Here is a 112,855-nt window from a genome sequence, read left to right on the forward strand (position 1 = left end):
CGTCGGCGAAGTTGCGGGGGGTGACGATGACGGGGTTCTGCCCGAAGTAGCCGCGCACGCGCTGCACGGTGAAGCCGGCGACGACGGCCACGGCGAGGATGAGCAACGGGATCCACGCCTTCTTGAGCGCGTTGCCGATCATGCGGCGATCTCCTTGGTCATGCTGACCTCCCCGTCCTTCGATTGCTCGACATGCCTCGGCGAACCGTGTGAGCTGGGACGCTGCGTACCGTTTGTGCGGCGCGTCCCGCTGTGTCACATTTCAATCTGCCGATCGGCAGACTCAGAGTATCCACCAAGGTAAACTTAGACAAGTTAAGCGAATCGATTGATGCAGGTCGGTGCCCACATCGGGGCATCGCCTGTGACGCACGTGACGTCGCTGGGACAGCGGTGACCGCGGCTACACGACGACCGCTGCGGGTCGCCGATGAACGAGGAGCGAGGATTGGCCAAATCGGTGGGGCCACGCGGATCGGCGCGTGCGCGGGTGACCGAAGCCGCCCTGGCGTTGTTTGCGGACCACGGCGTGAACGGCACATCGCTGCAGATGATTGCCGATCATCTCGGGGTCAGCAAGGCTTCCGTGTACTACCAGTTCCATTCGAAGGACGACATCGTCCTGGCCGTGATCCGGCCGGTGTTCGCCGATCTCGATCAGCTGGCCACCGCGATCGAGGCCGAGGAGAGTGGGCGCGCCCGCCAGGAAGCCGCGATCGCCGGGTTCGTCGAACTCGCGGTGCGGCACCGGCGCGTCACGGCCGTCTTCTATCGCGACCCGGCCATCGACACCCTGGTGAACTCGCACGAGGAATGCAGCGCCATCAAACAGCGCCTCCGTCGGGTGCTCGGAATGGACGGCGTGGACATAGAGACCCGAGTGACCATGTCACTGGTCATCTCGGGCGTCTACGGCAGCGCGATGGATCCCGACTTGCAGGACATCCCCGACGACGAACTCCACCGCGTCTTGCTGCGGTCCGCACGGCGGCTGCTTGCAGTGGAGGAGCGGGACGCTATTCGGCGATGAAGACCGGGATCAGTCGGTCGGTCTTGGTCTGGTATTCGGCGTAGGGCGGGTATGCCTCGACGGCGCGGTCCCACCACTCCTGCCGTTCCGCACCCTCGAGCTCACGCGTAGTCAGCTCCATGACCTTGTCGCCGTCCTGCGCCGTGATCTGCGGGTTGGCCTTGACGTTGTGGTACCACGACGGGTGCTCGGGGGCGCCGCCCTTGGATGCCACCAGGGCGTAACGGCCGTTGTGCTCGACCCGCATCAGCGGCACGAGACGCTTCTTGCCGGACTTGGCTCCGGTGGTGGTGAACAGCACCACCGGCCGATCGAGGATCTGCACGCCATCGGTCGTGCCCTGCGCCAGAATCTGTTCGGTCTGCTTGCGCACCCAGTCGGTGGGGCTCAGTTCATGTTCGGTCACGTCGATTCCCAACGGATTGAGGAAGCCGGGTTATTCCGGTCGAGTCCAATTCTTCCCGGTCGTCGGGCATCCGGGGAGCCGTCGGCCGAAATCCGTGGCTATCGCGGGGTAACCAACCCGAGAGGCCTAGTTGACGAATCGTCGGGCGCGCGCGGGTGCCGATGACGTGGCGCGTGCCTGCCGGAATCCGATCAACCCACCGGCGGCGGTGAGGGTGATGATGCCGGCGAATCCCGGGACGGCGACCGCCGCAACTTCGCTGAGGCCGGCGGCCCGCAGGTAGTCCGGATAACCCGGCCGGAAGTCCTTCGCTGCGACGAGGTGGGTCTCGGCGGCGAAGACGTCCCGGGGCTTGACCGGCGGGACCGGCTCGTCTGAGGTGCCCGGAGCGCCCGGCGAGATGTCGCGCGGAATCGAATCAGTGCTTGCGCCAAAGGTTTTCGGCATCTGGGCGGGGTTCAGCTGGAATGCCCGGTTGTCCGGCGGCAACTGGATGGCGGGCATACCCGGCGTGTATTGCAGGAAGGGCAGGTTTGAAGCGGCGGTCGCCAACTCCCGGACGGTGGTCTCGATGGGGGTGATCAGGGCGTCGGCGAACACGGGCAGTGCGGCGAGCCCCGGAAGCGGGACGGCTTCGACGACCGTCGGGATGGTGGTCTTGACGAGGTCGAGTGCCGTGAGCGGAACCTGGGCCGCGGCCAGCGGGAGCTGCGCCAGCGGGGGTTTCGGCGTGGCTGTGGCAGTGGTGTCCTGGGTGGTCACCGTCGAGTCCGGCGTCACTGCAGCCGACGGCTGCGGCGCTGATGTCTTGACGGGCGCGGGTGCCGAACCGCTGAATGTCGGTGCGGCGCCGGGGATGAGCTGAGGAACGCCCTGGTTGGGTTTCACACCCGGAACGAGGCCTGTCAGTGGTGCGCCGCCGATGATGCTCGTCGGGTGCTGGATGATGCGGGTGAACTGGCCGACCATGCCGCCCAATGTGGTTTGCAGGTTCGGTGCCGAGCTGCTTCCGGTGGAGGAGCCGGTGGTCGTCGACGATCCGGTGGTCGTCGTGGAGCCGGTGGTGCTGCTGCCGCCCGTCGTCGTGGACGTGTCGGAACCGGTGGTCGTACCGCCGGTGGAGCTACCCGTTGTGGTGCCCGTGGTACCGGAGCTGCCGGTGGTCGAGCCGCCCGAGGTCCCCGTGCTGGAACTGCCGCCGTCGGTGTCGGCCAACGCCACGACGGCTTCGGGGCCCAACGCCAGCAAGCCTGCTGTGATGAGGCTGGAGGCGGCGAGCAGCCGCGCGTGGGGCATCACGCGGAGATCACCTCCCCTTTTCTGGCCAAAGTGCAGTATGTCACACGCGTCTGACCATTACCTATGAACAAAATAACGCCTACTCCAGCGTCAATTGATGCGGGGATTGACCGGCGGTCGACAGTGGGGCGACCCGACCGTCGCGGGCGCTGGGGTGGGCGACATCAGGCCGGGTATTGACGCCTCTTCCAATTTGTGTCAGAAGGTGTTAATGAGGCAAATGTGACTACTGATGTTATTGAGTTGAAGCTCTCGTAAGAAAACGGGACAGAATTTCAGTCCGGTCTCAGAGATCAAGGTAGCGACTCGCATAGGGTTCGAACGGTTATCGGTCCGTGTTGTTTTTGTGACTTTTGTAGCCCACCGTTACCCAAGTGAAATCAGTGCCCAGTGTGGCGCCGAGCACTCAGGGACAGGGAGCGTGCTGATGACCGCAACTACTGAAGTGACGTACCGCAGACGGCCGGTGGCTGCCCGTCCGGGCCGGCCGAAGACCGGAAGGACACAGGTCGGATCGGTGGATGTCATCGCGACATCTGCCGCCGTGCTCCGGCCTGTCGTGGTCGCCGGGGCCATCGTGGCCGCCGCGCTCATGTGGGGACCGCGCGCGCAGGCCGACGTCGTCCATGACGCGCTCAACGATGTCGGTATCGGCAACAACGGGCCCGTCAGCAGCGCGATCGCCGAGGTGGGTACCTCGATCTGCCCGCTGCTGGTGCAGCCGGGCAGTCAAATGGCCAGCACGGCAACCCAGATGAGCGGCAACGGCGGCATCGCCCCGCCGCTGGCCGGATTCGCGACCCAGGTCGCGATCCAGACGCAGTGCCCCGCCTTCATGACGGCACTCGCGAACGGAAACATCCCGGCGCTGATGAACGGCGGGCTGCCCGTGACGCCGGGGCTGCCTTCCATACCGTCCGTCGGGGTGCCGAACCTGTCGGGTGTCACCGGGGCGGTTCCAGGCACATTGGGCGCTGCCACCACCCCCGTGTCGAGCGTCGTGGGCGCGGTCCCGGGCACGTTGGGGGCCGCGACGGCACCGTTGCCGGGCACGCTGGGCGCGGTCACGTCACCGCTGCCGGGCACGTTGGGGGCCGTGACGGCTCCGGTTCCCGGTGCCCTCGGTGCGGCGACCGCACCGCTGGCCCCAGCGCCGGGTCTGAGCGCCACGCCGGGGTTGACGGTGCCCGCACCCGGTCTGCCGGCGACCACGGCGCAGGCGCCGTTGCAGCTGGCTTCCTCTCCGCTCGTCCCGGCGATCCCCGGCTACTGAGGTCTGGCCCCGCCGACGGAAAGGTCAGCGGGAATGCATTGAGGGCTGTGGCTTTTCGAAGCCACAGCCCTCAATGTTGTTGCGCTACTTGTCAGCTGTCGTGGCTGCTGCTGCCGCCGCTGCTGCTGCTGCTGCTCGACGCGTGGGACGCGCCGCCGCCCTCGGGGGCACGGTGCTTGCCGCCGGTCGAGCCTGCGGGCACGGAGACCGAGCCGCTGGCACCCTCGGGAGCGCTGTGCTTGCCGCTCTTCGACTTGTCGGCCTTCTTGGACTTGCCCGACGTCTTGCTCGTGTCGTCTGTCGACTTGTCGGTGCCCGACTTGTCGTCGCCCTTGCTGCCGGTCTTGTCATCGGACTTCGTACCGGTCTTGTCGTCGGACTTCGTACCGGTCGTGTCGTCAGCCTTGGTGCCGGTCTTGTCGTCCGTCTTGTCGGTGCTGGTCGACTTGTCGGTGCCGGTCTTGTCGGCGTCGGTGCCCTTGGTGTCGGACTTGGTGCCGTCGGTGCTGTCGGTCTTCTTGTCGGTGGCCGCGGCGGGAGTCTTGTCCGTCGTGCCGGCGTCCGGCGACGTCTTACCCGTGGTGCCCGTCTCTGTGGCAGCAGCCGGCTTGGCGGTCAGCGACAAGGTCTGGGTCTGGGTAGCCGTGGTGGCCGACGTGGAAGCCAGCGGGGTCGCCGCGGCGACCTTGCTGACGGCTGCGACGGGCGCGACCGCGGCGAGTGAATTGAAGATGGCCGCAGGCGTCGCGATGAGTTGCTGGATCGCCGTCTGGACGACCTTGATCGCCGCCTGGATGGCGGTGGTGAGGGCGGTGCCCTTCCAGAACCCCGAGATCACCTTGTTGAGGCCGTTGATCAGCGTGGCGGGCGCCGTCGCGGCGGTCTTCCACAGCGCGATGGCCGGCGCGAGCGCCGAGGTGATGGCCTTGTTCGCCGTGTTGATGAGGGTCGTGGGCCACTGGGCGGCCTGGGTCCACAGCGCGATCGCGGGTGCGAGCGCCGACGTGATCGCGGTGTTGGCTTGGGTGATGTACGAGCCGATCACCGTGGCGGCCTGCGTGTACAGCGCGTAGAACTCCTGGAACGGCAGGCCCAGCAGATCGAGCGGGCTGGCCGTCAGGTAGTACTTCTCGGCGTAGGTCGACACCTGTGCCGGCGCTGCATAGACCGCCGGCACGTTGATGTGTGTCACCTGAGGAGTGACGGCGCCGGACGCAGTCGCGACGACCACCGCGGACATCCCGGCTACGAGCGACGACTTGAGCACTGGCAAAACTCTTGGGCGAGCGACAGTTTGCATTGATGGTCCCCGGGGTTCGTGATACAGATCGGACTTAGGCGGTCTGAAGGTAGCCGATACCGGCACACCCCTCTAGCTGAGCAAAATCTCGTGTTAACAGTCTGACCTGCTGATATGTGCATAATTTGCTTGGTAAGGTAAATAAATCAAGCTGAAGTTTTCCAAGAATTCACCGACCCGTCGACGATCGGCGACGCTTGCGCGGCACTGTGCGGCCGGTGGCGTCGGGTGTGGAACCTCTAACAATTTGCCAGTGTCGCGGTGTGGGTGCTCGCCGAACCAGTCGTGGTGTGATCTGGTGATTGCAATGTCAGTCTTCGCCTTCCGTGCTTCAGCGCTCGCGGCTGCGAGCTTGACGGCGGCTGCGCTTGTTCTGGCCGGGAGCCTGCCGGCGTCGGCCGATCCCGCGACGGACACACAGGGGTTCGTCGATTCGACGGCGCGCTGTCCGACCGGCGATACCGCGGTGGCCTTCGGTAGCACCGCCTCGTCACGCGTCGCCATCTGCAAGAGCGCAGGCGGTGCATATCAGTATCGCGGCGTCCGGATCAGCGACGGTGCGAAGCTCATCATTGCGGCCTCCGCCGACGGGCGGGGCGGGTACACCGCGACGAGCGACGGCATCACCTATACGGTCAGCGCGAAATCGCTTGATATCAGCGCGGGTTCGCAGCCCGTCCGCTCCGAGCCCATGACCTTCTTCCGCAGCGGCGGGCCGCTGTCCGGAACCGCCGCCGCGCCTGCGCCGGCCCCCGCGCCGGTGGGTACACCGCCCACACCGGTCACCGGAGCTCCCGCGCCCGTACCGACAACGCCACTTCCGCCGCCCCTGCCGGCGGAAGTCGGCGGTGCCCGTCCGAGCGGGCACTGACCGGAGGCCAAAGGCCGGCGGTCAGGCCGTCTGGCTGTCCCCGGGCTTGGGCGGATGGATGCCGCAGCTGCACGCGCTTATCGACGGGCAGGCGCACTGCATGCCCCACTCGACGATCGCGCGGGCGAGGTGCAGTTCGGTGATCTTGGTGTCGATCTCGGCGAGCTTGGTCTCGGCCAGCGCGCGACTTGCCGCGCGGCCGGGAGCGTCGTCGGCGAACAGCAGCTGGATCTCGTCGAGCGAGAAGCCGGCGGTCTTGCACACCCGGATGACGTTGAGGCGATCGATGACGGTGTCGTCATAGCGACGCTGACCGCCGACTCGCGCGGGCACCGGGATGAGGCCGATCTGCTCGTAGTAGCGCAGCGTGGTCGCGGCGACGTCGGTGCGCGCCGACACTTCGCCGATGGTGAACGTGGCCATGACACTCCTGGTTCGGCCTTGACTTGAAGCCAACTCTAAGTCGTTGACTGTCCGCATGGCTACCCACACACAGCATTCGGGCATCGATGAACTGAACAGCACTCGCTACGCGCTGCTCCGGAGTTACAAGAAGGACGGCCAGCCGGTCGACACCCCGATGTGGTTCGCGGTCGAAGGGAACTCGATTGTGTTCCGCACCAAGCGTGGACCGAAAACCGCACGCCTACGGGCACATCCGCGCGTCGAACTGACGGCGTGCGACTACCGCGGCCAAAAACTGAGCGGCGCAACCGTATTCGCCGGTACGGCGACGATCCTGAACGAGCCGGACGCGGCTGACGCGAATCGGGTGTTGCACCGCCGCTACGGCTGGCAGTGGAATCTGGTGCCGCTGATCCCGATTCCGGGCGTGACACAGGTGCATGCGGGTCTGCCGCTGCGAGAGAAATGGCGGCGGGCGCGGAACCGGAATGTCTGGGACGACAGCGTGATCGTGCGCGTCGACGTCAGCTGAGCGCCACCGCGAGGTCCTCAGACAAAAGCACGGTGCCGACACCAGATGGGTGTCGGCACCGTGTTGGAGGTCGAAGGTGGGTCAGAAAGCCGGCGTCGCGAGATGCGTCTTACGACGGTGGTGGAGCAGGGCACTCAGCCAGCGGAGATCGATCAACATGTTCAGTTCCTGTCTTACGCGGACTTCTTGGTGAGGAACGGCAGCAACCGGCGACGCTCGTACATGCTGTCCGAGAAGTGGTGCAGCGCTTCGGAGACGGAGGTTGCGGTCGGGAAGGCGGACTCTGCGCCGCAGGCCAGCAGTGCGGTCGAAACCGGCTGGGATGCGATGAGGGACCACTCATTACCTGCTGCGATGCAGCTGTCGTTGACCTTGTCGAGCAGTTCGACGCAGGACACTGCGAACGAGGTGACCCCGCTCAGGTCCAGGATGAACGGCTTCTCGGGAAGGACGCAGCGCCGTGCCTGCGCTGCAACCAGGTCCACATCGGTTTCGTCGATGACTCCGGTGACGGTGAGTACCGTCGCCAGCTGGCGGCACTGGGCGCGCACCTCCGCGTCGCCGCAGGCGACCGCCGGATTGCCATAGCGGAAAGCGGCTGTCGATGCCGAGTCGCTGGTGACCATAGCCATGTGATGCCTCCCTTCGATATCCCCGAACGCCCGACTGCTGTGTCGTTTCTTCGGCTCAAGATCGAAGCTATGTGGCCAAGTTAAGGTACCGGGGAGTAAGTCCTAAATCATCGCTAAGAAGTGTGATAGCTCCAGCTAGCAAACATGGTCTCAGCGGGGTAACGGTCACGGACGGCGCCACTGGTGGCCCTGGTAGCCCACCCACGGCGAATAGTCGGCGATGAGCGGCTCCTGCGGTGGCCGCAGGTCTTCCGGCACGTGCTGCAAATTGATCCGGATGCGGTACCAGATCGAGCTGGGCCCGCGCATGCCGTCGACCAGAACATCTATGGCTTCCAGGGCAGATGCCGCCTCCGGATGTTTCGATCGCCACTCGTCGAGCGCGGCCATGGCCTCGTCGCGCGTCTTGGTGCGGGCAACTTCGATGAGCGGCATCTGCGACGCGCGCCTGCCGTCGGCCGACGCATTGCCCTCGGGTTTCTCCGTTTTGGGCATCGGCCCCAGCTTTTCGGCCAGTGCCAGCAACCCCTCCAGGCCGCCTGCGGCGTCGTCCATGCCGGCCCACGGATCGCCGAATTGCGCGTACCTGGCAGGCACTGTCGCGACGGTGAATTCCTCGGGACGGCAGGTCGGGACCTCGTCCCAGAACAGCGGTGTCGACACCCGGGCGTCGGGCCGCGACCGCACCGAGTACGCCGAGGCCACCGTCCGGTCCTTGGCGTTCTGGTTGAAGTCGACGAACACGCCCTGGCGTTCCTCTTTCCACCAGCGGCTGGTCGCCAGCTCCGGCGCGCGCCGCTCCACCTCGCGGGCCACGGTCTTGGCGGCCAGCCGCACCTGCTTGTACGGCCAGTTCCGCTCGATCCGGGCGTAGATGTGGAAACCCCGCGAGCCGGACGTCTTGGGCCAGGCCGTCAGCCCGTAGTCGGTGAGCACGTCGCGTACGACGATGGCGACGTCGACGATCTGCGACCACTCGACGCCCGGCATCGGGTCGAGGTCCACGCGCAGTTCGTCGGGGTGTTCCAGGTCGTCGGCCCGGACCGGATGTGGATTGAAGTCGATGCAGCCCAGGCTCACCGCCCACACCAGCCCGGCGGCCTCGTCGATCACGGCCTCCTTCGCGGAGGTACCGGAGGCGTATTTCAGCTCGGCGACGTCGATCCAGTCGGGTCGCTTCTCCGGTGCCCGCTTCTGAAAGATCGCTTCCTGGGCAATGCCTTTCACGAACCGCTTGAGGATCATGGGCCGCCGTGCCACGCCGCGCAGCGCGCCGTCGGCGACGGAGAGGTAATAGTTGACGAGGTCGAGCTTGGTGACCCCGGGTTCGGGAAAGATCACCTTGTCCGGATTGCTCACGACGACCTCGCGCCCACCCACCTCGAGGGACCGCGAGTCACCCATGTGTACAGCGTAATTGGCCCGATAATTGGAGCGGAGTTCCGGCCGCGTTACCCGCGGTGTCACCTATGGTTGGCTCATGGCGAAGCTGACTGACCTCCCGTCGCAGGTGGCAAACAAGGTTCAGGAAACTTTGGAAAAATTGGGCGGCAAATCGGTCACCAATTTGGCTGACCGCGGCGCCGCCGAACTGCACTACGCCAGGAAGATGTTCGAAGCGGGTGCGCTCAAACTCGAATCGCCACAGCACATCGCCGCGATGCTGGCCGACATCGTCCGCTGGGGTGAGATCGGTATGGTCCCGGCGCTCAACGCGCGTCGTACCCCGCACCGCACGGCCGTCATCGATGACGACGGCGACATCACCTTCCAGGAGTTCGACGACGCCGTGAACGCGACGGCCAACGCGTTGCGCGCCAAGGGCGTTCAGGCCGGTGAGGGCGTGGCGATCCTGGCCCGCAACCACCGGTGGTTCCTGATCTCGGTGTACGGCGCGGCGCGGGTCGGCGCGCGCATCATCCTGATGAACACCGAATTCTCGGGCCCGCAGATCAAAGAGGTCTCCGAGCGTGAGGGCGCGCAACTCATCATCTACGACGACGAATACGCCGACGCCGTCGCGCTGTCCGAGCCGCCCCTGGGCAAGCTGCGGGCGCTGGGGCACAACCCGGACAAGCCGGAACCGTCGGGCAGTATCGACGAATCGCTGGCCGACGTCATCGCCCGGACCAGTAGCCTGGCGCCGCCGAAGGTCGCCAAGCCGGCGTCCATCATCATTCTGACCAGCGGCACCACGGGAACTCCCAAGGGCGCCAACCGAAGTGCCCCACCGTCGCTGGCCCCGGTGGGTGGCGTGCTGTCGTCGGTGCCGTTCAAATCCGGCGAGGTGACCAGCCTGCCCGCGCCGATGTTCCACGCGCTGGGATACCTGCATTCGACCATCGCCATGCTGCTGGGCAGCACGTTGGTGTTGCGGCGCCGGTTCAGGCCGGCCACCGTGCTCGCCGACATCGAGCAGCACCGGGTCACCGCCATGGTCGTGGTGCCGGTGATGTTGTCGCGCATCCTCGACGAACTCGACAAGACGTCTCCGAAGCCGAACCTGTCGAGCCTGCGCATCGTCTTCGTGTCGGGTTCGCAGTTGGGATCCGAGCTGGCGACGCGGGCGCTCAAGGACCTGGGCCCGGTGATCTACAACCTGTACGGGTCGACCGAGATCTCGTTCGCCACCATCGCGCGTCCGCAGGACCTGTCGATCAACCCGGCGACGGTCGGCCCGGTCGTCAAGGGGGTCCGCGTGAAGATCTTCGATGACAACGGCAAGGAAGTGCCGCAGGGCAGCGTCGGGCGCATCTTCGTCGGCACCACCTTCCCGTTCGAGGGATACACCGGCGGCGGTGGCAAGGAGATCATCGACGGGATGCTGTCATCGGGCGACGTCGGCTACTTCGACGAGCGTGGACTCTTGTATGTCAGTGGCCGGGACGACGAGATGATCGTCTCCGGTGGCGAGAACGTCTTCCCCGCCGAGGTCGAGGATCTGATCAGCGGGCACCCCGAGGTGGTGGAGGCGACCGCGATCGGTGTCGACGACAAGGACTTCGGCGCGCGGCTACGGGCCTTCGTCGTCAAGGCCGAGGGGGCGACGGTCAGCGAGGACGACATCAAGGCCTACGTCCGAGATCACTTGGCGCGATACAAGGTTCCGCGCGAGGTCGTCTTCCTCGACGAATTGCCGCGTAACCCCACGGGCAAGATCCTCAAGCGCGCGCTGCGCGACATGGACCTCTAGTCGCCTAGTTGTTGACGTACCACGACAGGCAGCCGGGCTTGTCGTGGCACGCGATGATGGCGCCCGCGTCGGGAGCCGCGCCCCGCACCTTCGGGGTGGTGCGCGCCGGCAGGTTGCAGTTCACGACGTAGGGGTTCCACGGGACGACACCGTTGACGCACGGTTCGCCGGTCGCCTGCAGCGTGACGGTCGGGCTGCGCAGCGCCGTGGGCCCGACCGCGAATGCGATCGCGACTGCCCCGATGAACACCAGTCGCAGCACGCGCGACGCGCGTGGAGTCAGCTCTCCTGTGGTCATGGTCATCACCACCAAAAATGTTTCCGTCTACGTCAACGGTACACCCCGACAGATGGCCGCCGGCAGTAGGGAAAACCCCCATTTCTGCACTGAAATGGGGGTTTTCCGACGGTCGGCAGGTGTTGGTTACGGGTCGCGGGGCAGGCCCAGCAGTCGCTCGGCGATGATGTTGAGCTGCACCTCGGAGGTACCGCCGTAGATGGTCGTCGCGCGGCCGGCCAACAGGTACTCGTCCCACCGGCCCGAGGGCTGTTGCGGGTCACCGACAACCGCGTCGCTGCCGAACGACGCGACCCCGAATTCCGCGTAGCCCTGACCGGTCTTCATGGACAACAGCTTCGAGATGGCGGCGGCCGGCATCGGATCGCCGCCGGCGAGGGTCAGGAGCGTCGAGCGCATGTTGAGCAGCTTGGCGGCATGACCCTCGGCGATCAGCTTGCCGGCTTCGTGGCGCTGGAGTTCGTCGAATTCGCCGTCCCGCAGGAACTCCACGAACTGTTCCAGGCTGGCCAGGAACGGCGGCTCGCTGCTGCCGATCGATACCCGCTCGTTGGTCAGGGTGTTGCGGCTGACCTCCCAGCCGCGGTTCACCTCACCGAGCACCATGTCGTCGGGCACGAAGACGTCGTCGATGAAGACGGTGTTGAACATCGCGTTGCCGGTGAGCTCCCGCAGGGGCTTGACCTCGACGCCGGGGCTCTTCATGTCGAGCAGGAAGTACGTGATGCCCTGATGCTTTGGCGCGTTCGGCTCCGTGCGGGCCAGGAGCGCACCCCACGCCGAGAACTGGGCGCCCGTGGTCCAGATCTTCTGGCCGGTGATGCGCCAGCCGCCGTCGACCTTGACGGCCTTGGTGGTCAGGCTGGCGAGGTCGCTGCCGGCGCCCGGCTCGGAGAACAGCTGGCACCAGATCATGTCGCCGCGGAACGTCGGTGGCAGGAAGTCCTGCTGCTGCTTGTCGGTACCGAAGGCGACGATCGACGGGATGATCCACGCCGCGATGCCCATCTGCGGCCGGCGCACCTTCCCGGTGCTGAACTCCTGGGCGATGATGATCTGCTCGATCGGCGTCGCCGCCCGGCCCCACGGCGTCGGCAGGTGCGGCTGCACCCAGCCGCCCTCGGCGATCGCGGCATTGCGCTCCGGTCCGCTCGGAAGCGCCTTCATCGCAGCCACTTCCGCGCGAATCTCATCGCGCAGCTTCTCGGTATCCGGGTCGAGGTCGATGTCGATGGACCGCATGCCGGAGGTGGTCGCCAGGTCCACCACCTGCCGCGGGTATTCGGCGGCGCGGCCGAACCCGGCGACCAGTGCGATGGCGTGCCGGTAGTACACGTTGGTGTCGTGTTCCCAGGTGAAGCCGATGCCGCCGTGCACCTGGATGCAGTCCTGGGCACAGTGCTGGGCGGCGACGGGCGCCAGCGTGGCGGCCACGGCGGCGGCGAACTGGTAGTCGGAGTCGGCGTCGCCGGCGGCGTGCTCGTCGAGCGCGCGGGCGGCGTCCCAGACGGCGCCCGTGGCGCGCTCGGTCTCGGCAATCATGTTGGCGCACTTGTGCTTGATGGCCTGGAACTGGCCGATGGGCCGGCCGAACTGCTCACGGATCTTGGCGTACGCGGCAGCGGTGTCGGTGGCCCACCGCGCGACGCCGACGCATTCTGCCGACAGCAGTGTCGTGATCAAGGCCCGTGCATGCGACTGGCTCAGGCCGGTGAGTACGCGGTCAGCGGCGACCGGGACGGCATCGGCGCGCACCTGCGCGACGGGGTGCAACGGGTCGACGCTCTGCACCGGGTCGATCTGCAGTGCCGCGGTATCGAGGACGACCCATCGGCTGCCGACCGGCACCACCAGAAGGGCGGCTTGTGCCGCGGCGGGGACGGCACGAATCTCACCGCTGACGACCAGTCCGTCGCCCTGGGTTTCCGCGGTCAGACCGGAGGCCAGGGCGTACGCGGCGATGGTCTCGCCGGAGGCCAGGCCGGGCAGCAGGGCCGACTTGGGGTCGTGCGCGGCGATGAGGGCGCTGGCGATAGCCGACGGCACGAACGGCCCGGGGACGGCGCCGTAGCCGAATTCGGCCAGCGTGATCGCGAGCTCGAGGATGCCGAAGCCTTGTCCGCCAACGGCTTCCGAGAGGTGCAGGCCTTGCAGGCCCTGGTCGGCAGCGGCACTCCAGTACGGCGGCGGGTTACTGATCGGCGTCTCGAGGGCCTCGTGCAGGACCTCGGACGGCGCGACCCGCGCCACCAGGGATCGGACCGAATCGGCCAGATCGTTGTGCTCGGACATGATCGCGATGGGCATCGTTGCCTCCTGTGACCTGCTGTGGGCGTATGTGGCGCACCCGACCAAATAACTGGTCGGTTGGTTCCGAGAGTAACCCACTGGACGGGTGTCTAGAAGTGCACCTCGTTGACTACGTTGGCCAACTGCTGCCCAGCGGCAAGTCGCTCGCAGTTGCCCACCGCTTCGGTCAAGTAGCGGCGCATGGTGTCGGCGGTGTACCAGGTGGTATGCGGGCTGACGACGACGTTGTCCAGCGCCAGTAGCGGATTGCCGGGATCGACGGGCTCGGTGGCGAAGACGTCCAGGCCGGCAGCCTGCAGTGGCCCGTTCTGCAAGGCGGCCACCAGCGCGGGTTCGTCGATGACGGCGCCACGTGAGGTGTTGACCAGCACCGCACCGGGTTTCATGAGGCCCAGTGCGGCGGCGTCGAGCAGTCCCTCGGTGTGTTCGGTGAGTGGCAGGTGCAGCGAGATGACGTCGCTGGCGGAGAGCAGGTCGGGAAGTGTCCGCCAGCCGGGGTGGCCCTGTGCGCCACGGGTATTGGTGTGCACGACGGTCGCGCCCATGGCGGTGACGATGGTCTCGACCCGCTTGGCGATGTTGCCGTACCCGATCAGCCCGACGGTGCAGCTGCCGAGGTCCCGGACCGTCTCACCGAGCGTCGGGTCGGTGGGCCAGCCGGCGCCGGCGCGGGTGGCGCGGTCGAGTTCGGGCAGCCGTCGCAGCGCGGCCAGCATCAGCATCACCGCGCCCTCGGCGACCGACGGGGCATTGGCGCCGGGCATGTTGGCCACCGCGATGCGCAGGCGCGTCGCCGCGTCGACGGCGATGGTGTTGACGCCCGCGCCCATCTTGTGGACCAGCTTGAGGCGCCGGCCCAATTCCAGATCCTCGGCGCTGACCGGCCGCAGGACGTGCCACAGCACGTCGGCGTCCGGCAGCTCCCGGTAGAACGTCGCGTCGTCGTCGGCCGCGCAGAACCGCACATCGACCAGATTCTGCAGTGGGGCAAGGAATTCGGTGACCCGCGGGCCGGGCGTGAAATGCGCCAGCACCCGTACGGGCCGGTTCACCGCCACCGCTTGGCGATCCACTTGGCGATCAGATCGGCCTGCTCGCTGCGCGCGCCCGGGGTTGTGAAGTAGTGGTCGGAGTCGATGGCGTGCAGCGTCTTGTCCGTGGTGGCCAGCGCGTCGAAGATGCGTTGCGCGTCAGAGGGATAGACGCCCGAATCCTGCTCGGCATTGATCACCAGCGCCGGGTTGTCGATGAGGGCCAGATGCGGCTCGGCGCGGGTCTGGGCATGGCGCAGGCTCCACATCGTCAGCCAGCTGCGCAGCGTGCAGGCCGCGGCGATGCCGTTGGCCGAGCGGTTGGCCTGGACCGGGGTGCCCGCATAGCACTGATTGGCGGGGCGTTTCGTGGGCTCGAGGGTGGGGTCGATCATGCGAAGGTCGGCCCAGGTCCGCATGACGGTGAACGGACGGTCCCGGAACCCCGCGGCGCGGACGCGCGCGTACTCGGCTTCCACCCAGTCGGTGATCGCGTGATTGCGGGCGACCTGCGCGTCGCGGTACCGCTGGACGAATTCCGGCGCGAAGGGCGGGCCGTTGCGCTCGTCGAACGGGTCGAGATCGGGATCGGTTGCCAGGGCATCGGTTTCGTCGGTCACCGAGCCGTCCATCCAATTAGTGAGCACGTCCGGCCGGCCCGGGTGGGCGGCGCTGGAGACGTAGCCGTCCGCCGGCGGCAGGTCGTAGACGCCCGCGGCGGGACGCATGCCCTCCAGCGGGGTGATGTGCGGTGAGAGCGCCTGAGCCTGGTAGGCGGCCATGAGCGAGCCGCCACCTGAATTGCCCAGCAGAATAACGGTTTCCACACCGGCGACCTCGCGCAGCCAGCGCACCCCGACGCCGATGTCCACGAGCGCGTGATCGAGCAGGAAGCTGGATTCGTAGCCGCGGAATCGGGTGTTCCAGCCGAGGAACCCGATACCGCGGGTTGCCATGTAGTCGGCGAGATAATGCTCGGCGAAGTCGATCTGGTAGTGCGTGGCGATCATCGCCACCTTGGGCTTGCGGCCCATGCCCCGGTAGTAGATGCCCTGGCAGGGATGGCCACCGGACCCGGCGCGCAGCGCGGTCGGCGAGTCCATCCCGATGAACTCCCGGGTGACTCCCGCGGCAGACGAAGTTCCGGATCTGTTCATGTACGCGGATTCCCCTCGTGGTAGATGGTCCGGTAGAAGATGTTGGCCAGGGTGGTGATGCAGGCTTCGTCGTCTGCGGTGGTGGCGCCGTCGCCTGACAATTGGGTATAGCAGAACTGGTTCAGCATCGACACCAGAGCCACGGCAACGAGTCGTGGATTGTCGTCCGGGCAGAAGCCTTGCTGCTGAGCGTGTTTGACCATGGATACGATCAGCGATATGGGCAGCTCGCAGATTTCGGCCCAGTACTGCGCGAAATCGCCGTTGATCATGGCCAATTGGGAGATGGCGATGACCTCGGCAAGACGGTGGCGGTAGGTCTGCCAATGGGCGGCGGCGGCCTGGTGGGAGCGTTCCCAGTTGGTCAGCTCGGGGCCGGTGGCGGGCAGGGCCCGGTCGCGGGCTTCGTCGCGGAAGCGTTGTGCCCATTCATGGACCATCGCCTCTTTGGAGTCGTAGTAGTTGTAGAACGACGCGGTGGACCGGCCGGCTTCGGCGGCGATGTCCGAAATGGTGGTCGCCAGAATGCCTTTGCGGGCAATGACGGTGCGGGCGGCGCTGTCGATCGCCGCCTGCGTCTGGCGGCCCCGCACCGTCGGGAACTGCTCGCGGGGCGCGACGGTCACGGTGGCGTCCTTTCGAGGTGTCATTGATCAAACCTGAACCTGATGTTAGATTCAGATTAGGTGATTGACCAGACCCTGTCGTCAGGAGTGGCACGATGATCAAGCCCGACAACCGCAACGCCGAATTCGAGCTGGGCGGCATCAACCACGTCGCCCTGGTCTGTGCGGACATGGCGCGGACCGTCGACTTCTACTCGGGCGTGCTGGGCATGCCGCTGGTGAAGTCGCTGGATCTACCGGGCGGCATGGGGCAGCACTTCTTCTTCGACGCGGGCAACGGTGACTGCGTCGCGTTCTTCTGGTTCGCCCAGGCTCCCGACGGCGCGCCCGGTATCTCGCAGCCGGCGGCGCTGCCCGGCATCGGGGAGTTCATGAGTGCCGTTGGTTCGTTGAACCACTTGGCCTTTCATGTTCCCGCGGAGAAGTTCGACGAGTACCGCAAGCGGCTCAAGGAAAAGGGGGTGCGGGTCGGGCCGGTGCTCAACCACGACGAGAGCCCCATGCAGGCGTCGCCGACCGTGCATCCCGGCGTCTATGTGCGGTCGTTCTACTTCCAGGACCCCGACGGGATCACGTTGGAGTTCGCCTGCTGGACCAAGGAATTCACCGAGGCCGATACTGTGACGGAGCCGAGGACGGCGGCGGACCGGCGGCCTGCGGTGGCTCGCGTCTGACCCCTGCGCGGCCCGGCGCCATCCGTTGAGCGTGGGGGGCTGTCGTGGTCGCCCTCGGCGTGTCGTCTCGAGATCCCCCACGCTCGGTGCAGGACGGTTCCCGTCCCCGCCGGGACTTGATCTCAACCATGGTTGAGGTTGCAGGCTGGGTGCATGCCTACCTGGATTTGTGATGGATGCGGAGTCGAGCACGCCGACAGCCAAACGCGGCCGCCGGAGAGCAGCTGTGTTTTCACTGCTGAGGTTGTCCCCATCGAGGAGCGCGGTCATCTGCCACCGCACGGCAGCTGGACGACTCTGGAACGTCTTGCCGCGCAGCCCCATCAGACTGAATACGTCGACCACGGTCGGGGCGTGCACAGCCTGCGGCGGGCTCCTCGGTTCGCGATCGGGCACCGGTCATTTCTGGTACAGACCGCTGCCGGCAACATGTTGTGGGACGCACCGTCCTATCTGGACGATTCGATCGTCGGTCTGGTGAATGCGCTCGGCGGAATCGCGGCGATCGCAGCAAGCCATCCCCACATGTTCGGCGCCCAACTGTCCTGGAGCAAGGCCTTCGGTGGCGTTCCGGTGTACGTGAATGCTCTTGACCAGGAATGGGTTCCGGTGGCCGACCCGGTCATCGAATACTGGGACGGGGAGATCGAGCCGCTGCCGGGCGTTCGGCTGGTGCACGTCGGCGGTCACATGCGGGGCAGTGCTGTGGCTTTGTGCCCTGACGGAACCCTGCTCGTCGGTGACACCATCTCGGGTGGTCTCGCCAAGGACTGGGTGTCGTTCCAACGCATGTACCCCAAGCACTTGCCGTTATCGGCAGCCGTGGTGCGACGTATCGTCGAACGCCTCGATGCCTACGACTACGACCGGCTCTATACCCTTGGCGGCGACGAGATCGATCACGACGCCAAAGACGTCGTCCGCCGCTCTGCCGACGCCCATATCCGCCATGTCAGTGGTGAATTCGACCACCTCACCTGACATCACGGCGCAGCCGTGGCTATTTCGTCGCCTCGACGAAGTAACCGCGCGGGACGGCGGGCACGTCCATGGGCACCGCGGGGGCGAACCAGCGGCCCCACTCGTTACCCGGGACGGCCACGTCGGTGACGACCGCCGACCACCCGTGGCGCTCCGCGAGCTCGCCCGGCTGGTCGGTGCCGAACAGCCACGGCGCGCCGTTGCGTGCCATCGACTGGCGGACCGCCGCCAGCAGTTGCGCGTCGAGCAGCGTCTTGCCGACGACGTCGTACAGCAGCACCGAACCGCCCGCGGACAGTGCGTCGACCCGCTCGAAGACCGTGGCGACGGCGGCTTCGTCGAGGTATTGCAACAGCCCTTCGATCAACCACACCGTGGGCTGACGGTCGGCAAAGCCGTTGGACCGCAGGGTTTCTGTCCAGTCGCCGGTGAGATCGACGCCGACGGCCACCCGCGTGCACAACGGTTCTTCGCCGTCCAGTGCCGCGGCCTTCGCGGAGATCACCTCGGGCTGGTCCAATTCGTAGACCGTGGTGCCGTCGGGCCACGGCAGCCGGAACGCGCGGGCGTCCATCCCCGCGGCGAGAATCACGACCTGGCGGGCCGACTGCGCGGCGCGCAACAGGGCCTCGTCCCAGAACCGGGTGCGCACCACGATCTGCCGGGTCGGCCGGTCCCCGGCTTCGGCCAGGGCTTCGGCGAGCAGTCGGCGACCCGTCTCGCCGGCCAGGCGGTCGGCGAACGGATCGGTGAAAAGGCGGTCCGGGCGGCGTGATTCGTCGGCGCGGATGGCGGCGACCAGAAGACCGGTATTTGCGACGGCCTGTGCTCCTTGGTGCATGTCCCCATGGTGCCCGCGGGCCCGGCGTGACGCTTGGATATTTTTGCCGCGCAGGTGCGGGTGCGGGTTTACCCCGGCAGCCCGACGTGGCAGGGCAGGGCACTGCGACGCTGGGTGTACTGGCTCGGCGTGATCGAGGTGAATCCGCGGAACTCGCGCACGAAGTGGGGTTGATCGAAGTACCCGAGAGTGGCCGCGACGTCGGCGCCGTCGCTGCTGCCGGCATCGAGCAGGCGCAGCGCTGCCTGGAGCCGCCGCACGCGCAGATAGGCCTTCGGGGTGAGGCCGATCTCGTTGCGGAACGTGGCGATCAAGCGCTTGGGGGACAGGCCTGTCAGCGCGGCCGCCTCGGAGACCCGAAGGGACGGTTGGTGTTCGGCGGTGTACAGGACCGGCATCAGCGTGTGCGAAATCGGCCGCAACCGGGCCAGGAGAAAGTCCTCCACGATCTCGATGCGGCGCGGCCAGCTGGGCGTCGCGATCAGTCGCTCACGCAGCAGCGCGGCATCGGCGCCCCAGAGGTCGGTCAGGTTGGCGCAGGAATTCGCCAAATCCGCCAACGGGATACCGAAGAACGGCAGCGCGCCGCCGGGCCGGAAATGGATGGTCAGCACCGCTTCGCCCGGATCGATCCGGGTCACGTACGACAGCGTGCCCGGTCCGGTGAGAAACGCCGGATCCACCGGCATCCGGGTGGCGCCGTCGGCGGAGAAGAAGTCGACCCGCTCTCGCCCGCCGACGTCGATCACCACGGTGGCCGCGCCGCGCGGCAGTGCCCGGCTCCGATCGGTGGCCACGCCGCCATGCGCCCAGTAGCCGAAGAAGTCGATGTGCTGATTCAGCGGCGACCGGGGCCGGCGCAGCCGGGGCCCGTTCACCGGCGGACGGCCCGCTTGCCGAGCGTATCCAGCAGCAGTGCCAGATGGTCGATCAATTCGTCTGGCGTGAAAGTGATTTCGCCCGAGAGCCAGGCACTGAGAGTCTGCGCGACGCCGCCTACCGCGAAATGCGTGCCGGCCCGGCGACGGTCGCCGGCGGGTAGCTGGAGCGCGTCGCCCGCGTGTTGGCCGAGCAGCATGGCGAAGAAGACCGTCGATTCGTTGCGCTTGCGCGCCACGACCTCGTTGGACAGTTGTGCGCTGAACAGCAGCCGGCCGACCCTGGGGTCGTCGGCGATGGCGTGCACGATGTTGGCCATACCGGCACGGCTCTGTTCGTCGGGCGGCGCGGCGGCCACCGCCGCCTGCGTCGTCGCCGCCAGATCGGCGATCACGTGGTCGAACACCGCCTCGACGAAAACGTCCTTGTCGGAGAAGCTTTCGTAGAAGTAGCGCATCGCCACGCCGGCGCCGCCGCAGATGGTCCGCACGGTGAGTTCCGGGGCCGGCCGTGCCGCACCCAATATCGCCAGCCCGGCGTCGATCAGCCGGGCCCGTCGTTGGGCCAGGCGTTCTGCCGCGTCGATCCCGCGGTACGGCCGTACCTGAGGCACTCCGCCATCTTGACACCTGCACCGCGCCGCAGGCAATATCAGGAATCAATCGTTCTCACTTTTGCGAGGAGTGGCCAATGACGGTCGATCTGGTCGAGATGCCGGTCAACGCCTGCGCGCCGGGCCGTCGGGTACGTCGTGATGTCCAGTACGCCGACGGACTGGTCGGCGCGGCACTGTTGGCGGGACCGGCCAACGTGATCATGCAGCTGGCGCGGCCGGGTGTCGGCTACGGCGTCGTCGAGAGCCGCGTGGAAAGTGGCCGGACAGACCTGCATCCGATCAAGCGCGCCCGGACCACGTTCACGTACCTCGCGGTCGCGATCCTGGGATCCGACGAGCAGAAGGCGGCGTACCGCAGCGCGGTGAACACGGCGCACCGGCAGGTGTACTCCACCGCGGACAGCCCGGTGAAGTACAGCGCCATGGACAAGAACCTGCAGCTCTGGGTGGCGGCCTGCCTGTTCAAGGGTGCACTCGACGTGTACCGCCTGGTGGTCGGCGAGTTGGACGACGCGACCGCCGAGGAGTTCTACCGGCAGGGCATGACGATGGGCACCACGCTGCAGGTGACGCCCGAGATGTGGCCGGCCGACCGGGCGGCTTTCGACAAGTACTGGCAAGAGTCGCTGGACCAGGTGCACATCGACGACACGGTGCGCGAGTACCTGTATCCGATTGCCGCGGTACGCATGAAGGGGCTGCAACTCCCGGGGCCGCTGCAGCGCTGGTTCGAGTCGTTCTCACTTCTGCTCACCACCGGCTTTCTGCCGCAGCGCTTCCGTGACGAGATGCGGCTGCCGTGGGACGCCAAGCGGCAGAAGCGATTCAACTCGGTGATGAAACTCGTGAAGGCCGTCAACCGGGTGCTGCCCGGGCCGCTGCGGCGATTCCCCTTCAACTGGATGCTCATGGATCTGAACTGGCGTATCCGCACCGGACGTCCGCTGGTCTGAGGCTCGTCCCAGTCGAGATTCAAGTTGTCGGCGTACCCTCGCGCGGGTGCGGACCGACAATGACAGCTGGGACATCAACACGAGTGTTGGATCGACTGCGGTGATGGTTGCCGCGGCCCGGGCACTGGAGGCCGCAAAGCCCAATCCGCTTGCGGTGGACCATTATGCGGAGGTGTTCACCCGCGCGGTCGGCGGCGTCTGGGCCGAGGTGCTCGACGGCGAGGCGCCGGAACATCCGTTGGCGACGCCCGAGTTCGGCGAACCGTTCATCAACTTTCAGGCCTCGCGGACCAAGTACTTCGATACCTACTTCCAGCGCGCCGCGGCGGCCGGCGTCCGCCAGATCGTGCTGCTGGCCGCCGGGCTCGACTCGCGTGCCTACCGCCTGGACTGGCCCGGCGGCACCGTCGTCTACGAGCTCGACCAACCGCAGGTACTCGAGTTCAAGCGGGAGGTGTTGGCGGGAAACGGGACCGAACCGAAAGCCGAGCGCCGGGAGATCGCAGTCGACCTGCGCGACGACTGGCGGACAGCACTCACTGATGCCGGCTTCGATCCCTCGCGCCCCTCGGCATGGATCGCCGAGGGCCTCTTGATCTATCTGCCCGCGGCGGCGCAGGGCGATCTGTTCACCGGTATCGATGCGCTCGCGGCGCCCGGCAGCTGGGTCGCGATAGAAGAGGGCAAGCCCATGCCCGCCGAGGTGTTCGCCGCCAAGCGTGCCGCCGGGGACGACATGGCGGAAGGCTTCTTCAAGCTGATCTACAACGAGCAGATCGCCCCCGCGGCGGACTGGTTCGGTGCGCGAGGCTGGCGTGCGGAGGCCACGGGGCTCGCCGACTACTTCCGGGCGGTGGGTCGTCCGGTGCCGACGAATCCGGAATCGGCGACCATGATCGCCTCGAACACCCTGGTCACTGCCGTCAAGGAGTGAGCGTCGTCACCTCCGCGTGCGGTGGGGTGCGTCTCGACAACTTAAGTTATGCAATGCTAACTTCGCAGGGGTTAGCTTAGGCATACTTAAGGAGATATGCGGGGACTCTAATATCCCGCGAACATCAACATGGGCACTGACACATTTGCGGTATCCGCCGTGGCGCACTTCCAGCAAGGCGCGCCCGCGCGGCGGCACAGTGCCCGTCTCTCGGCCCGTCGGGAACCAACCCGTTCCGGGTGCCGACTCCTTCTTAGGACGGCCGCCAGATGAGTGGTGGATCGTCCTCTGGCGTGTCGACGACGGAAAGGACCCACGTGCGACCGAGCACCGCGGGCAGTAACACAGTGGTCGCCGATGTTGATGCGGCGCAGCGGGTATCGCGGGTCGACCGTGACGTACTGACCCGGTTCGCCACCGGCTGTCTGGGGCTCGGTCTGAGTGTCGACGGTCGCCGTCGCCCGGCCGACCTCGACGCCGCCCTGGGCAACTTCCTGACGTTGACGCGCATCGCCGGCGAGCACTGCGACGCCTGGACCGGGCTGGCCGCCGCCGGCGCAGCAACGCCCGACGTGGTCGAGGCGGTCTGGCGCACGGTGGCCTCGGCCGGCGTGCTGCAGCGCGCGCTCGACCTCGCCGACGGCGATCTGGGCTTCACCTACGACAGTGGCCTGTACCTGCAGTTCCGCGCCGCCGACCGGGATGGCTTCCAACTCGCTTATGCCGCAACACTCTCCGGCGCGGGCGCGTACGAAGAGGCCGATCAACTGGTGGGCGAGCTGCTCGACCGCCGGCCGGGCTGGCTGCCGGCGCGCTGGGTCCGGGTGGCCATGCACCACCGCACGCGCCGCTGGTCCGACGTGGTCCGGCAGCTGACCCCGGTCGTCAACGATCCCAATCTGGACCCGAACTACGCACATGCCGCACGGGTGGCGCTGGGTATCGCCCTGGCGCACCTGGGCATGTTCGCGCCGGCGTTGTCGCACCTCGAGGATCCCGAGGGCCCGGTCGCGGTCGCCACCGTGGACGGCACCTTCGTCAAGGCGCTGTCGCTGCGCGCGCAGGGCGAGGACGACGAAGCCACCGACGTGCTGGCCGAGCTGTACGCCGCCCACCCCGACAACACCGCCGCCGAGCATGCGCTCACCGACACCAGCTTCGGTATCGATCCGACGACCGCGGCCAGGATCGAGGCCCGGCACAACCCGTGGGATCCCGAGACCGAGCCGACCGAGGCCGACTTCGTCGACCCGGATGCCAAGTCGCGCAAGGCCCATCTGCTCGTCGAGGCGGAGGCCGAGCTGGCCGAGTTCATCGGCCTGGACGAGGTCAAGTACCAGGTGGCCCGGCTGAAAAGCTCTGTGGCCATGTCGATCCGGCGTCAGGAGCGGGGCCTGGCCGTGGCCCAGCGCACCAATCACCTGGTATTCGCCGGCCCTCCCGGAACCGGTAAGACGACCATCGCCCGCGTGGTCGCCAAGATCTACTGCGGCCTGGGCCTGCTGCGCAAAGAGACGGTGCGCGAGGTGCATCGTGCCGACCTGATCGGCCAGCACATCGGTGAGACCGAGGCCAAGACCAACGCGATCATCGACAGCGCGCTCGACGGTGTGCTGTTCCTCGACGAGGCATATGCGCTGGTGTCCACCGGCGCCAAGAACGACTTCGGTCTGGTCGCCATCGACACCCTGCTGGCCCGCATGGAGAACGACCGCAGCCGGCTGGTCGTGATCATCGCCGGCTACCGCAAAGACCTGGACATGTTCCTGGACACCAACGAAGGTCTGCGCTCGCGCTTCACCCGCAGCATCGACTTCCCGTCGTACTCGGCGACCGAACTCACCGAGATCGCCACGCGGATGGCCGAAAAGCGCGACAGCGTCTTCGAACCCGCGGCACAGAAGGAGATGGAGCAGCTGTTCGAGCACCTCGCGACGGCGACGACGCCCGACGCGGCGGGTGTCGCGCGCCGCAGCCTGGACATCGCCGGTAACGGCCGCTTCGTCCGAAATCTGGTGGAACGCTCCGAGGAAGAACGTGAGTACCGGCTGGATCACCTTGCCGCACACGACTTCACCGACGACGAACTCATGACGATCACCGCGGGTGACGTCAGCAACTCGGCTGCGCCGCTGCTGCGTGGTCTCGGACTGGTGGTACCGGCCGCCAGCGAGAAGCCGGAGGCGGATCGCGCATGAACAAGCGCAGTGAGTCCGATCGACTTACGTTCAGTTCCCGGACCCCGGTGAACGACAACCCGGACCAGATTCACTACCGCCGCGGATTCGTCACCCGGCACCAGGTGTCCGGTTGGCGATTCCTCATGCGGCGCATCGCATCTGGTGTGGCGCTGCACGACACCCGGATGCTGGTCGACCCGCTGCGCACCCAGAGCCGATCCGTTCTGGTCGGTGGCCTGGTGCTCGTGACCGCGCTGGCGGGCTGCTTCGTCTTCTCCCTGATCCGACCCGCCGGCGTCGCGGGCAACAACGTGATCCTGGCCGACCGCGAGACCTCGGCGCTGTACGCCCGCGTGGGCGACCAGCTGCACCCCGTCCTGAACCTGACCTCGGCCAGGCTCATTGCCGGACGGCCGGACAACCCGACCATGGTTCCGAGCGCCGAACTGGACAAGTTCCCGCGCGGCAGCCTCATCGGCATCCCGGGTGCCCCGGAGCGCATGGTGCCCAACACTTCTCGCGATGCCGACTGGACCGTGTGCGACGCGGTAACCGGTGAGGTCGTGGGAGTCACTCTCATCACCGGCCCGCTTGCCGAAGGTGGATCCCGCGCGGCCGCGCTCGGCGCCAACGATGCCGTGTTGGTGCGCAACGACGGTGTCGGCTCCGCCGGAGTCAACGGCGGCAGCTGGCTGCTGTGGCACGGCAAGCGCAGTGCGGTCGACCTGAACAACCGTGCGGTGACCGCGGCACTCGGACTGGGCGCCAACGGAATTGCGCTGCCGGCCCCCCGCGCGATCGCCGACGGCCTGTTCAACGCGATTCCCGAGTCGGCCCCGCTGGCCGCGCCGGCGATCGTCAACGCGGGCCAGCCCACTCCGTACCCCATGCCGGTGGCCGCTCCCGTCGGCGCTGTCGTCACCGCGGTCACCACCGACGGTGCAGCGGACAACGCGTACCACTCCCTCCAGTACTACGCGGTCCTCGACGATGGCCTGCAACCGATTTCACAGGTCGTGGCGGCGATTCTGCGCAACACCGACTCCTACGGTCTGGAGCAGCCGCCGCGCCTGTCCGCGGACCAGGTCGCCCGCATCCCGGTCTCCACGGCCATCAACACCGCGGCGTACCCGGAGCGCCCGCTGACCGTCGTCGACGCCACCAAGGCACCGTTGACATGCGCCCGCTGGACCAAACACGATGGCGCCACCACCAATTCGCTCACTCTGCTGACGGGGGCCACGCTGCCGCTGCCGGTCGACGAGCACACCGTCGCCCTGGCCGGACCGGCCGGCACCGCGCAACGCGTCGCGGTGACCCCGGGCACCGGATACTTCGTCCAGGCCACCGGTCAGGGGGGCGTCCCGGCGCTGTCCGGCTACTGGATCAGCGACACCGGCGTCCGCTACGGCATCTCCACCGAAGGAGATGCCACCAGTGCCGACCGGAAAACCCCTGCCGCGCTGGGACTTACCGCAACACCGCTGCCGGTGCCGTGGTCGATCCTCAGCCAGTTCGCGCCCGGCCCCACGTTGTCGCGGAGTGACGCGTTGCAGATCCCGGCGCTCGTGCCCACCCGGACGAGCCCGGCAGTCGATATCGCCGTGAGGGAGAACCCGTGAGCCGTCTGATCTTCGAAGCGCGGCGCCGGCTGCCCGTCCCGGCAACTCGCGCAAGCGTCATCACGATCGAGCCGCCGCCAGAGCTGCCGCGGCTGGTGCCGCCGTCGTTGTTGCGCCGCGTGCTGCCTTACCTGATCGTCATCCTGATTGTCGGCATGGTCGTGGCCCTGGTGGCCACCGGCATGCGTGTCATCTCGCCGCAGACACTGTTCTTCCCGTTCGTACTCCTGTTGGCCGCCACCGCTTTCTACCGCGGTTCGGACAACAAGACCCGGACCGAGGAGGTCGACGCCGAACGCGCCGATTACCTGCGCTACCTGTCCGTGGTGCGGGACAACGTGCGGGCCCAGGCTGCCGAACAGCGCGCCGCGCTCGAGTGGTCCCACCCCGCCCCCGACCAGCTGGCCGCCATCGCGGGCACCCGCCGCCAGTGGGAGCGCGACCCGCACGACGCCGACTACCTGGTGGTGCGTGCCGGGCTGCACGACGCGCGCCTGGAGACGGTGCTGCAGGTCAAGGACACCGCGGCCGAGATCGATCTGGAGCCGGTGTCGCACAGCGCATTGCGCGGACTGCTGGACGTGCAGCGGACAGTACCTGCGGTGCCCGGCGGTATCGACCTGGCCAAGGTCTCGCGGATCACCGTGCTCGGGAATGCCGATGAGGTGCGGGGCGCCCTGCGGGCCTGGATCGCGCAAGCGGTGACGTGGCACGACCCGGCACTGCTCGGGATCGGCCTCGCTACGGCGGACGCCGAGGCGCTGGAGTCGGAGTCGTGGTCGTGGCTGAAGTGGCTGCCGCACAGTGACATTCCGGGCCAGATCGACGGTGTCGGCCCGGCCCGCTACCTGGCCGCGAGCGTCCCCGAACTTGCCGGACTGCTGTCCGGTGAACTCGACGACCGGCAGCCGTTCGGTGCCGCCGACAGCATCCCGCAGCGGCACCTGCTGATCGTCGTGGACGATCCGGATGCCGACCTCGGTGAACTGCTGCCGCGGGCCGGCCTGGCCGGTGTCACGGTGCTGCAGCACGGCACGGAACAGCCGGAGTACCCGGACCCCGATCGACCGGTGCTGCGCGTGGCCGACGGCCGTATCGAGCGGTGGGCGGCGGCCGGCTGGCAGCCGTATTTCGATGTCGCCGACGACTTCTCGCCGCACGCCGCGGCACACCTGGCCCGCGGTCTCGCGCGCTGGGACTCCAACCCGAACCGGGCCCGGAGCACCGGTGCCGGTCTGGCCACCTTCGGCACCCTGCTGGGGATTCCGGATGCGGCGGCGCTGGACGTCGCAGGCCTGTGGGCGCCGCGCTCGCGGGCCGAAGAGCTCCGGGTGCCCATCGGTGTCACCGCCACCGGTGAGCCGCTGATGTTCGACCTCAAGGACGAGGCCGAAGGCGGCATGGGCCCGCACGGTCTGATGATCGGCATGACGGGCTCGGGCAAGTCGCAGACCCTGATGTCGATCCTGTTGTCGCTGTTGACGACGCACTCGGCCGAGCGCCTCATCGTCATCTACGCCGATTTCAAGGGCGAGGCCGGCGCCGACATCTTCCGGGACTTCCCGCAGGTGGTCGCCGTCATCTCGAACATGGCGGAGAAGCGCTCGCTGGCCGACCGGTTCGCGGACACCCTCCGCGGTGAGGTGGCCCGGCGTGAGCAGTTGCTGATGGAGGCCGGCCGCCGCGTGCAGGGCAGCGCCTTCAACTCGGTGCTGGAGTACGAGGCGGCCAGGGATCAGGCCGCCGCGGCCGGCATCGAATTACCCCCCATCCCGACGCTGCTGGTGGTCGCCGACGAGTTCTCCCTGATGCTCGCCGACCATCCCGAATATGCCGAGCTGTTCGATTACGTTGCCCGCAAGGGCCGTTCGTTCCGCATCCACATCCTGTTCGCATCGCAGACGCTGGACGTGGGCCGGATCAAGGACATCGACAAGAACACCTCCTACCGCATCGGGCTGAAGGTCGCGAGCCCGTCGATCAGCCGCCAGATCATCGGCGTCGAGGACGCGTACCACATCGAAGCCGGTCCGGAACACAAGGGCGAGGGATTCCTGGTCCCCACGCCGGGCGCGGTGCCGGTGAAGTTCCGCAGCACCTACGTCGACGGCATCTACGACCCGCCACGCGCCGAGAAAGCGGTTGTGGTGCATGCGGTTCCGCAGCCACAGCTGTTCCCGGCGGGCCATGTCACCCCGGCCCCCGACACGGTGATCGTCACCGACACGGCGCCGGATCTGCGTCCGCCCCGCAAGCTCGTCGCCACCATCGGCGCGCAGCTGGCGCAGTACGGCCCGCAGGCGCCGCGCCTGTGGCTGGCACCGCTGGACGAGCCGATCGCGCTGCCGGAGCTGTTGGCCGGCACCGAGATTCCCGCGGGCCACGGCCGCTGGCCGCTGGGCGAGATCGACCGCCCGTTCCAGATGCGCCGCGACCCGCTGGTCTTCGATGCCACGTCGGCGGCCGCCAACGTGCTCATCCACGGTGGGCCGAAGTCCGGGAAATCGACTGCGCTGCAGACATTCATCCTGTCGGCCGCCGCGACGCATTCGCCACGCGCGGTCACGTTCTACTGCCTCGACTACGGCGGCGGCGGGCTGCGCTCGCTCAAGCCGCTGGCCCATGTCGGCAGCGTCGCCTCGCCGCTGGAGCCCGAGCGCATCCGTCGCACCTTCGGTGAGCTGGAGCAGCTGCTGGCGTCCCGTCAGGCCCGCGCCGCCGCCGGTGACGGCGACTTGCGCGACGATGGCTACGGCGACGTGTTCCTGGTGATCGACAACCTGTATGCGTTCAGCCGCGACAACACCGACACGTTCAACACCCGTAACCCGTTGCTGTCCAAGGTGACCGAACTGGTGAACACCGGCATGGCATACGGCATCCACGTGGTGATCACGACGCCGAACTGGCTCGAGGTGCCGCTGGCGATGCGCGACGGCCTCGGTCTGCGGCTCGAGCTCAAGCTGGCCGACTCGCGCGACAGCAATGTGCGGGCCACCGGCACCCCGGGAATCGCGGCCCTGTCCCGCCCCGCCGACGGCGTCCCCGCCGACCAGCCGGGGCGCGGCCTGACCATGGCCGCCGAGCACTTCCTGTTCGCTGAACCGGATCTGGGTGCGATCGCCGCCATCAACGCCCGGTACCCGGGGCAGACGGCGCCGCCCGTGCGCCTGCTGCCGACGGACCTGGCCCCGGAAACCCTTGCGCCGCTGTATCACAGCCCTGAGACGGTCGTCATCGGTCAGCGCGAGCAGGACCTGGCGCCGGTCACGGTCGACTTCGCGGCCAACCCGCTGCTGATGGTGCTGGGCGATGCCAAGTCCGGCAAGACGACGCTGCTGCGCCACCTGATCCGCACGGTCCGGGACAACTCCACGCCGGAGTCGGTCGCGTTCACCGTGATCGACCGCAGACTGCACCTGGTGGACGAGCCGCTGTTCCCGGACAACGAGTACACGCCCAACGTCGACCGGGTCACCCCGGCGATGCTCGGGCTGGCCGCACTGCTCGAAAAGCGCAGGCCCCCAGCGGGTCTGACGGCTGCCGAGCTGAGCGGATGGACATACCGGAACGGGCAGGGCAACCACCTGCACTACCTGATCATCGACGACGTCGACCAGATCCCGGATGCTCCCGCGGTCAGTGGTCCGTTCGTCGGCCAGCGGCCCTGGACGGCACTGCTGGGGCTGTTGGCCCAGGCGTCCGAGCTGGGTCTGCGGGTGATCGTCACCGCCCGGGCCGCCGGCTCCGCCCACGCGGTGATGACGGCTCCGTTGCTGCGCAGGCTCAACGAGCTGCAGGCCACCACCGTCATGCTGTCCGGCAATCCGCAGGACAGCGGCCGCATCCGCGGCCACCGGTTCAACCGGCTGCCGGCCGGCCGGGCCATGGTCCTCGGCGACAGCGACGAGGCCACGTACGTCCAGTTGATCAATCCGCTGGTGGCCGACCCGATCACGGGCCGGCCCACCGGAACACAACGAGGGGAGTTCCACTGATGACATTGCGCGTCGTTCCCGAAGGACTGACCGCAGCCGGTGCCGCCGTCGAGGCGCTCACCGCCCGGCTGGCCGCGGCCCACGCCGCGGCCGCACCCGCGGTCACCGCGGTGATCCCGCCCGCCGCGGATCCGGTTTCGCTGCAGACGGCGATCAGCCTCAGCGCCCACGGCGCCGAGCACGAGGCGGTCGCGGCCCAGGGCATCACCGAACTGGGCCGTGCCGGGGGCGGTGTCACCGAAGCCGGAATCAGCTACGCGACGGGCGACGCCGAAGCCGCCGCCACGTACGTGACGGTCCTGGGCTGACATGACCGCCCCCATGGGGACAGGCCTGCCGGCCGGGCCAATCTGGGCGGCGCTGCCGCCCGAAGTCCATTCGACGCTGCTGTCCAGCGGACCCGGTCCGGGCGCACTGCTGGCCGCAGCGGGTGCCTGGCAGTCGCTGAGCGCCGAATATGCCTCGGCCGCAGCTGAACTCACCGCGCTGTTGGGTGAGGTCCAGGCGGGGGCCTGGGAGGGGCCGAGCGCCGAGCAGTACCTCGCCTCGCACGCGCCGTACCTGACCTGGCTGGCCCAGGCCAGCGCCAACAGCGCGGCCAACGCGGTCCAGCACGAGACCGCCGCCGCGGCCTACACCACCGCTCTGGCCGCGATGCCGACGCTTCCCGAACTGGCCCTCAACCACGTCGTGAATGCGGCCCTGATCGCGACGAATTTCTTCGGTATCAACACGATTCCGATCGCGCTGAACGAAGCCGACTACGCCCGCATGTGGCTGCAGGCCGCGACCGTGATGGCTACGTACCAGGCGGTGTCTGGCGCGGCGGTGGCAGCGGCCCCGACGACGACGCCGGCACCGATGATGCTGGCGGCGGGTGTCGGCGAGGCGGGCACCGCGTCGGCGAGCGCGACGCAGGCGGGCGCCCAGCTGCAGGCGGCGGATGCCGGTTCGTCGCTGGACGCGTCGAACGCGATCACCGACTATCTGTACAACTACATCAAAACCCTGCCGGGCGGCGATCTCATCTGGAAGTTCCTGCAGGATCCGCTGGGCCAGATCCAGCAGATGATCTTCGACTTCCTGACCAACCCGTCGGAAGCGCTGACCACTTGGGGGCCACTGCTTTTCGCGCTCGGCTATCAGGCGTTCTTCCAGCCCGTCGGCTGGGGTACCTGGGGCGCGATGCTGTCGGCACCGTTGTGGGGGCCGGCACTGATCGCCGTCGGTCTGTCCAGCCTGGGCCTGCTGGCGCTGCTCGAACCCGACTACGTGCCGGATCCCGAAGTCGCCGATGCATTCCCGCCGCCGCCGCAGTTGCAGGCTGCCGACCACCAGATGCCGGTGGTCAGCGTCGCCCCGACGGTGCCGGCCACCCCGGCCTCCCCGGCGAGCGCGCCTGCGCCCGCGCCGACTTCGGTCGCGACACCCGCACCGGCCGCGCCGGCGCCGCTGATGGCGTACGCGGTGGCCGTCGACGACCCGGGGCCGGGATTCACTCCGACCTTGCGGGACGGCGCCACCGCGCCGGCGCCGGCATCCGGGATCGCGGCCGCCGCCGCGGCAGCCGCCGCAGCAGCCGCAACCGAACGTCGCCGCGCCCGGCGCCGCCGCGCCGCGAAGGAGCGGGGTGTCCGCGACGAGTACATGGACATGAACTCAGAGGTCGACCCGGACTTCGGTGATGACCCCGATCGGCGGCAGGAAGTGCTGGCCTCTGCCCGCGGCGCCGGACCGGTCGGTTTCAGTGGCACCGTGACCGGCCAGGACCAGCAGGCGACCGGCCTGAACCGCCTGACCGGCAACGGTTTCGGGGGCGGTGTCACCGAGCCCATGCTGCCCGGCAGCTGGGACACGGAAGGCGGTGCCAACCGCTGAGCCTGCGGACCAAAAGATTTGACCACCAACAGAATCGCCGACGAACCCCGAGAGGAACCACCATGAGTATGCTCGACGCACACATCCCCCAGCTGATCGCTTCCGAGTCGACCTTCTCCGCCAAGGCCGCGCTGATGCGCAGCACCATCGGCCAGGCCGAGCAGGCCGCACAGTCGGCCCAGGGCTTCCACCAGGGTGACTCGGCGGCCGCCTTCCAGGCCGCACATGTCCGCTTCATGGCGGTCGCTGCCAAGGTCAACGCCCTGCTCGACATCGCACAGGCCAACCTGGGCGACGCGGCCGGCACCTACGTCGCGCAGGACACCGCCGCGGCAGGTACGTACACCTCCGTCTAGCCGACCGCGAACGCCCTACGCAGACAACTCAGAATCGAGGAGACCTCATGTCCCAGATCATGTACAACTACCCGGCGATGCTGGCCCACGCCGGTGAGATGACCGCCTACGCAGGCGCTTTGCACGCCGTCGGCCTCGACATCGCCAGCGAGCAGGCGGCTTTGGCCGGTGCCTGGCAGGGCGACACCGGAACCAGCTACCAGGCGTGGCAGGCCCAGTGGAACACCGCCATGGAAGAACTCGTCCACGCCTACCGGGCGATGGCGAGCACCCACGAGACCAACACGCTGTCGATGAGCGCACGTGACAGCGCCGAAGGCGCCAAGTGGGTTTAGGTCGGGCGGTTTCGGCGCGTTCCGGGTCGCTCGGCGACCCGGAACGCGCCGGAATCCCGGTCTCCGCGGTCGAACTGACCGCGGCGCAAGCCTGGTTCCTCGCGGATCGCCTGGGCGCCGGAAGCTTTCCGTGGGTGCTGGCCATCACGCAGCCCTACAGCGACCCCGCCGCCAAGAACGGCTTCGATGCCGACCAGGTCACCGCGCTGACGCGGATGGGGGTGCTGTCCTCGGACGGCTCCGTGCATCCCGCTGTCGCGCAATGGATTCGGGCCGTGTGCCGGCCCCGGCGCTGGCTGGAACTGCGATGGGTGTCCGGAGCCGGCGCCATGCTGCGCGGGATTCTCGTGCGCAGCGGCGACCTGACCGTGGCGGTCCTGCGCAGCGACCACCTGATGACCTGCACCGAACTGACCGTCGCTTCGCCGGACGCGCTGGTGCCGGTGCTCACGGCAGGGTTGTCCGGCCGTGCGCCGGCCCGCTTCGACGACTTCGCGATGCCGGCCCACATCGGGGCCAAGGCCGACGAACGACTGCGCCGCGGCGACTCGCTGGACGACGTGATGGACCACCTCGGCATCCCGCCTTCGGCGCATGCCGTCGTGCGGGCCGCGTTCGCTCCCGGCCGCAGTTATGTCGAGATCGTGGCGGGCGATCATCGCGACGGCCACCGGATCAGCACCGACGTCGGCGTCAGCATCGTCGACACCGCCGCCGGCCGCGTCGTCGTGGCGCCGGTGAAAGCCGCTGACGGCACCTGGTTTTCAAACTTCACCCCGGGCACCGACCTCGCCGTCACCGCTGCGGTGCAGCGGCTCACCGCCACGCTGCCCGACGGTTCCTGGTTCCCCACGGCGAACCTGACCCGAGACTTCGAGACCTCGACTGGAGAACGGAAAGAAAATGTCCCCCAACACGTCTGGTAGTACCGCGATGCCGATTGTGCGGGTCGCGGTGCTCGCCGCGGGCGACGAGCAGGGTGGTCGCGGGCGACTCACCGACGTCGCCCTGCCTGTGGGCCTGCCCCTGCGCGAGATCGTCCCCGCGGTGCGGCGCATCGTCGCGCACGAGGCGACCGCAGGTGCCGAGCTGTCCCTCGCCCCGCTGGGTGGCGCGGCGTACAGCCTCGACGCGACACTCGACACCGTCGGCGTCGTCGACGGCGATCTCCTTGCACTGCAGCCGGTGCCCGCCGGCCCGCCGGCCCCGCGCATCGTCGAGGACATCGCCGATGCCGCCGCCATCTTCTCCGCGGCCCGCGAAAAACCGTGGGGCAATGCACACATCCGCCGTTTCGCGGCGTGGGCCGTCGTGGCCTTGACAGTGCTCGCCACCGCGCTGGCCACTCTGGTGCGGGTACGCACCGGCCAGCCGGCCGGCCTGTTCACCGTCGTCGGCGTGGCGGTGCTGACCGTCGCCGCCGCTCTGCTGACCCGGCCCGCCATGCCGCGGCTGGCGACTGCCCTGAGCCTGGCGGCCCTGCTGCCGGTCGGTGCGGCCTTCGCGCTGGCGGTCCCCGGCCCGTCCGGTCCGGCCGGCCTGCTGCTCGGCGCGGCGGCGGTCGCGGTCTGGTCGATCGTCAGCATCACCGTCGGCGGGCAGGCCATCGCGGCCTTCACCGCCACGACCGTCCTCGGCATCGCGGGCGTGATCGTCGGTGGCGCCGCTTCGATCTGGCAGTTGGGTAACGCCGTGGTCGGCGCTGTGCTCATCGTTTTCGCGCTGCTGGTTGTGGTCCAGGCCGCGCAGTTGTCGACGCTGTGGGCGCGCTTCCCGGTGCCGAACATCCCGGCGCCGGGCGACCCCACGCCGTCGGCCCTGCCACGGTCGGTGCTGGCTGATCTGCCGCGCCGGGTCCGGGTGTGCGACGCGCACCAGACCGGCTTCCTCGCCGGTGCCGTGCTGACCATGACGGCCGGTTCGGTGGTCCTGGTGGCCGGGGCCCACCCGTCGCCCTGGGCCTGGTACGTGGTCGCCGCCGCCGCGCTCGCCACGGCGCTGCGGGCCCGCATCTGGGACTCGGTGCCGTGCAAGGTGTGGCTGCTGAGCCAGCCGTATCTGCTCGCGGCCGTGCTGCTCACGGTATTCGCCGTCGGGGGGCATTACGCCGGCGCGTGGTGGTCGCTGGGTGTGCTCGCGGCGCTCGTGACGGTCGGTGTGGTGGCTGCCCTGAACCCGCAGGTGGCCGACCCGCAGACCTACTCGCTGCCGATGCGCCGCCTGGTCGGTTTCGCGGCGACGGCATTGGACGCTTCACTGATCCCGGTGCTGGCCTACCTGGTGGGTCTGTTCGCCTGGGTCATCAACCGGTGATGGTGGCCATCCGGCGCGGAATCTCCGTCCTGACAGCCGCTTTCGCCGCGACTGCCGGGGTGGTGCCGACGGCACTGGTGCCGGCCGCCGGTGCCATCGTGCCACCGCAGGTCGACGAACATGCGGCGCCGCCGTCGGGCAGCGTCGGACCCGTCGCGGCGATGGGACAGCGCGGACAGTGCATCACCGCCGGCGTGCTGCCCGGGACCGACCCCGGCGCACCGGGTCCGGGCCACACCCAGCTCAACGTGCCGGGTGCCTGGGCCTTCAGCCGCGGTGACGGACAGACGGTGGCGGTCATCGACACCGGCGTACATCCCGGTCCGCGGTTGCCGAATGTCCAGGGCGGCGGTGATTTCGTGGAGAACACCGACGGACTCACCGATTGCGATGGCCACGGCACCCTCGTCGCCGGACTGATCGCCGGTCAGCCGGGGGCGGACGGGTTCTCCGGCGTCGCGCCGGGCGCCCGCATACTGGCCATCCGTCAGACGTCCGAGCGCTACGCCCCGCGCGGAAATGGGGGAGACCCGGCTGCGGCGCACGCGACCATCGCGGTCGCGACGCTGGCCCGCGCCGTGGTGCATGCCGCCGACCTGGGCGCCAAGGTCATCGCCATCACCGCGGTGACCTGCCTGCCCGCCGATCGGCCCGTCGATCAGACCGAATTGGGCGCGGCGCTGAAATACGCTGCGCAGGAAAAGGATGCGGTGATCGTCGCCGCCGCAGGCAATGATCGGGCCGGTCTGGCCGGTGGCCCGTCCTGCGAGGCGAATCCCCTCGACAATCCCGGGAACGCAGCCGATCCGCGGAACTGGGCCGGGGTCAAGTCGGTGTCGATCCCGTCCTGGTGGCAGCCGTACGTGCTGTCGGTCGGATCGCTCGACGCCGCCGGACAACCGTCGGACTTCACCACCCCCGGTCCCTGGGTCGGCATCGCGGCACCAGGTGAGAACGTCGCGTCGACCGGCGCGAACGGCCTCGCCAACGCGCTGCCCAACGAGCGTGGCGACCTGTTCCCGTTGCGCAGCAGCAGCTATGCCGCCGCCTACGTCGCAGGTGTCGCAGCGTTGGTGCGCAGCCGATTTCCCGCGCTGAACGCGGCCGACGTGACGCACCGGCTGACCGCCACCGCACACGGTGCCGCACGCTCGCCGTCGAACCTGGTGGGCGCCGGCGTCGTCGACCCGGTTGCGGCTTTGACCTGGGACCTGCCGGCGATGGCCCCGGCACCGAAATCTGTCGCGGTGCCGATGCCGCCCGAGCCGGCGCCGAAGGACACCACGCCCCGGACCATCGCGTTCACCGGGGCGGCGGTGCTGGCGATCGCCGCACTGGTCGCCCTGGTCGCGTACCGAAGAAAGGACGGTGCCCGATGACGGCCCGAATCACGTTGGCACTGCTGGCGATCATCCCGGCGGCCATGACGTACCCGTGGCACACGACACCGCAGAAGTGGCTCCTGGGCATCGCGGTCGCCATTGTGCTGCTGGTGTTCGCCTGGTGGCGCGGACTGTTTTTCACCACCATGGTGGCCCGCCGATTCGCGGTGTGGCGCAGGAACCGGCGCGGCGCCACGCGGCCGGCCGCCGGTCAGGTCACGGTGGTTTTGGAAGCCGACGAATTCCCTTACGATGCATTGCCTCTCGTCGCTTCCTACGTGGATCGCTACGGCGTGCGCTGCGATTCGGTGCGTGTCACCGAACGCCGGCTCGATGGTGCGCGCAGCGCGTGGGTCAGCGTGACTGTGGCGGCCGCATCGAATCTTGCTGCGCTGCAGGCGCGGTCGTCGGATCTGCCGCTCGCGGACACCGCGGAGAAGGTCGCCCGGCGGCTGGCCGACCAGCTGCGCGAGGCCGGCGTCGCGGTCGCGGTCACCGACGCTGCGCCCGCACCCAGATCGGACGGCGCGCGCGAGACGTGGCGCGCGGTCCGTGACGCGGACGGGTACCTGACGGCCTACGGACTGCCCGCCGATCAGCGGCTGCCGGACTGCCTTGCTGAGCTGGACTCGACGACCGAACTGTGGACGGTCCTCGAGTTCTCCCCTGGTGCAACCATTTCCGCGGCCTGCGCGGTGCGTACGGCCAACGCTCCCGCTGCGGCGGCCGTCGCGGGCCTGGCACGAGAGTCGGGGCGGCAAGGGCCGCTGGTGGCGGCGATGGCACCGGCGTCGGCCGGTGGTCTCGGAACACGGGCCGGTGTACTGACGGCCGGGTTGCTCGCGGAGCTGTCCGGGCTCGGCTCTGACGCCGCGGTTGCGTCCGCGGCTACGGCGTAGAAGGCCGAGTGGCGAACGCCGTTACCCGCGGGATCAACGGGCGGGGCGTGCCTGGCCGGCCTGACGGTCGCTGCTGTCGAACATGAACGGGCTCATGAACTTGGTCATGCGGCGGAGATAGTCGGGCTGGCTGACGTGCAGGATGTGGTTGCCCGGGAACCAGTGGAACGCGCAGCGATCCCAGTGTTCCCACAGCAATTCGGCCTGCTGCGGGGGCGCCAGGCGGTCACCCAAACCGGCGATGATCAGCCGCCGATCCGTGGGCACCAGCGGCTTGTAGTTCAGGGGTGAATGGTACTGCCCAGCTGTGGCGACCAGGTCCTCGTCGGTGTGGGCCAACCGGTTGCTCAGCTTGACGAGCAGGTTGGCGGGGAACCACTCGTCGACCGTGCGGTCCGGAGTCACCACCGGAACGTTCGGGATGACGGCCTGGATGCGGTCGTCGACCGAGGCGATCAGTGACGAGGTGTAGCCGCCCAGCGACATCCCGGTCAGCGCAACGCGATCGACACCGGTGTGCTCCAGATAGTCGAGCACGGAACGGAAGTCGTGCACCGCTTGCGCCATGGCCTCCGCGAAACCCGGGACGCCGTCCATGAAGAAGCCGTAGCCACTGTACGGAGAGCCCTTCTCGGCGCGCGGTCCGTGGAACGGCAGGGTGTACAGCAGGACGTCATACCCGGACCGGAAGAACCACGGCAGCGAGAAGAACAAGCCGTTGAACAGGTACGGCGAGCCCATGAACCCGTGGATCACGCACAGCGTGGGGCGCGGACCGTCGTCGTGCCGCCAGTGCTGGGCATGCACGACGTTGTTGCGGGTGTAGCCGCGCCGGCGGTCCCGGATGCCGGGATACACGGCGTCGTAACTGCTCTGGAACCAGATGTTCTGTACCTGGCCGCGCGCGATCCACTGCGCGACGGGGCCGGCGGGCCGCGTCGACACCAGTGGCGGACGGCTGGGCGCCGGGAAGCACTGCTGCGGGTCCTTCGTGGTCGCGAGTTCGGCGTAGAACCGCAGGGCGTCCGGGTCGTCGCCGGTCCGGTTGCGCACCGCCGAGGCGGCCATCCGCGGAAGCATGCCGGCACCGATCACCGAGGCCAGCGCCGTGCGCAGGCCCAGGTCAGCCACGGCCGAGGAGTCGACGATCAGCTTCTGTTGCCAGGTCAGGTCGGCCCGGCGCGGCAGTCCGCGCGCGGTGGCATCCGCGCCCGGTACGTCGGGGACCGGGACGGGTGGGTTGAACGCATCGCCTTGCGGACTGGTCACGTTCGGATGCTAACCCCGGTTCTCGGCGCCCGTCAGCCGATCGTCGAGATCGAACAGCCTGGCAGCGTTGTGGTACAGCACTTTTCGCAGCCAGTCGTCGTCAGCGGCGACCTTGGTGAGCACGTTCAGTGATTCGGCGTACGGGTAGGGGATGTTGGGGAAATCGCTGCCGAACAGGATGCGGTCACCGAGCGCACCCAGGCGCGCCAATTCGGCGGGCGGGAACGGCATCGTTTCCTCGATGAACGGGGTGAACGCCATGGTGGTGTCGAGGTACAGGCCGGCGAAGTGTTCACAGAGGTCCATGAACTCGCGGTATTCGGGCATGCCCAGGTGCGCGATGATCAGGTTGAGGCTCGGGTGCCGGTCCAGCACCGTGCGGACCTGGTCGGGGCCGGTGTGGGTACCGGGCGTCGGACCGGAACCGCAGTGGATGATCACCGGGACGCCGGCGTCGGCGATGGTGCCCCACACGTCGTCGAGCAGTGGATCGGCGGGGTTGTAGTCGCCGACCTGCACGTGCGCCTTGAAGACCCGGGTGCCCCCGGCGATGGCTTCGGCGACATAGTCCGGTGCGCCGGGTTCGGGGTAGAACGTCGCGGTGGACAGGCAGTCGGGGGTCTGCGCGGCGAACTGCGCGGCCCACTGGTTGAGCCAGGCCGCCATGTCGGGCTTGTGCGGATAGACCAGTGACGTGAACGCCAGCACCCCGAAACCGCGCAGCGTGTCCAGCCGGTGCTGCTCCTCGGTGCGGTACGTGATGGGCCAGACGCGGCCCGTCAGCGGACCCGCGCTGTCGAAGTACTTCCACACCTTGTCCATCACGTTCTTGGGCATGAAATGGGTGTGCACATCGATCAGGCCCGGGAGGCCCAGCGACTGCCAGAGGTCGCGTACTGACTCGTCCATCACCTAACAGAATGGCAGGCCCGCACCGGCCGCTTGCACGCCCCGTCGCTGAATTCGCCCCAGGAGACGGCAGGATGGGGATGTGTGGAACCCGGACACCTACCTCGCCTTCGCTGACCACCGCGGCCGGCCCTTCTACGAACTGCTCGCACGAGTCGGTGCCGAGACGCCGCGGCGGGTGGCGGACATCGGCTGCGGTCCGGGGAATCTGACCGCCACGCTGCCGCAGCGGTGGCCCGACGCAGTGATCGAAGCGGTGGACAACTCACCGGAGATGGTGGCCGCGGCCCGCACCCGCGGCGTCGACGCCCGGGTGGTCGCCGCCGCCGACTGGTCGCCCGCACCGGACACCGATGTGTTGGTGAGTAATGCTGTGCTGCAATGGGTTCCGGAACATCGTGAGCTGCTGCGGCGATGGGTGACACAACTACCGAAGGGCGCCTGGCTGGCGTTCCAGGTGCCGGGGAACTTCGACTCGCCGTCGCATCAGGCGGTACGTGAGGTGGCCCGCTATCCGGAATTCGCCGACGCACTGGCCGATATCCGGTTCCGGGAGACGAACGTGGTCGACGACCCGGCCGGGTACGCCGCGCTCCTGACCGCCGCGGGCTGCACCGTCGACGCCTGGGAGACGACGTATCTGCACCAATTGTCCGGAGAAACCCCGGTGCTGGACTGGATCACCGGTACCGCGCTGACCGACGTCCGTGCCCGCCTCACCGACGAGGCCTGGGCGCGGTACCGGCAGGCGATCATCCCGCTGCTGGCGCAGGCCTATCCGCCCCAGCCCGACGGCACGACGTTCTTCCCGTTCCGCCGGATTTTCGTCGTCGCGCAGACGTGAATCAGTGCACCTGCTGGTATTGGTGCTGAATCGGGGTCCCGGGCTGGGGAGCGCTGTTCTGGTGCGCGACGACCTGGTGCACCGAGCTCGAGGTGGTGTTCGGCGCGGCGTGAGCGGACGTGGCCAGACCGATGGCGATCAGTCCGGGCGCGACCGTCAGGCCGACGACGATGATGAAGTAGCTGACCCAGCGGGTGACGATGCTCATCTGAATTCTCCTGCTGCTGTGGGCGTTTGATGTCGTGTCCGGAGTGGTCCGGTGTTGACTCAAGAGTCCCGCAGCAGGTCCGCGGTGTCTGTCCACCGGCCGGGCCCTCAATAGGATGAATCCCGTGTCCCCCGATTGGGGGACAGCTCCCGATCACGGCGTGGGCAGGGTGGACAAGTACCTGAATGCAATGTGGCTGGCGATTTCCCGACGGTTTTTGCCCTGAGGGACTTCTGGGGGCCTGCACGAGTCCCTGGCTTCAATCATGAAGACCGTCGGGGCCCGGTGATTGAAGCCAGGGATTTATTGGTCAGCGGATGGCGTTGAGCGCCCCCAGCACCTGCGCCACCAGCTTGTCGATGTCGGCGCCGGTGGTGTCGACCACGAGGTCGGGATTCTCCGGCGGCTCGTAGGGGGCGTCCACACCGGTGAGTCCGCGCAACTCGCCGGCGTTGGCCCGGGCGTAGAGGCCCTTGGGGTCGCGCCGCTCGCACTCGGCGCGCGGCGTGGACACGTAGACCTCGATGAAGGGCAGCTTGGCGACGGTGCTCAGCTCGCGCGCGGTGTCGCGGTCCGATTTCAGCGGCGACACCAGCGATGCCAGCGCGACTACACCGGAGTCGGCCAGCAGCCGGGCCAGGTGGCCCACCCGGCGGATGTTCTCGGCCCGGTCACCGGCGGAAAAGCCCAGGTCGTCGGACAGCCCGTGCCGGATGTTGTCGCCGTCCAGCAGGTAGGCGACCTGCCCGGTTTCGACGAGCGCCCGCTCGACCGCGACGGCCAGCGTCGACTTGCCCGATGCCGGCAGCCCGGTGAACCAGATGGTCGCGCCCCGCTGCCCGGTTCGCGCCCAGCGGTAGGAGCGGTCCAATGACGAAGGGTGCCAACGGATGTCGCTGCGCGAGTGGGTCCCGAGCTTCACCTCGCGCGGCTCGGTGATGGTGCCGGCGCCGACGGTGTCGTTGGACGTCTCGTCGATCAGGATGAAGGCGCCGCTCTCCCGGTTGTCGCGGTACGGGTCGGCGATCACCGTCGAACTCGTGCGCAGCGTGACGGCGCCGATGTCGTTGAGTACCAACTCGACCGGCTGATCGATGTCGTCGAGCGTCTCCGGATCGAGCCGCGTGTGCAGCGCCTGCACTGTCGCGCGGACGGTGCGGGTGCCCTGCTTGAGTGCCAGCCGGTCGCCGGCCCGCAGCGGGGTCTCGGCGAACCAGCACACCGTCGCGTCGAGTTCGCGGGCCAGCACCGGGATCGAGGCGTTCTCGGCGCCGCTGACCAGCACATCGCCGCGGCCGACGTCGATGTCGTCGGCCAGCTCGATCGAAACCGACAGGGGCGCAACGGCAATGGTGCGGTCGTCGTCGAGGGTGTCGACGGCCGTGACGGTCGAGCTGGTGCCCGCCGGCAGGCTGAGGACGGTGTCGCCGACCTGCAGGGTGCCGGCAGTGAGCCGGCCGGTGTAGCGGCGCCGCTGCTCGGCGGTGGGCCGGGACACCCACTGGATGGGCAACCGCAGCTTGGCCGGTTCGGCCTGGGGCGCACTGAGTTCGATGCCCTCCAGGTACTCCAGCAGCGTCGGCCCCTCGTACCACGGGGTGTTCTCCGACCGGTGCACGACGTTGTCGCCGAGCTTGGCGGCCAGCGGGATCACCGTCAGGTCGACAGCGCCGAGCCGGGCGGCAACCTGACCCAGCTCGTCGTGCACGGCGTCGAACCGCGCCTGGTCGAAATCGACCAGGTCGATCTTGTTGACCGCCGCTGCGAAATGCTTGATACCCAACAGCTTTGCGATCCGCGCGTGGCGCAGCGTCTGGCGCAGGACACCGGCGCGGGCGTCGACCAGCAGGATGGCCACGTGCGCGTTGGAGGCGCCGGTGAACATGTTGCGGGTGTAGCGCTCGTGCCCCGGGGTGTCGGCCAGGATGTAGCTGCGGGCCTCGGTGGAGAAGAAGCGGTAGGCCACATCGATGGTGATGCCCTGTTCGCGTTCGGCGCGCAGGCCGTCGGACAGGGCCGCCAGGTCGGCCACCCCGTCGTCGTCGGTGACGGCGTCGAGGTGATCCAGGGGCAGGCTGTCGGTGTCGTGCAGCAGCCGGCCGATCAGCGTGCTCTTGCCGTCGTCGACGGAGCCTGCCGTGGCAATCCGCAGAAGTTGCCTGGTGCTCATCAGAAGTAGCCCTCTCGCTTACGGTCTTCCATCGCCGCCACCGACGTCCGGTCGTCGGCCCGGGTCTCGCCGCGTTCCGACACGGTGGCAGCGGAGATCTCGGCGATCACGCTCGCGATGTCGACGGCCTTCGACCGCACCGCGCCGGTGATGGTGAGGTCGCCGACGGTGCGGTAGCGCACCCACTCGACGGCGGCCTTCTCGTTACCGGTCGGCTGCGTGTACTCGGACACGGCGAGCAGGATGCCGTCGCGCTCGAACACCTCGCGTTCGTGCGCGAAGTAGATCGGCGGCAGCTCAAGGTTTTCCAGCTCGATGTAGCGCCAGATGTCGAGCTCGGTCCAGTTGGACAGCGGGAACACCCGGACCTGTTCGCCCTTGCGGATGCGGCCGTTGTACAACGACCACGGCTCGGGCCGCTGGGCGCGCGGGTCCCACTGGCCGAACTCGTCGCGGAAGCTCAGGATGCGTTCTTTGGCACGGGCGCGTTCCTCGTCGCGGCGGGCGCCGCCGAACGCGGCGTCGAAGCCGCCGGCCTCCAGGGCATCGAGCAGGGTGCGGGTCTGCTGCCGGTTGCGCGACGCGCCCGGGCCCGGATCGGCCACCCGGCCGGTGTCGATGCTCTCCTGCACCGAGCCGACGAGCAGCTTGTGCCCGACGCCGGTGGTGCGGCGATCCCGGAAGTCGATGACCTCCGGGAAGTTGTGACCGGTGTCGACGTGCAGCACAGGAAAAGGTAGAGGCCCGGGGCTGAATCCGATGTCGCCGGCCTTCCGGCTCCGGAAAGCCTTCTCGGCCAGGCGAAGTAGCACGATCGAGTCCTTGCCCGCGGAGAACAGCAACACCGGGCGCTCCAGCTCGGCCACCACCTCGCGGATGATGTGCACGGCTTCGGCTTCGAGCAGCCGGAGCTCGTCGACGTGGATGCTTGTGGTGCTCATAGCGGCAGCCCTTCCCGTTCGGCGTCGGCTCGGTAGCGTTCGACCCATTCGTCCGAACGCTGATCGGCCTGACGTTCCAGCACCGGTTTCGGCGCCAGTCTGCGATCCTGGCCGAGTGCCTCCAGCACGTCGCCGACGACCTCGGTCAGGTTGCGCCACAACACCGGATACGGCACTTCGATGCGGTTGACGTTCTCGTCGAGAAACCACTTCTGCCAGCCTTCTTCCTGGGCTCGCAGCATGCGCACGACGTGTGCGATGGCGCCGGCGTGGTACTCGGCGCGGGCGTCACGCACCGGGTCCGGGCGGCCGCGCCACACGCGGGTCTGCACCGCGCGCCAGAAGGACACCGCCTGCGAGACCACGTCGGGCCGGTGGATGTGGATGAGGACCGGGTCGGAGCCGATGACGTCGCGAATGGCGGCCAGCAGGCCGTCACCCGAGCGGTCGGGCAGTTGCTGGGCCCGGCGCTGCAGCTGCGCGGTCTGGTTCCACATGAGCTTGCCGCCCCAGATCCCGTTGGGCGTGCGGCCGGCGCTCTGGATGTAGTCGCGCCAGATGGTCGCCGGCGCCAGTTCGGGCCTGCCGTCGATCAACGGGTCGAGCAGCCGCAGGATCGATTCGTCCTCGGTGTCGGCGAACCACTCGCGCGGCTGTGGCGACATGCTGGTGTGCGGCAGGTACTGGAAGAACTCCTGTGGTTCGCCGGCCACACCGGTGGCGCGCAGCGACTCGACCAGAAGCGTGCTGCCGCTGCGCTGCGACGCGAGGACCAGATAGGCCGTCGATGCTGTCATGGCGCAAGAGCCTAGCCTGCGCCGAAATCCCTTGCAGAAGGGGATTTTTCGCACAATGAGTATTAGTCTTGCGAGGTCGAATCCGGGTTGATTCCGCGGTCGGAGGCCACCGCCGAGCGGCTCGTGGCGGGACGTCCGTGGATACTCAGATACGTCCGGGTGTAGCGGTCGGAGATCTGTGTCCCGGTGAAGTCCGAGGGTATGACATCGCCCGTCTCCTGCCGCCAGGTGTTGAGCTTTAGTGCCAATTGTGCTGCCACCGCATGATATTCGGGCTGCACGTCCAACAGCAGGTTGTGTCGCTCGGTGGGGTCGGCGTGCAGATCGTAGAGCTCGCGGGCCGGGCGTGGGTCACCGATGGCAGGCTGCACGGCCCGGCCGGGCGGGCTGTCGGCGATGTCCCAGGGCAGGTCCAACAACGGCCGCGATGCATAGTTCTCGATGTAACTGAAGTCTTTTGTTCGCACTGCGCGAATCGGGTCGAACGAGTCGTGATAGGTCTTCGCGGTGTAGACCTCTTCGCGGACCGCGGGCTGCGCCTCGGTTCGCGTCAGTGCCTGCGCGTGCGAGAGGCCCTCCACCTCGACCGGAACGGGTACCCCGAGCAGGTCGAGCAGCGTGGGCAGCAGATCGACCCCGCTGAACAGTTCGTCGTACACGCGCGGCGCGATCCCGGCGTCGCGCGGTGGCCGCACGACCAGGGCTATCCCGGTCCCGGCGTCGTACAGCGTCGACTTGGCCCGCGGCAGCGCCGGACCGTGGTCGGTGAGGAACACCACCCACGTGTTGCGGTCCAGGCCGGCCGCCTCCAGGGCATCCAGCAGTCTGCCGACCGCCGCGTCGGCGACGGCGATGGACCCGTAGAACTCCGCCAGGTCGTCCCGCACGCCGTCGGTGTCGGGCAGGTAGTCGGGGACGGTGACGGTGTCGCTGGGCGCCGGCGCGTAGCGGTCCCGCGGGTACGGCCGGTGGGTCTCGAAGAACCCGGCGGTGAGCAGGAATGGTTTCTGGGGCGGCTCGTCGAGCCACCGTAGGGCCCGCTCGACGACGTACTCACAAAACGAGTTCGAGACGTCGTATTCGTCGAACCCCAGCCGGGAGGGGAACGACGTCTCGTGCTGCATTCCGAACAATGCGGTGTGCCAACCGGATTCGGAGAGAAGTTGGGGGAGGGTCTGCACGCCGGCGTGATACTCCCAGCCGTGATGCGCCAGCCCGACCAGCCCGTTGCTCTGCGGGTAGCGCCCGGTGAACAGCGACCCGCGCGACGGCGAGCACAGCGGCGCGGTGGCGTGGGCCCGGGTGAAAAGGATGCCTTCGGCGGCCAGCTGGTCCAGCCGGGGACTGCTGACGTCGCGGTGGCCGTACGCCCCGAGGTAGCGCCCGAGGTCGTGCCAGTGCACGAACAGCACGTTCTGGCCCGGGGTTTGGGGCATGGGTCGGCTACCTCCTGGCGATCATGGTCACGAAACCAGCCATGAAACCGCGAATTGCTTTACTGTTCAACGGTTTCGTGCGGCATGATTCGTGCCCGGCTCACCGCCACGCGAACACCGGCTGCTCCAACTCGTCGACCGGGTCCGGCCGGCCTTCCAGCCCGAGCCAGCGCATCTGCAGCAGGACCGCACCCGTCGGCGCGTGGATGAGGTCGTTGCCCAGCGGAATCTGGACCACTGGACGGTCACTCTCGGGAATCGAGATGAACCGCGGCGAATCCGGCCGCTGCAGCTGATGCAGCCCGACGCGGTACACGGCCACCACTTCGTCCGGGGAGGGCCGCGGGTCGAGGCGGCCGCCACCCCACAGCACCACGGGCGTGATGACGTATCCGGAACGGGTGGCGTAGTCGTCGAGCAGGCCCAGCACCGAGTCTCCGGGCAACGTGATGCCGACCTCTTCATGCAGCTCGCGCAGCGCGGCGTCCACGACCGTCTCGCCGGGATCGAGGCGCCCGCCGGGCAGGGCCCACTGGGCGGCGTGGGAGTTTAGCCGGGAGGTCCTGCGGCACAACAGGAACGCCGCGCCGCCGGCGACGTCGACCATGCGGCCGTCCAGGTTCTGGTCGGGCAGCGGCCGTCCGCCGATCCATTCGTCGACCGGGGCGGGGTCGATGCGGTCCTCGCCACGCTCGGAGTCCACCAGCACGATGGCCACCGCGGCGTGGCGCTTGCTCGGGTCGTCGACCACGCGGCGTTGGTGGCCGGCCAGGTGCGTCCCGATCTGCTCGCGCAGGGCGTCGTCGTACCGGATTGTCATCGGCCCGACGCTACGCCCCGGCTGATTCAGGTGGTGGGGGGCATCCCGCAGGCCAGATACACGTATTTGTTGGGGACGTCGAAGGTGAACGCCCGGGCCGGCAGCGCGGCCAGGAGGTCGGCGGACAGCGGCGTCTTGTAGCGCAGCGACATCGAGCCCTCGAAACTCGGGTCGACGGCGGAGAGGTCGGGGGCGTCCAGCAGCAGACCGGACTCGTCCAGCTCGGCGCGCACCATGGTGCCGTCGGGCGCGTCCCACTGATGGTTGACGGTCTTGGCGCCCTTCTTCGGCGCCGACGACAGCGTGCCGATGAGCCGCTTTTCGGTGATGACCAGAGCACCGACGAGACTGCGGAGGGTGCTTTTGGCGACCTTGCCGGGTACGTGGCCGGTGAACCGGAAGGTCACCGGGACGAACTCGGCCACGTGCAGCAGCCCTTCGGCCTGGAGCTGCTCGCGAATGTCATCGGGCAAGTTGCCGATGCCGAGCAGCTTGCGCAGCAGAACAGCCATGTCCTCAGCGTAGATCCCGCGAGTGTGAATCCACTATGAGAAACGGCGCCGAGCGTGACTGTGATGTCACACTCGGCGCCAGCGGGTCACTGCGCGGGCAGGACGTGCTCTCCGGTCTTGTCCGTCGCCAGGCACAGCGAGCAGATGTAGCCGCCCTGGGCCGAGGCCAACATGTCCGGCCGTTCGTACTCGTGGTGGCACTTCTGGCACAGCAGATGCTCGTCGGACGGGTTGCCGTACTCGTCGTACATCGGCAGGTCGATGCCGTCGTCGGTGCGGCGCAGGTAGTACTTGCCCTTGGTGGCGACGGCGAAGATCGGCGGCAGCACCAGGCCCAGCACGATCGCCACCAGCGGCGAGTACGGCCGCAGGGCCTCACCCAGCCCGCCGAAGAACGCGATCACCGACAGCCCCGCGGCGATCAGCATGGACCCGAAGCCCACCGGGTTGAAGGCGTAGAGCATGCCGCGACGGAACTCCGGCTTCATGGGCGAGAGCTTCAGCACGAACTTGTTGATGGCGATGTCGCTGGCGACCACCACGATCCAGGCCATGCCGCAGTTGGCGTAGAAGCCGAGGATGGTGTTGAGGAAGTCGAACATGTTGGCTTCCATCAGCACCAGCGCGATCAGCAGGTTGACGCCGAGGAACACGATCCGGCCGGGGTAGTGGTTGGTGATGCGGGTGTAGGAGTTGGTCCACGCCAGCGAGCCCGAGTAGGCGTTGGTGACGTTGATCTTGATCTGGCTGATCACCACGAGGATGACGGCCAGGGTCAGGGCCAGCCACTTGGGCAGGAAGTTGTCGTAGATCTCCAGGAACTGGTGCACCGGCTGGTTGGCCACACCGGCGCTGTCGGCGACGTGCCCGATCAGGTAGACCGCCAGGAACAGGCCGATGATCTGCTTGATGGCGCCGAAGAACACCCAGCCCGGGCCGGCCAGGATCAGCCAGGTCCACCACGACCGCTTGTTCTCGGGGGTCTTCGGCGGCATGAACCGCAGGTAGTCGTTCTGCTCGGCGATCTGCGCGATCAGCGACAGGCAGACGCCGGCGGCCAGCAGCGTCGATCCCATGTCGAAGCCCTTGACGCCGTTTGCGCCCTGGTAGGCGAAGAAGTCCTGGATCGACTCGGGGTGTGAGATCAGCAGGTAGCCGAACGGCAGGACCATCAGCACCAGCCACAGCGGCGTGGTCCAGACCTGCAGCGTCGAGAGCACCTTCATGCCGTAGATGACCAGCGGGAAGATGATGAGTGTCGACGCCGCGTAGCCGAGCCACAGCGGTAGACCCAGGCCCAATTTGAGGCCCTGGGCCATAATCGACCCTTCGAGCGCGAAGAAGATGAACGTGAACGTCGCGAAGATGACGTTCGTGACCACCGAGCCGTAGTAGCCGAAGCCACTGCCGCGGGTCACCAGGTCGAGGTCGATGTTGTACCGGGCCGAGTAGTAGGCGACCGGAAACCCTGTGAGCAGGATGACGACCGCGAAGATCGCGATGCCCGCCAACGCGTTGGTGGTGCCGTACGAGATACCGATGTTGGCGCCGATCGCGAAATCGGCCAGATAGGCGATGCCGCCCAACGCAGAGATGCCGACCACACGCGTCGACCATTTCCGGTAACTGCGCGGCGCGAAGCGGAGGGTGTAGTCCTCCAGGGTTTCTCGCGTCGCGGTCAACCGGTCCTGATCGACGTCCGCGGCAGCGGCAGGCGTCAGCGGCTCCTGGCTGAGGTCTTGGGTCATGGTTAGCGAAGCTATGGTCAGTTTGTTTCATGCCCGTGACAGTTATGTTCCGGGCGGTAGCGAATTTGTGGCGCTCTGGCACAGCCCGAAAGGAGACCGGTGACGAACCGCAACCGCTGGCTGATCGGAGTCGCGGCCGCGATCGGCTACGCCCTGCTGTGGGTGGGTTGGGTCGCACAGTGGTCCTGGGTGACGACGCTCGACGCGTCGCTGCTCGAACCCGCGCACCGCTACGGTACGGCGCATCCCGGCTGGGTGCTGGGCTGGAAGTGGCTGTCGTTCGTCTTCGGTCCGTGGACCTTCCGCATCGTCGCGGCGGTGGTCGCGTTCGTCGCGCTGGCCCGGCGGCAACGGCGCACCGCGATCTTCCTACTTGTTGCGGTCGTGTCGTCGGGCTTGGTCACCGAGGTCGCCAAGGACATCGCGCAACGGGCGCGGCCGCTGACCGCGCTGGCGCACGAACCGTCGTGGTCGTTTCCGTCGGGACATGCGCTGGGCACCATGGCCGGTGCGCTGGGACTGTGTGCGGTGTTCCGGTTCTGGGGCGTGGCGGGCGCCCGGCTGATCGCGGTGCTCTGCGCGGTGATCGTCGTGATCGTCGGAGTGAGCCGGGTGGTGCTCAACGTGCACAACCCGACCGATGTGCTCGCGGGTTGGTTGCTGGGCGGCCTGTGGATTCTTGTCTGCCTACCACTACTCAGTCACGGCGGGTCTCGAAGCCGAAGCGTTATCGTGCCCAAACCTTGACCCGCCCTGGCTTGACCTTCCATTGGGCGGTTCTCGACCATGGACGGGTGCGCCGACTGTTCGCTTTGCTGTGTGCTGCCGCGCTGGCGGTGGCACTGGCGCCCGTCGGCAATGCGGTGGTCACGCCGTGGTTCGCCAATTCGGTGGGAGCGGCCACGCAGGTGATTTCGGTTGTGGGCGTTGGTGGTTCGTCGGCCAAGATGGACGTGTACCAGCGTGGGCCCGCGGGGTGGGACGCCGTCGCCGTCGGTATCCCGGCACACGTCGGCTCCCGGGGCATGGTCCCGCAGAGCCACGACGGCAACCTGCAGACCCCGATGGGCATCTTCACGCTGCCGTTCGCGTTCGGCACCGCCGCCAATCCCGGGACCGGTCTGCAGTACGTCCAGACCACGCCCGATCACTGGTGGGACGGCGATATGAAGAGCCCCACCTACAACACCATGCAGGTGTGCAAGAAGGCGCAGTGCCGCTTCGACACCGATCCGGCAAGCGGCACCGAGAACCTCGACATCACGCCCTACAAGTACGCCGTCGTCATGGGCGTCAACCCGCAACGGACGCCCGGCAACGGCGGCGCCTTCTTCGTCCACATCGGCGATGGCCCGACGGCCGGGTGTGTGGCGATCGACGAGGGCACGCTGGTGAAAATCATGCGATGGCTGCAACCGGGAGCGCTGATCGCCGTTGCCAAGTAATCAGATATGAAGGGAAGCACCGGGTTTCACTTCGGAGCCGGACCGAACGCTGGGCCGACTTCTTCCACAGCGCAGACACAGCGGACGAAAAGCAAGCTGCGAGAACGCCGTTCGCACGTGTCCCGAGCTCCGGCAACACGTTCGCACGTTAGGCTGGTGGGGTTATGAGCTACCAGCTGGGGTTGTCGATCGGGACGACCAACCTGGTCGCAGCGCGCGTCGGTGAACCGCCCATGGTGCGGCGCGCGGTGTTGCGCCTGTTCCGTGACCGTGCGCCGCAGATCGGGGTGTCCCCAGAAGATCGTGCTGCCGTCGACGACGGCGTGACGCTCAGCGGTTTCGTCGAACGCGTCGGTGATCCGGTGCCGATGGTGGCCCCCGACGGCACGGCATATCACGCTGACCAGCTGGTGGCCGAGGCATTGGATGCCCTGATCGAAGCGGCCGGCGGAGAGCCGCCGACGGGACAGCTGGCGATTTCCGTTCCGGCGCACTGGGATACCGCGACGCTGCGGGCGATGCGGACGGTGATGCGGTCGAATCCCAGTCTGGCGCCCAACGGGGTGCCGGCGCGCCTGGTGTCCGACGCGGTGGCCGCACTGACCGCGCTGCACGCCAATCCGGGTCTGCCCGCCACCGGGACGGCCGCGCTGCTCGATTTCGGTGGCGGCGGCACCAGCATCACGCTCGCCGTGGCCGACGCATCGTTCGAGCCCATCGAGACGGTGCGGTACACCGAGTTCTCCGGCGAGGGCGTCGACCAGACGCTGTTGGCGCACGTGCTCGACCGGGTCGGCGGCGCCGGGGGAGTGGACACCGCGGGCACCGCGGCTGTGAGTTCGCTGGAGAAGCTCCGTGAATCCTGCTGCGCGGCAAAGGAACAGCTGTCAGAGGTTGAGACAACGACGGTGCCGGTGGATATCCCGGGTCACCAGGGCGACGTCGAGGTGACCCGCGCCGAGTTGGCTGAACTGCTCGGCGAACCGCTGACCGGGGTGCTGGCGGAGCTTGATGATCTGTTGCAGCGCAACAACATTGCGTGGCGATCCGTCAGCTCGGTGGTCGCGGTCGGTGGCGGCGCGCGGATCCCGCTGGTCAGCATCCGGCTGGCCGAACATGTCGAGGCACGTGGCGCCGCGGGCGTGCTGGTCACGACCCCGCAGCCGGCGCTGGATGCCGCCGTCGGCGCGGCGCTGTTCGCGGTGTACGGCGCCGACTCTGCCGCCCAGACCGGGATGGCTCCCGCCGTGCTGCTGCCCGGGACCGCACCGACCGCCGCGGTCGACGGCGGGTCGGCCACCGAACCTGCCCCGGTCTCCGACCTCGACGTGCTCACCGACACCGCCGCCGCCCGCGTGGTCAAGGCCGCCGGCCCGTCCCTGGCCTGGTCGGAGGACTCCGACGGCGGTGGCGACCTGCTGCCGTACACCGGCGACGACGTCTTCGGCGACACCACGGCCACCCGGGCCATCGCGCAGTACGTGCCGCCGGCCGCAGCGGTGGCCACCGAGCCGTCCAAGGCCTGGCAGCGGCTCCCGCTGGTGGTGTTCGGCGTCGCGATCTTCGCCGTGATCGCGGCTGTGGGTGGCGTGACCATCGCGCTGACCGGTGACCGTAAACCGGCCGCGCCGTCGACCACTGCGCCGCCGCCGTCGATGAGCGAATCGCCGACGCCACCGCCGCCGGTCGAGCCGCCGGCACCCAGCACCGTCACCGTCACCAACGAGGTGCCCGCGCCGCCACCTCCGCAGCCCAGCCCGACTTATCAACCGCCGGTCACCCATGCTCCGGCGCCCACGCACACCACCACGACGCACGCCCAGACGACGACTGCGCCGCCGGCGACCACCACCGCCACCACGACAGAGCCGCCCCCGCCGCCTCCGCCACCGCCTACGTCGGAGACGCCGACCTCGACGACGCCGACCATGACGACGAGCTATATCCGGCTGCCGTTCGTCCCGGTGCCGATCCCGATTCAGGTGCCCAAGGGCCCGGATCAACCGGTGGAATCACAGCCGCCGGCCAACCCGTACTACCCGGGACAGCAGCAGTACCCGTACGGGCAGTACCCACAGCAATACCCCTATTGATGGGCGGAATTGCCACCGATTTGGCTGATTTAAACCCCCTGATGATTATTGACGCGTGCGTCCGAATGTTGGTGTGAACAGGAAATTAACTTGCCCGCATATCACAGATGCGGCAATCTTGTTCTATGAATTCGACAAGAACTCGCGTCGGGTTGGTGGGTGCTGCGGCCATGGTCGCGCTGGGAACTCTGGGTGCATTCTCCGCCGGAGTGACCGGTGGCGGCGCTGTCGCAGGCTCCGACCACGCACCGACCAACACCGTTTTCAACAGCCCTCAGGTGCCCGATTTCAACAACGGTGCCACCCAGACCTGGTCTCCGGCGGCATCAACTGCGTCAACGATGAGCGCAGCGCCGGGAGTTAAGGCAGGATAGGGCGCCATGAAGACTGCATGGGGTGTTGCTGCGGCAACTTCGCTGAGTGCCGTGGCGTTGATCAGTAGTGGTGTGGCATCTGCTGGTTCTCCGCCCAATGTGGTCGGGCAGAAGTTCAGTGACGCGCGATCGGCACTGTCCAGCGCCGGATTCAAGCCGTTGGTCTCGACGACTGTGGGCGACCAGCTCCAGTGGCCGAACTGCGTGGTGACCAACCAGGTTGCCCGCACGGTTTCGGCGCCGGCGAACAGTGGTGGTTCGAGCACCAGCCAAATTTTGCTGTCGCTCAACTGTGAGGCGGCGTACGCCACTGCGGGCAGTCCCGGCAACTCGCTGGGTAGCCCGCAAGGTTCGGCGGCGTACGCCTCTGCGGCGGCTTCCGCCTCTGCGGCTGCCGCCTCGGAGTCCGCCGCCTCGGCAGCGGCAGCGGCTGCCGATGCGGGCCAGGTCTGGGAAGGCCAGAACGCCGGACGCTGAACCTGAATCGGCTGTTGCCGGACGGTTTCAGTTTTTTTCGGCGGTGCCGAATACCCGGCTGCGTGCGCGGTTGGGTGTCCACTATTGCTGATCTTGATATTTTGGTCGGGTTTCCCAGGCTGGCGCTGAAGTCTGGCTAAGATGATGTTTTGCTGGCTGTCGGCTCGTGGTTGCGCGCCGGTGGTGAGAATGCCGCTCCTACAGGTGATTTCAAGCGTGTCGCAAGTTGCGTGAAGTCTGTCTGAGCGGCTTGTATATCCCACTGTGCCGGAAATGGATCGTCGAAACATGATGCGCGCGTCGGGGCTCGGCCTGTTGGCCGCCGCCGCGATGCCGTCCCCCGCCGCTCTCGCGGATTCCCAACCGGGCAGCTCGCCCACTCCGCCGCTGGCCCCGCAGCCGGCTGCACAACCACAGTCCTACATCTTCCACGACGAGTTCGACGGCCCCGCCGGTTCGCGGCCCGACCCGGCCAAGTGGAACATCTCCCCTGCGCGCGAGACCATCAAGAACCCGGTGTTCTGGGACCGCCCGGAGAACATGGGCCAGTACCGCGACGACCGGGAGCACGTCTTCCTGGACGGCAAGGGCAACCTGGTCATCCGCGCCACGCGCGACGGCAATGGGAAATACACGAGCGGCAAGGTCTTCGGCACCTTCTGGGGCGGTATCAACACCACCTGGGAAGCCCGGATCAAGTTCAACTGCCTGACCAACGGTTGCTGGCCGGCCTGGTGGCTGTCCAACGACCACCCCGTCGTCGGCGGCGAGATCGACCTGGCCGAGTGGTACGGCAACGGTGAATGGCCGTCGGGCACCACGGTGCACGCCCGGTCGGACGGCACGTCGTTCGACACGCACCCGCATCCGATCGACGGTGGCTGGCACACCTGGCGCGTCACCTGGAACGACGCCGGCATCTCGTTCTGGCAGGACTACGTCGAGGGCATGCAGCCGTACTTCTATGTGCCGGCCAACTCGCTGGATGACTGGCCGTTCAACCTGCCCGGCTACTCGGTGTTCCCGGTCCTGAACCTGGCGGTGGCCGGTTCCGGTGGCGGCGACCCCAAGGGCGGCAGCTACCCGGCCGAGATGCTCGTCGACTACGTGCGCGTCTGGTAACCCTCCAACAACTGTCAATGGGCCCCGCTTCGGCGGGGCCCATTCTCATTGCGCCCGCTATTGCGGCCCCCGGCTTATTGCGGTCCGCGGCCGCGGAACGTGGTGCCGGCGCGCTCCAGCAGTCCGCGCACTCGCGTGATGCCGTAGCCGGTCTCCTCGGCGAGCTGGCGGATGCTCTCGCCGTTCTCGTAGCGGATACGCAGTTCCTTGCCGATGCGTTCGGCGGTGTTCGGGTCCAGCCTGACGTGCTTGGTCACCGGTGGGACGTCGATCGCGCCGCCGGCATAGCCCCTGTGCACCTGGCCGCGTGGCGTGACGTCGGCGGCGGACTCGTCGCCCCATGCGGTCCAGCCCGGCTGCGGATGCCGGGCGAACAGTTCCAGATACGGCCCGGGGGAGCAGGCCTCGATGAACCCGTACTGCTCGTCGGGCTTGCGGGAATGCTCGCGCTTGCGGGTCTCGATCATGTTGACCTGGCTGCGGGCGTGCGGCAGTGTGCGCATGCTGCCGCGCACGCCGAACAGGATGATCTCGGTGACGTTGCGGAAGTAGAAGCCCACTCCGCGGCCGTCGGGCCCGCCGTCCTTGCGCCGCTTGGCCCAGATGACGTTGGAGACGTAGCGATAGCCCCACGCCTCCATGACGCGCAATCCCTCGGGCAGCAGCGCGTTGGGTACCCACAGGTACAGGTGCGAGTCACGGGCGGCGACGGTGGACACCGGGATGTCGCAGATGGCCTCGAGATCGAGCGTGGAGTAGCGGTCCAGGCGCCGGTGCTCCGGCGCGACCTTGCCGGTACGGTTGGTGAAACGCCAAGGGGGATCGGCCAATACGGTCTTCCAGCCGCCGTCGACGGTGGGCAGCGGCGGCGGCGCGGCGATATCGCGCAGGGGGGCGGCCTTCGACTCGGCGCCGGCCTGGTCGCTGCGTTTCGCCACGTTGTCACTCCTACCTTCGAATTAGATCTTTTCGAACGGAGAAGATCTTCACGAAATCGTAGGCGATGGCACCGACAGGTCAGGCCTCCCAGAGGCCGATGTCGTCAGTTGTGTCGGGAGCCGCCGGGTCCGGGGCCGCATTGTCCGGGACGTGGTCGGCCCACGTGCGGGCGCAGATCGCGACCGCCAGCAGCGGGCAGCCGCCACTGTCGCCGCGCTGCATCCGCGGCCGCAGCTTCTCGGTGTTGGTGGTGGTCGTGGTGGCCAGGATGCGGCGGGCGCGCTCGTCGTCCATGCCGGCTTCGATGCCCAGCCGGTAGCCCAAGGTGCGCAGGTCGGTCTGGGTGCGGGTGATGATGACGGCGACGTCGATCAACGCCGCGTCGTACAGCGCGCGGTAGGCGCTCAAGTCACGATCGAGGTTGCCGTCCTTGGCGTTCCACTCCACGTCCAGCGCCAGGCGGTCGACGAAGTTGTCGACCTTGTAGCCCTCGTTGAACACCTCGGTGTCCTCCAAGGTCGGATGCACCTCACCCGCCGGCTTGTGCGGCATCTTGCGGAGCTCCAGGCGGATGCGGGTATCCACCCGCGCTTCACGCCAGCCCTTGTTGCGGAAGGCGGTGTTGAGCCGGGCCGCGAGCTCGGTTTCCTGGCCACCAGGTTGCACGAGATCGTCGGTGCGGAGCTGGAATTCGTCCAGGGCCGTGAGGAGCTCGTCGAACCGCTGCGGGTTGGTGGCGGCCAGGATCGCGGCCGCGTTGCGGGTTTCGATGAACTCGTAGCGATCGCGGATATGCGTCGGCAGCACGCGGGCGTACGAGTCCGTCAGATCCACGGGGCGACGGTAGCAGTGCGGTCAGCGGCGGAGTACGACCTCCAGTTGTTCGGCCGTGCGTGCCCAGCCGTTGTGGAAATTGTCGTATTCGTGGGACGGCAGGAGCGAGTGCTCGATCTCCATCAGCGTCTCGCCGTCGCCGTGGGGTTGGAAGGTGACGTTGACGACGCTGGCCATCGTCGGGTCGGGCCAGTTCGAATTGCTCCACGTGAAACGCAGCAGGCGCGGGCGGTCGATCTCCAGGAAGTGCCCGATGATCAGGACGATGGTGCCCGTGGCGTCGTGGTCGACGTCGAACTGCAGCTTGCCGCCGACATGGGGTTCGACGGTGATGGCGACGCACCGGGACGGGCGTGGGCACATCCAGTCCATCAGCGACTCGACGTCGAGCCACTCGCCGAACACCACGTCGGGAACTGCCGGCATGACGCGCTGCACGCGCACGGTCACAGGTTCGGTCATTGGCCATTTCCTTTGCGGCGTAAGCGGTCTGCGAGCGCGTCGGCCCGGACCGACCAGAAATTGGATTGTTCGTTGATCCACTGCTGTGCCATGGTCAGCCCGTCGGGGCGGAGCGACACCCACCGTTCGCGGCCGCGGACATCGCGTTGCACGAGGCCCGCCGACTCCAGCACGCCGATATGCCGCGAGACGCCGGCGAACGTCATGGGCAGCGGGGCGGCCAGGTCGGTGATGCGCGCATCGCCTTGCCGCAGAGCCTCGAGCAGCCATCGGCGCGTCGGATCGGCCAGGGCGGCATAGGCCCGGTCCAGCAGCTGATCTTCAACCATCTTGTTGACTATAGCGACGGATCGTGCTCTCCTGGAATAGTGATATTCAACAAGTTTGTTTAATGATTCTGTTGGGGAGGGACGCCATGCAGAAACCCGAGATCGTGTCGGCGGCCGAGTGGGACGCCGCGCTGGAGAAGATGCTCGTCGCAGAGAAGGAATGGACCCGACAGCGGGACCAACTGGCCGCGATGCGCCGCCGTATGCCGTGGACGCCGGTCACGAAGGACTACACCTTCGTCGGCCCGGACGGTGAGCTGAGTCTGGTCGAATTGTTCGATGGGCGAAGGCAACTCGTCATCTATCGGGCATTTTTCGAGGAGGGTGTGCAGGGCTGGCCCGAGCACGCCTGCCGGGGTTGCTCGATGATCGCCGACAACGTCGGGCATGTGGCCCATCTGAACGCGCGCGACACGACGCTGGCGTTCGCCTCGCGCGCGCCGCAGCCCGACATCGCGCGCATGACGGCCCGGATGGGCTGGAAAATGCCCTGGTACACCATCACCGACGACTTCGACGTCGACTTCGGTGTGCACGAATGGCACGGCACCAACGCCTTCATTCGTGACGGGGACACCGTCTACCGCACCTACTTCATCAACAACCGCGGCGACGAAGCGCTGGGTACCTCGTGGAGCTATCTCGACATGACGGCGCTCGGCCGCCAGGAGACCTGGGAGGATTCCCCGCCCGGATACCCGCAAGACCCGCCTTACGAATGGTGGGACTGGCGCGACACCTACGGCGAGCACCAGCCGTCCCGCTGGTTCGGCGACCCCGATCCCAGCAAGCCCGACGATCCCCGTCCGCCGCGCACAGAAGGGTGTGCCTCCTGTGAGCGATGAACCTGACCTCGCGGGTCTTTATCAGCAGACCATGGACCGCGTCGTCGAATTGGTCAGTGCGCCGGATGCCTCGGTCGGCGCGGCGGTCGCCGCCTGCCCCGGCTGGTCGGTGCGAGATGTGTTGGCCCATATGGCCGGTGTCGCACAGGACTGGGCCGTAGGACGACGGCTCGCCCCGCCCTCCGATGAGCAGACGGCGGCCCAGGTGGCCCGGTTCGATGGACGCGACGTGGATGACATCGTGCGAGTGTGGGGCGAGGCGGCTGCCGCACTGCCGCGGCTCGCGCAGGCGGGTGTGGCCCCGCCGCTCGGGGACATCGTCGTCCATGAGCACGACATCCGTGACGCACTCGGGCGCCCGGGCTCGCGGGATTCTGCTGCGCTGCAATGTATTTCCGACCAGCTGCTGCGCAAGTTGGAGACGCCGGTGCCGGTGCGAATCGTTGTCGAGGATGGTGACTACCGGTGCGGTCCGGATGGTGAGTCGGTGATCGAGCTGAAGACCACGCGATTCGAAGCGGTCCGCTGGCGCACGGGCCGACGCAGTCGCAGCCAGATGGCGGCCATGGCGTGGTCCGGCGACCCCGAGCCGGTACTCGATCACCTGTATCTGTTCGGACCCGCCGGCGCGGATGTGGTTGAGTGAAGGACGGGGATATCGGTTGCCGCGTCGTCAATCAATCGGCGTCGCTGAGTTTGCCGAATAGATCAATTGCCGTGCGGTCGAGAAAGGAATACGTACGTACGTACCTTTAAAAAGCGCCGTAAGTAGTCTTGTCTTCGTTGCGCTTGACGTGGTTGCTGTGAACTTCCGTAATGTCTCGACTTTTTGCCCTGGAGGCGATATATGCCGACGTAGCGTATTTGCCACTTGATCGCCGTCGGGAGGGGCTGACATGCGCCGGTTGATGGGTTCTTTGGCAATAGTTATGACGGCTGTGTTGGGATCGATGTTGTTGGTCCTGACATCGGCATTCCTGATACCGGTCGGTTGGGCCGCTGAATTTTCGATCGCTGTTCCCGGCACCGGGAATCCTACCCCGACAACGGAATTCACCAACCGCGAAGTTTCGAACTTCGTCATCCCGGTGAATCCGACGTGCGCGCTCTACGTCACCTGTACGACACCGCAGCAGGTCGATTACTACGCGTCCTTCTGGCCGCTCGTCATCTTCGGTGCCGATCAGTGGCAACAGCCCACCTGGAACGCGTCGGTCAATAGCGGTATCTACGGGACCAACGGCATATTGGGCCACGGACCGGCGGCCCCGCCGTTCGGCCTCGGCCCGGTGGGCTCTGATAAATACCCCGGCCTGATTCAGACCCTGTCCCAGCAGTACTTGAGCGATCCCACTCGTGCCACCGACGATTTCAATGTCACTGGCTACTCGCAGGGCGCGACGGTGGCCAGCTACTTCAAGAACATCTATCCCAACCTGGCGACCCAATTCCCCAACATGCCGTTGCCTGCGAAGGACCAGCTGCAGTTTGCGCTCGCAGCCAATCCGCAGCGACCCAATGGTGGCCTCTTTGTACGGCCTGGACTCTTCGGTCCGTGGACGTTGCCGATCTTCGACGCCACGTTTGGTGTCCCGGCCCGAACGGACGTCGGGATCAAGACCACGGACATCGTGATCCAGTACGACGGCGTCTCGGACCTTCCGGCCTACCCGCTCAACGTGCTGGCGGACGTCAATGCGGTAGCGGGCTTGTTCTTCATCCATCCGACCTATCCGACGCCGCACGACGCTACGCAGGATGCGAATGGCACCCACCCGTACGGATATTCGGTGACGGACTTCCAGAATGACATCACCCTGGCGCAGCTGGCTTCTGATTCTGGCCACCCGGGGCTGTGCCCGTCGGCCGTCAATTGCCAGGTGCACGGCGACACGACGTACCTCACGTTCAACACGGTCGACCTGCCCATCCTGGCGCCCTTCCGCTATATCGGTGAACAGATCAGCAAGAAAACCGGGTTGCCCGATTTCGTGCGGCCATTCGCGGACCTGATCCAGCCGGACCTGAAGGTGCTGATCGAAACCGGATATGACCGAAGCGATTACGGCAAACCCATGCCGTTCCAATTCATCGTCCCGCTGAATCCGGGCAAGGTGCTGACACTCGCACCGGATCTCATCAACTCGACGATTCAAGGCTTCAAAGACTTCGTCGGCGACATCACCGGCACCCGGCCTCCCGGCCTGCCCACACAGGACCCATTCGCGACCGCAGTGTCACTGTCGACGCCGGCTGCCAGCATCCCCGCACCGCTCGCGCCGCTTGCGGCGAACGCGACAACGTCGAAGCCGACCAGCAAGGCACCGCTGGCTCCGAAGACCCTTTCCGCGTCGGTCCCGGGCACGACCTCCGGCACCACGTCATCGGGGACCACGTCGGGCACGACCTCCGGGACGACGAGTCAAACAGTCGCCGGCACAACCATTTCGGTGAGCGGCAGGGCCAAGTTGACCTCCACGACTGCCATTACCCCGAAGACCGGCTCAAGTTCAACCAGCTCCGGGTCGACGGCAGGCTCGACCACTTCTGGCTCCACGACGACCGGTTCTACGACGACGGGATCGGCCACAGGCCCCACTTCTTCTGGCTCGACTACCGCAGGTTCCACGACAACGGGCTCGTCGACCTCGGGTTCGACGACGGGCTCGTCGACCTCGGGCACGACGTCAGTCAGCACCGCGAAGTAAGCTCCGCGCCGATCTCAAGTCCAGTCGACCAAACCCAATTCGAGCAGCCGGGTCGCTGCGGCGAGGGTGTCGGTACGAATCTGATCGAGATCGAAACCGGTCGCGTCTGCGGCGGCAGCGATGAGGTCGCGAAGTGGCCGTTGCCCGTCGAGTTCCAGGATCACCGGCAGTGCCACCGGCGACACCGTGGCGCACACGCTGAGCCCGGGCAGCGTCCACAGCTGTGTCGGCGCCGGTTCGTACCCGCCGTCACCACGGGACAAGGATTGATCCAACCGGTTGCCCGGCAGCGGCGTCAGTACCGCGTCGAGCAGGTTGTCCCCGGTCACGCGAGCCAGCCTTCGGCGGTGCGCGAACACCCGCTGAATCTGGTCGCTCGCCGAGCCGGTGGGGGAGCCGGGCATGTCGTCCGTCCACAGGTTTTCAGCGCCAGAACCATTGCATTGCATGATGATTGCGCCGGTCGTCAGCGCTTCGATGCCCTGGTCGCGGTAGAACTTCAGCCAGCGGTCGAGGGCGGCCGCGAAATCGGCGGTGGCACGCATGCTCTGCACCAGCCAGGTCTCGGCGTGCTCGACGGGATCATGTGTCGCGAACCGCAGAACCCAAGCGTCGCAACCTGATCCCGCGAACCACGAGCGCACCGGCGCCACCCAGTCACCGTCTGCCGGATGCGGCCAACTCGCCAGCATCGTGGCCCAGCCGTCGGCGCGCAGCCGCGGCACGATGTCATGCACCAGCTGTTGGCCCAGGCTGCCGGGCCGGCGGGCCGCCTGCCCGGCATCGCGCCACAAGTACGTGTTGTCGGGCGAGATGATGAACGGCGGGTTCACGGTGATCAGGTCGAAGGTCTGTTCGCCGACGGGTTCCAGCAGGCTGCCTTCGCGCCAGCCGACGTTCGTCAGGCCGTTGAGGCCGGCGCTGAACTCAGCCAGCCGCAAGGCGCGGGTGTTGACGTCGGTGCCCAGCACGGTGGACGCATGGCTGGAAGCCTGGAACGCCTGCACACCGCCGCCGGTACCGACGTCGAGTGCGTCAACGCCAGGTAGGCGCACCGTGAGATCCGCCAACGTCATCGAGGCCTGCGCGACGGCGACGACGTGGTCTCGACCGGTCGGACGCCCGTCCTGCCAGTCGTGGGCGACGAGCATGTCGTCGGCCCACCCGATGCACACGGTCGCATGTACCTCGTCGTCGCCGGACGTGAGGAGGCCGGCGTCGACCAGGTCGTCGAGGGGCAATGGGTGCAGTGCTTCCGCCGCCTCGGCGCTGGGCGCCGCTAAACCAGCCAGGAACAGCCGCACCAGGGTGGCCAGTGGGCCGGGGTCGAGGCGGTGCGCCAGTCCAACGGCTTCAAGGGGATTCGGCGCGATGCGACCCCCACCGAGCCCGCTCGGCGAGTAGCGCGCAGCAGCCAGTACCTTGCCGAGGTCCGCGGCGCACTCGAGCAGCCGTGCGCCGGCGGCAGTCACTTGTGGAACGGACTGTTGGTCGACAGGGTGAGACCGACGTCGCCCTTCTGGAAGACGTTGAATTTCTGGAAGACGTTGAATTTGTGCAAGTTGTCGAACTTCTGCAGGTTGTCGAACTTCATGAACGGGAAGTTCACCTTCTGCATGTTCCAGAACTTCACGAACGGTGCGTTCAGCTTCAAGAACGGGGGCGGGGCGGTATCGACGCCGCCGACGTCGCACCCCGTTTCGCAGGTTGCTGGCGCGGCCGACGCAGGTGTTGCGGTGGCCAACGTGACACCTGTGGTGGCGGCCAGCGCAACCAACGACAAGGTGACGGTCCGGTTCAATTTCTCGCTAGCCATGGCAGCCTCCCGATGAGCTACACGATGCAAAAAACCTGCAGGTCAGACTTTATCAGCCGACCTGCAACCGAACCTAGACAAATATGCTCGTATGGTTGGCGCTCAGGTGTCGGGCTGGCTCAACAACGCCACGACGGCGTCGGTCAACGCCGCTCGGGCGACGTCGAGATCCGATGTGAATCCGATCTGCCGTTCGTTGCTGAGACCCCGGATCGCGGCGGGAAGCAGGCACCGCACCCGGTGCAACTGTTCCGGGTCGACCTCGAGACCGTCCATCAGATAATCGAAACCTTGAATCCAGTCGAGCTCGCGGGCCGCGAAAGCTGCTGCGGTGCGTGGATATTCAGCGGCGATGTCGGACCGTCGCGCCGGCAGTGACGTGCGCAGCGCGGTCAGGGCCCGTCCTTCCGTGGTTTCCAGGTAGCGCCAGACGGATTCAATGGCCCCTTCCACCCGCTCGCGGAGCGTCCCGCTGCGGGACGTCGTGGGTCCGGAAGCCCAACTCCGGGAGTGGATTTCGGTGATCACCGCGACCCAGAGCCCGTCCAGGTCGGCGAACTGGTGCTGCACTGTGCCCCAGGTGACACCCGCGTCCTTGGCAATGCGGTTTGCCGATACCGGTTCGCCACCGCTGTCGGCCAGGCAGCGGATGGCGACGTCGAGCAGGCGGGCCCGGGTTTCCAGGCCCCGCTTGTTCAGTTTGGTGCCGGCGCCCGACTCCGTGACGACAGCTTGCCACTGCTCGCGGGCAAGCGCTGCCTGCGGAGAGTCGCCCGCCGCGGGCTCAGGCAAATCGGCCCGGATTCGCCGCGACGGCCCGGTGCAGCGTCGGCCGGTCGGCGCGATACGCCTGGACGACGGGCGCCAGCTCATGCGGGCTGGCACCGTGCATGATCACCGAGTGCACGCCCAGATCGTACTGGCGGGCAATGGTTTTCGCGCATTCCTGCGGTGAGCCCTTGGCGACGGCAGCCAGCCACTCGGTGGGGATGAGTTCGGCAATCCGCTGCAGCGTCTCGTATGACGCACTGGCGTCGATCGGTCCGGCCGTCGCGGCATCGGTGAACAGGTCCGACTGCCGGATGCGGTCCCACGTCGCCCGGTCCCAGCCGTTGGCCGAGACCAGGACATCCGGATACGCCTGCAGGTAGGTCGCGAGCCGTCCGACACCGCGCCGGATCTGGTCATCCTTGGACAACGCATCAGGCACCGTCGCCAGACATGCCCAGATTCGGACGCTGTCGGGGTCCCGACCGGCCTTCTCGGCGCCGCGGCGTACCGCCGCCACAGAATTCGTGGTCGCCTCGTCAGAGAAGAACGTATGCAGCACAACGAAATCAGCGATCTCGCCGGCCAGTTCCATGGTCTTCGGGCCGACCGCCACCAGGCCGATCGGGGGGCCGTCCTCCAGGCCGTTCACGTGGCGCAGCATGGGCCACTTTCCGGCCGGGCCATCATGGTCGAGAATCATCTCGCCGGCCCAGAGGCGGCGCAGGATGCCGAAGAAGTCGCGCAGTCGAGACTCGGTGACCACCGGGAGACCGATCGCCTGCCAGTACGGTCCCATCCCGCGGCCGAACGCCATGGCGAAGCGGCCCTCGGTCAGGGCGTGCATCGTCGACCCGATGGTCGCGGTGACGGTGGGGTGGCGGGTGTGGTGATTGGTCGACGGTGCGATACCCAGGCTCGTGCTGGCACCTGCCACCGCGCCGCTGAGGACGCCGGCGTCCTTCACGGTGAAGCGCTCGCCGATGTGGCAGGACCCCAACCCGAGCGCCTCGGCATCCCGGGCCTCGGGCAGCACCACGCGAGCGTCCGCGGGATGCCGGGTCACGGCGTAGTAGCCGAGCTCATTGAGCTGGTCCTGCGTGCTCATGGTGCGCCTTTCATCGGAGACGCTTAGCACTGTTAACCATCTCAGTGGCAATTGTCAATGAAGGTTCTCAATAACTTGGGACATCGGCAGAGGCGGCCGCCGCGTCGATGCTCGGGAACCTCGCGTGGATGCGGTCGATCAGGAACCGGGCCTCGTCGAGGTCACGACGCAGGTCGCGGGCCAGCCGCCGCATGGACCGTGCCCGTTCCGACCACGCCGCCGCATCGGGCAGCGACTCGAGCCGGGACAGCCTGGACGCGAGGTCCCAGGCATGCCTGCGCAGTTCCGCGCGCAGCGCTCGGGCTTGTGCCGCATCGGCATCTTCAGTCACGCCGATCATATTTACATGACGGTCAATTGGTCGCATGGCCAATTGGTTAGTTTGGCTTCGAATCGTGTCGTGGGGCGCGGATGACCCGCGCCGGCGAGCCGACGGCCTGGACTGGAGGTGCTGTCGACACTGTTAGAACGATGTCCACAACAGTGTCGAGGAACGTGTCGTCGATCGGTTCGCCCGTCACGATCACCCGATTGTGAATCGGGCCGACGAGCCACTCGGCCAGGGCGGCCACGTCGGTGTCGGGGGGTAGCTCATTGCGTTCGATGGCGCGAAGGAACGGTTTCTGGTCGCGGGCGCGCTGATCATCGAGGTAGCGGGCGCGAAACGTCTGTGCCAATTCCGAATCGTGCTGGGCCTGTCCGATGAGCGCCCGGTAGACGACGCCCGCGTCATCGGTGGTCAGGAAGTGCGCGGTATCGCGTAGATGTGCGCGCAGATCGGAGTCCAGGCGGCCGGTATCGGGTGGCTCCAAAGCTGCGGCGGCATCTTCGAGGAATGCGTCCATGAGGACTTCCGTCTTGGAGCCCCACCAGCGATAGACGGTCTGCTTGGCGACCCCTGCCGCTTTGGCGATGCCTTCGATGGTGACCCCGGAAAAGCCCTTTTCGGCGAGCAGATCGTCTGCTGCGCGCAGTACGGCTTCCCGCGCAGCTTCACTGCGACCGTGCCGGTTTCCGTGGTGCGGTTGCGCGTCTGCCATGGCTCGATTGAACACCATCGTAGGCCTAGCGTAGACGCAACGTTGCGTCTACTGTAGGCGCATGACCTCAACTTTGAACCGACCGGAATACGCCTCGATCATCGATCGACTCTTCGCCGATGCGCAGTTGGATGACCAACGGCGGCAAGGGCTTTCGCCGACCGACTATGACATCGGAGAACGTGCTGACATTTGCCAGGACTTCTATCTTTCGGTGGCTCCCGACTCGGGCCGACTGCTTTACAGCCTGGTTCGTGCACTGAAGCCCTCGACGATCGTGGAGTACGGGATGTCCTATGGCATCTCCACCCTGCACCTGGCTGCCGCAGTCCGGGACAACGGTGTCGGGCGGATCATCACCACGGAGATGAGTTCGCAGAAGATATCGGCTGCCCGCGCGACGTTCGCCGAGGCGGGGGTTGCCGACTTGATCACGATTCTGGAAGGCGACGCTCGCACGACTCTCGAAACCGTCAGGGAACCAGTGCAATTCGTGCTTCTCGACGGCTGGCCCGACTTGGACTTGCCGGTGCTGAAGGTACTGGAGCCGGTGTTGGCACCCGGCGCGCTGATTCTCGGCGACAACGTCAGGCTCGACCCTCACCACGTCTATCGCGACTACGTCAACGCGCCGGCGAGTGGTTACGTCAGTGTCCCGATTCCCCTCGACAAAGGCATGGAATTGACCGTTCGGGTGTAGCCCGACCTACAGCTGCCGGATCACCCGAGCCGGCGAGCCGACGGCGACGCCGCGCGGCGGCAGGTCGCGCGTGACGACCGAACCGGCCCCCACGACGGTGTCCGCGCCGATCGTCACGCCGGGGCACACGATGACGCCGCCGCCGAGCCACACGTTGTCGCCGATGACGATCGGTTCGGCCGCTTCCCACTTGTCGCGGCGAGGACCTGGGTCCAGCGGGTGGGTCGCCGTCAGCAGCTGCACATTGGGTCCGATCTGGACATCGTCACCGATGCTGATCCGCGCGACGTCGAGGAGGATGAGCCCCCAGTTCGCGAATGTGCGCGCCCCGATCGTGGTCTGGTAGCCGTAGTCGCACTGCAGGGGCGGCCGGATCTCACTGCCGTCGCCGAATGCGCCCAGGAGTTCACGGAGCAGGCGGTTGCGTTCCTCGGTGTCGGTGGGATCGAGCGCGTTGATCCGGTGGGTGAGCTGCTGCGCGCGCTTCGATTCGCGGATCAGTTCGGGGTCATCGGCGAGGTAGAGGTCACCAGCGAGCATGCGGTCGCGCATCGAACGAGCCATGGGACCCACGTTAGGCGCGTCCGGCCGTATGAACCTTTTTGACGTCTGATTCGTTGAATTGGTATGAGCATCATCGACTTCCGCCGCCGGCGCCCCTCCGCGCCGACCTTCGTGGTGGTCGACCGTCTGCACGGCCGCCGTGCCGAAGAGGTGCCCGGCGAGCAGATCGCCGCCACCGTGTCGTCGTGGCTGGCGGAACTGGGTGCGGAGAGCCCGTTGATCGATGCGCTGGAATCGGCCGCCCAGAATCAGGATTGGCCGACCGTCTACGCCCTCGGGGAGCGGCTGTCGGTCGACGTCATGGTCGCGTAGCGAAAGCCCCGATCGGCTGGTGATTCGGCTACGCCGACAAATGCGTTCCTGTTCCCTCGGGGCCCCAACGCAACTGGGCGTCAGGCGTTACCAGGGGGCTTCAGCCCAGCCGAGGTATGTCGCTCCGGGGGTGGGGTTCCAGTTCGCGAGGACCTGCACGGTGTGACCGGCGCCGGCCAGGCCGCGGTACCTCGGGCTGACGCCGCCGGAAACGAAGGTGCCGTCGGCCTGGGCGATGTCGACGTGGCCTTGGTGCACTCCGTTCCACACGTCCATGTCGCTGACGGAGAAGACCAGGGCCCCGGGTGGCGGGTTGCCGTCGGTATGAATCTTGCCTTGGCCGGCGAGCCGGTCGTGGAATGCCAACGCTGACGGGGCGCCGAGCGCGGGCTGACCGTAAGCGTTGGCGACGAACTTGCCGCAAGCGAAGTCATAAGCGTCGGAGCCGATTTGGCTGTTGGCCCAGGCGACCGCGTTGGCTGCCTTCGACGACGACTGGGCCGGCGGCGGCGCAGCGGCTCCGCCGTCGGCGCCGCAGTCGCTGGATACGTCGTTGAGGGTGCCGGTTTCGATGTCGACATCGGCGACGAAATGCCCGTCGGAGGTCTTGTACCAGAGGTTGTCCCAGCCGCCCGGAATGTTGAAGCTGAAAAAGCCTTTCACCGGCTGGCCGCGTCGGGAGCACACCAGCGCCACCTTGTCACCGGCGTTGTACCAACCGTCCTGGTGCGAGCTCAAGTTGGCGTCCGACATGCGCTGGGTTTTCACCTTGACGGTGGCGGTCGGATCCGCGTAGGCCGGCGCCGCCAACGCCATGGCTAGGAGGGCGCCCGCAGCGCCCATCGCCGCGATCGTGCTGCATGTCCGGAGACTCGCGCGCGGACGCCGCAATTGGCCAGACTCAGCGAAGTCGTGAACCCTGGACCCAGAACCTATCGGTGCAAACTTTTCTGTGTGCCGATTCACGCGTCCTTCTTCCATTCAGGGACCGCCAAGACAGCTGGGTTCCAAATAGATATCAGACGTACGCGGGTGCGGACAATGGAACGGGAACGAAAATATGGCAAACGGAGCCAGATTCACCCGAACAGACGACACAGCAAACTAGACGCCCTATTGGCCCGGCTTCGGCTGGGTACACGGAGGCGGCGGAGGACGCACCCCTGCGGAACGATGCCCCCGACGCCCGCGCCGGCTGAATCAGCCCGACGCCAGCTTCGTCGGCCTGCCGTCGATGCTCGACAGGTTCTTCTGCTGCCAGTACTCCGCGACGCCCTCCGGCCCCTTCTTCTCGCCCCAGGTGTCGAGCAGGACGCGCTCGGACTCGACCGACATGAGGGGCACGCCGAATCCGCATGAGGTTTGGACGAGGTCGACGCTCAGGTCATAGATCTGCCGGGCACTGATGTGGGGCGGGAACTGGCTGTAGAGCTCGTCCCAGTCCGCGTCGCCGGGTGCGATCTCGCTGGCGGTGCCATACAACCGCAGGATCAGCGGCTCACGATCGAACGAGCAGAACATCAACGTCATCCGCGGGTTGTCCAGCAGGTGCGCCGACGTCTCGTTGCCACTTCCGGTCAGGTTCAACCAGGCCACCCGATTCGGTCCGAGGACCCGGAGCGAGTCCAAGCCCTTCGGGGAGAGGTTCACCCGGCCGTCCCGGGCCGCCGTCGCCACGAAGTACACGCTCTGCGCGGCGATGAAGGTGCTGAACCGGTCGGTGATCTCCGGGAACTGCTTGGCCATGTGGGCATGCTTGCACGCCGAAGAGGCCGCGGGCGACTGAGTTTCAGATGACGGGATGGAGTCGCCGTCCCGCCACGGCTACGGAGCTGTGCCGGCGGCTGCGTCGTGATGCATCTGGACTGCGGGAGCGACCCAACGGCGAAGGAAGGCGCGTAGCTCCTCTCCGTGTCGATCAGGGCCACCGGGATCCAGAATGAACGACTGCAGTTGGCGCAGCATGAACTCGACAAGCTCGTCGAGTTGCGGGCCGCTGAAACCGGCTGCGGACCAATCGACTTGGAAACGCTCGAGGATCGATCGACCGAACGAGATCGCCGTTTCGGAGGTGACGCCCGCCGCGAACGCGCTCGCCTTGCCGGGGTGCATGACCAAGCTCAAGTAGCGGTCGTTGGGGAGCTGTTCCAAGGTGTAGGCGATGCCTTCGATCACGGCGTCGGTGGGGTCGGTGATCGATTGCAGGTCTTCGGCCAATCGGTCCAGAAAGCCCTCCACCGCTGAGAGCGCGGTGCCGGTCATCAACGCGTCGAGGGTGGGGAAGTAGCGATACACGGTCTGCCGGGTGATGCCGAGTTCGGTGGCCACGTCGGACACGCTCACCGAGCCTCGTTCGTCGATCGATGAGCGGGCCGCGCTGACGATACGGCGAACCGCCTCCTCGTCGTCGACGGGAATGTCACCAGACCAACCGTGTCTGCGCATCACCGCATACTTCCATCCCGCCGCAGATGGCCGAATGCCACCGAGTCTTGACCATACATAGTATGACTGATGTATGGTCCGAATATTCCCGAACGTGAAATGAGGTCAGCCATGACGGCGATCGCCGAAGGACCGGTCAGCAATCAGGACGAGGAACTGACCAGGCGCGCGTTGCGGCACGCCATCGACAAAACGACGGACATGGCCGACCGCGAACTGCGGGTGCCGCTGCACTACTACCGCGATCCGAAGATCACTGAGATCGAGGAGTCGCAGGTGCTGCGCCGCGTACCCCTTGCCATCGTGCCGTCGGCCCAGATTCCCAACGCCAACGACTACGTCGTGCGCTCGGTGCTGGGTGACTCACTCTTGGTGACCCGCGACCGTGGCGGCGTCGGGCACGTGTTCCTCAACTACTGCCGCCATCGCGGCGCGAAGCCCGCCTGCGGAGCCGGCAACGCCGCACGGTTCACCTGCCCGTACCACGCGTGGAGCTACAAGAACACCGGCGAACTGTTCACCGTTCCCGGCAAGGCGGGGTTCGACTCGATGAACAAGGCCGACTACGGACTCGTCGAGCTGCCGAGCCAGGAGCGGCACGGCTTCATCTGGGCCGTGCTGACGGCCGGCGGCGCCATCGACGTCGATGGCCACCTCGGGTCGATCGGGCCGGAACTCGAGCTGATGAACTATGCCTCATACGGCTACCACACGGAGAAGGAGTTCGAGTCCCAAGTGTCGTGGAAGGGCGCCCTCGAAGCGTTCGCCGAGGGGTATCACTTCCCATTTGTTCACGGCGAGAGCGTGATTGGACAGAACACCCTGCCCAACACCGGGGTCTACGACGAGTACGGCAAGCACCATCGCATCGGCTTTCCGTTCAACTGGGTCACCAATCTCGCGGACGACCCGACCGGGTCGTGGGACCCACACCAGAACATGGGCGTCATCTACTGGATTTACCCCAACCTCATTCTGGCGAACAGCCCGATCGGCGTCGAGATCATCGACATCCTGCCGGCCGGGGAACCGACCCGATGCTCGGTGCGGCACAGCTGGATGGGGCGCGTGCCGGCCACTGACGACGACATGCGCGCGGTCTACGACCAGGTGTACGACAATGTCCACGCCGCGGTCGTCGACGAGGACTTCGCCATGCTGCCCCAGTGCGGTGAAGGTGTGCGGCACGGCCAGCACGATCACATGCTCATCGGCCGCAACGAGATTGGCGTGCAGCACATGATCAGAGTGTTCGCCGAGGAGCTCGGTGTGGCGCTTCAATAAGACGCTCAATCTGCCGTACTGCGAGCACGCGCGCGCTAGATTCGTGCCAAATCCGGACCGAAGAAGGTGCCCATGCCGAACTCTCGCGGCCTGTTGCTCAACCCGAACGACTTCGACCCCCAGCAATTCGATCCGGAGACGCGGCGCCAGCTGCGGGCGCTGATCGAGTGGTTCGAGGAGCGCGGCAAGGTGCGCTTGTTGCAGGACGATCTCGCCGCGACCTGGGTCGCCGACTTTCTCGATTTCATCAAGCAGGAGTGCATTTTCGCGACGTTCCTGACGCCCTCGGAGTTCGCCGACGGCGATCCGAACAAGCGCTGGGACACCTCACGCAACGCCGTGCTCAGCGAGATTCTCGGGTTCTACGGGCTCGCGTACTGGTACGCCGAGCAGGTCACCATCCTCGGCCTCGGCCCGATTTGGCAGAGCGACAACATCAAGGCCAAGGAGCGGGCCGCCGCGCAGCTCGAGGCGGGTGGCGTCATGGCGTTCGCGTTGTCCGAACGCGAGCATGGCGCCGACATCTACAACACCGACATGCTGCTGACCCCGACATCCGACGAGGGCGTGGTGTTCCGGGCGTCGGGGGAGAAGTACTACATCGGCAACGGCAACGTGGCGGGCATGGTGTCGGTGTTCTCGCGCCGCACCGATGTCGATGGACCCGACGGCTACGTGTGGTTCGTCGCCGACAGCGGCCACGAGAACTACCAGCTGATCGACAACGTGGTGCACGGCCAGATGTTCGTCAGCACGTTCCGGCTCAACGACTATCCGGTGCATGAGGAGGACATCCTGTGCACCGGGCCGGAGGCGTTCTCGGCGGCGCTCAACACCGTCAACGTCGGCAAGTTCAACCTGTGCAGTGGCTCGATCGGGATGTGCGAGCACGCGTTCTACGAGGCGATCACGCACGCGAACAACCGCATCCTCTACGGCAACCCGGTCACCGACTTCCCGCATGTGCGTGCGTCATTCGTCGACGTCTACGCCCGCTTGATCGCGATGAAGCTGTTCAGCGACCGCGCGATCGACTACTTCCGCAGCGCCGGTCTCGAGGACCGCCGGTACCTGCTGTTCAACCCCGTGACCAAATCGAAGGTCACCTCCGAGGGTGAGCGGGTCATCACCCTGCTGTGGGATGTGCTGGCCGCCAAGGGATTCGAGAAGAACACCTACTTCAGCGAGGTCAACCGCCTGATCGGTGCCCTGCCCCGGCTCGAGGGCACGGTGCACGTGAACGTCGCGCAGATCCTGAAGTTCATGCCGAACTACATGTTCAACCCGGCCGGCTATCCGGAGATCGGCACCCGCGACGACGCGGCCGACGACGTGTTCTTCTGGGCGCAGGGACCCGCGCGCGGCGCGTCCAAAGTGCAGTTCGCCGACTGGGCGCCGGTGTACGAGCGGCACCTCGAGGTCCCGAATGTGGCCCGCTTCTACGAGCAGGTGCAGGCGTTCAAAGACCTGCTGCTGACCGCGGCACCCGATGCCGACCAACAGCGCGACCTCGACTTCGTTCTCGTCGTCGGGCACCTGTTCACGCTCGTCGTCTACGGACAGCTGATCCTCGAGCAGGCCGAACTGACCGGGCTCGACCACGACCTGCTGGATCAGATCTTCGACTTCCAGGTCCGCGACTTCTCGTCGTATGCCGTTGCGTTGCACGGCAAGCCGAGTTCGACGGTGGCGCAACAGGAGTGGGCGTTGACGGCGATCCGCAAGCCGGTCGCCGACGTGGGTCGTTTCGACCGGGTCTGGGAACAGGTCGCGGCGTACGACGGTGCGTACGAGATGCGGCCCTAGGGCAGCGGGCGGAACACCGGCAGCGCCCGGTACTTCACGCTGAAGCTGGCCTCGCTGAGCGCCTCGCCCACCTCGCCGTCATGGGCGAGGGTGGTCGGCCCGTCGACGGAAGTGAAGCGGAATTCCGGCACCTGCAGCTCGTGGTACAGCGGGCTGCGTTCCAGCCGGCCGAACGCCACGGCTGTCGCGATGCGCAGCGCGCTGAACCGCCGCCCGGATTCCAGGATTCGCACATCGATCAGACCGTCGTCGAGGCGCGGCCGTACCGACGGGGCGAACCCGGACGGGAAGTACGTCGAGTTGCCCAGGAAGAAGAGTTCGGTCTCAAGTGTCTTGTCGTCGTAGCTGATTCGCACCGGACCTTCCCGGCGCATCGTCAGATACAGCGCGCATATCCCGGCCAATGGCTTACCCATTCGGCGTTCGAGCTTCTCGCGCATCCGCACGTACTTCGGATAGGCGCCGATGCTGGCGGTGTTGATCACCATGCGTTCCTCGTTGAGGCACACCAGGTCGACATATGCCGCCGAGCCCTCCCGGATCGCCTCGACGGTCCGGGCCACCGACTCGCACCCAATGTCTTTGGCGAAGTGGTTGAACGTGCCGCCTGGGAACACCGCGAGCGGGACACCTGCCGCGACGGCGACGCCCGCCGCGCATGCCACCGTCCCGTCGCCGCCACCGACGGCGAGCACCTCGGTGCGTTTGGCCGTCTCCCGCAACACCGTCTCGATGTCGTCGTCTTTGCCGAGCTCGACGATCTCCATGCGTGGCAAGGCCTTTCGGGCCTCCTCGAGGATCCGCTCGCCCGTGCCGTCACCGGACCGCGGGTTGATCACCAGTGCCACGCCGGCACCCTCCGGTCGGGGTTCGGTGTGGAACCGCAACGGATCCGACGTCGGCAAGGTGGTGGTCGGGATGGGCGGGACGATGCGGGCGCCCAGGACCGCGATCGCGGCGCCGATGCCGAATCCGGCGAACACGTCGCCGGGATAGTGCGCACCCGTCGCGACGCGCGACAGCCCGACGAGGCCCGCGAGCAGCGCCAACGGAAGGCCGGCCGATGCGGACTCCAGACCGACGCCCACCGCGAAGGCGGCGGCGCTCGCGGAGTGGCCTGACGGCATCGAGTGCGACGTCGGCATGCGTCGGCTAAGGCGCGGGAGCGGAATCAGGCTATGGTCCGGCCGCGGCCGCCGCCAGATCCGCTTGGCCACCTGGTTGGTCACCAGGCTGGTCACCGCGAGGCTGACGACACCGCGCGCGGCGCCGCGCCTGACCGACGCGCCCCCGAACGCGCCCAGCCCGGCCGCGATGGCGAACCACAGCTTGGAATGGTCGGCGGCCCTGGTCAGTCGCGGCATCACGGAGTCCAGAAATGGGCTCGGTGACTCGGCGATCGCTTCGAAGACCTCACGGTCCAACGTCCCCAGGCCCTTGCCGATCGCGTGCACGTCCATGGCGCCCAAAGTATCCGTTGTGACGGGAGTTCAACCTTCGTGGAGCCGATGACTCTGTGATCAGGCCAGTACGGCCGCGAGTTCGGAGCGCGGCACGGGCACGCGCTGCGGCCCGTCGACTTCGGGTAGCCACATGCCCTGGCCGATGTAGAAGATGATCGCGTCGTCGGTGATCGCGAAGTTCTGATACACCTCGGCCCCCAGCGTGTTGTGCGGCGGCGGTTCCAAGGTGCTCTGCCGACGCTTGTTCATGTAGCGCTGGACGATCGGATCCAGTGTCGCGACCGGGTCGGTGCCCCGCTTGAACAGCGTGGCGAGCGTGATCGCACTGCGTGCGCCCAGGTCGTAGTTGAACGCCTTGAATCCGGTCACGGGGTGGGCGCCGGTGTCGTCGTACACATCGAAGACGACGCTTTGGGTACCGGACGTCGAAGCTTCCGACCGGTATGTGTGCGGCTTCAATCCGTGTCCGTAGGGAACATCTCTCGGCCGTGTCTGAGCCATGAAATCCACGAACTGATCCCTGTCGTGCGTCACAAAATCGGTCAGTGCTTGCTGGTCGGGATAGTCGAGCGGATAGCCGATGTCGATTGTGTACGTGGAGGTTTCGGTATGGATATGGCAGGCGTGCTCCGCGTCGACCGTCCCACCGAGATCTGCACATCCCGGTGTCCCGGGGTGCGCCACCGCGGGAACGCTGAAGACCAGCGTGCCGATCAGGGCAGTTGCATTGATGAGCGCAGGCAACAACTTTCGCTTGGTCATCGGACTCCCTCGAGTTTGACGATACGGCGGTTGCCGTCGTCGACGACGTATACCGCGCCCTTCGCGTCGACAGCCACGCTGACGGGACCTTTGAGTCCGGTGAACGGCAGCACCCTTGGTGTGTTCGATCCCGGGTCCAGCTTCAGGATTTGATTCTGTTGTCCGTCAACGAGATACACCGCGCCTTTCGCGTCGACCGCGATGTTGATGACGCTGCGGGGTGCGTGGAACGGCAGCTCAGCCGGACTGCTAGCCCCTGGTGCCAACTTCAGGACGCGCTTGCCGCCGGCGTCTCCGACATACAGGTTGCCGGCGGCGTCGACGGCCATGCCGGCGGCGAAGCTCATGTGCTGGAAAGGCAATGCCTCGGGGGTGTTTGATCCCGGCGCCTGTTTGGCCACCTGAACCGCCAGACAGCATCCGCCGCCGGATGACTCTCCGCCGCCGATCATGCCGTAGAGGCCGCCTGCGGCGTCGACAGCCTGAATCACGCCTCGGTAGGCGCGGCCGAGATCGGGAACTGGTAGCACGGTCTGCTGCTCGCCATCGTGCGCGAGCTTCACCAGATGGCTCGGGCTCTGTCCGCCGTCGATGACCCACACCTGCCCGGACGGATCCGTCATCACGGTGGCGCGCGTGAACGGCAGCACCTTTTGCGTACTTGAGCCGGCAGGCAACTCGATCACCCGATTGGATCCGGTCCTCCCGGCTGGGATGTCGGATACGAACACGTTGCCCGCCGCGTCGACCGCGACATCGTAGGGTCCGTTCAGGCCCGTGAACGGGAGCACCGACTGGGTGAGTGCTGCCGGGGTCGCCGGTTCAGGCGTCGGAGCAGACGCGTGACTGCATCCGGTGATGCCGGCGACGACCACCAACAGCGTGCCGATCAGTCGCCTCATCAGCTCGCGCCCAGCGTGAGCGTGGAGATCGAAAAGTCCATGGTTGTCCTTGGTTCAGCGAACATCTTGGGGTCAAGGTTGGGGTGATTGCCTTGGCAGATTCTTGGGAAAGCCGCGCGATGGATATGGCAGGCGCTTTATGCGATGAACACGCGCATTCCCGGAGTTCGCACCCTCCCCGCGCGATCGCTGCCAAGGATCCGCCAAGCGTGTCCCCGAATGCTGAGCCAGTTCCCGATCCCCATCCACGGAAAGTGCTCACCGCAGATGATCACCACGCGAATCAACAAAACCGCCGTTCGCGCCGCTCTCACCGCAGGAGCGGTCAGCTTGTTTTCCGTCCTCACAGCCGGCGCCGCCAATGCGGCACCGGCGGACGACCAGTTCCTCGCCGCCCTCGCCCACCAGGGCATCGGTTTTGGCAACACGCAGTCGGCGATCACCGTCGCGCATCACGTGTGCGACGCGTTGGCCGCCGGGATGGAGCCCAGCGACATCAGCCACAACCTGGCTGCATCCAACTCGGGCATCGACCAGCAGGCCGGTCTCGTCATCACAGTCGTTGCGGCGCAGTCGTATTGCCCACGCTTCGTGCATCAGATGGCCAACGGCGCCACGGTGGTCGGCCCCGATCACTGACCGGCCTGGGTGCCCGGTTGGGCGCAGTTGGCGAGCCTGACGCCATCGCTCGAACCGAAGAATGGCATCGGTGCTGGCAGAGGTGGAGCCGATGACGGGAATCGAACCCGCGTATTCAGCTTGGGAATACGGTCCGGGCCGTTTGGCTAGGTGTGCGTGCGTCGCTGCGGTCTACTGACCTCGGCATATAGGTGCAGCGCCGTCCGGGTGAGTGTCAGCGAATCGCCCTGCCTTGTGACCCCGACGTGACCCTTTGCCACAGAGGACGCACTGCGAATGGAATCAGTTCGTCAGATCATTGGGCACCATGGGTGACTGGTTGAACGATTGGCGGACAACGTCCGAGAAGCTTGGCGGTATCAGCCGGGCGAAGGTATTCGCACTGTGGGCATCTGGTGAGTTGGGCTCGGTGATGATCGGGTCTCGCCGTTTCGCGAAGGACTCCCAGATTGAGGAGTTCATTGAGAGCCTGGAAGATCGAGCAGCCAGATGATGATCCGTGGCTTGTATGACCGTGACGCTGCTGCTGAGTACTTGTCGACGTCGCCGAGACATGTGGATGATCTTCGGCGTGGCGGGAAGTTGATCGCGGTGTTCGAGGGCGGAAAGAACAAGTTCCCGCGCGAAGAGCTGGATCGCTACATCGCCTCGCTCCATCGGAGCACTTAGGGCGCCTTGAGCACCCACGCCGGCACCCAGTGAGTGACCGTCTTCTGCTGCGTCCCGAACACAACCGGGTACGTCACCAGTCCCCACCACTGGCCCTTCACGCAGCGCGCCCAGCACGTGAGCTGGCCCCTGACCACGAGGTGCAGCTGTAGCCCGCCGGGTTGGTACTGCTCGCGGTGGTGAGGCTGGCGCGGAAACAAGGTGGCGAGATCGATCTGCACACTGCGTGGTGGGTCGACCCGGCGGAAGTCACCTGCCGGATGTCGGCCGGTATCGGTGATCGCCGGCAAGTCACCCACTGTTCGATCATACGTTCGATGGAACCGAACGACCGTCAGATACGTCTAAACCAACATGCGAACCATCGACGACATCGACGCAGACCTCCGAGTCCTCGCCACAGTGCGCGCCGGCCTACGAGAGTTCGGCGCCGTCGGCAGCACGACCACGATGGACCAACTGCTCGATGAACGCCTGGCGACAACTGCCGCGAACTAATTGTCGATGGGGCACACCTTGTGGTCCTTGTCGTACCAGAGCAGGTGCAGCACGGAACCCTGCACATACCCCCATATCCTGAGGTTGGTGCCGCGTCGCAATCTGAACATCTGCTCAGTCGAGATTTGGAGCTCATCCAGTCGATCCCGCGCGGCGGCGCATAGTGACCCGACGCTCTGGCTCTTGTGCAGCACGCGCCGCGCCCCACCTTTGCCGTTGTAGGTCTGTGCCCGCACTTCGGCCCAACTGAGCTGCATCAAATCACTGAGCGTCGCCAGCAGTTCCTGTATCTCGCTAGGTGAAAGCCGCCAAGACCATGCGCCGTCGTGCTCATGGTCGACGGTAGACCCATTCCACTGGAACCTGTCGCTGTCATTGGCCTGCGGGCCTGACGCGGTGGGAAGGTTCTTGCCAGCGGCAGTGTCTGCCGTGACGATTTCCTTACGTGCGTTGTTCTGCTGCCTCGCCAGTTTCTTCTCGTGACGACCGCCGGGCTTGCCCACGTCTAACTAGACCTCGTTGGCGGTGGCCAGCCCTCCGAAGAAATCTTGCATCGTTTCCAACTCGATCTCGGTGTTGCAGTAGGCGCCATCTGAAATGCCGCCTCGCGCTTCGATCCATGGGCGCTCGCGGTGCGTCTTCTCGATGAGTTGCTGGCCGGACAAGTGCCCATACGCGTCGAGGACGGCATCGGCAGTGTCGACCTGGTCTGGAGTAAGTCGCTTCGCGTCGCCCTCAGGCCAGGAGCTGACCCGGAACTTGCCCCGATGCAAGTCGAAAAGCTCGTAGACGACTGGACCATTCGCCCAGGCTCGAATCGTCTCAGGGAAGATCGGTTCGCCATCCCACGCCAGCGACCAGCCCTGGCAGTAGTACACAAGCTTTTGCAGCTTCATCGTCGACATCGTCCCGGCCTTGCCGAGGATGTACGCGGCTACATCGTGAACGTTCGCCATGGCCTCTGCCCCTCTAACTTCAGCCCGGGTCCAACCGTTCGCTGCTATCTCTGACGTCAGTATTACACGCTGCCACCGACAGATTTACCCACTATGCGCATAGTTCACGCGCGGCGTGGCGTAATTCACGCGCCGACAGTCTGCCGGCTGGCCGTGTAAAACCGCAGGTAGGTGGCGGGTACGGATTCGCGCATGCCGGGCGCGCCCGACCCCAAGTCTAAAACCGCAAGCGTCGCCGTCGATCTACGAGGAGTTTTGCTCGGTCCGAGAGCACCTTCCGTGCCGGCGTCGGCTCACCTGGCAGCACAGTCACTTTCGTCCATCCGGTGCCCTCAGCAAGAGCTTGCCCATTTGGAAGTTTCAGCGTCCCGTCAACAAGGAACTCAGGAGCGCCGTCATAGGTCAACCCGCCATCGACGATGTAGTGCATCTCGCAGAGCCTAAACAGAGCCGCAACGGCGGGGGCCAGTTTGTGCAGCATGCGCTGACCGGCAGCATGCCAGGCACTGACATTCAGATTTACTGTCGGGCGTCAGTGAGATGCCGGCGCTTCGCAAGAGCAGGCGAAGTCCCACCGCTCGGGCCATGAACCAGTGAAGTCGCCGTAGCAGCAGAACTGAATCCGCTCGCCATCAGACGACGTGAGTTCGACTTCGTGCCAATCCTCGTGGATGCGGCACGACCAGAGATAAAGCTGACGAGATAGCCAGCGCCGGACAGTAAGCATGATGAGCACCTTCAGGAACTCCGCTTTCGGCGAAGTCGACCAGACTACCCCTCATCTGGCGGCAGGTCGTTCTCGTCTTCCATGAGGCTCAACTCGAAGCCCTGCCGCGCCGCGTCCCAGTCGCCGCCCTTGATGATGTAGACCGCCTGGGCGTTGTACCAAACGAGCTGCGTGATGAGGGTGAGAGCACATTCCAAACAGTTGCCGACCTCGGCCATGAGGTCACCGCGCGATACATCAGCCCCGCCACTTTTGATGGCCGCCAGGATCAGCCGCTGCATCTGGACACCGGTGGTCTTGTTGGCTCGGTCGGTCTCGCCTTGCTCTCGGAGGGTGCATAGCTCGCATTTTGTGGTGGTCATGGCTCAGTACATCCTGTCTAGTTTGATGAAGGGTGCGATTTGAGATGCGACCCTTTCGGGTCGTCCGTGGTCGTGGACACCCTTTTTCCCGGCGCCGGGAAAAAGGTCATTGCCGACCTGCCGGTGCCCACATGCGGCTGGTTTCGGCCGCGACCTGCTCGCCGTGCTCCTGGCCACTCGCACCCTCACGCGCCTGGACCATGATGTTCGTGTCGCCGTAGGTGTTTCCACCACCCTGCTGCCCGTTGCCCTGCTTCTGCTCAGGAGCCTTCTGTCCAGCGATGTTGGGTAGCGCCATCCCTGCACCAGCGATTCCGCCCGCGAGCTTGCCTGCCCAGCCGGCACCGATACTGCCCTTCGGATTGTCGCCAACCGAGAAGAACTCCCCGATTCCGGACGCCAGGATGCCCGCGTTCTGGGCTGCGTACCCGATGGTGCGGTTGATCACCTGAGTGCCGATTTTCGCCAGAGACCCTGCACCCGGGAACATCATGTCGAGACCAGATGCGGCGGCCATTATGCCGTCCATCGGCATTCCGCCGAGGATGTTGCCGCTGTTGCCGCCTTGGGTCGGGTATGGAACACCGCCGCCCACCGTCGGGGTTACCTGGCCGAGTGGTGTCACGCCGGGAATCGCATTCGCCGGGCCGATGCCCGGATGTAACGGGGCGCCACCACTGGCCAGGGGCTGACCGGGGAATGACAGACCCGATGTGTCGGGGTTCGTGAGTGGCGGCAGTATGTTGCCGCTGCTAGTTGGTGATGGGATGCTGCTGGGTGCAACAGGACCAGCGATTGTGGGTAGGTACCACTGTTCGGTGAACTGCTTATCGCCGGCACCGGCTGCTGGACCGCCGTAGGCGATGTCGCCGTGGCTGCCTCCGGATTCGAAGTTCACGCCGTTCGGCAGGGTTGCGGCCATGTGTCCGCCGCCCGGTCCGCCATGTGAGACACCAACATTCAGGGCGCCCGCCATGGTGCCGCGCTGCCAGCCGTGCGATGCCGCGTAACCGGGGAATGACTCGGTGTCGAACAGTCGGCCTGGGGTTGCGCCGCCCTTCTGTAGGACCTCGACCAGATCGGACACGGCGCCCGAGCAGTCGGCGAGACCGTGAGCGAGATCGGATGCGCCCCAACCGTATTTGCCGCCGTTCGCCGACTGGGCCAGGGCAATCGCGGCACCGACATTGCCGCCCATCGCCTCTGGGGTGTACTGCGGCAGCATTGCTGTGGTGCCTGGCCCCTGCGATGCCGCGATCACCCCCGGCGTGTACTGCGGCCCGAACAAGCCGTTCGCGGCACCGATCCCGATCAGGCCGGACCCCTCGTTCGGGTTGGCCTTCGCCACGAAACCCAACGCCTGCAAGAACGGAGCCGCCAGGATATTGCCGAGCGCCTTCACCGCATTCTCGACGATCCCACCGAAACCCTTGCTGATACCGAAATCCTTGTCGATCTGCACGCCGAGCTGCTGCAAATCACCCTGAGTGGCCTGCATCCCCTTCAACGTCTTCTGAACCGCCTGCTGCTTAGCCTCATTCAGCCGCAGCTCCGACTCATGCTCCTCACGCTGCGCACGCGCCAACTCGTTGCGCTTGGCGACGATCGCGTCCTCATCACGGACGTTCGCCTTCTCCAGCGTGTTCAAGTCCGACTGTGCTTGCGCAACCTTCTGCTGGTTATCCAGCACCGTCCCCGCAGCGCCGTAGAGGCTGGCGGTCGCGGCGCTGCCCTGCAGCAACCCCATCGGGTCTTGGTTGCCGTATGGGACGGTGGGCAGCGGCTGGCGGGTACCGCCGCCGCCGTGACCGGTGGCGGGCGGTGCTGGTGGCACGGCGCGGTCCGGCTGCCAGGGATTCTGCCCGTACCAAGATTTATAGTCCGCGGTTGCGGGAGGCGCAGACGATGCGCCTCCAAGGAGGTCTCCGAGGTCGTTAGGCGCAAGGGTGCCGGCTGGAGTCGGCCCGGTGAGCCGTGGCAGGTTCGGGTAGGCAGGGCCGAATACCTGCGGGGCCTGCGTGGTCGCCGGTCCGGCGTCCGTATGAGAAGGCCGGTGCCCGGTGAAAGACTGTGCGCCAGTGAGGTAGTCCTTCACGTCGGTGAAGAACGTGGGGTCGCCGCTCATGCCTTTGTTGATGAGCGAGATGGTGTTCACCACTACGGACAGCCCAGAGGCCAGGCCGTCGACATCATCGGCGAGGCGCTTGAAATCGTTGGCCAGTCCGGGTAGATATTCGGTTCCGCGGCCAGCCAGTTGGATGATGGCATCGCCGGCATTCCAGATGACCTTGCCGAGCTGTTCGACCGTGTCGAAGCCTTCGTGAATCCACTCGCTGAGTTGCCCGGATTGTTTGGCGTTGTTGATGAAGTCTGCGAATGCTTGCGCCGCGTTGGTGGCCCCAGATGCCAACCCCGGCAAGAAGTCCGAGCCCACGGCCACCAGGTCGCCGAGCGCGTGGGTCAGCGGGCCGGTCACCCCGGAGAGCTTGTCGAAGGCGCTCACGGTGTTGTCGACAAACCGGGTGATGTCGCTTTGCATACCGGTCGTCATCAGTTCGGCGCTGATACCCCGCCACGCATTGTCGAAGGCCTTAGAAATGCCGGTCGTGAGCTGAGTGACCATAGGTAGGTATTGGTCCGACACCTGACGCAACGCTGGCGCTGACCCGGAGAATAGGGCCTCTTGCGCGGCGCTCTGAAGTTTCTTGAGTTCGGGCATCATCGCTTGGATTTCCAGCGCGGCCTGCTGTGCGCTCGGCGCCAGCGCCTGGATGCCTTCGGCGAACTTCTTCGGATCCCCAACTGAGGTAACGACATCGGCGAAACCGTGGGTAGCCAACGTCAGCGTGCCGACACCAGCGGCAGCGGCCCCGAGCCCTGCGGGCAGCGCCCACAACGATTGAGCGGCCGACAAAGCGATGCCGGTGAGGTTCACCAGCGCATCGGCGCCGACCGTGGCCGTCGTAGCCAGCCCGACCGCGCCGAACGAAGCGGCCGACTTCGCCAAGGACGACATGCCGGTGGAAGCCGTCGATGCAGCAGACCCCATCACCGATAGTGAACCGCTGGCCTGCTCGAGGTTCCGCAGATCGTTGGTGAGCTCACGCACTGCCCGCGACTCGGCGCGGCGGGCCTTCTCGACGCGCTCCACCGCGGCGATCTTCTGCGAGTTAGTCGAGTTCGATGCGGCGTTGACCGCCGCCAGCTTGGCCTCTTCAACCCGCAGCTTTCCGGCAGCATCAGCAGCCTTGTCGTAGGCCCGCTGCAACTCGGCAGCCTTGATCGCTGCCTTGCCGGTATCAACCCGACCTAGGCCTTCGTTTACATTGCGAGAGAACGCATCACCCGCCTGACGACCAGCGGTAGAGAAGTAATCTTCCGCCTGCTTGGTAGTGCGCCGCGCTTGCGACTCGTCGAGGTGAGAGCCAACGGGAAGGCTAATTCCACTCACGGGCAAATCCCTTTCAAATCACGCATTACTGACCCTCCGATGGGCCCGAAACGACTTCATGCGGCACGAATCCGAGCACCACCGACGTCTGCGGCCGGAAGCGCGCTCGAGCACCCGTTTTCCGCACCAACCGCACGGAATAACCCCCAAAAACGGCGTCCACGACATGCGAAATCACCTCAAATCGGCCCATTTTTGGGCGTGCGGTTCGAAAAACACCCAGACTCGGGCTAAATCCGAGCGGGCTGGCTGGCGGGTCAGTTGGGCAGGCCCCGGGGAGGGGTCCATCCCCTGGTCGGCGGTGCGGGGCGCAGGTACTGCTTGGGCGTATGGGATCGCCTTCGTGACAGCCCTTGCCGTTACCTAACGTTTGGTTTGACGCCGGCACCACCGAGTTCATGCGGCACTACCAGCTGTGGGCGATCATCTTGTTCTCCATCGCTGCGAGTGCATCGAGGAGCGCGCGGATGGTGGTGTCGGTCATTGCGGGGCCGTAGGTAACTCCTGCGCGGCTGGGCATGCCGTCGAGGACTGCGCGGGTGAGCGGTGGCACGGAGTTGTGGTTGGCCTGGTAGCTGTCGAAGGTGTCAGGCATTGGTGGTTACCTTTCGGTCAATGCGTCCGTGGACGACGATGGGCTTGACGTTCATGGGTGGTCGGTTTCGGCGCTTCTCGGCGAGCTGCTCGAGCTGTTCGGTGGTAGGTACCCACGGTTGCGCGTCGGAGGTCGCGAGCCACACCAACTGTTCGATGGGTTCGGTGGGCCATGGGGTGCGGCGTTCTGGATATCCACTTGCCACCCATCGGGTGTCGGCTATGCGCCAGCCGGGCACGAGTTCGTCGACGTTGGCCAGCATGAGGTCTGATGCGAGCTCGTCTGGCGTATGCGGCGAGATTGCGTTGCGGTGCATGTCCGGGTCGACGGAGCTGCTGATTGCGCCTTGCGCGGCTCGGATGCTGTCGTAGCGTGCGCGGAGTTCCGGCAGTGCGCGCCAGTGCCTTTCAACCTGCTGGGTGATGGCGGCGTTCGCATTGTCGGCGCCGTCGAGTTTCTCGGCGATAGTGGCCACGGCGGTCATCACGGTGGTGAGTTGGTCGTGCAGGTTGGCGAGCATGCGGTCACCGACGACGAACAAGATTCCGTCCAGGGTGTGGGTGAGCTCGCCGGCCAGAGAGGTCAGCGCCGCGTGCCGGCGGTCGGCGAGGGCCTTCTGGTCGTTCGCGGTAATGGCTGCGTCGAGCCATTCGTCGAGCTGGTCACCGCTGGTTGGGGTCGGTGGCGACGGCGTTCTAGGGGCGCTGATGATCTTGGCTTGTACGGCTTCTCGGACGTCGACAGTCCGTTGCCATTCGGGAACGGCGGCGAGTGCTGTGGCGAGGGCCGGGTTGGTCCTGGCGGCGTTGATCAGGGGAATGGCGGACATCGTTACTTACCTCCGAATCGTTCTGCGGCTGCTGTTCGGCCGGCTGAGCCAGGGCCACCGGTGGCTGATTCGTGGTTGGTGCCGAAGCGTCGTGCTGCCGCGGCTTTTCCTGCGGCACCTGGCGTTTGAGCTGGTGCGGTGCCGCTGCCCTGTCCCCAGTTCACATGTGCGGCTGGCGTGATGAGTCCGACCTGCGTCAGTGCCGCGCGGACTTTGTTGGTGTCGACCTTCCCGTCGGTAACCAGGGCGTCGAGTCGTGCGATGGATGCGAAGGTGTCGGCTCGATCAGCGTCCCCGCCAAGGATTTCTGCTGCGGCGGTTCGGAGTTGTTCTCGGGTGTCGGGTGCGCGGAGGCGTGCGCCCAGGGCTGACCATTCCGCATCTGACATGGACGCTAGGTGCGCCTCAATCTCTGGGGTGAGTTTCATTGGTACTCAGCTCTTCTGCGTATTCATGAACCGTGTCGGCTGGAAAAAGCCAGACTCCGGTGCGGGTCTTACGGCCGTCGAGGTCTGCGGCCCGACGCTGCACGGTTCGCAGTGACCAGCCCAGTTTCTCGGCGACTGTTCGTGTATCCAGCTCTTTTGAGTGTGGCGGGAAGTCAGCTTCCTGCTGTCGTTGTAGCGCCACGGCCCGCTCGAGTTCGATGGCCCGGATGACCTCCGAATTCCACGGCGCCACACCAGGTGTTGCGCCAGAACGCCGGGCATTGAGCACATACTGGCAACACCACAGGGCAAGGTCGAGATGTCGGATGCTGAGCACCTATGCCCCAACTTCCTCGTCCCGCTGGACAGTCCAGGTGCTGCGCGGACCTTGGGAAGTCACGCGGATGTCGGCGCGCTCCTTGATCGCCTTGCGCAGGTTCTCCCATGAATACCGCGGGGTGCCCTTGGATTTGAAGTCGTCCTTGTCGATTTCTGCCCCGTCGGGGAGGGCCGAGACGTATTCCTCGATCCATTCGGCGGCGCTGCGGTATTCCGCAGGCGGCGATTGCGTGGGGTCGATCCACCACATGGTGCCGTCGGACCCACGCCCGACAACCCTGATCTCAGGGTGCTTTGAGGCCTCGGCCACGATAGATTGGCGCTTGTACCCTTGGGCTTCAGCGGCGTCGAGTACAGCAAACGATTCAACCTGTTGGTGGCCGGCGGCGCGCAGTTGGGTGACGTGCTGTCCGAGCCATTTGGTGGCCGACAGCTTGGGCGTCGTCGGATCGTGTGACCTGCGGGTTTCCATATCGATTACGGTGGCCGCTGGTTCACCCGTGAACTCTTGGTTCACCCCTTCTGAACTGCTATTTTCTGGGGTGAACTCCGGTTCACCCGTGAACTCTGGGTTCAGCGCATAGTGGGGCACCTTGTCGCCTTTGACGATGACCACCTGGCTAATTTTTTCGAGGTGCGGCAAGACAGCGTCGAACGCTTCGCGGTAGTGCTGCTTGCCCATTGCGCGCCGTAACGCTCCGTGCGGCATAGACCCGTCGGTCAGCAATTTGATGATGCGTCTGCGCACTGTCTCGGTGTGACGGCCTTCGATGAATTCGTCGAACGCTGCGCGGGTCATCGCCCGGTCCCGAACCTTGGCCCGGTTAGCTTTTCGGGCTTGCTCAAGCATCCAGGCACGGGTGCTGTCTGACTTCGCCATGACGGCAGCCGATAGCTGCCAGTCGTGTTCGGATACGACGATTCGATGATGCAGAAGGGCGATGGTCGCGGCGACCTTCAACCGGGTGAGCATCCAATGACCGTCTAGAGCATCGCCTTCACCGCGTTGGCGTGCCAAGTGCGCCGAGATGATCGTTTGTCGGATCTCCACCGGCCCGTATTGGACTTCCACGACTCCTTCGGAATTCGGTCCCCATAGCGGCAATTGGGTATCGAGCGGCGGCGGATCGTCGCAGTGTTCTGCCGGCATGTCGGGATCGGTGGTGGGCGCCCAGAGGAACCTCTGTGGGGTGCCGCCGCTGGCGTCGTTGAAGATGACGCCGGTATGGCCGGGTTGGGCTCCGACGGATACGCAGCCGCGGTAGGAATGCGCGGGGACGTTGCGGCTGCTGGCTTTTGATGCGTTGGTGGAGCCGAACTGCTCGCCCATTGCGAATGCCTTCAGCGTCCCGAGAGTCGTTGATCCTTGTCGGGCGTCGAGGCCGGTAAGGATATCGATCTCCGAGCAGTTGAAGATTGCCGCGGTGATGCGTTCGTTGTCCTCGGATTCCTTGCCGCGCAACATGTAGGTCTCGGCGATTCCTTCGCCTGTCCCGAGAGGGAGTTCGAGGATTGTGGCAGGCCAAGCTAGGCGGCCCACCTTGTCACTGATCCCCTTACCGCCGCCAGAGAAGGACACGAAGGCGACCAGCAGGTTGATTGATGCCTGGCCGCCGATGACTCCGGGGAGCCGTACGTGCGGGCCGACGCTCGCGGCGACTCGGATCAGGACCGCGAAGAATACTGCCCACGGTGCGGCATACCGGGCCCTGGCCCACTGGTAGATGGTCCTGAGTTCATTGGTGGCTGAGAAGAATTCGTCGTCGGTCAAGATGCCTTCTCTCGAGGTACGTAGGCCGCGGCGCGGCCTTGGGTGATGCGGTTGGCCAGCGCAGTGCAGTCGACCGCATCGGCAATGGACTTTGCCGAATCGGCAAGTTGTTCCTGAGTCGTCTCGTTGGCCAACGCTTCTCGGACACCGCCGAGAACAAGGGCCATGAGCTTGCGGGCATCGTCATCGGGTAGGCCGCACCACTGTGGAGTTCCGGGCAGCGGCAGATGGTTGAGTCCCGCGCCGAGGCTGTTCGCGATCAGCGCGGCGTAGGTGTAGACCTCGAACCACGCCACCTGCCGGCTATCCATCGTCACCCCGGCAGGTCGGTCCAGCACCTGCCGCGATACTGACAGGATCGACAAGCCAGCGGCGGCAGACGGAACACCTTATGGCAGTGCGTGTTTCGAGCGGAGAACCCGCGCCACGATCGGCGCGGGTCTCCGTTGGGTCAGCGGTCACCTGACGAGCCTTAGTCCATGGGCTTGGGGTGCGGCCTTTCTCTGGGCCTCGACCCGCGCGACGACTGGACGGAGGATCGCAATCATGGCCAGGAGTTCTCCGACGGTCAGTTCGAACAGGCCGTCGTCTCCGCCCTCGGGGTCGCATCGGCCGATGAGCTCGCCGAGTTCCACGCGGTAGTCGGAGAGCATGATGCGCTCGGCGGCGGCCACCAACGTTTGTGCGCCGGCGCTCATCGGGTCAGCCCCTGTTCGATGTCAGCGGCCCGAATCAGGGCAGCGGCAAGCGACCGCGCGTCGGCCGATGTCAACTGCTGTTCGTCCTGCTCCCACTCGGTTCCGGTGTACCTCTCAATGAGCAGCTGGATGCCGTCGAACGCTGACCGCCCGGGTATGACGTCCGAATGGAGAGCGTTGGGGTGCGCAGCCCTGGTCGCGTAAACCCACATCTGCGCCTTTTTGTAGCCGAGGCCGGGGACCACGGGCACTTCCTTGCCCACCCCGGCGTAGCAGCACGCCATGTCCTCGCCGTGAAGGTGCTCTTCGATGTCGCGGTGGTCGCACCAGAGGACGTGCGGGTTGAAGGTCATGGCGTCACCGCCGTGTCGTGAATCCGCTCCACGGCGGAGTCGATCTTCTTGATTGCATGACGCAGGTTGGCTTGTGCGGCAACAAGGTCCACGTGCGCCCATAGCGGTGTCGCGTCATCGAGTGCGTTCGCGACTTCGCACAGGTCGCCGTGAGCAAGCTCGGCGAGGTTCGTGGCCCGGTCGAGCAGCAGAGCGACGTCGAGCGGCGGGGCTTCCGGTGCGGTGGCAGTTGTCGGTACAGTCATGGGTGCAGCACTCCTTACTTAGCGGTTGGGTCGTTCTGTTCGCCCTCGGCGGTGTTCCAGCACCGACCGGGGGCATTTACGTTGGGGCGCAGGTCCTCGGTTTTGTCCGCGTCGGGATCAAGGCCGAGGTCTTCAAACTGCGGCCACTCGCGCATGTCAGGCAGCGCCTTCGAGGCGGGCCACGTACTCGTCGATTTGCTTGTCAGTGCTGAACCGACGCCGCCCGATCTTCACTGACGCGAGCGCGCCTGACGCCCAGAGCTCGAACACCAGCGATCGGCTGATACCGCCGAGCTTGAGCCCCACGGCCTTGTAATCGTTCACCTTGCCTCCTGTCGTGGATCGCGACAGATTTACGAATATTCTGTCGGTAAGTGAGACACTAGCACTGATGTCGAGAGACGCAACAAGATCTATGTCAGAATGTCGCTATGTCCGACAGTGACTCAGATGTGGATGGCTGGCGGAAACGCATCGGCAAGGCGCTTGAGGACGCTCGCAAAAGGTCTGGCCTCAGTGCGGTGCAGCTCTCGGCAAGGACTCGTGAGCTCCAGGTTCCAGTTCATCGTGTCGCGATCACCAAACTCGAATCAGGCGAGCGTGACATCACTGTGGCGGAGCTCCTGGTGCTTGCGATGGCCCTGAACACTGCGCCAGTCGGGCTGCTATGTCCCGGGCCGTACGGCAAGAATGTTGCGCTCCTGCCGGGTGTTGAAACTTCACAATTTGTTGCTGCCCAGTGGATTTCAGGCCTGTACGATCACGCGCCTCCCGCTCCCGGGGCGAACTTTTATGACTACCGGAAGAACCTCGCTGCGCTGCGAACCGCGCGGCTGGTTGACGAACTGGATGCGCGCAAGAAGTTGTTGCTGGAAATCATCGCCCGCCTGGACGGCAGCGCTGAAAGCAAGGTAGCTGCAACGGTGCTGACAGATCAGTTGACGATGATCGAAACTGATATCCAGCGATACCAACAGGACAGCGATGATGGCTAGGCAACAGCTTCCGCCGCAGATCAAGAAGGTTGAGGTTCTCGACCGGTCGACCGGGAAATCCGTTGTGCGGTACCGGGTTAAGGTCGATGTTGGCGCGCATCCGGAGACGGGTATTCGTCAGCAGGCGAAGCGGCATTGCCGAACGGAGTCCGAAGCCCGCAAGGTGCTCGCGGAGCTGCAGAACAAGGCAGCGACCGGAACCTACGTGTCACCATCGAAGTTGACTGTCGAGGAACTTTGTGCGAACTATGTTGCGGGACGGCACAATCTGCGTGAATCTTCGCTGTCGAAGCTGGAATACGACCTCGCGCCGTTGCGTGAGCGGCACGGCAAACTGCCGGTGCAGAAGCTCACCAAAACGCACATAGACAAGCTGGTAACCGACCTCCTTGCCGGCGGCACCAAGACCACCAAGGGCCGGACCCGGCGACCGTGGTCACCGATCGCGGTCAACAAGACGATCAGCAGCATCGACCAGGTGCTCGCCGACGCGCTCACGCAGAAGATCGTCACCAGCAACGTGGCAGCCAACGTGGCCCGAGTCTCGGCCGCCCACAAGGACGTCGACACGTTCACCGCGGCGGAAGTCGGCAGGCTCCGGAAGCACTTCGGCACAACCCGGCTCGGACACGCCTGGGAGCTCGCGCTGTATGGCCTGCGCCGTGGCGAGATCGCGGGCCTGCGTTGGTCAGATATTGACCTGACGGCCAGGACTCTGGCGATCGTCAACAATCGGGTGTCTGCCGGCGGTGTAACCGTCGAGAACGACCCTAAGTCGGTGGCGTCCCGACGCGAGCTGCCCTTGCCCGAGCGGCTGACCAAAGTGCTGCGCGCCGCGAAGAAACGTCAGACGGCCGAGCGCCTGGCGATCGGCGAGCACTACGGCGCCGGTGACTACGTCGTGTGCAACGAGGCGGGGGAGCCGTACAACCCGGCCGTCCTGTCGCGCTACTGGGCCGAGGCGGTGAAGGCCGCCGGCGTGCGGCACATCAAGCTGCACGGCGCCAGGCACACCGCGGCCACGCTGATGCACCTGGACGGGGTACCGGTCGCGGTGATCGCGGCGTGGATCGGGCACTCAGACCCGACGCTGACGCTGCGTGTGTACGCACACAGCCAGGCGGATGCACTGAAGTCCGCAGGCGACGTTTTGGACCGTCCGAACAAGAGTTCCAAGTGAGTTGTGACCCTGTGTGACCCTGAGGGGTCGATTCGAACACTTTCGAACAGCATCAATGCTGGTAGGCGTGGAGCCGATGACGGGAATCGAACCCGCGTATTCAGCTTGGGAAGCTGATGTTCTGCCATTGAACTACATCGGCATGGTGCCGCTGCAGGATATCAACCCAGCCCGATAGGCTCCCCACGTGCTCCTCTCTGACCGCGATCTCCGGGCCGAAATCGCTGCTGGACGTCTCGGCATCGACCCGTTCGATGACTCGATGGTGCAGCCCTCCAGCGTCGACGTCCGGCTGGACAGCCTGTTCCGGGTCTTCAACAACACCCGCTACACGCACATCGACCCAGCGCAGCAGCAGGACGAGCTGACCACCCTGGTCGAACCCGCCGAAGGCGAACCCTTCGTCCTCCATCCCGGCGAGTTCGTGCTGGGCTCGACGCTCGAAACCTGCACGCTCCCAGACGATCTGGCGGGGCGGCTGGAAGGCAAATCGTCACTGGGCCGCTTGGGTCTGCTGACGCACTCCACCGCGGGCTTCATCGACCCGGGCTTCTCGGGACACATCACGCTGGAGCTGTCGAACGTCGCGAACCTGCCGATCACGCTGTGGCCGGGCATGAAGATCGGTCAGCTCTGCCTGCTCCGCCTCACCAGCCCGGCAGAGCACCCCTACGGCAGCGACAAGGTCGGCTCCAAGTACCAGGGTCAGCGCGGGCCGACACCCTCGCGGTCGTACCTGAACTTCGTCAAGCCTCAGCCCCGCTGACTGCGAACTGACGCAGAACTTTTGCGGGTAGCGGACTGCCTGGATTCGCAGTCAACGCAGCCTGGCCACTGAGACCGTGCTTTAGGGCGCTCGTTACTGGGCATTTCTCGCCGCAGACGCAGGGTCAACGCATACGGGCTGCCTGCCGGCGTTGATCCTGTAACCAGGGCGCTGGCCACTCGCACTTCTGCGCCCGCATTACAGGGTCAACGGAAGACCCAGCGTCAGCCACCCGGCATCGGGTTCATCGGCCCGACCGGGCTGGTGGGGATCGTGGTGGTCGTCGTCGGCACCGTCGTCGAAGTAGTTGTCGTGGTGCTCGTCGACGGGGTACTGGAAGTCGACGGAGTAGTCGAAGCCGGACTCGAGGCCGTAGCAGGCGGCGCCACCGGCACACCCGTCGTCTCGGTGACCGTCGCAGTCGACGTAGAAGTCGACGGAGACGGAGAAGAAGAGGCACCAGCCGGCGCCAGAACCGCGCAGGCCACGCGCCCACCGGCATCACCGGTGGCCAGGGTCTCGGCGTCCGGGCCGGGCGTCCCGTTGTGGGTGTACCGCGGCGGGATGTTGGCGAAGTTGTCCGGTCCCTGATGGATGATCAGGGCGCTGCCTTCCGGGCCCTTCAAGCCGGCCTCGGTGAACGCATCCGTGGTGGCCACGACCTTGCCGGTGCCGTCGCCGCGGACGTTCAACGGCGTCAGGTCTCCGCTTGCCGGATGCCCGGTGTGCCCGGCGACCTGCAGATGACCGCCGGCCGACGTGAAGTCGCCCTCGCACTTACCCACGGAGTGGATGTGCATGCCGTGGCTACCCGGGGCGAGGATGCCGCCGCCGGTGGTCTCCACGGTCACGGTGGCGTAGCCGTCGGTGAAGTCGATCGAGGCGTTGGCGACGGGCCTGCCGTCGGACGTCTTGAGGACGACGTTCAGCGCCGACGGATTGGACTGGGTCCAGGTTGTCGGCGGCGTAGAAGTCGAGGGCTTCGACCCGTTCTGGTTGGAATTGCAGGCAGCCAGCACAAAGACCGGTGCGGTGAGCAGGGCGGCAGCTGCAGTTGCGCGATTCAACATGCACCTCCTGATACCCCGAACCACCAGCGTCTAACCGCCGCTTGTTTCACGGGGAACCAACACCCGAAGCCCCATGTGAGGCTGGTGTAACACGTCGGAAACGCAGTCGCCGCAAGCCGGAAACCCCGCCGATACATCCTCGTCAAGATTGTCGAAGGAGTCCCACGTGCAAGGCATCGATCCCGCCGCCACCGCCTGGCTGCTCGCCAGCACCGCCCTGGTCCTGCTGATGACCCCGGGCCTGGCCATCTTCTACGGCGGCATGGTCCGCACGACCGGTGTGCTCAACATGATCATGATGAGCTTCATCTCGATCCCGCTTGTCACGGTGGCGTGGCTGGTGCTCGGATACACGCTGGCCTTCTCGGACGGCGACGGCTTCCTCGGAAACCTCGAGCACCTCGGCATGCTCGGCATCACTCCCAGCACGACGCACGGCACCGTCCCCGAGTTGCTCTTCGCCACGTTCCAGCTGACGTTCGCCATCATCACCGCGGCCCTGATCAGCGGCGCCATCGCCGACCGCGCCAAGTTCTCGGCCTGGATGGTCTTCGTGCCGATCTGGGCGATCGTCGTCTACAGCGTCATCGCGCACTGGGTCTGGGGTCCGGACGGCTGGCTCGCCAAGCTGGGCGCACTGGACTACGCGGGCGGTCTGGTCGTCGAGATCGCGTCGGGCGCCTCGGCCCTCGCGCTCGCCATCGTGTTGGGACCGCGCATCGGCTTCAAGCAGGACGCCATGCGCCCGCACAACCTCCCCTTCGTTCTGCTCGGTGTGGGTTTGCTGTGGTTCGGCTGGTTCGGTTTCAATGCCGGCTCGGCGCTCGCGGCCAACGGCACGGCCGCCGCGATCTTCCTGAACACCCTGGTCGCCGGCTGTCTCGGCATGCTGGGCTGGCTGACTGTCGAACAAATCAGGGACGGTAAGCCGACGACGTTCGGCGCGGCGTCCGGCGTCGTCGCGGGCCTGGTCGCGATCACGCCGTCGTGCGGCACGGTCAACACCCTCGGCGCGCTGATCGTCGGGCTGCTGGCCGGCGTCGTCTGTTCGTTCGCGGTCGGCCTGAAGTTCAAGCTCAACTACGACGACTCGCTCGACGTCGTCGGCGTGCACTTCGTCGGCGGTGTCGTCGGCGTCGTGCTGATCGGCCTGCTGGCGACCGACGTCATGACCGGCGGCGCCCGCGGCCTCTTCTACGGCGGCGGTTTCGCCCAGCTGGGCAAGCAGCTGCTGGCCATGGCCGTCGTCGCGGCGTACGCCTTCACCGCCACGTTCGTGCTCGGCAAGATCATCGACAGGGTGATGGGTTTCCGGGTCAGCGCCGAGGACGAAACCGCGGGCGTCGACTTCACCCAGCACGCCGAAACCGCCTATGCCGAGGGCGTCCACGGCCACCTGGGTCACCGCCGGCCGTCGGGTTCCACCTCACTGACCGACCTGTTGAAGCAGCCCCGTCCGGACGCCGAGGACGCCTGAAACTGCTTAGGTCATCTACGCCGAACGCGGGTAGGGTTGAACCACCGGCATTGGCGGGACTCTGTCAGCCAGCGCCGCGGCAAGAACTTCATCAGGCTCGGTGAGCTGTAGGAAATCGGTAACGACTCCACGGTGCGCCACGATGAAGTATCTGGTTGTGGCCTGCGCGGCAGGGGGATCCTCGGTGTCGGCCTAGATAGCGTAGCGAACACTATTGGAGGGTCAGTGGACATCGTTTTGGGCGTGTCTATGACGCCAACGACGGTGCGTATGGCGCTGGTTGAGGGTGAAAAGGCCGACGGCGAGATCGTCGACCACGATATTTTCGATACGCCGGCGGGCGACAGCTCAGCAACGCCGGTCGAGCAGGTTGTCAGCGCGATCCTGGGCACCCGGGAGAGCGCCGAGGAAGGCGGCCACCACCTGAAATCGGTGGGCGTCGCCTGGAGCGACCACGACGCCGCCGCGCAGTTGCGCGACGCGTTGGACGCCGCCGGCGTCAAGGACGTCATGATGGTCTCCGAGCTGCACGCCGCGGGTTCGCTGGCACAGGCCGCGGGCCAGGCGGTCGGCTACTCGAGCACCGGTCTGCTGTTCGTCGACCGCGACACCGCGACCATGTCCGTGGTCGATTCCGACGGGTCGATCTCCAAGGTGCTGAGCCGCAGTCTGCACAGCACCGACGCCATGGCCGTCCTCGGCGACATGGCTGCCGCCGTCGCCACTGCCGAGACGTCGCCGCAGGGCATGTTCGTCGTCGGCTCCGGCGTCGACGTCACCGCGGTGCGGGCACACCTGGCCGAACTGCTCGACATCCCGGTGAGCGCCCCGGGCGACGCCGACCTGGCGCTGGCCCGCGGGGCCGCCCTCGCCTCGGCCAGCGCACCGATGTTCGACGCTGCCACCGCCGGCCTGGCCTACTCGGCCGCGCCGGGTGGCGCCGTTGCCGCCGCTCCACTCGCGGCGCCGCTGGCGGCCCCGCTGCTGACGGCCGACGAGTTCGGTTTCGACGAGCTGGGCGACGCCCCGGTGGTCGCCGATCAAGGTCGCAAACCCTTCCTGCTCGTCGGTAGTGCGCTCACCTCGATCTTCGTCGTCGGCGTTGTGGCCCTTGCTATTTCGCTTGCCGTGAGCATCCGGCCGACGGTCGATCAACGGCCCGCCCCCGCGCAGGCCGCGATCGTGCCCAGCGCCCCGGTCGTCGCACCGGTGGCCCCGCCGGCAGCAGTGCCGCCGCCCGCGCCCGCCGCGGCGGTCCCGGCACCGGCTCCCGAAGTGCAGGCTCCCGCGCCGCAGCAGGTCGAAGCGCCCCATGTGGTCAAGGAATCCGCGCCGCAGGTGCACGTCCCCGCGCCCGCACCGGAAGCCCCCGCGCCGGCTCCGGCACCCGTCCCGGTGTCGATGCCCGACGTGCCGGCCGCGCCCGTCGAACCCCCGCCCGCGGCGGTTCCCGCTCCGGCTCCGGTGGTGCTGCCGCCGCCGGTCATCGCGATCCCCGGCCCGCAGCCGCCCGCCTGGAACCCGTGGGCCCCGCGTCAGCGACAGCCCCAATGGGTGCCGAGCGATAACTACCCGGATTACCCGAGTCGCGGCGGCCGCGGCCACGATGACGACGGCTACCCGGGCAACTACCCCGGTAACGGCTACCCCGGAAACCAGTACCCGGGCAATGGCTACCCCGGGAACCAGTACCCGCAGTACCCGGGCGACAACGGTGGGAAGCAGAAGCAGCCCAAGCAGACCTGCTTCCTGATCTTCTGCCAGAAGAACAACTGACGCCTGTCAGGCCGGCGGCTGTTTGTCATCTGCCGTTGGCCTGACGCTCAGTGTCGCGTAGCGATGCGCTCATTGCGGCTGCCTATCAAGGCAGTATGAGATGCACCGTGTTCGGTACCGGCTACCTCGGGGCGACGCATGCCGCCGGCATGGCGGAGCTCGGCCATGAGGTCCTCGGCATCGACATCGACCCCGGCAAGATCGCGAAGCTGGCGGCCGGTGACATCCCGTTCTACGAGCCCGGGCTGCGGAAGATGTTGCGCGACAACATCGAAGCCGGGCGGCTGCACTTCACCACCGACTATGACGCGGCCGCCGAGTTCGGCGACGTGCACTTTCTCGGCGTCGGCACCCCGCAGAAGAAGGGGGAGTACGCCGCCGACCTGCGGCACGTGCAGTCCGTCATCGACACCCTGGTCCCGCGCCTGCGCCGGTCCGCGGTGATCGTCGGCAAGTCCACTGTTCCGGTGGGCACCGCCGCCGAACTCGGGGCCCGGGCGCGTGAGCTGGCGCCGGCAGGCATCGACGTCGAGGTGGCATGGAACCCGGAGTTTCTCCGCGAAGGGTTCGCCGTCAAGGACACCCTGCACCCCGACCGCATCGTCCTTGGCGTGCAAGCGGGTTCGCAGCGCGCCGAAGCGGCGATCCGGGAGCTGTACGCGCGAATCCTGGAGCGCGGTGTCCCGTTCCTGCTGACCGACCTGCAGACCGCGGAGTTGGTCAAGGTGTCCGCGAACGCCTTTCTGGCCACCAAGATTTCTTTCATCAACGCCATCGCCGAAGTGTGCGAAGCCACCAACGCCGACGTCACCGTACTGGCCGACGCACTGGGCCACGACCCCCGCATCGGCCGGCGATTCCTCAACGCGGGCTTGGGTTTCGGCGGTGGCTGCCTGCCCAAGGACATCCGGGCATTCATGGCCCGGGCCGGTGAACTCGGCGCCGACCCGGCGCTGACCTTCCTGCGTGAAGTGGACAGCATCAACATGCGCCGCCGTACCCGCATGGTCGAGCTGACCACCAAGGCGTGCGGCGGCACCCTGCTGGGCGCCAACATCGCGGTGCTGGGTGCGGCGTTCAAGCCCGAGTCCGACGACGTACGTGACTCGCCCGCTCTGAATGTGGCCGGCATGCTGCAGCTCAACGGCGCCGCGGTCAACGTCTACGACCCCAAGGCCATGGACAACTCGCGCCGGGTCTTCCCGACGCTGAACTACTCGACCTCCGTCATCGAGGCCTGCGACCGTGCCGACGCCGTGCTGGTCCTGACCGAATGGCAGGAGTTCCTGGACCTGGATCCGGAACGGCTGGCGGCCACCGTCCGCGTGAAAGTGATTGTCGATGGCCGCAATTGCCTCGACGTCGCGAAGTGGCAGGCTGCGGGCTGGCGGGTGCACGCGCTGGGCCGCAATCTGACCGCCTGATTTCCGACTGCAGTATGTAGCCCGGCGGCGCGGGGCCTGCTTAAGCTCGGTTTCATGACGCTCAGGCAACGTCTCAACTGGTTCGCACTGCATGCCGTAATCCGCAAGCTCGCCGCCTACGGCGCGCGGCACGGAGACCTGCAGGGCCGGCTCATCGCCGACCCATCGGTGCGGGCCGACCCGGGCGCGTTCGCCGACGAACTGCGCAGCCGGGGCCGGATGTACCGGGGCAGGGCAGCGTGGATCACCGCGGATCACGCTCTGGTGCACCAGATTCTGCGTTCCGAGGACTTCACCGTCACGCAGATCGGCGGGACGCTGCCCGGCGCGCTCGGCTGGCTGGAAGGCAAGACCACCGTCAAGGGCCGGTTGCATCCCCTGCTGCCGCCGTCGCTGCTGTCGGTCGACGGGGAACAGCACACTCGCTATCGCAAGACCGTCTCGGCGGTGTTCACGACGCGTGCCGTCGCGGCGTTGCGGGAACGCGTTCAGCAGGCTGCGACGGGGCTCATCGATGACCTGACGGCCGGGGATACCGTCGATGTCGTGCAGAGCTACTGCTCGCAGCTGCCCGTCACGGTGATCGCGGATATCCTCGGCGTGCCCGAGCACGACCGGTCGCACATCCTCGAATTCGGTGAACTCGCCGCACCCAGCCTGGACATCGGGCTGAGCTGGCAGCAGTACCTCAGCGTCGAAGACGGGTTGGACGGCTTCAACACCTGGCTGAGCGGCCACATCCGCGAGCTCCGGGCCAACCCGGGCGACAACCTGATGAGCCAGCTGATCGCCGCCAGCGACGGGGGTGCCCGGCTCAACGACGAAGAACTGCGCGCCACCGCCGGCCTCGTGCTGGCGGCCGGATTCGAGACCACAGTGAATCTGCTGGGCAACGGCATCCGAATGTTGTTGCAGCATCCCGACCAACTGGCCTTGCTGCTGGCGCAGCCCGACCTCTGGCCCACTGCGGTCGAAGAGATTCTGCGGCTCGATTCGCCGGTCCAGCTGTCGGCCCGCATCGCCAAGGTCGACGTCGACATCGCGGGGTACCACGTACTGGCCGGCGAGCCCGTCGTCATCTACCTGGCCGGGGCCAACCGTGACCCAGCCGTCTTCCCCGATCCACACCGCTTCGACGTCACGCGCGCCAACGCGGGCAAGCACCATTCGTTCTCCGGCGGACGGCACTTCTGCCTCGGTGCGGCGCTGGCCCGGTCCGAAGGGGAAGTGGGCCTGCGGACGTTCTTCGAGCGGTTCCCCGACGCGCAACTCGCGGGTCCCGGCACCCGGCGCGACACTCGCGTGCTCCGCGGCTGGGCGGCATTGCCGATCGCACTCGGGCAGGCGCGCGCAGCGGTACCGTCGTGAAATGGCCTTTCGCACAGCCCTGATCGAGGAAACCGCCGCTTTCGGCGACATCATCCGCACCGCCGATCTCGACACCCCGGTACCGACCTGTCCGGGCTGGACCCTCAAACACCTGTTGAAGCACGTCGGCCGCGGTAACCGCTGGTGCGCCCAGATCGTCGCCGAACACCGGAAGGAGGCGCTCGATCCCCGCGAGGTGCGCGATGGAAAACCGCCGGAGGACCTCGACGGCGCCATCGACTGGCTCAACGGCGGCGCGCAGGCCCTGATCGACGCGGTCGAACACGTCGGCTCGGATGCGAAGGTGTGGACTTTCATCGGGCCGAAGCCCGCCGGGTGGTGGATCCGGCGCCGACTCCACGAGCAGACTGTGCACCGCGCCGATGCCCTTCTGGCGCTGGGCCTTCCGTTCGTACTCGATCCCGAGCTGGCCGCCGACGGCGTGACCGAGACGCTGGAGCGCGTGGCGATGATGGCCCCGGCTGCCGATCCGCCGCTGGAGCGCGGGCGGTCGCTGCACCTGCACGCCGCGGAATCCGCGCTGGGCCCCACCGGTGAGTGGCTGGTGGTCAACGACGAGGACGGCCTCGGCTGGTCGCACGAGCACGCCAAAGGTGATGCGGCAGTGCGGGGTCCGGCGACCGGGCTGCTGCTGGCGGTCAGCCGCCGGCAGACGGTCGAGGAGGCCGGCCTGGAGTTGATCGGCGACGCGGCCGTGTGGCAGCGCTGGGTCGATCACTCGGCTTTCTGAGCCCGTCAGGGTAGGTTCGCAGGCATGACGACTTCCGAGATCGCGACGGTTCTCGCCTGGATCGACGCCCTCAACGACCGGGACCTGGACACCCTGGACAAGCTGTCGAGTGGTGACATCGAGATCGGTGACCCGAACGGCGCCACCCAGGGGCGGAATGCGTTGCGGGCCTGGGCAACCGATCTCGATGAGAAGTCGACGGTCGGCCGCATGTTCGTGCACGACGGCGTCGTGGTCGTCGAGCAGGCGATCACCGGCGGGGGTGCCGACCGCGAGGCCGCGACGGCGTTCCGCGTGGTTCATGACCACGTCACCTCGGCGTTCCGGCACGACGACCTGGCGTCGGCGCTCGCAGCGACGGAGCTTATCGAGTCGGACGCGGTGTAGTTCCCACGGTCAATCCGTGGCGGCCCGCGGGGTAGCCAGCACCGCCGCGATGGCGGTGGTCAGCGGAACCGACAGCGCCAGCGCGATGCCGCCGACCGCCGACCGCGCGATCTCGATCGCGACGCTCTCACTGGTCAGCACGTCGCCCAGCGACCGGTTGGCGACGCTGAACAACAGCAGCAGCGGCAGCGCACTGCCGGCATAGGCGAGCACCAGGGTGTAGACGGTGCTGGCGATGTGGTCGCGCCCCACCCGCATGGCGCCGGTGAAGATGGCCCGCCGGGACGCGCCGTGTTCGGCCAGTTCGAAGGCCGTCGACGCCTGCGTGACGGTGACGTCGTTGAGCACACCCAGTGAGCCGATGATGAAGCCGGCGAGCAACAGCCCGGTGATGGACACCGACCCCATGTAGGCCGCGATCTCGTTATTCTGGTCCTCTGACAGCCCGGTGAGGTGTGCCAATTCGATTGCTGCCCAGGACAACACCGCGGACAACAGCAGTGCGCTCAGGGTGCCGAGCAGGGCGGCGCTGGTGCGCAGGCTGACCCCGTGCGCCAGGTAGATCACCGCGTACAGGATCACTGACGACGCGACGAGCGCCACCGGGATGGCCGGCCCGCCGTCGCGCAGCGCCGGTAGCAGGAACACCGTCAGCACGACGAACGCGACGGCGATCCCGACGAGTGCCCGCAATCCGCGCCAGCGGGCCACCGCGACTACCACGAGGGCGAAGACGGCAGCCAATGCGACGAGCGGCCACGTGCGCTCGAAGTCGAAGAAGGCGTAGGTGGTGGTGCCGGAGTCATCGACCTGGCGCGTCACCCGGATGTGGTCGCCGGCGGCGAGATGCGGCTGACCGGGGCCGGTGCTGAACTCCAGCAGCGTGTTGGCGCCGGAATTGGGCCCGGAGTCGATGCCGATCAGCGACTGCACGCAGCTCCCCGCGCCCGGCGGTGCGGTGACGGGGGCCGAGGTCAGCACTGCGCCGACCGACGGGCTGCCGCAGTTGTTCATCCCGGTCGACACGACGTGCCCGGCCTCGGTGCTCACGGCGCCGCCGTGGGCGTTCTGGAACGGCAGCGGGATGTCGACGGCCTTGCCGTGCGGCCACAGCGCGACGGCGCCGATCACCGTCGCCAGCCCGATCACCGCCAGGAGCCCCACGACGATCTTCGCGGCCAGCGGGCTGAGCGGCGCCGGGCCGGAACTGTGCGAGTGGGTATGCGAGTGCGCCACCCGAGCCAGCGTAGGGGGTCCGGCTGAGGATTTGATCGGGGCAACCCGCGCCGCCAATGTAACCGCAGGGCGGAAATGTCCAACCAATACCGCCGTGTGGTTACATTCGCGTTCACGCGCGGCTGAATGCTTCCCGCCGCTCGGCTTCGATCACCAGCTTGGCGGAGAGCGTCGTCAGCACGTACTTGACGATCGCCCGGTATGTCAGACCGGTGACGCGCCAACGGCTTTCGATGGTGCCGCGCCAGTCGATGCGGGTGCCGTCCCCCTCGGAGGTGAAGGTCACCTGTGCCTGATAATCCTGCACCGGGGTCCACGACACGATGGTGTAGCCGTGCCGGTGCCCGGGCTCGTGGATGGTCGTCTGCTCGCGGGCGGGAAACCGTGGCGTGCCGACAGCGCGGATGGCTCCGACGCCGCCGTCGTCGGCCGGCCCGCGGGTCTCCCAGACGGAGTAGTTGATCAGGGGCCGCGCCCACTCCGACCAGCGGGATCCGTCTGCCACCACGTCGAACAGCGTGTTCGGCGTGGCCCGCGCATGGCGGGTGACCAGGACTTCGTAGTGGTGTGTCATGTTGACCAAGCTAACGGAACGGTGTTCCATTAAGCAATGGATGCGCCGGATTCTGCAGTGGCCCTGTCGTTTGCGCGGGCCCGTAGCCCGCAGCAGCGGGAAGACCGCCTGCGTCGTCTGACCGAGGTCACCCGGGCCCTGCTGGCCAACACGCGGGCCAGTGAGCTGACGCTCGGGGAGATCGCCGCCGGCGCGGGTTTGGCCAAGTCCGGCGTACTTCGCCACGCCGGTTCGCGAGAGGCGCTGCTGCTCCTGGTGATGTACCACGAGCACCTGGGCTGGCTCGACGACCTGAATCTGCAACTCACCGACGAACGACGCAGTACGGCAAAGGCTTTGGCGCACACGCTCGCGCAGCGGCCGGTGCTCTGTGACTTGATCAGCGCCGCGCCGGTGCTGATGAACCGGCTGACACCCGAAGCCGCCGAGACGGTGCGCACTCAGGCACGCGACGTCGAGGACCGGCTACACGAGACCCTCAGGCCCCGGCTGGCGCTGGACCGTCAGCACCTGGTGCTGCTGACCGCCGCGACCCACGCCTTCGTCGGCGCGGTGTGGGGTTGGGCGGCAATCGATTCCGCCGAGCAGCCCGAACCGGGTACCGAACTGGAGAACACCCTCGCCGCGCTGCTGCGGACCTTCATCGCGGGCCTGCAGCAGTGATTTGTGCACGATTTTCCGCGGCAGGCGCGGAAAATCGTGCACGAATCCCGAGGGTTACTGGCGGTAGCTCGCCAGGAAGTTGCCGAGGCGCTCGATCGCGTTGGCCAGGTCGCGGGCCCACGGTAGCGTCACGATGCGTAGGTGATCCGGTGTGGGCCAATTGAATCCGGTGCCTTGCGTGAGCAGGATCTTCTCCTGCAGCAGCAGGTCGAGCACCAGCTGCTCGTCGTCCCGAATCTCGTGTACCTCGGGGTCCAGCCGCGGGAACGCGTACAGCGCGCCCGCGGGCTTGACGCAGGAGACGCCGGGAATCTCGTTCAGCTTGTTCCAGGCGACGTCGCGCTGCTCGAGCAGTCGGCCGCCGGGCAGGATCAGGTCCTCGATGCTCTGGTGTCCGCCGAGCGCCACCTGAATGGCATGCTGCGCAGGCACATTCGGGCACAGCCGCATGTTGGACAGCAGACTGATGCCCTCCAGGAAGCTGGACGCATGTTCCTTGGGGCCGGTGATGGCCAGCCAGCCGGAGCGGTAGCCGGCCACGCGGTACGCCTTGGACAGGCCGTTGAACGTCAGGCACAGCATGTCGGGCGCCACCGACGCCATCGGGATGTGCTTGGCGTCGTCATAGAGGATCTTGTCGTAGATCTCGTCGGCCAGCAGCAGCAGCTGGTGCTTGCGCGCCAGGTTCGCGATGGACTCCAGCGTCTCGCGGCTGTACACCGCGCCGGTGGGGTTGTTCGGGTTGATCACGACGATCGCCTTGGTGCGGTCGGTGATCTTCGACTCCAGGTCGGCGATATCGGGGTTCCAGCCCTGCGTCTCGTCGCACAGGTAGTGCACCGGGGTGCCACCGGCCAGCGCCGTCGACGCCGTCCACAGCGGGTAGTCCGGGGCCGGGATCAGCACCTGGTCGCCGTTGTCGAGCAGCGCCTGCAGCGTCATGGTGATGAGCTCGGAGACGCCGTTGCCCAGGAAGACGTCGTCGACGTCGAACCGGGGGAAGCCCTCGACCAGCTCGTAGCGGGTGACCACCGCGCGGCGCGCGGACACGATGCCCTTGGAGTCGGAGTAGCCCTGGGCGTGGGGGAGGGCGGCGATCATGTCGCGCATGATCACGTCCGGCGCCTCGAAGCCGAACGGCGCCGGGTTACCGATGTTGAGCTTGAGGATCCGGTGACCCTCGGCCTCGAGCCGGGAGGCCTGCTCATGTACCGGGCCACGGATCTCGTAGAGGACGTCCTGCAGCTTGGTCGACTGCGCAAACGTCCGCTGATTGCGAGGGTGGCCGCTATGCCATGTGCGGTCAGCGGGTACCTGGTGGGTGGTCACGGGTTCCATGCTCTCATCGGTGTCGAATTCTTTTGCCCATCTGCGATCAGGGCCACATATGCCAATGGCCAGCTACGACGTCCTGGCGGCGGGTCGTAGCTGGCCATTGCGGTGTACTTCGCGTTACCGCTTACCGGGGCGCTTCGCACCCGGACGCAGGCCCAGTCCGACGACCGGCGGTTCCGGCTTGGCCTCTTCCGCCGGGGCGGCAGGTGCCTCGGCGGCGGGTGCCTCGGCGGCCGGAGCCTCCGCAGCTGGAGCCTCTGCAGCCGGAGCGGCGGGGGCGGCCGGAGCCGCGGCCTTCTTGGCACCGGGGCGACGCGCGCCGGCAGCCAGACCCAGACCCTTCACCGGAGCCGCGGGAGCGGCCGGTGCCGCGGGAGCCTCGGCAGCAGGAGCGGCCTCGGCCGCCGGGGCCGGGGCCGCAGCCGGAGCCGCAGCCTTCTTGGCACCGGGACGCTTGGCGCCCGCAGCCAGACCCAGACCCTTGGCCGGAGCGGCGGCAGCCGGAGCCTCAGCAGCGGGAGCAGCCTCGGCCGCCGGAGCGGCAGCGGCGGGAGCCGCAGCCTTCTTGGCACCGGGACGCTTGGCGGCCATGCCCAGACCGGTGACCGGCTTGGCGGCGGCCGGAGCCGCAGCGGCAGGGGCCTCGGCGGCCGGAGCAGCCGGAGCTGCCGGGGCGGCCTCAGCGGCCGGAGCCGGCGCAGGCTTGGGGGCCTCCTTGGCCTTCTTCTCCGCGAGCGCCGCGGAAGCCTTTGCCGCCGTGCCCTTTTCGGGCAGCGTCACCTTGCTGGTATCGAGCGAGTTCAGCAGCAGCTGAGCGACGTCGAGCACCTCGGTCTTCTCGATGCTGCGGGTGGCGGCCACGTCGTCGACGCCGTCGCTCATCATCACGCGGCAGAACGGGCAGCCGGTCGCGATGGCCGAGGCGCCGGTGTCGACGGCCTCTTCGGCGCGCTCGGTGTTGATGCGCTTGCCGATGTGCTCTTCCATCCACATGCGGGCACCACCGGCACCACAGCACAGGCCGCGGTCGGCGTGGCGGGGCATCTCGGTGAGCTTCGCGCCGGCAGCGCCGACCAGCTCACGCGGGGCCTCGTACTCCTTGTTGTGGCGACCGAGGAAGCAGGGGTCGTGGTAGGTGACCTCTTGGCTCGCCGACGACACCGGGATCAGCTTCTTGTCCCGCACCAGGCGGTTCAGCAGCTGCGTGTGGTGCACGACGGTGTAGTTGGCGCCCAGCTGCGGGTACTCGCGGCCGATGGTGTTGAAGCAGTGCGGGCAGGTGACGACGATCTTGCGCTTGTCGGGGTCGACGCCCTCGAACAGCTCGTTGATGGTCTCGACGTTCTGCGCGGCGAGCTGCTGGAACAGGAACTCGTTGCCGGCGCGGCGGGCCGAGTCACCGGTGCAGGTCTCGCCGGTGCCCAGCACCAGGAACTTCACGCCCGCGGTGGCGAGCAGCTCGGCGACGGCCTTGGTGGTCTTCTTGGCGCGGTCCTCGTAGGCGCCGGCGCAGCCGACCCAGAAGAGGTACTCGAAGCCGTCGAAGCTCTCGACGTCCTGGCCGTAGACCGGGATGTCGAAGTCGAGCTCGTCGATCCAGGTGGTGCGCTCCTTGGCGTTCTGGCCCCAGGGGTTGCCCTTGAGTTCCAGGTTCTTGAACAGCACGCCCAGCTCACCGGGGAACTCGGACTCGACCATGACCTGGTAGCGGCGCATGTCGACGATGTGGTCGATGTGCTCGATGTCCACCGGGCACTGCTCGACGCAGGCACCACAGTTGGTGCAGGACCACAGCACGTCGGGGTCGATGACGCCGCCCTGCTCGGCGGTGCCGACGAGCGGGCGCAGCGCCTGCGCGGGGCCGGAGCCCTCGATGCGGGCGAAGCCGTCCTCGGGAACGCCGTGGCCGTGCAGGCTGTTGCCCAGCTCGGCGAAGTCGACCGCACCCTCTTCGGGCATCGGCTTGCCCTCGATGATGTAGGGCGCCTTGGCGAACAGGTGGTCGCGCAGGTTCATGATGACGAGCTTGGGGGACAACGGCTTTCCAGTGTTCCACGCCGGGCACTGCGACTGGCAGCGACCGCACTCGGTACAGGTGGAGAAGTCGAGGTTGGCCTTCCAGGTGAAGTCCTCGATCTTGCCGCGGCCGAACACCGCGTCCTCGGCGGGATCGTCGAAGTCGATCGGTTCGCCCTTGTACTCCATCGGCAGCAGCGGGCCGAGGCCGTCGGGCAGCCGCTTGAAGGTGACGTTGATCGGGGCCAGGCCGATGTGCAGGTGCTTGGAGTGCAGCACGATCAGCAGGAAGACCAGCATGACGCCGATGTGCGACAGCAGCGCGATGGTCTCGATCCAGACGTTGGCGGTGTGGCCCAGCGGAGCCAGCAGCGCGGCCATGCCGTCGGAGAAGAAGGCGCCGTTCTGGTACGGGAAGTGCTCACCGAGAACGTTGACGGCGGCACCGCGGAAGATCGCGTAGGTCAGGATGACCAGGAAGATCATGATGAGGATCTCCCACGCGCCACCGTTGTGCGATCCGTAGAACCGGGACTCACGTCCGATGTTGTCGGGGTTCTTGGTCAGACGGATGATCGCGAAGACGATGATGCCGGCCAGCACGGCCAGGGCGAAGAAGTCCTGCAGGAAGCCCAGGACGGCCCAGTGTCCGACGAACGGGATGGCGAACTTCGGATCGAACAGGACGCCATAGGCTTCCAGGTAGACCGATGCGAGGACGAAGAAGCCCCACATGGTGAAGAAGTGCGCGATACCGGGGATCGACCACTTGAGCAGCTTCGACTGCGCGAAGACTTCCTTGTTCTGGTTCAGGAAGCGGCGGACCAGATCGTCCTTGCGCCCACGTTCGTCGCCGAGCTTCTGCCCGGAGCTGATCAGCTTGGTCAGCCACAGGACGCGCTTGGCGGCGAACCCCAGGACGATGACCGTTGCCAACAGCCCGATGACCAGTCTGGCCACGTCGAGCGTGTGTTCGAGATTCTCCACCGCGCCTCTCCCAGTTATGTAGCTACTAGCCGGTAACTTATTGAGGTTACCAACGGGTAACTTAAGCTAGATGCCTGCTCATAGTCGCATCCTGCGTAGAACGCACGCTAGCAAGGCTGTCCTAACTTGAGCTGCCGCTTTGCGGTCACATCCTTACCCCGATTCGGCCTCGGCCAAGCGCCGACCGCGGGGCTTCCTTATATATGGGTGGCGTCAGGCCTTCTCGACGAGCAGCGCTCGGAGCATCGACAGCATCTCCGACCGCGATTCGGCCCCCAACCTGCGGCGAATGCGGGCGACGTGGTGTTCGACGGTCTTCGCTGAGATGAGCAGCCGGGCCCCGATATCGCGGTACGGCATGCCCTGCAGCACCAGTTCGGCGACCTCGCGTTCGCGGTCGGACAGCCGCGTCCAGGCGGGCGTTGCGGCGGACGTGGCCCGAGCGTCGCCCGAGGCGGGAGGTGGTGTGGTGTTGCGCACATCTACGCCCGAAGCGGGCTCACGCGGAATAGCGGGGGCCGCGGGCTCGATGGGATCGGCCGCCGCCTCCAGGGCCGCATCCTGCTTGAGGTCGCGCGCCAGCTGCAGCATGGCACCGGAGATCCGGCCGTCCGCCGAATGCAGCGCGGCCTGACTGGCCAGGCGCGTGGCATCCCACGTCAGCCCGAAGCGGGCCAGCCCGCGGGCAGCCGCTGTCACCTCCGCGGCGTCGACGCCGTCGGCCAGCACCCGCAGCCAGGCGCGGCCGGCGGCGCCGAGAGCGGTGGCGTAGGCGCCGTGCGCGCCCTCGGCCCGGCTGGCGGCGGCCAGGGCCTGCCCGTGTGGGGCGACGGCCTCGGGCGCGTTGGCCAGGATGCCCGCGTGCACGCCGGCCCAGTGCAATGGCACCGACCACAGCGCCGGATTACCGGCCGCCCGCAGCAGGCCGAACGCCTCGGCCAGCGGCTGGCGCAGCTGGTCGAGCTGCTGCAACCGGGCCGCCGCGACCCACAACTCGCCGAGCGGCAGCAGTGCGAACAGGTCCAGCGAGTATTCGGCCAGCACTTCCATGGCTGCGTACCAGTGCTTCTGCAGGGCGCCGGTGTCGCCGCTGCGCCGCGCGACCGCGGTCTGCAGCGCGGTGAACCACAGCGCGTCGCGGCGATGCAGGTCGGCGATCTCCGCCGCACCCAATGCCGGAACCGCGGAATCGAGTTGGCCGTCGAGCATCCGGATCCAGCCGAGCAGCAGCCGGTGGCGCAGACCGGTGAACCCCGCGTCGCCGTTGCCGGTGCGGATGGCCCGGCCGATGACGCTGCGCGCGCGGACGGCGTCGCCGCTGTGCAGGGCGACGAGGCTCAGTAGTGCGGCGGGGCTGTCCGGGGCGACGGTGTGCACGCCGTTGGTGGACCCGAGGGCCTGCGTGAGACGGGCCAGCGCGACGGCGAACGGCTGATCGAGCGTCAGCAGCATGCCCTCGGCCATGCCGCGGGCCGCACGCGCGGAAGAGGTTGGGGGCATGGAGTTCTCGGCCTGCAGACAGGCCCGGGCCAGTTCCGCGTCGGCGGTGGCGACACCGACCACGGCGCCGGCGGCGGCGACGAACGGATCCGGATCCAGGCCGAGCCACCGGAACAGATCCGCGGCGTGCGCGGCCGCGCCGTCATGCATGGCGACGCTGGCCGCGATGCGGACCGCCTGGGCGCGGACGGCGGGGTCCTCGGCGGCGAGCAGTTCGTCGGCCAGGGTGCCGGCGGTGGTGCAGTCGCCGGTGACGGCGAGGGCGTCGGCGAGGTGGACGTCGGCCGGGGCGGTCCCGGCGCGTGCCGCGGCCCGGTACAGGCGCGCGGCCTGTCGGGGCGCGGCGGACGCGGCGCGGTGGATCAGGTCGGCTGCCAGCATGTCGTCGACGGTGCCGTGCTCGGCCAGCTTCAGCGCCAATTCGGTTGACAGGGTTGCGGATTCGATCTGCGAGCGCAACAGCCGGCATTCGGTCTCGCGGTGCCGCGCGGCACCGACCAGCCGGGTCAGGCACCGGTGCAGGGTGTCGATGAACCGGGGGTGCAGCGAGGCGGACAGCAGGCCGCTGGCGCGGGCCCGGTCCATCAGTACGGCTGCGTCGTCGCCGGGCAGTTGCAGCGCGGCGGCGATGTCGTCGGGCCCGAGTTCGGGACTGAGCGAACACAACAACAACGTGTCGAGCAGGTGCTCGTCCAGCCGGCGCAGCCGCTCGCTCAACGCGACCGATGCGGCCCGGACCGGATCGGCGCCCGACGCCAGCGCCGCCAGCGCCGAGTACACCAGCAGCGGGATGCCGCCGGTGCCGGCGATGAGGGCGGGCACCTGGGTGGCGGGGACGCCGGCGCGCGCCAGCGCCTCGTTGATCTCGCGGGGCGTCATCGGCGCCAGCTGAATCGGCGGATGCTGCCGGCTCAGGGTGGTGGTGAGGGCACCCAGCGCACGATCGTGCGCCAACGGCTCGGCGCTGACCACCACGGTGCGGGCCGGGTCGCCGGCCAGTTCGGTCAGTGCGTCCAGCTCCGCTGGCGACAGCAGCTGGGCGTCGTCGATGACGATGGCCGCGTCCGGTGCCTCACCGGGCTTGGGTACCCGCGCGAGCATCGTCGTGCCGTTGGCCCGCAACGTCTTTCGGACCGCTTCCAGCGCGGTGGTCTTGCCGCTGCCGATTCCGCCGAGCACCAGCGACGTGCCGGCCGCTGCGGTCATTGGCTGGTCGATGCCGACGGTTGCGCGGTGATGGGCGCCGACGCGGTGGCGACCGATGCCGACGGAGCGGACCCGGTGGCCGCCGACACGGACGCCGTCTTGGGCGGCTGCTCCACCGTGGGCTGCGAGCTGGGCGGCTGGGCCGTCGGGGTCTGCGCGGTGGGCGGTTGAGTCGTCGGCGGCTTCGTCGTGGTCGGCGGCGGCTGCGTGGTGGTGGGCGGCTGCGTCGTCGTCGGCTGGGTGGTCGTAGTGGGCGGCTGCGTGGTGGTCGTGGTCGTCGGCGGCGTCGTGGTTGTGGTGGTGGTCGTCGACGGGGTCGTCGTCGTGGTGGTTGTGGTGGTGGTCGTCGTCGAGCTCGTGGTCGACGAATCGGTGGTGGTCGTGGTGGTCGGGTTGTCGGTGGTGCTCGGCGTGGTGGTGACCGGGTTGGTCACCGTCGAGGTTTCCACCTGCCCATTCGGATTCGTCTGTGTCACAACCGACTTCGTGGCCTTGTAAGTGCTCGTGGTGATGGAGCCGTCAGGGCCGGTGATGGTGGTGGTGACGTCGACGGTCACCGGACCGGACGGGGTGTCGTTGCTGGTGAGCCCGACCGCGGCCCAGCTGCCGCCGGCGACCAGGAACGCCGCCGCGGCCGCGCCGAAGATCAGTGGTGGGCGCCGGTACCAGGGGACGGGTGCCACGTCGGGCAGGTTGTCCTCTTCTTCGTGCGCGAAGTCCATCGCCGGCCGCGCGGTCGTCTCCCCGAAGGGGGCCGCCTCGGCGTAGCCGGTCGAGAAATCTGTGGGGTAGTCGCCGCCGACCGCGGCGCCGGGTTCCTCGTCGTCGGACCAGGCCAGTGACGGCCCGACGGTCGAGGATGGGGTCGCGTCGGCAGGCGGCACCGGGGCAGCCATGGTTGCCGGGCCGCCCGCCCATGCGGCGGGACCCGCGGCCCAGCCCATGGTGGGGGCCATGCCGGTCGGGGCATCGGCGCTCATGGTGCGCTGATCCACCAACGGGGCACCGCCGGCAGCGGTGAGCGCCGGCTGCGGCGAGGTCACCACCGGAACCCGGAAGTGCTCGGAAAGTCGTTGCGTGACAATCGGAATCGACGCACCGCCACCGGCAGTGGCGACAGCGGTCAGGACACCGGCCGGAATCTGGTTGCGCTGCAGGGTTTCCTGCACGACGGCGACCAGCCCCGCCAGGGCCGGCTCGAGCAGCCGCTCCAGTTCGGGTCGGGTGATGCGCAGCGCCGACGCGAAGCCGGGCAGGTTGGCGTTCACCGACGTCGCCGTCTCCGACGAGAGGCGCTCCTTGGCCTGCCGGCACTGGTCGCGCAGTTGGGACAGCGAGCCGACGGCTGCGGTGCCGGCCGGATCCGCGTCGGACGACTCGGTGATGCCGGCGATGACGTGGTTCAGCAGGGCCTGGTCCACCAGGTCGCCGGAGAACTCCGGGTAGCGCACGGTTTCGCCGATCTGGCTCAGCGTTGCGGCGTCGGCGATGGTCACGCTGGTGCCGCTGCCACCGAAATCACAGAGGGCCACCACACCGTGATCGGGCAGCCCGGACCCGGCCTTGAGGCCGGCCAGGGCCGCGGCAGCATCGGAGACCACCGGTGCGGCCGCCAGGCCCGGCTTGCCGCGCAGCGCGGCGGCGAGTGCGCCGATGGTGGACATGCCCCAGTGCGCCGGAGCGGCGATGACGATCGGGTCGCCGCCTCCTACCGTGCGGGCCAGGGAGTCGAGGGCCTCGGCCAGGACGGCTTCGCCGCGATGTGCCGAGCCGTCGGGAGCGATCAGGGGGATCGGGTCGCCGACGCGCTCCACGAACCCCGTCAACACCAGGCCCCCGGGCTGCGTGGGAATGCCGACTTCGGCGGGCCGGTCCGGGTACAGGGCCAGGATGGCGCGACGGCTCACCGGCGGTCGCCCGGCCGGCACGGCCACCAGGTTGGTCTGGCCGATCGACAAACCGAGGCTCATGAAGTCCACTCCTTTGACGCGCTATCGACTCAGGCCACCCTATGCGCTGACGGCCTGGGGGTGGGACACAATCCCCTAACGATTGGTGAATCCCTAATGGGAGTGCCCCTAACGGGTGATGTCGGGTGCTGGGGTCAGCACCGATCTCCAGGAGCTTTATCGGCGATAGCATCGAAATAGTTATCAAGGGGTCTACCTGGTGTAAGACCCGCAGAGTCGAATCGACGGAAGGAGTAGGTGCCGTGGCAAATCCACTACTCGATTTCGTCATGTCGGTGGTCCGTGATCCCGACGTGGCAGCGCACTACGCCGCCGACCCCGCCGGTGCCATCGCCGACGCCAATCTCAGTGGCGTCACCACGGCGGATGTCGCGCACCTGATCCCGGTGGTGTCCGAGTCCCTGGGCGCGGTGTCGTCCGCAGCAGGTGGCGTCCCGACTGCCGGATTCGATGATCCCGGCGTCAACGTCTGGACCAGTGGTGCCGCGACCGCGGCGTTCGACGCCTTCGACGCTTTCAGCACGCATGTGCCGACGGTGGTGTCGCCGCAGGTGATTTCGGACCCTGACCTGGGTGGATTCGACAGCGGACCGAGCCTGCCGATCCACGACGCCGTGCCAGACCTGGCGGTGTCCGACGATCTGGGCCTGCACAGCGACATCCCGGTCGTCGATGCCGGGCAATTCTCGGAGCCCGATGCGCTCGACTGGCATCCCACCGATACCGCAGACCCGTCGGCCGGTGTCGAGCACCATCAGGGCTTCGACTTCTTCAGCTGACCAGCTCATCCCCGACAAACGCCGGTGGCCGCCATGGCCACCGGCGTTTGTGTTCTCTCATCGCATATTCAGCAAACGCCCTAGTTATCCCCTAATCCCCTAATAGGGGGAGCGTGGATACCCCACTAAGTTTGGTTGGGGGTAGGGGTGGTTGCCCCGTTTGCACGGCTCTTGACGGCCCCTAACGTTGTTGTCAGTTCGCCGGACAGCCGGCGCGAAAACTTCCAAAGAGCAACACCCAACGAAAGGGACTCCAATGACCAGCCTGATCGAATTCATCATCGACCTGTTCCGCTTCCCCACCGTCGCGAGCTCGTTCGTCGCGAACCCCGAGCAGACCATGCGCGACGCCGGCCTCGCCGGTGTCACCTCCGCGCAGCTCGCCTCGGTGGCCGCCAGTGCCGTCCCGGCCGGCGTGGTGCTCGGTGGCGGCGACCCGGTCGTCGGCCTGCAGAACGCGGTCTCGGACTACTACAGCATGTCCTCGCCGTTCTCCCCGCAGACCGCCTTTGCCCCGCAGACCGACTTCGCGAGCCGCAACCAGACCGATTTCGCCAGCCACAACAACGTGCCGATCGCCAGCGGCAACGACATCCCGGTGCTGAGCCCCGACCAGCACGCCGGCGCCAACGCCCAGCAGGGTGCGTTCAACCTGGGCTTCGGTGACATCACCCTCGGCGGCAGCCACGTCCAGCAGGGCGACGGCGGCGTCAACATCGCGGGCAACAACCACGGTGACATCGCCAGCGGCAAGGGCGCCGTGCAGGGCGACGGCAACACCGTCACCAACGGCGACATCCTGACCGGCAGCCACTCCCCGGTGATCGTCGGGACCGGCAACCACGCGACCGACAACTCGCAGACCGCGGGCGGCCACATCATCCAGGGCAACTCGGGCCCGGTGGTCAACGACGTCAACACCGGTGGCGGCAACGGCGGCGGCGCCAGCGCCGGCGGCGGCCTGATCGGTGGCGGCCACGCCAGCGGCGGCAGCGGTGGTAGCGGCGGCAACATCCTCATCAACGACGGCAACACCTCGTCGACGCACGTCGGTGGCAACCAGACCACGGTCGGTGGCGACCTGGGCAGCGGCAACAAGAGCGTCATCGACGACTCGTCGCACTCCTCGACGGTGAACACCAGCCTGAACAGCGGGAACACGGCCAACACCAGCATCGGTAGCGGCAACAGCACCCACACCAACATCGGCAGCGGGAACACCACCCACACCGACCTGAGCGCCGACAACTCGGTGCACAGCACGGTTGCCGACAACTCGGTGCACGAGGCGAGCATGAACACCTACGCACCGACCGAAACCCACACCACCACCGATTTCAGCCACACCACCCACGTCGATCCGCACATGCACTGATCGA

112 protein-coding genes and 1 tRNA gene are annotated in these 112,855 nt (G+C 67.0%); 47 read left to right on the forward strand and 66 right to left on the reverse strand.

Going from position 1 to position 112,855, the window contains the following annotated elements:
- A partial coding sequence (locus QRN63_RS16910; protein WP_285032138.1) for an MmpS family transport accessory protein occupies positions 1 to 142 on the reverse strand: 142 nt, incomplete at its 3' end.
- A 306-nt stretch (positions 143 to 448) separates the two neighbouring features.
- Between QRN63_RS16910 and QRN63_RS16915 the strand changes: the two genes are divergently transcribed.
- Entirely contained in the window at positions 449 to 1,030 is a 582-nt protein-coding gene (locus QRN63_RS16915) for a TetR/AcrR family transcriptional regulator (protein ID WP_267316040.1), read from the forward strand.
- Here the strand turns inward: QRN63_RS16915 and QRN63_RS16920 are convergent.
- Together QRN63_RS16920 and QRN63_RS16925 are read right to left on the reverse strand one after the other, a co-directional pair.
- A complete protein-coding gene (locus tag QRN63_RS16920) occupies positions 1,017 to 1,436 on the reverse strand; it encodes a nitroreductase family deazaflavin-dependent oxidoreductase (protein WP_267316039.1) in 420 nt (139 codons plus the stop codon). The two genes, QRN63_RS16915 and QRN63_RS16920, sit on opposite strands and share 14 nt — an antisense overlap.
- Before the next feature lie 126 nt (positions 1,437 to 1,562).
- Entirely contained in the window at positions 1,563 to 2,735 is a 1,173-nt protein-coding gene (locus QRN63_RS16925) for a hypothetical protein (protein WP_285031868.1), read from the reverse strand.
- A 427-nt stretch (positions 2,736 to 3,162) separates the two neighbouring features.
- Here QRN63_RS16925 and QRN63_RS16930 point away from each other — a divergent pair, with 427 nt between their 5' ends.
- The gene (locus tag QRN63_RS16930; RefSeq protein WP_285031870.1) at positions 3,163 to 4,008 is read left to right on the forward strand and encodes a hypothetical protein; all 846 of its coding nucleotides are present in this window, start codon (positions 3,163 to 3,165) and stop codon (positions 4,006 to 4,008) included.
- Between the two features lie 91 nt (positions 4,009 to 4,099).
- On the opposite strand, the gene QRN63_RS16935 is transcribed toward QRN63_RS16930, so the two are convergent.
- Positions 4,100 to 5,275, reverse strand: a complete 1,176-nt coding sequence (locus tag QRN63_RS16935; protein WP_285031871.1) for a hypothetical protein — start codon at positions 5,273 to 5,275, stop codon at positions 4,100 to 4,102.
- A 340-nt stretch (positions 5,276 to 5,615) separates the two neighbouring features.
- On the opposite strand from QRN63_RS16935, the gene QRN63_RS16940 reads away from it, so the two are divergent.
- Positions 5,616 to 6,179, forward strand: a complete 564-nt coding sequence (locus QRN63_RS16940) for a hypothetical protein (protein WP_285031873.1) — start codon at positions 5,616 to 5,618, stop codon at positions 6,177 to 6,179.
- A 21-nt stretch (positions 6,180 to 6,200) separates the two neighbouring features.
- Here QRN63_RS16940 and QRN63_RS16945 read toward each other — a convergent pair whose 3' ends face one another.
- Positions 6,201 to 6,602 carry a MerR family transcriptional regulator gene (locus QRN63_RS16945; RefSeq protein WP_285031875.1) on the reverse strand — a complete coding sequence of 134 codons (402 nt, stop codon included), beginning with the start codon at positions 6,600 to 6,602 and terminating at the stop codon, positions 6,201 to 6,203.
- 55 nt (positions 6,603 to 6,657) lie between these two features.
- On the opposite strand from QRN63_RS16945, the gene QRN63_RS16950 reads away from it, so the two are divergent.
- Positions 6,658 to 7,116, forward strand: a complete 459-nt coding sequence (locus tag QRN63_RS16950; protein ID WP_285031876.1) for a PPOX class F420-dependent oxidoreductase — start codon at positions 6,658 to 6,660, stop codon at positions 7,114 to 7,116.
- A gap of 173 nt (positions 7,117 to 7,289) precedes the next feature.
- Here QRN63_RS16950 and QRN63_RS16955 read toward each other — a convergent pair whose 3' ends face one another.
- Positions 7,290 to 7,748 (reverse strand): STAS domain-containing protein, encoded by a 459-nt coding sequence (locus QRN63_RS16955; RefSeq protein WP_029120852.1) that lies wholly within the window; start codon positions 7,746 to 7,748, stop codon positions 7,290 to 7,292.
- Between the two features lie 165 nt (positions 7,749 to 7,913).
- Positions 7,914 to 9,152, reverse strand: a complete 1,239-nt coding sequence (gene ligD / locus QRN63_RS16960) for a non-homologous end-joining DNA ligase (RefSeq protein ID WP_285031878.1) — start codon at positions 9,150 to 9,152, stop codon at positions 7,914 to 7,916.
- 76 nt (positions 9,153 to 9,228) lie between these two features.
- Between ligD and fadD2 the strand changes: the two genes are divergently transcribed.
- Positions 9,229 to 10,941 (forward strand): long-chain-fatty-acid--CoA ligase FadD2, encoded by a 1,713-nt coding sequence (gene fadD2, locus QRN63_RS16965; RefSeq protein ID WP_285031879.1) that lies wholly within the window; start codon positions 9,229 to 9,231, stop codon positions 10,939 to 10,941.
- 4 nt (positions 10,942 to 10,945) lie between these two features.
- On the opposite strand, the gene QRN63_RS16970 is transcribed toward fadD2, so the two are convergent.
- The 5 genes from QRN63_RS16970 to QRN63_RS16990 form a co-directional block, all read right to left on the reverse strand.
- Positions 10,946 to 11,239: a hypothetical protein gene (locus QRN63_RS16970; protein WP_502888154.1), complete on the reverse strand. Its 294-nt coding sequence runs from the start codon at positions 11,237 to 11,239 to the stop codon at positions 10,946 to 10,948.
- A 126-nt stretch (positions 11,240 to 11,365) separates the two neighbouring features.
- Entirely contained in the window at positions 11,366 to 13,546 is a 2,181-nt protein-coding gene (locus QRN63_RS16975; RefSeq protein ID WP_285031882.1) for an acyl-CoA dehydrogenase family protein, read from the reverse strand.
- A 92-nt stretch (positions 13,547 to 13,638) separates the two neighbouring features.
- The gene (locus tag QRN63_RS16980; RefSeq protein ID WP_285031883.1) at positions 13,639 to 14,622 is read right to left on the reverse strand and encodes a 2-hydroxyacid dehydrogenase; all 984 of its coding nucleotides are present in this window, start codon (positions 14,620 to 14,622) and stop codon (positions 13,639 to 13,641) included.
- A complete protein-coding gene (locus QRN63_RS16985; protein WP_267316028.1) occupies positions 14,598 to 15,737 on the reverse strand; it encodes an alpha/beta hydrolase in 1,140 nt (379 codons plus the stop codon). The genes QRN63_RS16980 and QRN63_RS16985 overlap by 25 nt, the downstream gene beginning before the upstream one ends.
- The gene (locus tag QRN63_RS16990; RefSeq protein ID WP_285032139.1) at positions 15,734 to 16,363 is read right to left on the reverse strand and encodes a TetR/AcrR family transcriptional regulator; all 630 of its coding nucleotides are present in this window, start codon (positions 16,361 to 16,363) and stop codon (positions 15,734 to 15,736) included. Before QRN63_RS16990 ends, QRN63_RS16985 begins: the two co-directional genes overlap by 4 nt.
- 95 nt (positions 16,364 to 16,458) lie before the next feature.
- On the opposite strand from QRN63_RS16990, the gene QRN63_RS16995 reads away from it, so the two are divergent.
- Entirely contained in the window at positions 16,459 to 17,037 is a 579-nt protein-coding gene (locus QRN63_RS16995) for a VOC family protein (RefSeq protein WP_267316027.1), read from the forward strand.
- Positions 17,038 to 17,190: 153 nt separating this feature from the next.
- A complete protein-coding gene (locus tag QRN63_RS17000; RefSeq protein ID WP_285031885.1) occupies positions 17,191 to 18,018 on the forward strand; it encodes an MBL fold metallo-hydrolase in 828 nt (275 codons plus the stop codon).
- Between the two features lie 19 nt (positions 18,019 to 18,037).
- Here QRN63_RS17000 and QRN63_RS17005 read toward each other — a convergent pair whose 3' ends face one another.
- The 3 genes from QRN63_RS17005 to QRN63_RS17015 form a co-directional block, all read right to left on the reverse strand.
- Positions 18,038 to 18,859: an SAM-dependent methyltransferase gene (locus tag QRN63_RS17005; protein ID WP_285031886.1), complete on the reverse strand. Its 822-nt coding sequence runs from the start codon at positions 18,857 to 18,859 to the stop codon at positions 18,038 to 18,040.
- 68 nt (positions 18,860 to 18,927) lie between these two features.
- Positions 18,928 to 19,737, reverse strand: coding sequence for a helix-turn-helix domain-containing protein (locus QRN63_RS17010; protein WP_285031887.1), 810 nt, complete (start codon positions 19,735 to 19,737; stop codon positions 18,928 to 18,930).
- The gene (locus QRN63_RS17015; RefSeq protein WP_285031888.1) at positions 19,734 to 20,351 is read right to left on the reverse strand and encodes a TetR/AcrR family transcriptional regulator; all 618 of its coding nucleotides are present in this window, start codon (positions 20,349 to 20,351) and stop codon (positions 19,734 to 19,736) included. Before QRN63_RS17015 ends, QRN63_RS17010 begins: the two co-directional genes overlap by 4 nt.
- A 77-nt stretch (positions 20,352 to 20,428) precedes the next feature.
- Between QRN63_RS17015 and QRN63_RS17020 the strand changes: the two genes are divergently transcribed.
- The 13 genes from QRN63_RS17020 (at position 20,429) to eccE (ending at position 37,204) form a co-directional block, all read left to right on the forward strand.
- Positions 20,429 to 21,307, forward strand: a complete 879-nt coding sequence (locus tag QRN63_RS17020; RefSeq protein ID WP_410506005.1) for an oxygenase MpaB family protein — start codon at positions 20,429 to 20,431, stop codon at positions 21,305 to 21,307.
- A gap of 46 nt (positions 21,308 to 21,353) precedes the next feature.
- The gene (locus QRN63_RS17025; protein WP_285031889.1) at positions 21,354 to 22,241 is read left to right on the forward strand and encodes a class I SAM-dependent methyltransferase; all 888 of its coding nucleotides are present in this window, start codon (positions 21,354 to 21,356) and stop codon (positions 22,239 to 22,241) included.
- 347 nt (positions 22,242 to 22,588) lie between these two features.
- Entirely contained in the window at positions 22,589 to 24,439 is a 1,851-nt protein-coding gene (eccA, locus tag QRN63_RS17030; protein ID WP_285032140.1) for a type VII secretion AAA-ATPase EccA, read from the forward strand.
- A complete protein-coding gene (gene eccB / locus QRN63_RS17035) occupies positions 24,436 to 26,043 on the forward strand; it encodes a type VII secretion protein EccB (RefSeq protein WP_285031891.1) in 1,608 nt (535 codons plus the stop codon). The genes eccA and eccB overlap by 4 nt, the downstream gene beginning before the upstream one ends.
- Positions 26,040 to 30,041: a type VII secretion protein EccCa gene (eccCa, locus tag QRN63_RS17040; protein WP_285031893.1), complete on the forward strand. Its 4,002-nt coding sequence runs from the start codon at positions 26,040 to 26,042 to the stop codon at positions 30,039 to 30,041. Before eccB ends, eccCa begins: the two co-directional genes overlap by 4 nt.
- Positions 30,041 to 30,349: a PE family protein gene (locus QRN63_RS17045; RefSeq protein WP_267316019.1), complete on the forward strand. Its 309-nt coding sequence runs from the start codon at positions 30,041 to 30,043 to the stop codon at positions 30,347 to 30,349. Before eccCa ends, QRN63_RS17045 begins: the two co-directional genes overlap by 1 nt.
- A 1-nt stretch (position 30,350) precedes the next feature.
- Positions 30,351 to 31,919 (forward strand): PPE family protein, encoded by a 1,569-nt coding sequence (locus tag QRN63_RS17050; protein ID WP_285031894.1) that lies wholly within the window; start codon positions 30,351 to 30,353, stop codon positions 31,917 to 31,919.
- 62 nt (positions 31,920 to 31,981) lie between these two features.
- Entirely contained in the window at positions 31,982 to 32,275 is a 294-nt protein-coding gene (locus tag QRN63_RS17055; RefSeq protein WP_061010344.1) for a WXG100 family type VII secretion target, read from the forward strand.
- A gap of 47 nt (positions 32,276 to 32,322) precedes the next feature.
- Positions 32,323 to 32,610: a WXG100 family type VII secretion target gene (locus QRN63_RS17060; RefSeq protein WP_061000613.1), complete on the forward strand. Its 288-nt coding sequence runs from the start codon at positions 32,323 to 32,325 to the stop codon at positions 32,608 to 32,610.
- A 53-nt stretch (positions 32,611 to 32,663) separates the two neighbouring features.
- Complete coding sequence (locus tag QRN63_RS17065; RefSeq protein WP_285032141.1) at positions 32,664 to 33,536, forward strand: ESX secretion-associated protein EspG; 873 nt, start codon at positions 32,664 to 32,666, stop codon at positions 33,534 to 33,536.
- Positions 33,514 to 34,923 carry a type VII secretion integral membrane protein EccD gene (eccD, locus tag QRN63_RS17070; RefSeq protein ID WP_285031898.1) on the forward strand — a complete coding sequence of 470 codons (1,410 nt, stop codon included), beginning with the start codon at positions 33,514 to 33,516 and terminating at the stop codon, positions 34,921 to 34,923. Before QRN63_RS17065 ends, eccD begins: the two co-directional genes overlap by 23 nt.
- Positions 34,923 to 36,302, forward strand: a complete 1,380-nt coding sequence (mycP, locus tag QRN63_RS17075; RefSeq protein WP_285031900.1) for a type VII secretion-associated serine protease mycosin — start codon at positions 34,923 to 34,925, stop codon at positions 36,300 to 36,302. The genes eccD and mycP overlap by 1 nt, the downstream gene beginning before the upstream one ends.
- On the forward strand, positions 36,299 to 37,204 hold the full coding sequence (gene eccE, locus QRN63_RS17080; RefSeq protein WP_285031901.1) for a type VII secretion protein EccE: 906 nt from the start codon (positions 36,299 to 36,301) through the stop codon (positions 37,202 to 37,204). Before mycP ends, eccE begins: the two co-directional genes overlap by 4 nt.
- A gap of 33 nt (positions 37,205 to 37,237) precedes the next feature.
- Here the strand turns inward: eccE and QRN63_RS17085 are convergent, their stop codons facing one another.
- Both QRN63_RS17085 and QRN63_RS17090 read right to left on the reverse strand, forming a co-directional pair.
- Positions 37,238 to 38,473, reverse strand: coding sequence for an alpha/beta hydrolase family protein (locus QRN63_RS17085; protein WP_285031902.1), 1,236 nt, complete (start codon positions 38,471 to 38,473; stop codon positions 37,238 to 37,240).
- A gap of 9 nt (positions 38,474 to 38,482) precedes the next feature.
- A complete protein-coding gene (locus QRN63_RS17090; protein WP_285031903.1) occupies positions 38,483 to 39,382 on the reverse strand; it encodes an amidohydrolase family protein in 900 nt (299 codons plus the stop codon).
- A gap of 82 nt (positions 39,383 to 39,464) precedes the next feature.
- Between QRN63_RS17090 and QRN63_RS17095 the strand changes: the two genes are divergently transcribed.
- Positions 39,465 to 40,226: a trans-aconitate 2-methyltransferase gene (locus tag QRN63_RS17095; RefSeq protein ID WP_285031904.1), complete on the forward strand. Its 762-nt coding sequence runs from the start codon at positions 39,465 to 39,467 to the stop codon at positions 40,224 to 40,226.
- A gap of 1 nt (position 40,227) precedes the next feature.
- Here QRN63_RS17095 and QRN63_RS17100 read toward each other — a convergent pair whose 3' ends face one another.
- From QRN63_RS17100 to QRN63_RS17135, 8 genes are all read right to left on the reverse strand, one after another.
- On the reverse strand, positions 40,228 to 40,434 hold the full coding sequence (locus QRN63_RS17100) for a hypothetical protein (protein ID WP_267316012.1): 207 nt from the start codon (positions 40,432 to 40,434) through the stop codon (positions 40,228 to 40,230).
- 310 nt (positions 40,435 to 40,744) lie between these two features.
- Positions 40,745 to 42,604: a sulfate adenylyltransferase subunit CysN gene (cysC, locus tag QRN63_RS17105; RefSeq protein ID WP_267316011.1), complete on the reverse strand. Its 1,860-nt coding sequence runs from the start codon at positions 42,602 to 42,604 to the stop codon at positions 40,745 to 40,747.
- Positions 42,604 to 43,545, reverse strand: a complete 942-nt coding sequence (gene cysD, locus QRN63_RS17110) for a sulfate adenylyltransferase subunit CysD (protein WP_285031905.1) — start codon at positions 43,543 to 43,545, stop codon at positions 42,604 to 42,606. The genes cysC and cysD overlap by 1 nt, the downstream gene beginning before the upstream one ends.
- Entirely contained in the window at positions 43,542 to 44,342 is an 801-nt protein-coding gene (stf0, locus tag QRN63_RS17115; protein ID WP_267316009.1) for a trehalose 2-sulfotransferase, read from the reverse strand. The genes cysD and stf0 overlap by 4 nt, the downstream gene beginning before the upstream one ends.
- Positions 44,343 to 44,404: 62 nt before the next feature.
- The gene (locus QRN63_RS17120) at positions 44,405 to 45,778 is read right to left on the reverse strand and encodes a sulfatase family protein (protein WP_285031907.1); all 1,374 of its coding nucleotides are present in this window, start codon (positions 45,776 to 45,778) and stop codon (positions 44,405 to 44,407) included.
- 100 nt (positions 45,779 to 45,878) lie between these two features.
- Positions 45,879 to 46,598 carry an NUDIX hydrolase gene (locus tag QRN63_RS17125; RefSeq protein WP_285031909.1) on the reverse strand — a complete coding sequence of 240 codons (720 nt, stop codon included), beginning with the start codon at positions 46,596 to 46,598 and terminating at the stop codon, positions 45,879 to 45,881.
- 26 nt (positions 46,599 to 46,624) lie between these two features.
- Positions 46,625 to 47,110 (reverse strand): hypothetical protein, encoded by a 486-nt coding sequence (locus QRN63_RS17130; RefSeq protein ID WP_267316006.1) that lies wholly within the window; start codon positions 47,108 to 47,110, stop codon positions 46,625 to 46,627.
- 86 nt (positions 47,111 to 47,196) lie between these two features.
- Entirely contained in the window at positions 47,197 to 48,858 is a 1,662-nt protein-coding gene (locus QRN63_RS17135) for a purine-cytosine permease family protein (RefSeq protein WP_267316005.1), read from the reverse strand.
- Between the two features lie 99 nt (positions 48,859 to 48,957).
- Between QRN63_RS17135 and QRN63_RS17140 the strand changes: the two genes are divergently transcribed.
- From QRN63_RS17140 to QRN63_RS17150, 3 genes are all read left to right on the forward strand, one after another.
- Entirely contained in the window at positions 48,958 to 49,605 is a 648-nt protein-coding gene (locus QRN63_RS17140; RefSeq protein WP_285031910.1) for a phosphatase PAP2 family protein, read from the forward strand.
- Positions 49,606 to 49,652: 47 nt separating this feature from the next.
- Positions 49,653 to 50,303 (forward strand): L,D-transpeptidase family protein, encoded by a 651-nt coding sequence (locus QRN63_RS17145; RefSeq protein WP_267316003.1) that lies wholly within the window; start codon positions 49,653 to 49,655, stop codon positions 50,301 to 50,303.
- Positions 50,304 to 50,467: 164 nt separating this feature from the next.
- A complete protein-coding gene (locus QRN63_RS17150) occupies positions 50,468 to 52,396 on the forward strand; it encodes an Hsp70 family protein (RefSeq protein WP_285031911.1) in 1,929 nt (642 codons plus the stop codon).
- Between the two features lie 274 nt (positions 52,397 to 52,670).
- Here the strand turns inward: QRN63_RS17150 and QRN63_RS17155 are convergent, their stop codons facing one another.
- Positions 52,671 to 53,537, reverse strand: coding sequence for a hypothetical protein (locus QRN63_RS17155; protein WP_285031913.1), 867 nt, complete (start codon positions 53,535 to 53,537; stop codon positions 52,671 to 52,673).
- On the opposite strand from QRN63_RS17155, the gene QRN63_RS17160 reads away from it, so the two are divergent.
- A complete protein-coding gene (locus QRN63_RS17160; RefSeq protein ID WP_267316000.1) occupies positions 53,521 to 54,369 on the forward strand; it encodes a glycoside hydrolase family 16 protein in 849 nt (282 codons plus the stop codon). The two genes, QRN63_RS17155 and QRN63_RS17160, sit on opposite strands and share 17 nt — an antisense overlap.
- Before the next feature lie 74 nt (positions 54,370 to 54,443).
- Here the strand turns inward: QRN63_RS17160 and QRN63_RS17165 are convergent, their stop codons facing one another.
- The 4 genes from QRN63_RS17165 to QRN63_RS17180 all read right to left on the reverse strand — a co-directional run bounded on the left by QRN63_RS17165 (position 54,444) and on the right by QRN63_RS17180 (position 56,933).
- Entirely contained in the window at positions 54,444 to 55,307 is an 864-nt protein-coding gene (locus QRN63_RS17165) for an MT-A70 family methyltransferase (RefSeq protein ID WP_267315999.1), read from the reverse strand.
- 79 nt (positions 55,308 to 55,386) lie between these two features.
- On the reverse strand, positions 55,387 to 56,142 hold the full coding sequence (locus QRN63_RS17170) for a BglII/BstYI family type II restriction endonuclease (RefSeq protein WP_285031916.1): 756 nt from the start codon (positions 56,140 to 56,142) through the stop codon (positions 55,387 to 55,389).
- A gap of 21 nt (positions 56,143 to 56,163) precedes the next feature.
- The gene (locus QRN63_RS17175; RefSeq protein ID WP_267315997.1) at positions 56,164 to 56,604 is read right to left on the reverse strand and encodes an SRPBCC family protein; all 441 of its coding nucleotides are present in this window, start codon (positions 56,602 to 56,604) and stop codon (positions 56,164 to 56,166) included.
- Positions 56,601 to 56,933 carry an ArsR/SmtB family transcription factor gene (locus QRN63_RS17180; protein ID WP_285031918.1) on the reverse strand — a complete coding sequence of 111 codons (333 nt, stop codon included), beginning with the start codon at positions 56,931 to 56,933 and terminating at the stop codon, positions 56,601 to 56,603. The genes QRN63_RS17175 and QRN63_RS17180 overlap by 4 nt, the downstream gene beginning before the upstream one ends.
- 86 nt (positions 56,934 to 57,019) lie before the next feature.
- Between QRN63_RS17180 and QRN63_RS17185 the strand changes: the two genes are divergently transcribed.
- From QRN63_RS17185 to QRN63_RS17195, 3 genes are all read left to right on the forward strand, one after another.
- On the forward strand, positions 57,020 to 57,778 hold the full coding sequence (locus tag QRN63_RS17185) for a DUF899 domain-containing protein (RefSeq protein ID WP_285031920.1): 759 nt from the start codon (positions 57,020 to 57,022) through the stop codon (positions 57,776 to 57,778).
- Complete coding sequence (locus QRN63_RS17190) at positions 57,768 to 58,424, forward strand: maleylpyruvate isomerase family mycothiol-dependent enzyme (protein ID WP_285031922.1); 657 nt, start codon at positions 57,768 to 57,770, stop codon at positions 58,422 to 58,424. The genes QRN63_RS17185 and QRN63_RS17190 overlap by 11 nt, the downstream gene beginning before the upstream one ends.
- Before the next feature lie 283 nt (positions 58,425 to 58,707).
- Entirely contained in the window at positions 58,708 to 60,486 is a 1,779-nt protein-coding gene (locus QRN63_RS17195) for a PE-PPE domain-containing protein (protein WP_285031923.1), read from the forward strand.
- Positions 60,487 to 60,500: 14 nt separating this feature from the next.
- Here QRN63_RS17195 and QRN63_RS17200 read toward each other — a convergent pair whose 3' ends face one another.
- The 6 genes from QRN63_RS17200 to QRN63_RS17225 form a co-directional block, all read right to left on the reverse strand.
- Positions 60,501 to 61,958, reverse strand: a complete 1,458-nt coding sequence (locus QRN63_RS17200; protein WP_285031925.1) for a DUF7059 domain-containing protein — start codon at positions 61,956 to 61,958, stop codon at positions 60,501 to 60,503.
- Positions 61,955 to 62,302: a hypothetical protein gene (locus QRN63_RS17205; RefSeq protein ID WP_267315992.1), complete on the reverse strand. Its 348-nt coding sequence runs from the start codon at positions 62,300 to 62,302 to the stop codon at positions 61,955 to 61,957. Before QRN63_RS17205 ends, QRN63_RS17200 begins: the two co-directional genes overlap by 4 nt.
- 102 nt (positions 62,303 to 62,404) lie before the next feature.
- Positions 62,405 to 63,094, reverse strand: coding sequence for a TetR/AcrR family transcriptional regulator (locus tag QRN63_RS17210; protein ID WP_285031928.1), 690 nt, complete (start codon positions 63,092 to 63,094; stop codon positions 62,405 to 62,407).
- A complete protein-coding gene (locus tag QRN63_RS17215; RefSeq protein WP_285031929.1) occupies positions 63,087 to 64,178 on the reverse strand; it encodes a TIGR03857 family LLM class F420-dependent oxidoreductase in 1,092 nt (363 codons plus the stop codon). Before QRN63_RS17215 ends, QRN63_RS17210 begins: the two co-directional genes overlap by 8 nt.
- 67 nt (positions 64,179 to 64,245) lie before the next feature.
- Entirely contained in the window at positions 64,246 to 64,509 is a 264-nt protein-coding gene (locus QRN63_RS17220) for a hypothetical protein (RefSeq protein WP_267315989.1), read from the reverse strand.
- A 46-nt stretch (positions 64,510 to 64,555) separates the two neighbouring features.
- On the reverse strand, positions 64,556 to 65,218 hold the full coding sequence (locus QRN63_RS17225; RefSeq protein ID WP_285031930.1) for a TetR/AcrR family transcriptional regulator: 663 nt from the start codon (positions 65,216 to 65,218) through the stop codon (positions 64,556 to 64,558).
- 61 nt (positions 65,219 to 65,279) lie between these two features.
- Here QRN63_RS17225 and QRN63_RS17230 point away from each other — a divergent pair, with 61 nt between their 5' ends.
- A complete protein-coding gene (locus QRN63_RS17230) occupies positions 65,280 to 65,918 on the forward strand; it encodes an O-methyltransferase (protein ID WP_350224454.1) in 639 nt (212 codons plus the stop codon).
- 6 nt (positions 65,919 to 65,924) lie between these two features.
- Here QRN63_RS17230 and QRN63_RS17235 read toward each other — a convergent pair whose 3' ends face one another.
- The gene (locus tag QRN63_RS17235; RefSeq protein WP_285031934.1) at positions 65,925 to 66,482 is read right to left on the reverse strand and encodes a sugar O-acetyltransferase; all 558 of its coding nucleotides are present in this window, start codon (positions 66,480 to 66,482) and stop codon (positions 65,925 to 65,927) included.
- Positions 66,483 to 66,545: 63 nt separating this feature from the next.
- Here QRN63_RS17235 and QRN63_RS17240 point away from each other — a divergent pair, with 63 nt between their 5' ends.
- Positions 66,546 to 66,794, forward strand: a complete 249-nt coding sequence (locus QRN63_RS17240; RefSeq protein ID WP_285031936.1) for an Rv2628 protein family — start codon at positions 66,546 to 66,548, stop codon at positions 66,792 to 66,794.
- An 87-nt stretch (positions 66,795 to 66,881) separates the two neighbouring features.
- On the opposite strand, the gene QRN63_RS17245 is transcribed toward QRN63_RS17240, so the two are convergent.
- The 3 genes from QRN63_RS17245 to QRN63_RS17255 form a co-directional block, all read right to left on the reverse strand.
- Positions 66,882 to 67,637 carry a hypothetical protein gene (locus tag QRN63_RS17245; RefSeq protein WP_285031937.1) on the reverse strand — a complete coding sequence of 252 codons (756 nt, stop codon included), beginning with the start codon at positions 67,635 to 67,637 and terminating at the stop codon, positions 66,882 to 66,884.
- Between the two features lie 357 nt (positions 67,638 to 67,994).
- Entirely contained in the window at positions 67,995 to 68,540 is a 546-nt protein-coding gene (locus QRN63_RS17250; protein WP_285031939.1) for a pyridoxamine 5'-phosphate oxidase family protein, read from the reverse strand.
- A gap of 78 nt (positions 68,541 to 68,618) precedes the next feature.
- On the reverse strand, positions 68,619 to 69,239 hold the full coding sequence (locus QRN63_RS17255) for a TetR/AcrR family transcriptional regulator (RefSeq protein ID WP_285031940.1): 621 nt from the start codon (positions 69,237 to 69,239) through the stop codon (positions 68,619 to 68,621).
- Between the two features lie 111 nt (positions 69,240 to 69,350).
- Here QRN63_RS17255 and QRN63_RS17260 point away from each other — a divergent pair, with 111 nt between their 5' ends.
- Positions 69,351 to 70,523 carry an aromatic ring-hydroxylating oxygenase subunit alpha gene (locus QRN63_RS17260; RefSeq protein WP_285031942.1) on the forward strand — a complete coding sequence of 391 codons (1,173 nt, stop codon included), beginning with the start codon at positions 69,351 to 69,353 and terminating at the stop codon, positions 70,521 to 70,523.
- A 72-nt stretch (positions 70,524 to 70,595) separates the two neighbouring features.
- The gene (locus QRN63_RS17265) at positions 70,596 to 72,329 is read left to right on the forward strand and encodes an acyl-CoA dehydrogenase family protein (RefSeq protein ID WP_285031945.1); all 1,734 of its coding nucleotides are present in this window, start codon (positions 70,596 to 70,598) and stop codon (positions 72,327 to 72,329) included.
- Here the strand turns inward: QRN63_RS17265 and QRN63_RS17270 are convergent.
- From QRN63_RS17270 to QRN63_RS17280, 3 genes are read right to left on the reverse strand one after another with little or no spacing between them, the layout of a single operon-like run.
- Positions 72,326 to 73,789: a bifunctional phosphatase PAP2/diacylglycerol kinase family protein gene (locus QRN63_RS17270; RefSeq protein ID WP_285031947.1), complete on the reverse strand. Its 1,464-nt coding sequence runs from the start codon at positions 73,787 to 73,789 to the stop codon at positions 72,326 to 72,328. The genes QRN63_RS17265 and QRN63_RS17270 overlap by 4 nt on opposite strands.
- 60 nt (positions 73,790 to 73,849) lie before the next feature.
- On the reverse strand, positions 73,850 to 74,554 hold the full coding sequence (locus QRN63_RS17275) for an esterase (protein WP_285031949.1): 705 nt from the start codon (positions 74,552 to 74,554) through the stop codon (positions 73,850 to 73,852).
- Positions 74,551 to 75,456, reverse strand: a complete 906-nt coding sequence (locus tag QRN63_RS17280; RefSeq protein ID WP_285031951.1) for an NHL repeat-containing protein — start codon at positions 75,454 to 75,456, stop codon at positions 74,551 to 74,553. Before QRN63_RS17280 ends, QRN63_RS17275 begins: the two co-directional genes overlap by 4 nt.
- 87 nt (positions 75,457 to 75,543) lie before the next feature.
- Between QRN63_RS17280 and QRN63_RS17285 the strand changes: the two genes are divergently transcribed.
- Together QRN63_RS17285 and QRN63_RS17290 are read left to right on the forward strand one after the other, a co-directional pair.
- Positions 75,544 to 76,095 carry a DUF732 domain-containing protein gene (locus QRN63_RS17285; protein ID WP_285031953.1) on the forward strand — a complete coding sequence of 184 codons (552 nt, stop codon included), beginning with the start codon at positions 75,544 to 75,546 and terminating at the stop codon, positions 76,093 to 76,095.
- A gap of 492 nt (positions 76,096 to 76,587) precedes the next feature.
- On the forward strand, positions 76,588 to 76,764 hold the full coding sequence (locus QRN63_RS17290) for a helix-turn-helix domain-containing protein (protein WP_285031954.1): 177 nt from the start codon (positions 76,588 to 76,590) through the stop codon (positions 76,762 to 76,764).
- On the opposite strand, the gene QRN63_RS17295 is transcribed toward QRN63_RS17290, so the two are convergent.
- Positions 76,761 to 77,063, reverse strand: a complete 303-nt coding sequence (locus tag QRN63_RS17295) for a hypothetical protein (RefSeq protein ID WP_285031956.1) — start codon at positions 77,061 to 77,063, stop codon at positions 76,761 to 76,763. The genes QRN63_RS17290 and QRN63_RS17295 overlap by 4 nt on opposite strands.
- Before the next feature lie 55 nt (positions 77,064 to 77,118).
- Between QRN63_RS17295 and QRN63_RS17300 the strand changes: the two genes are divergently transcribed.
- Complete coding sequence (locus QRN63_RS17300) at positions 77,119 to 77,262, forward strand: hypothetical protein (RefSeq protein WP_285031958.1); 144 nt, start codon at positions 77,119 to 77,121, stop codon at positions 77,260 to 77,262.
- Here the strand turns inward: QRN63_RS17300 and QRN63_RS17305 are convergent.
- From QRN63_RS17305 to QRN63_RS17365, 14 genes are all read right to left on the reverse strand, one after another.
- Positions 77,259 to 77,765 (reverse strand): hypothetical protein, encoded by a 507-nt coding sequence (locus QRN63_RS17305; RefSeq protein ID WP_285031960.1) that lies wholly within the window; start codon positions 77,763 to 77,765, stop codon positions 77,259 to 77,261. The two genes, QRN63_RS17300 and QRN63_RS17305, sit on opposite strands and share 4 nt — an antisense overlap.
- A 6-nt stretch (positions 77,766 to 77,771) precedes the next feature.
- Positions 77,772 to 78,218, reverse strand: coding sequence for a Panacea domain-containing protein (locus QRN63_RS17310; RefSeq protein ID WP_285031961.1), 447 nt, complete (start codon positions 78,216 to 78,218; stop codon positions 77,772 to 77,774).
- 771 nt (positions 78,219 to 78,989) lie between these two features.
- The gene (locus QRN63_RS17315; protein WP_285031963.1) at positions 78,990 to 79,307 is read right to left on the reverse strand and encodes a hypothetical protein; all 318 of its coding nucleotides are present in this window, start codon (positions 79,305 to 79,307) and stop codon (positions 78,990 to 78,992) included.
- Between the two features lie 106 nt (positions 79,308 to 79,413).
- Positions 79,414 to 82,758 carry a hypothetical protein gene (locus tag QRN63_RS17320; RefSeq protein WP_285031965.1) on the reverse strand — a complete coding sequence of 1,115 codons (3,345 nt, stop codon included), beginning with the start codon at positions 82,756 to 82,758 and terminating at the stop codon, positions 79,414 to 79,416.
- Positions 82,759 to 83,164: 406 nt separating this feature from the next.
- Positions 83,165 to 83,353 carry a hypothetical protein gene (locus QRN63_RS17325; RefSeq protein ID WP_285031967.1) on the reverse strand — a complete coding sequence of 63 codons (189 nt, stop codon included), beginning with the start codon at positions 83,351 to 83,353 and terminating at the stop codon, positions 83,165 to 83,167.
- The gene (locus QRN63_RS17330; RefSeq protein WP_285031969.1) at positions 83,346 to 84,182 is read right to left on the reverse strand and encodes a hypothetical protein; all 837 of its coding nucleotides are present in this window, start codon (positions 84,180 to 84,182) and stop codon (positions 83,346 to 83,348) included. The genes QRN63_RS17325 and QRN63_RS17330 overlap by 8 nt, the downstream gene beginning before the upstream one ends.
- 405 nt (positions 84,183 to 84,587) lie before the next feature.
- Positions 84,588 to 84,947, reverse strand: coding sequence for a hypothetical protein (locus QRN63_RS17335; RefSeq protein WP_285031971.1), 360 nt, complete (start codon positions 84,945 to 84,947; stop codon positions 84,588 to 84,590).
- Entirely contained in the window at positions 84,948 to 86,720 is a 1,773-nt protein-coding gene (locus QRN63_RS17340; RefSeq protein WP_285031972.1) for a hypothetical protein, read from the reverse strand.
- Positions 86,717 to 87,031: a DUF2742 domain-containing protein gene (locus tag QRN63_RS17345; protein ID WP_285031974.1), complete on the reverse strand. Its 315-nt coding sequence runs from the start codon at positions 87,029 to 87,031 to the stop codon at positions 86,717 to 86,719. Before QRN63_RS17345 ends, QRN63_RS17340 begins: the two co-directional genes overlap by 4 nt.
- A complete protein-coding gene (locus QRN63_RS29670) occupies positions 87,024 to 87,182 on the reverse strand; it encodes a DUF6011 domain-containing protein (RefSeq protein ID WP_350224455.1) in 159 nt (52 codons plus the stop codon). Before QRN63_RS29670 ends, QRN63_RS17345 begins: the two co-directional genes overlap by 8 nt.
- Complete coding sequence (locus QRN63_RS17350; RefSeq protein WP_285031975.1) at positions 87,179 to 87,418, reverse strand: hypothetical protein; 240 nt, start codon at positions 87,416 to 87,418, stop codon at positions 87,179 to 87,181. The genes QRN63_RS29670 and QRN63_RS17350 overlap by 4 nt, the downstream gene beginning before the upstream one ends.
- A complete protein-coding gene (locus QRN63_RS17355; RefSeq protein ID WP_285031976.1) occupies positions 87,415 to 87,771 on the reverse strand; it encodes a hypothetical protein in 357 nt (118 codons plus the stop codon). Before QRN63_RS17355 ends, QRN63_RS17350 begins: the two co-directional genes overlap by 4 nt.
- On the reverse strand, positions 87,768 to 88,016 hold the full coding sequence (locus tag QRN63_RS17360) for a hypothetical protein (protein ID WP_285031978.1): 249 nt from the start codon (positions 88,014 to 88,016) through the stop codon (positions 87,768 to 87,770). The genes QRN63_RS17355 and QRN63_RS17360 overlap by 4 nt, the downstream gene beginning before the upstream one ends.
- Positions 88,017 to 88,172: 156 nt before the next feature.
- Complete coding sequence (locus QRN63_RS17365; protein WP_285031979.1) at positions 88,173 to 88,340, reverse strand: hypothetical protein; 168 nt, start codon at positions 88,338 to 88,340, stop codon at positions 88,173 to 88,175.
- A gap of 107 nt (positions 88,341 to 88,447) precedes the next feature.
- Between QRN63_RS17365 and QRN63_RS17370 the strand changes: the two genes are divergently transcribed.
- Positions 88,448 to 89,011: a helix-turn-helix domain-containing protein gene (locus QRN63_RS17370; RefSeq protein ID WP_285031981.1), complete on the forward strand. Its 564-nt coding sequence runs from the start codon at positions 88,448 to 88,450 to the stop codon at positions 89,009 to 89,011.
- The gene (locus QRN63_RS17375) at positions 89,004 to 90,191 is read left to right on the forward strand and encodes a tyrosine-type recombinase/integrase (protein WP_285031982.1); all 1,188 of its coding nucleotides are present in this window, start codon (positions 89,004 to 89,006) and stop codon (positions 90,189 to 90,191) included. Before QRN63_RS17370 ends, QRN63_RS17375 begins: the two co-directional genes overlap by 8 nt.
- A 68-nt stretch (positions 90,192 to 90,259) precedes the next feature.
- On the opposite strand, the gene QRN63_RS17380 is transcribed toward QRN63_RS17375, so the two are convergent.
- Positions 90,260 to 90,333: transfer RNA gene (locus tag QRN63_RS17380), tRNA-Gly, on the reverse strand.
- Between the two features lie 45 nt (positions 90,334 to 90,378).
- Between QRN63_RS17380 and dcd the strand changes: the two genes are divergently transcribed.
- A complete protein-coding gene (gene dcd, locus QRN63_RS17385) occupies positions 90,379 to 90,957 on the forward strand; it encodes a dCTP deaminase (protein WP_267315980.1) in 579 nt (192 codons plus the stop codon).
- 224 nt (positions 90,958 to 91,181) lie between these two features.
- Here the strand turns inward: dcd and QRN63_RS17390 are convergent, their stop codons facing one another.
- On the reverse strand, positions 91,182 to 92,027 hold the full coding sequence (locus QRN63_RS17390) for a superoxide dismutase family protein (RefSeq protein WP_285031984.1): 846 nt from the start codon (positions 92,025 to 92,027) through the stop codon (positions 91,182 to 91,184).
- 166 nt (positions 92,028 to 92,193) lie between these two features.
- On the opposite strand from QRN63_RS17390, the gene QRN63_RS17395 reads away from it, so the two are divergent.
- The 6 genes from QRN63_RS17395 (at position 92,194) to QRN63_RS17420 (ending at position 99,210) form a co-directional block, all read left to right on the forward strand.
- Entirely contained in the window at positions 92,194 to 93,504 is a 1,311-nt protein-coding gene (locus QRN63_RS17395) for an ammonium transporter (RefSeq protein WP_285031985.1), read from the forward strand.
- Positions 93,505 to 93,729: 225 nt separating this feature from the next.
- On the forward strand, positions 93,730 to 95,280 hold the full coding sequence (locus tag QRN63_RS17400) for a DUF7159 family protein (RefSeq protein WP_502888155.1): 1,551 nt from the start codon (positions 93,730 to 93,732) through the stop codon (positions 95,278 to 95,280).
- Between the two features lie 95 nt (positions 95,281 to 95,375).
- Entirely contained in the window at positions 95,376 to 96,704 is a 1,329-nt protein-coding gene (locus QRN63_RS17405) for a UDP-glucose dehydrogenase family protein (RefSeq protein ID WP_285031987.1), read from the forward strand.
- A 54-nt stretch (positions 96,705 to 96,758) separates the two neighbouring features.
- Positions 96,759 to 98,072 (forward strand): cytochrome P450, encoded by a 1,314-nt coding sequence (locus QRN63_RS17410; RefSeq protein ID WP_285031989.1) that lies wholly within the window; start codon positions 96,759 to 96,761, stop codon positions 98,070 to 98,072.
- A 1-nt stretch (position 98,073) separates the two neighbouring features.
- Complete coding sequence (locus tag QRN63_RS17415) at positions 98,074 to 98,823, forward strand: maleylpyruvate isomerase family mycothiol-dependent enzyme (protein WP_285031991.1); 750 nt, start codon at positions 98,074 to 98,076, stop codon at positions 98,821 to 98,823.
- A gap of 24 nt (positions 98,824 to 98,847) precedes the next feature.
- Positions 98,848 to 99,210 (forward strand): nuclear transport factor 2 family protein, encoded by a 363-nt coding sequence (locus tag QRN63_RS17420; RefSeq protein ID WP_285031993.1) that lies wholly within the window; start codon positions 98,848 to 98,850, stop codon positions 99,208 to 99,210.
- A 9-nt stretch (positions 99,211 to 99,219) separates the two neighbouring features.
- On the opposite strand, the gene QRN63_RS17425 is transcribed toward QRN63_RS17420, so the two are convergent.
- Positions 99,220 to 100,446: a YibE/F family protein gene (locus tag QRN63_RS17425; RefSeq protein ID WP_285031994.1), complete on the reverse strand. Its 1,227-nt coding sequence runs from the start codon at positions 100,444 to 100,446 to the stop codon at positions 99,220 to 99,222.
- A gap of 112 nt (positions 100,447 to 100,558) precedes the next feature.
- Positions 100,559 to 101,020 (reverse strand): SRPBCC family protein, encoded by a 462-nt coding sequence (locus tag QRN63_RS17430; RefSeq protein WP_285031996.1) that lies wholly within the window; start codon positions 101,018 to 101,020, stop codon positions 100,559 to 100,561.
- Between the two features lie 36 nt (positions 101,021 to 101,056).
- Between QRN63_RS17430 and QRN63_RS17435 the strand changes: the two genes are divergently transcribed.
- Entirely contained in the window at positions 101,057 to 101,683 is a 627-nt protein-coding gene (locus tag QRN63_RS17435) for a TetR/AcrR family transcriptional regulator (protein ID WP_285031997.1), read from the forward strand.
- 54 nt (positions 101,684 to 101,737) lie between these two features.
- Here QRN63_RS17435 and QRN63_RS17440 read toward each other — a convergent pair whose 3' ends face one another.
- The 4 genes from QRN63_RS17440 to QRN63_RS17455 all read right to left on the reverse strand — a co-directional run bounded on the left by QRN63_RS17440 (position 101,738) and on the right by QRN63_RS17455 (position 110,697).
- Positions 101,738 to 103,021: a pyridoxal phosphate-dependent aminotransferase gene (locus QRN63_RS17440; protein WP_267315970.1), complete on the reverse strand. Its 1,284-nt coding sequence runs from the start codon at positions 103,019 to 103,021 to the stop codon at positions 101,738 to 101,740.
- Between the two features lie 114 nt (positions 103,022 to 103,135).
- Positions 103,136 to 106,021 (reverse strand): heterodisulfide reductase-related iron-sulfur binding cluster, encoded by a 2,886-nt coding sequence (locus QRN63_RS17445; RefSeq protein WP_285032000.1) that lies wholly within the window; start codon positions 106,019 to 106,021, stop codon positions 103,136 to 103,138.
- 213 nt (positions 106,022 to 106,234) lie between these two features.
- A complete protein-coding gene (gene iniR / locus QRN63_RS17450) occupies positions 106,235 to 108,727 on the reverse strand; it encodes an isoniazid response ATPase/transcriptional regulator IniR (RefSeq protein ID WP_285032002.1) in 2,493 nt (830 codons plus the stop codon).
- Positions 108,724 to 110,697, reverse strand: coding sequence for an Hsp70 family protein (locus QRN63_RS17455; protein WP_285032003.1), 1,974 nt, complete (start codon positions 110,695 to 110,697; stop codon positions 108,724 to 108,726). The genes iniR and QRN63_RS17455 overlap by 4 nt, the downstream gene beginning before the upstream one ends.
- Positions 110,698 to 110,939: 242 nt before the next feature.
- On the opposite strand from QRN63_RS17455, the gene QRN63_RS17460 reads away from it, so the two are divergent.
- Both QRN63_RS17460 and QRN63_RS17465 read left to right on the forward strand, forming a co-directional pair.
- Complete coding sequence (locus tag QRN63_RS17460; protein ID WP_285032004.1) at positions 110,940 to 111,476, forward strand: Rv0340 family IniB-related protein; 537 nt, start codon at positions 110,940 to 110,942, stop codon at positions 111,474 to 111,476.
- A 256-nt stretch (positions 111,477 to 111,732) separates the two neighbouring features.
- Positions 111,733 to 112,851, forward strand: a complete 1,119-nt coding sequence (locus tag QRN63_RS17465; protein ID WP_285032005.1) for an IniB N-terminal domain-containing protein — start codon at positions 111,733 to 111,735, stop codon at positions 112,849 to 112,851.
- Positions 112,852 to 112,855 lie beyond the last annotated feature (4 nt).

The organism is Mycolicibacterium sp. lyk4-40-TYG-92, from assembly GCF_030209435.1.
In the GTDB taxonomy this organism is placed as follows: Bacteria; Actinomycetota; Actinomycetes; order Mycobacteriales; family Mycobacteriaceae; genus Mycobacterium.

What these genes read in the sequence shown, in the direction of transcription:
- QRN63_RS16930 (WP_285031870.1), top strand. Translation starts at nt 3,163, where the DNA reads ATGACCGCAACTACTGAAGTGACGTACCGCAGACGGCCGGTGGCTGCC.
- QRN63_RS16940 (WP_285031873.1), top strand. Translation starts at nt 5,616, where the DNA reads ATGTCAGTCTTCGCCTTCCGTGCTTCAGCGCTCGCGGCTGCGAGCTTG.
- QRN63_RS16945 (WP_285031875.1), bottom strand. Translation starts at nt 6,602, where the DNA reads ATGGCCACGTTCACCATCGGCGAAGTGTCGGCGCGCACCGACGTCGCC.
- QRN63_RS16950 (WP_285031876.1), top strand. Translation starts at nt 6,658, where the DNA reads ATGGCTACCCACACACAGCATTCGGGCATCGATGAACTGAACAGCACT.
- QRN63_RS16955 (WP_029120852.1), bottom strand. Translation starts at nt 7,748, where the DNA reads ATGGCTATGGTCACCAGCGACTCGGCATCGACAGCCGCTTTCCGCTAT.
- ligD (WP_285031878.1), bottom strand. Translation starts at nt 9,152, where the DNA reads ATGGGTGACTCGCGGTCCCTCGAGGTGGGTGGGCGCGAGGTCGTCGTG.
- fadD2 (WP_285031879.1), top strand. Translation starts at nt 9,229, where the DNA reads ATGGCGAAGCTGACTGACCTCCCGTCGCAGGTGGCAAACAAGGTTCAG.
- QRN63_RS16970 (WP_502888154.1), bottom strand. Translation starts at nt 11,239, where the DNA reads ATGACCACAGGAGAGCTGACTCCACGCGCGTCGCGCGTGCTGCGACTG.
- QRN63_RS16975 (WP_285031882.1), bottom strand. Translation starts at nt 13,546, where the DNA reads ATGCCCATCGCGATCATGTCCGAGCACAACGATCTGGCCGATTCGGTC.
- QRN63_RS16985 (WP_267316028.1), bottom strand. Translation starts at nt 15,737, where the DNA reads ATGAACAGATCCGGAACTTCGTCTGCCGCGGGAGTCACCCGGGAGTTC.
- QRN63_RS16995 (WP_267316027.1), top strand. Translation starts at nt 16,459, where the DNA reads ATGATCAAGCCCGACAACCGCAACGCCGAATTCGAGCTGGGCGGCATC.
- QRN63_RS17000 (WP_285031885.1), top strand. Translation starts at nt 17,191, where the DNA reads ATGCCTACCTGGATTTGTGATGGATGCGGAGTCGAGCACGCCGACAGC.
- QRN63_RS17005 (WP_285031886.1), bottom strand. Translation starts at nt 18,859, where the DNA reads ATGCACCAAGGAGCACAGGCCGTCGCAAATACCGGTCTTCTGGTCGCC.
- QRN63_RS17020 (WP_410506005.1), top strand. Translation starts at nt 20,429, where the DNA reads ATGACGGTCGATCTGGTCGAGATGCCGGTCAACGCCTGCGCGCCGGGC.
- eccB (WP_285031891.1), top strand. Translation starts at nt 24,436, where the DNA reads ATGAACAAGCGCAGTGAGTCCGATCGACTTACGTTCAGTTCCCGGACC.
- QRN63_RS17045 (WP_267316019.1), top strand. Translation starts at nt 30,041, where the DNA reads ATGACATTGCGCGTCGTTCCCGAAGGACTGACCGCAGCCGGTGCCGCC.
- QRN63_RS17050 (WP_285031894.1), top strand. Translation starts at nt 30,351, where the DNA reads ATGACCGCCCCCATGGGGACAGGCCTGCCGGCCGGGCCAATCTGGGCG.
- QRN63_RS17055 (WP_061010344.1), top strand. Translation starts at nt 31,982, where the DNA reads ATGAGTATGCTCGACGCACACATCCCCCAGCTGATCGCTTCCGAGTCG.
- QRN63_RS17060 (WP_061000613.1), top strand. Translation starts at nt 32,323, where the DNA reads ATGTCCCAGATCATGTACAACTACCCGGCGATGCTGGCCCACGCCGGT.
- eccD (WP_285031898.1), top strand. Translation starts at nt 33,514, where the DNA reads ATGTCCCCCAACACGTCTGGTAGTACCGCGATGCCGATTGTGCGGGTC.
- mycP (WP_285031900.1), top strand. Translation starts at nt 34,923, where the DNA reads ATGGTGGCCATCCGGCGCGGAATCTCCGTCCTGACAGCCGCTTTCGCC.
- eccE (WP_285031901.1), top strand. Translation starts at nt 36,299, where the DNA reads ATGACGGCCCGAATCACGTTGGCACTGCTGGCGATCATCCCGGCGGCC.
- QRN63_RS17090 (WP_285031903.1), bottom strand. Translation starts at nt 39,382, where the DNA reads ATGGACGAGTCAGTACGCGACCTCTGGCAGTCGCTGGGCCTCCCGGGC.
- QRN63_RS17100 (WP_267316012.1), bottom strand. Translation starts at nt 40,434, where the DNA reads ATGAGCATCGTCACCCGCTGGGTCAGCTACTTCATCATCGTCGTCGGC.
- cysC (WP_267316011.1), bottom strand. Translation starts at nt 42,604, where the DNA reads ATGAGCACCAGGCAACTTCTGCGGATTGCCACGGCAGGCTCCGTCGAC.
- cysD (WP_285031905.1), bottom strand. Translation starts at nt 43,545, where the DNA reads ATGAGCACCACAAGCATCCACGTCGACGAGCTCCGGCTGCTCGAAGCC.
- stf0 (WP_267316009.1), bottom strand. Translation starts at nt 44,342, where the DNA reads ATGACAGCATCGACGGCCTATCTGGTCCTCGCGTCGCAGCGCAGCGGC.
- QRN63_RS17120 (WP_285031907.1), bottom strand. Translation starts at nt 45,778, where the DNA reads ATGCCCCAAACCCCGGGCCAGAACGTGCTGTTCGTGCACTGGCACGAC.
- QRN63_RS17125 (WP_285031909.1), bottom strand. Translation starts at nt 46,598, where the DNA reads ATGACAATCCGGTACGACGACGCCCTGCGCGAGCAGATCGGGACGCAC.
- QRN63_RS17130 (WP_267316006.1), bottom strand. Translation starts at nt 47,110, where the DNA reads ATGGCTGTTCTGCTGCGCAAGCTGCTCGGCATCGGCAACTTGCCCGAT.
- QRN63_RS17135 (WP_267316005.1), bottom strand. Translation starts at nt 48,858, where the DNA reads ATGACCCAAGACCTCAGCCAGGAGCCGCTGACGCCTGCCGCTGCCGCG.
- QRN63_RS17150 (WP_285031911.1), top strand. Translation starts at nt 50,468, where the DNA reads ATGAGCTACCAGCTGGGGTTGTCGATCGGGACGACCAACCTGGTCGCA.
- QRN63_RS17160 (WP_267316000.1), top strand. Translation starts at nt 53,521, where the DNA reads ATGGATCGTCGAAACATGATGCGCGCGTCGGGGCTCGGCCTGTTGGCC.
- QRN63_RS17155 (WP_285031913.1), bottom strand. Translation starts at nt 53,537, where the DNA reads ATGTTTCGACGATCCATTTCCGGCACAGTGGGATATACAAGCCGCTCA.
- QRN63_RS17175 (WP_267315997.1), bottom strand. Translation starts at nt 56,604, where the DNA reads ATGACCGAACCTGTGACCGTGCGCGTGCAGCGCGTCATGCCGGCAGTT.
- QRN63_RS17180 (WP_285031918.1), bottom strand. Translation starts at nt 56,933, where the DNA reads ATGGTTGAAGATCAGCTGCTGGACCGGGCCTATGCCGCCCTGGCCGAT.
- QRN63_RS17185 (WP_285031920.1), top strand. Translation starts at nt 57,020, where the DNA reads ATGCAGAAACCCGAGATCGTGTCGGCGGCCGAGTGGGACGCCGCGCTG.
- QRN63_RS17195 (WP_285031923.1), top strand. Translation starts at nt 58,708, where the DNA reads ATGACGGCTGTGTTGGGATCGATGTTGTTGGTCCTGACATCGGCATTC.
- QRN63_RS17205 (WP_267315992.1), bottom strand. Translation starts at nt 62,302, where the DNA reads ATGGCTAGCGAGAAATTGAACCGGACCGTCACCTTGTCGTTGGTTGCG.
- QRN63_RS17215 (WP_285031929.1), bottom strand. Translation starts at nt 64,178, where the DNA reads ATGAGCACGCAGGACCAGCTCAATGAGCTCGGCTACTACGCCGTGACC.
- QRN63_RS17225 (WP_285031930.1), bottom strand. Translation starts at nt 65,218, where the DNA reads ATGGCAGACGCGCAACCGCACCACGGAAACCGGCACGGTCGCAGTGAA.
- QRN63_RS17230 (WP_350224454.1), top strand. Translation starts at nt 65,280, where the DNA reads ATGACCTCAACTTTGAACCGACCGGAATACGCCTCGATCATCGATCGA.
- QRN63_RS17235 (WP_285031934.1), bottom strand. Translation starts at nt 66,482, where the DNA reads ATGGCTCGTTCGATGCGCGACCGCATGCTCGCTGGTGACCTCTACCTC.
- QRN63_RS17240 (WP_285031936.1), top strand. Translation starts at nt 66,546, where the DNA reads ATGAGCATCATCGACTTCCGCCGCCGGCGCCCCTCCGCGCCGACCTTC.
- QRN63_RS17245 (WP_285031937.1), bottom strand. Translation starts at nt 67,637, where the DNA reads ATGGGCGCTGCGGGCGCCCTCCTAGCCATGGCGTTGGCGGCGCCGGCC.
- QRN63_RS17250 (WP_285031939.1), bottom strand. Translation starts at nt 68,540, where the DNA reads ATGGCCAAGCAGTTCCCGGAGATCACCGACCGGTTCAGCACCTTCATC.
- QRN63_RS17255 (WP_285031940.1), bottom strand. Translation starts at nt 69,239, where the DNA reads ATGCGCAGACACGGTTGGTCTGGTGACATTCCCGTCGACGACGAGGAG.
- QRN63_RS17260 (WP_285031942.1), top strand. Translation starts at nt 69,351, where the DNA reads ATGACGGCGATCGCCGAAGGACCGGTCAGCAATCAGGACGAGGAACTG.
- QRN63_RS17265 (WP_285031945.1), top strand. Translation starts at nt 70,596, where the DNA reads ATGCCGAACTCTCGCGGCCTGTTGCTCAACCCGAACGACTTCGACCCC.
- QRN63_RS17270 (WP_285031947.1), bottom strand. Translation starts at nt 73,789, where the DNA reads ATGGACGTGCACGCGATCGGCAAGGGCCTGGGGACGTTGGACCGTGAG.
- QRN63_RS17275 (WP_285031949.1), bottom strand. Translation starts at nt 74,554, where the DNA reads ATGACCAAGCGAAAGTTGTTGCCTGCGCTCATCAATGCAACTGCCCTG.
- QRN63_RS17280 (WP_285031951.1), bottom strand. Translation starts at nt 75,456, where the DNA reads ATGAGGCGACTGATCGGCACGCTGTTGGTGGTCGTCGCCGGCATCACC.
- QRN63_RS17290 (WP_285031954.1), top strand. Translation starts at nt 76,588, where the DNA reads ATGATCCGTGGCTTGTATGACCGTGACGCTGCTGCTGAGTACTTGTCG.
- QRN63_RS17300 (WP_285031958.1), top strand. Translation starts at nt 77,119, where the DNA reads ATGCGAACCATCGACGACATCGACGCAGACCTCCGAGTCCTCGCCACA.
- QRN63_RS17310 (WP_285031961.1), bottom strand. Translation starts at nt 78,218, where the DNA reads ATGGCGAACGTTCACGATGTAGCCGCGTACATCCTCGGCAAGGCCGGG.
- QRN63_RS17315 (WP_285031963.1), bottom strand. Translation starts at nt 79,307, where the DNA reads ATGACCACCACAAAATGCGAGCTATGCACCCTCCGAGAGCAAGGCGAG.
- QRN63_RS17325 (WP_285031967.1), bottom strand. Translation starts at nt 83,353, where the DNA reads ATGCCTGACACCTTCGACAGCTACCAGGCCAACCACAACTCCGTGCCA.
- QRN63_RS17330 (WP_285031969.1), bottom strand. Translation starts at nt 84,182, where the DNA reads ATGTCCGCCATTCCCCTGATCAACGCCGCCAGGACCAACCCGGCCCTC.
- QRN63_RS17345 (WP_285031974.1), bottom strand. Translation starts at nt 87,031, where the DNA reads ATGGATAGCCGGCAGGTGGCGTGGTTCGAGGTCTACACCTACGCCGCG.
- QRN63_RS17350 (WP_285031975.1), bottom strand. Translation starts at nt 87,418, where the DNA reads ATGAGCGCCGGCGCACAAACGTTGGTGGCCGCCGCCGAGCGCATCATG.
- QRN63_RS17355 (WP_285031976.1), bottom strand. Translation starts at nt 87,771, where the DNA reads ATGACCTTCAACCCGCACGTCCTCTGGTGCGACCACCGCGACATCGAA.
- QRN63_RS17360 (WP_285031978.1), bottom strand. Translation starts at nt 88,016, where the DNA reads ATGACTGTACCGACAACTGCCACCGCACCGGAAGCCCCGCCGCTCGAC.
- QRN63_RS17370 (WP_285031981.1), top strand. Translation starts at nt 88,448, where the DNA reads ATGTCCGACAGTGACTCAGATGTGGATGGCTGGCGGAAACGCATCGGC.
- QRN63_RS17375 (WP_285031982.1), top strand. Translation starts at nt 89,004, where the DNA reads ATGGCTAGGCAACAGCTTCCGCCGCAGATCAAGAAGGTTGAGGTTCTC.
- QRN63_RS17390 (WP_285031984.1), bottom strand. Translation starts at nt 92,027, where the DNA reads ATGTTGAATCGCGCAACTGCAGCTGCCGCCCTGCTCACCGCACCGGTC.
- QRN63_RS17405 (WP_285031987.1), top strand. Translation starts at nt 95,376, where the DNA reads ATGAGATGCACCGTGTTCGGTACCGGCTACCTCGGGGCGACGCATGCC.
- QRN63_RS17410 (WP_285031989.1), top strand. Translation starts at nt 96,759, where the DNA reads ATGACGCTCAGGCAACGTCTCAACTGGTTCGCACTGCATGCCGTAATC.
- QRN63_RS17415 (WP_285031991.1), top strand. Translation starts at nt 98,074, where the DNA reads ATGGCCTTTCGCACAGCCCTGATCGAGGAAACCGCCGCTTTCGGCGAC.
- QRN63_RS17420 (WP_285031993.1), top strand. Translation starts at nt 98,848, where the DNA reads ATGACGACTTCCGAGATCGCGACGGTTCTCGCCTGGATCGACGCCCTC.
- QRN63_RS17430 (WP_285031996.1), bottom strand. Translation starts at nt 101,020, where the DNA reads ATGACACACCACTACGAAGTCCTGGTCACCCGCCATGCGCGGGCCACG.
- QRN63_RS17435 (WP_285031997.1), top strand. Translation starts at nt 101,057, where the DNA reads ATGGATGCGCCGGATTCTGCAGTGGCCCTGTCGTTTGCGCGGGCCCGT.
- QRN63_RS17440 (WP_267315970.1), bottom strand. Translation starts at nt 103,021, where the DNA reads ATGGAACCCGTGACCACCCACCAGGTACCCGCTGACCGCACATGGCAT.
- iniR (WP_285032002.1), bottom strand. Translation starts at nt 108,727, where the DNA reads ATGACCGCAGCGGCCGGCACGTCGCTGGTGCTCGGCGGAATCGGCAGC.
- QRN63_RS17455 (WP_285032003.1), bottom strand. Translation starts at nt 110,697, where the DNA reads ATGAGCCTCGGTTTGTCGATCGGCCAGACCAACCTGGTGGCCGTGCCG.
- QRN63_RS17465 (WP_285032005.1), top strand. Translation starts at nt 111,733, where the DNA reads ATGACCAGCCTGATCGAATTCATCATCGACCTGTTCCGCTTCCCCACC.